Below are 111,058 nucleotides of genomic sequence, written 5' to 3'. Positions count from 1 at the left end.
AGTCGGGAATGGACGGGTCGTAGTACTGGCTCAGGTCCAGGCGCTCCTGGCGCACCGCCACCCGCGTGTTCCAGCTTCGGCCCAGCCTTGCGATCACATCGCGGGACAGCGCCGCGTCATCGTTGACCGTCGTGTACATGTCGGGCTCCTTCCGTATCGTGAGGTAAAGGCACGGGCGTGTCCGCCAAGGGGCTGCCAAGAAAAGCGATTGCCGCCTCGTGCAGCGCGCGCGACTGGAAGACGCCGAAATGCCCCGCATCCGGCAGCGCCAGGAAACTGCCTCGGCCCAGCCCCTCCGCCACGGCGCGCGCGCTTTCCAGATGGATGAGGTCGTCCTGCTCGCCATGCAGCACGCGGGCCGGCACGTCCACCCGCGGCAACAGCGCGTGCCAATCCTCTGCCTGGCAGGCGGCCTGCAGGAGGGCGTAGCGATGCGTGGAGGCATCGCTTGCGAACGGCAAGGCATTGACGGCCAGCAAGGCCCGGCTGGTGGCGTCGGCGCCAGCGGGCGGGTTCTTCTGCAGCAACAGGCGCACCAGCGCCGCGTAGCGCTGGCCTTCCTGCGCCACCTTCACCCACATCGGCAACATCGTGCGTTGATAATCGGTCTGCTGCGCCACGCCGGGCAACACCATGGACGGACTCGCGATCAGCAGCCGGCCGGCACGCAGCAGGCCATGGGCCAAGCCATGGACCGCGGTGTTCGCGCCCGAGCAATAGGCCACCACCGCGTGCGCCCGGCCGCCTGCCGTGTCCAGCACCTGGGCCGCGTCGCGCGCCTGCCGGGCCACGGAGAGATCGCGTGCCGGGTCGCAGGCGTGCAGGTCCGGCAAGCCACGCGACTCCCACAGCAGCACGTGATAGTCGCGCGCCAGCGCTTGCGCCAGCGCCGCCAGCAGCACCACGGACACCCCCAGCGCGTTGACCAGCAGCACGACCGGACGCCCGGGCGTGCCCGCCTCGAACCAGGCCAGCGGCACGCCGTCGTCGGCCAGCAGCGTGCCGGGGCGCAATCCCTCCAGCGCTGCCAGCACGGGCAAGGCCTGGTCCGCCTCGGAAAGATAGGGCAATCGTCGAGCAAGGGCGGACATGGCTAGGTCTCCTCGCTGCCGGGCAGCGCGTGTTCGGCCACGCGCCCCGCCGTCTTGCGGATGACGAGGCAGAGGCAGGCGGTGGGATGGAAGCCCTGGACCAGCACGGCATGCACGCCAGGCGCCGGCGCCGCCAAGACCGTCTCGATCAGGTACAGCGGCGCGCTGGCCGCCAGGTAATCCGGCAAACCTGGCCGGCCTGGGTACAGCGCATGGATCCGCACGCCCGCGCCCTCCTCCCCCGGCACGGCCCGCGCAATCAAGGCGCGCACGTCGGGATCGCTCGCGGTGTCCTGCCCCTGGGCGGACAGGGGGGTCGCCAGGTGGCCGCTGGCCCATCCCATGACCACCGCGCCCGCCGCCTCTTCGGCGGGATCCGCCTCGCGCACCCACAGCAGGCCGACGCCTGGCAGGATCGGCCCGGCATCCGCGTAACGCGGCGTGTCCTTCAGGTGTGCGGCGTAGCGTTCGCTCGGCAAGTCGAAGCCGCCGGCCAGCATCGCACGCGCATTGCCCGCGCGGATCTGCCGGCAGGCCGCGATGATCGCGTCCAGCCCGGACTGGTAGCCCAGCAAGGTCAGGTTGGGCCCTTGCAGGCCATGCACCGACGCCACGATGGCCGCGACCGCATTCGGCAGCCCCGTGGCATACGCCGAGGGCGTCACGCCGCCGAAGCCTTCGCGCGCGACGGTCTCCAGGGCCTGTTCGGCGACATCGATGGCGCCGAACTGCGTGCCCAGGCTCACGCCCACGTCCGCCGGGACCGGCGTGTCCGGCGCCACGCAGCGGGCGCTGGCGTGCAGCACCATGCGTGCGCGCAGCGGCAATGCCCCCACCTTCTTCGACCGCCGCTCGCGGCACAATCTGGCCTCGTCCAGTCCCTCGGCCCCCTGGACGCGGTTGGCCGCCGCATGGGAAATCACCAGCGCGCGCACTGGACGCGCGTCGCGCTGACGCGCCGCGGCGGAAGCGCCTTCGAGTGGCCGGGCGCTCATGCCGCCAGCCTCCCGATATCCGCCGCGTAGGCCGCCGGATGCGCCAGCACCATGACGCAGTTGTTGCCGCCAAACCCGAAGGCATCGACCAGGACATGCCGGGCGGACAAGGCGCGCACGCCGCCGTGCACCACGTCCACGTCCAGGGCGGGGTCGATCTGCTGCAGACCCGCCGTGGGCGGCACGCCGCCCTGCGCCAGGGACAAGGTGGCAGCCAGCAGCGAGAACGCGCCCGCGGCCGCCTGGGAGTGGCCCAGGATCGACTTCACCGAGGTCAGGGGCGGCAAGGCCTGCGTGCCGAAAGCCGCGCGCAAGGCGGCGACCTCGGTGGCGTCGTTCGCCAGCGTGCCCGTGCCATGGGTGAAGACCGCGCCCAGTTGTTCAGGCTTCACGCCGGCCGCGGCAAGCGCCTGGCAGACGGCACGGCGCACGCCATCGAGATCCGGCGCCGTCACGTGCTCGGCATCGCAGCTGATGCCGTATCCGGCGATCACCGCCCGCACCCGTGCGCCCCGCTGCAACGCGGCGTCCAGCGGCTCCAGGCAGAAACAGGCCGCGCCCTCGGACAGCACCACGCCGCGCCGGCCCGCATCGAAGGGCCGGCAAGGTCCGCCCGAGGCCAGCCGCAGGCCGTTGAAGCCGCAGACGGTGTATTCCAGCAGCACGTCCATGCCGCCCGCGACCATCAGGTCGGCCTCGCCCGCGCGCAGCATGTCGATGGCCTGCGCCGGCGCCGCCAAGCCCGAAGAACAGGCCATCGACAGCACCAGGGTCGGCCCGCGCCACGGTGCGCCGCGCGCATGATCGGGCACGATGCTGGACCCATCCATGTCGGCCTCGCTCAAGGCCTCGCAGTGCGCGGACGGCAGGCGCAACTGGTTTTCCGCGATCTCCACGCCCGCGGTGGTCGTGCCCAGCACGCAGCCCGCGCGCTGGCTGAGCGGATCGGCCTGGGCATCCGCCAGCGCGGCGTCCACGGCATAGGCCGCGATGCGCCGCGAGCGGTTGTCGCCGCGCGCCTGCGCGCCCGGCAGGCTGGCCCACAAGTCCTCGGGAATCGACACGACGTTGTCCACCGGATAGGCCGATAGCGCCCGCTTGGCCCAGGGGCCGCGCAGTTCCGCCTGGCCCGCCAGGGCATCCCACATGGCCTGCGGCGTCCCGCCCAGCGGCGAGAACACGCCGATGCCCGTAATCGCGATAGGCATGTCTCTCATGCTGCGTTCCCCTCTCAGGCGCCCACGCCCGCGGCGCGGATGCTGTCGGCGAATCCCCGGCAGCTCAGGTCCCGCAGGGTCTGCGGATCGAACTGGATGCCGAAGCGCGCCTCCAGTTTCACGGCGGCATCGATCATGTCCACCGAATTGATGCCATAGTCCGACAAGGGCTCGGTCTCGTTGATGTGCTCGGGAGGCAGGCCCAGCATCTGTGCGAACAGCGCACGCACTTCCTGCTGGACCTGGCTGGCGGAGAGGTCGGATCGGATCACAGGCGCTTGCACGAAGAGGGTCTCCTTCAAAGGCGGAAATGGATGCCGGACGCGTCGCGGCGCAGGGGCGTGATCAATGGCGCGCCGGGTCCGGGGGGGCTGCGGCCAGCGGCGCACGCGCCAGCCTCACCGCGCACACCGTCGCAAGCCACGCGCCCATCGCAATGGCAAAGGTCACGCCCGCCATCGCCCGTGACGACGTCCCGGCGTCGCCCGCCACGCCCAGCGCCAGGTACAGCGCGCCCAGCAAGGCGATGCCCAGCACGATCGAGAGCTGCACCGCTGTCGTCACCAGGCCGCTGATGGCTGGCGCATGCGCCGGCGCCGTGCGCAGGGTCATCTGGTTCACCGTGGTGCCGAAACCCAGGCCATGGCTGCCGCCAGCCAGGAACAGCAAGGGCACCATGGCCGTCGCGGCCCAGCCCAGGCCCAGCGCCGTCGCGCCGAAAGCCAGGTTGGCCAGGCCCATCGCGCCCAGCGACACGGCGGGGGTCCAGCGCAGCCAGGCCGCGGGCAAGCTGGACCACTTCAGGTTCGAAATGCCGAAGCCCAGCGCATAGGCGGTGAACACCAGCCCGGAAGTCAGCGGCGAAAAGCCCAGGCCCGCCTGCAGATACAGGGCCGCGGCAAAGAGCCAGCCGCCGTAGCCGATGAAACCCGTGGCGATCACGGCGAGGCCGGCACGGATGCCAGGCGTGGCCAGGGCCTGCAGATTGAGCAGCGGTGCGCCGCCTCGGCGCGCCAGCGCGTTCTCGTGGCGCCAGAACCCCCACAGGCCGAGCAGCCCCGCCGCCAGGCTGGCCCATGTCCATGCGGGCCAGTGGAGATCCTGGCCGAAGGTCAGGGGAACCACCACGCCCAGCATCGATAGCGACAGAGCCAGCACACCGACCAGGTCCAGCCGCCTGCGCTCGCCGCGCGTATCAGGAATGACACGACGCGCCAGCCATACCAGCGCGATGCCGATCGGGACGTTGATGAGAAACGCGGGGCGCCAGCTGCTGCCCGCCAGGTCCACGGTGACGATCACCCCGCCCAGCAACTGGCCCGCCGTGGCGCCCAGTCCCAGGATCATCGAGTAATAGCCGATGGCCCGCGCACGCGCGCCCCCGGCGTAGTGATGCTGGATCAGCGACAGCACCTGCGGCACCAGCAGCGCCGCGCCGACGCCCTGCGCCACGCGCCCCGCAACCAGCCACCCGGTGCTGGGCGCCAGGCCACAGGCCAGCGAGGACACGGTGAAGATCGATACGCCCAGCACGAAGACGCGCCGGTAGCCGTGGTCATCGCCCAGCCGCGCGCCGGTGATGAGAAACACCGCATAGGCAAGCACGTAGCCCGCCACCGCAAGCTGCAGCGCCGCGCCGGACAGGCCCAGGTCCGCGCGCATCGCGGGGGCTGCCACGTTGGCGATCGAGGTATCCATGGCGGCCATCGCCTGGCCCGCCAGCAGCAGGGGGAGCAGGTAACGGTGGCGCGCCGCCGGCCCCGCAGCCGCGCTGTCGCGCGGGCCGGGCAAAACCGTCACTGCCGCCGCCGTCCTGACCTCCGAGATACCCATGCCTCGCCCTCTGTCGCGTCCCATGCCGCTACCGGCATTTCACGGGCGCGCGGCGCTTGCGGCAACTACCAAGGTTCGTAGGAGGGCGGCAAGGCCGTGATACAACGACAGGCTGTTTCCAGGAGACCGGAATGATCAGCTACACCATGGTGGGCGTTGCCGACCTCGACCGCGCCGCGGCGTTCTATGAGCCGATTTTCGAAACGATGGGGCTGGCCCAGTGCTGGCGCGATGCGCAGGCAGTGTGCTGGGGCGATCCGGACGACACGTCCTCCCCCCGCTATTTCGCCTGCCTGCCGTTCGACGGCGCGCCCGCCCGGCCCGGCAATGGCGTCATGACGGCGCTGCGCAGCCGCGACGCCGGGGAAGTGGCCGCGCTGCACGCCCTGGCGCTGCAGCACGGCGGCAGCGACGAGGGCGCCCCGGGCTTGCGGGAGCGCTATGGCCCGACGTTCTACGTGGCCTATGTGCGCGACCCGGACGGCAACAAGCTGGCCTTCACCTGCACGCTGGCAGACCCGGGCTCGGCCGAAAACGCCGCGGATCAGCGCGGCTGAATGCCGTCAGGTCAGGCCGCCGACGCGCCCAGCAATCCCCGGGCCACCTGGCCCGCCTGATGGGCTTCGGTCTCGGTGTCATAGCCCTGCTCGGCGCCAAGCAGCTCGCCGGGAGTGCCGTCTTCCTTCAGCCGGTTGATGCGCCACTCCCACTTGCCGGCGTCGCCTTGCCCGACGGTCAATCCAATGCTGCTGTCGATGCGCTTGCTGTCCATGATTCCCTCCGCTGACGCCTGAAGCCCGATTGCCCCTGGGACGAGGCCGTTCCCGCGAGGGCGGCCGCCGGCTGTGCGCGCCAGCTTGCTTGCTGCCATCATGGTACTGCCGCCATGCACCCAAGGCCAACGGGCAAGGCGGCCGTCTCCGGCCACTGACGTTGGCCACTGGCGCCGGCCAGCCACCGCCGGCCCGGACGGCAAAACGGGCTAGACTGGCGGCCTGCGCGCCCTGCGCCTGTCTTCCGGCCGCCCTGGCCCCGATTCCGTGACCGATCCCGTGACCCAAACCGCCTTTTCCGCCCTGCCCCTGAACCCCGCCCTGCTCTCCAACCTCGAGACGCTGGGCTATACCGAGATGACGCCCATCCAGGCAGAAGCCCTGCCCGTCATCCTGAGCGGCCAGGACCTCATCGCGCAGGCCAAGACCGGCAGCGGCAAGACGGCCACCTTCGGGCTGGCACTGCTGCACGCGCTGAACCCCCACCTCTTCGCGGTGCAGGCGCTGGTGCTCTGCCCCACGCGCGAACTGGCCGACCAGGTCGCGCTGGAACTGCGCAAGCTGGCGCGCGCCATTCCGAACATCAAGATCCTGACGCTGTGCGGCGGCACGCCGATCCGCCCCCAGACCGAGTCGCTGGCGCACGGCGCCCACGTCGTGGTGGGCACGCCCGGACGGCTGATGGACCACCTGGCGCGCGGCAACCTGGCGCTGGAACGCCTGCGCACGCTGGTGCTGGACGAGGCGGACCGCATGCTGGACATGGGCTTCTTCGACGACATCGCGCAGATCGTCGCCCAGTGCCCGGCGCGCCGCCAGACGCTGCTGTTCTCGGCCACCTATGCCGCCGACATCCGCCGTGCCAGCGCCCGCTTCCTGAACCGGCCGGCGGAGGTCAAGGTCGAGGCGCTGCACGCGCCCACGCAGATCACCCAGATCTTCTATGAGATCCCGCGCGAGACGCGCGAGGCCGCGGTAGAGACGCTCATCCGCCATTTCCGGCCCGTGTCCACGCTGGCGTTCTGCAACACCCGCGCCCAGTGCGAGAACCAGGCCGCCTTCCTGCGCGAGCGCGGCATCAACGCCCTGGCGCTGCACGGCGACCTGGAACAACGTGACCGCGACGCGGTGCTGCTGCAATTCGCCAACCAGAGCTGCTCGGTGCTGGTGGCCACGGACGTGGCCGCCCGCGGCCTGGACATCAGTTCGCTGGACGCCGTCATCAACGTCGACGTGACGCAGGACACCGAAGTGCACGTGCACCGCGTGGGCCGCACGGGCCGCGCCGGCGAAAAGGGCCTGGCGCTGAACCTGTGCGCCCCGCACGAGATGCGCTGGGCCACCCTGGTGGAAAAATACCTGGGCACGCCGCTGCGCTGGGACGACATCAGGAAGCTGTCGCCTGCCCCCGGCGGCCCGCTGCTGCCGCCCATGGTCACGCTCAGCATCCTGGGCGGCAAGAAGCAGAAGCTGCGTCCCGGCGACCTGATGGGCGCCCTGGCCGGCGAGGCCGGGCTCACCAAGGAACAGGTGGGCAAGATCACCGTGCAGGAGTTCTACAGCTACGTCGCCATCGCCCGCGACGTCGCGCCCCGCGCGTTGGCCGCGCTGACCAACGGCAACATCAAGGGCCGCAATTTCCGCGTCCGCATCATGGACGGCACGACCCGTGACGACGAGGCGCACGCCGCCGCCCCCGCCGAACGCGCGCGGCCAGGCGGCCCCTCCCGTTCCGCCCCGGGCCGGGAGGCCGCCCCGTCCCACCGGGCAGGCGCTGGCAACCGGGCCGCCACATCAGCGCAGCCGCGCCGTGGCGCCGGCGATGGGCGTGCCCCCAGCCGCCCGGGTGCCCCGCGCACGGGCGGACCCGGCCGGCGCTCGCGCTAGACCGCCACCGCCTGTCCGGGAAGCGAACGCCGATCAGCGGGATCAGCCGTCGGCCGCGACTGGCGCCTGCTTCCTCCACTCCCGCGGAGAGTATCCGGACAGCGCCTTGAATGCCCGCGACAAGGCGGCTTCGCTGCCGTAGCCGACCTCATCCGCAATCCGCTTCAAGGGACGCCCCAGCCGCAGCGCCCGCTGCGCCAGTTGCACGCGCCAGCATTGCAGGTACTGCCCCGGCGTGCTGCCCACGGTGTCGCGGAACGTCGTGGCGAACACGCTGCGCGACATGCCCGCGACGCCGGCAAGCGCATCGAGCGTCCACGCCTGCGCGGGCGCCTCATGCATCGCCACCAGCGCATGGCGCAGCCGGGGATGCGACAGGCCCGACAGCATCCCGCCCTTCACCTCGCCGCTTTCCATCAGCTGGCGCAGGACCTGGATCATCACCACCTCGAACAACCGTTCGACCAGCGCCACGCGCCCGCAACGCTGTTCGAAGGCTTCCTCGAACAGCAGCGACAGCACCGCGACAGCCCCCCCGATGCGATCCAGGGGCAGGCATACGACCCCCGGCAATGCCGACGCGACCGGATTGTCGGCGCCGCCCTCGAAACTCAGGTGCGCGCAGACCATGTCGGCGCCGCGCTCGGGGTCGGTGAGGAAACGGTGGCTCAGCGGCCGCGGAAACAGCAGCAGGCTGGGCTGCGCGATAGGCAGGGTCTCCTGGCCGTAACGCACCTGCACCGCGCCGTCACGAATCAGGTGCAACTGCCCTCGCACGCCGTCGCTGTCCACGGCATTCAGGCCGCACAGCGCGCCTGCGTTGAACATCTGCGCCCGCACGGGAAAGTGCGTCATCAAGGCGGCAAGCCGATCCACCATTCCGGACTCCTGATCAATTTTTCAGGACTATATATCACCAAGGGTTCCATCGGCGCGGGCAAACTCTTTCCTACGGCGAACACACACGCCACCCTCGAACCCGAACAGGACACGTCCATCATGAAACTGCTTTCCCAACTCCTCGCCACCCCCCTCCTGGCCATGGCCGTGCAGGCCGGCGCCGCGCATGCGGCACCCGGCGCCCCCGTCATCCGCAATGCAAGCACCCTCACCACGCCCGACGGCGTGGACCTCTACTACAAGGACTGGGGCCCCAGGAACGGTCCGGTGGTGACGTTCAGCCACGGCTGGCCGCTCAACTCGGACAGCTGGGAATCGCAGATGATCTTCCTGGCCTCGCAGGGCTATCGCGTGGTCGCGCATGACCGCCGTGGCCACGGCCGTTCCAGCCAGCCCTGGGAAGGCAACGACATGGACCACTACGCCGACGACCTGGCCGCCGTGATCGATGCGCTCGACCTGAAGGACGTCACCCTGGTCGGCTTCTCCACCGGCGGCGGTGAAGTGGCGCGATACATCGGCCGCCACGGCACCGCGCGCGTGAAGAAGGCTGTGCTGGTCAGCGCCGTGCCTCCCTTGATGCTGAAGACGGCGGACAACCCGGGCGGCCTGCCGATCGAAGTCTTCGACGGCATCCGCAAGGCCTCGCTGGAAAACCGGGCACAGCTCTACCTGGATCTCGCCTCGGGTCCCTTCTATGGCTACAACCGCCCCGGCGCCAAGGCCTCGCAGGGCCTCATCGACAGCTGGCGCGCGCAAGGCCTGCAGGCCGGCCACAAGAACACCTATGACTCCATCGCGGCGTTCTCGGCCACCGATTTCCGCGCGGACCTGAAGAAGTTCAACGTGCCCACCCTGGTCATCCACGGCGACGACGACCAGATCGTGCCGCTCGACAGTTCCGGCAAGGCATCCGCCGCGCTGATCAGGAACGCCCAGCTGATCGTCTATCCGGGCGCCCCGCACGGCCTGACTGACACGCACAAGGCGCGCTTCAACCAGGACCTGCTGGACTTCCTGAAACGCTGAGCAGCCTTGTCCGCATGAAAAAGGCCCGGTACGCCTAGGCGCACCGGGCCTTCCCCATCAAGACTTGAAGACGGCGACGATCAGTTGTAGCGGCCGCCCACGCTGTAGCGGCCGGCGCCCAGCAATGCGATGGACAGCGAGCCGAACAGGAACAGGCCTTGCAGCTCGAGCTGCCAGCCGCCGTTGTTCGTGAAGCCGAACAGCTGCGAGCTGTGCGCCAGGGCGATGGCCACCAGCATGTTGACGGCGGCGATGAGCGCGGCCGGGCGTGTGTACAGGCCGATGATCAGCAGGATCGGGGCGATCAGCTCACCCACGAAGACGCCATAGGCCACGAAGGTCGGCCAGCCGGCGGCGCTCACCATGCCCTGGATGCCGGCGATGCCGTTCGTCAGCTTGAAAAGGCCATGGAACAGCAGAAGGATGCCGATGGTCAGTCGGAGGAGCAGCTTGCCGGCGTCGTCATTGGTGGACATGATTCGCGTCTATCCATTTGAAGTGAAAAGGAAATATTCGTCCGGGCAAAACACCCGGAAACGAACCTGCGCGCAACTTAGCAGCTTGCCGCCCCCCGCGCAACCATCGACAGCGGTCCCGCGACAGCCGCGGTGTCGCGACGCTCACCGTCCCGGCACGGGGTCGCGCGGACGCACGTCCCGGTAATGGTCGCGCGGCGCACGGATGGGCACTACGGGTTCCACCTGGATCTGCACCGGCGTGACCTGCCGTTCGCGGCGGGTCGTGGCGGGTTGCTGGGTGGACAGCGACCGGGTGCCGTAGACCTTGTCGGGAATGTCGGGCTTGGCGCGGGTCTCGCCGGCCGGCCGCGCGGCCTTGGGCGCGGCAGGCTGCGAGGTCGAATACACCTGCCCTGGCGTGGGCCCGCCGGGCGAGCTCACCTGCACCTGGGCGCCGCCGGGCAGCACCCGCGGCATCGGATGATTGACAGCCGCGGGCGCCGCGGGCGTCAGCGGCGTGCCTGGCGCGGGATTCACGTCGATGACGGGCGCCGGCGTCGCGCGCGCCATGTCGGCCGCGGGTGCGTAACGAAAGGCGGGCTGGTTGGCGCCCTGGGCCAGCGCCGGGAGGGCCAGCGCCATCAACGCCGTGCCGGTGGCGGCGGCGCCCAGCACACGGACCAGTGCCGAGCCTGAAAGGGTGCGGGCCATGATGTGAAACTCCCGATGCATCTGAACAGGGCTAGCGTTGCCGATGCCGCCTCGCGCGTCAAGCGGGAAACAGGGCGGAATCCCGTCCTGTTCCCAGCTGAAACATCGGCCCCGCCATCGCTATGGCATGATGGGTTCAACGACCTTCCCCCGTCCTCGTCGACCGCCACGGAGTCCGCGCCATGACCGCCCTGCCCGCCATCGCCTTGCGCCCCACCCGCCGCCTTGTCACCCGCGCGGCGCTGGCAGTGTCCCTGCTGGGTCTTGCCGGCGCCCACGTCCTGCCCGCCGCGCACGCGGCACTGTCCGCGGGCGCACAGGCACCCACGTTCACCGCCGAGGCGGCCCTGGCCGGCAAGCCCTTCACCTTCGACCTGGCGCAAGCCCTGAAAGAAGGTCCCGTCGTGCTGTACTTCTATCCCGCGGCGTTCACGCAAGGCTGCACGATCGAAGCGCATCTCTTCGCCGAAGCCACCGACACCTACAAATCGATGGGCGCCACCGTGATCGGCGTGTCGGGCGACGACCTCGAGACGCTGAAGAAATTCTCCGTCAGCGCCTGCGGCGGCAAGTTCGCCGTGGCGGCCGACAGCGATCACAGCATCATGCAGAACTACGACGTGGCGCACGCCGTGCTGCCCGGCGTGGCCAACCGGGTCTCCTTCGTCATCTCGCCCGAGGGCAAAGTGCTGTACCAATATGCCAGCGGCGACCCGTCCAACCACGTGAAGAACACCATGGAGGCCGTTCGCGCCTGGCACCAGGGCGCCCACGCGCCGCGCAACAACCCGGAAAAGAAATAAGCAATGGCTTCGCTGTACTGGGCACGCACCGACCTGCGCGTGCATGACAACGCGGCGCTGCACGCCGCCGCGCAACAAGGGCCGGTGACGGCCGTCTACCTGGCGGCCCCCGGTCAATGGCGCATCCACGGCGACGCGCCCGCGAAGATCGACTTCTGGCTGCGCAACCTGCGCGCCTTCGCCGACGCGCTGGCCGAGCGCGGCATCGACCTGCACGTGCTGACGATGGACACCTGGGCCGAGGCGCCCGACCTGCTGGCCGACTTCTGCGACGCCCACGGCATCGGCGCCGTCCACTGCAACATCGAATATCCCGTCAACGAGCGGCGCCGCGACGGCCTGGTGGCGCGCCGCCTGCGCGAGCGGGGCGTGGCACTCCTGGGCCACCATGGCGCCGTGCTGCTGGCGCCCGGCACGGTTCGCACCGGCGGCGGCGACTACTACCGCGTCTTCACGCCGTTCTCGAAACGCTGCCGCGACCTGCTGCGCGAAGCGCCGCTGGCCGCCTTGCCGCCCCCTGCCGCGCAGTCGGTCCCGCGACGCGGCGAGGCGCCCGCCCCCACGCCCTTGTCGGCCGACGGTTTCGAGACGCCCCCGGCCGCGCTCGGCGACCAGTGGCCTGCCGGCGAGGACGCCGCCCATGCCGCGCTGGATGCGTTCGTGGACGAGGCCATCACGGCCTACGACACCCGCCGCGACCTGCCCGCCTATCGCGGCACCAGCCGCGTCTCCGCCTACCTGGCCGCCGGCGTGCTGTCGCCCGGCCAGTGCCTGCGCGCGGCGCTCTCGGCCAACCAGGGCGAGCTCGACAGCGGCAGCACGGGCGTGCGCACCTGGATCACCGAGATTCTCTGGCGCGAGTTCTACCAGCATCTGCTGGCGGGTTTTCCCAGCCTGTCCATGCACCAGCCCATGAAGCCCGAGACGGCGGCCGTGCCCTGGCGCGACGCGCCCGACGACCTCCAGGCCTGGCAGCAGGGCCGTACCGGCGTGCCCATCGTGGATGCCGGCATGCGCGAGCTGCTGGCCTGCGGCTGGATGCACAACCGGGTGCGCATGGTCACCGCCATGTTCCTGTCCAAGAACCTGCTCATCGACTGGCGGCTGGGAGAAGCCTGGTTCATGGCCCATCTGGTCGATGGTGACCTGGCGGCCAACAACGGCGGCTGGCAATGGTCGGCCTCCACCGGCGCCGACGCCGCGCCTTATTTCCGCGTCTTCAATCCCGTGTCGCAATCGCAGCGCTTCGATCCGCAAGGGGTCTACCTGCGCCGCTGGCTGCCCGAACTGGCGAACCTGGACAACAAGGCCATCCATGAGCCAAGTGCCGCGCAACGCAAGGCTTGCGGCTACCCGGCGGCCATCGTGGACCTGAAGACCAGCCGACAGCGGGCCATCGATGCCTATGCCGGCTTGAAGTGACGACGCCTGCCGGCGCGTCGGAAGCACCCGGCAAGCCCTCCCATCCCCGCCAAAAATCACAAAGCAGGTAACGAGGAATGTCCAGGACTGGGCTCGGTCCCCGATATTGAGCCAGTTCGATACGTCTGGTGGCTTGTCCCCTCCCGCGGCTTGCTACACTGCGGGCAGGAATGAGGCGCCAGCCATGCCGGGCCCGGCGCCAGACCGCTTTCGCGCAAGCGAGTACAAGTCCTGAACCCGTCTTCTAAGCAGCACCAGGAGCCAGACATGTCCTCCCTGTACGAGTTTTCCGTCACCGATATCGAGGGCGCGCCCCGCGCCCTCGCCGACTTCCAGGGCAAGGTTGTCCTGGTCGTCAACGTCGCGTCGCAATGCGGCTTCACGCCGCAATACGAAGGCCTGGAAGCCCTGCAGCGCGACTACGCCGCGCAAGGCTTCGCCGTGCTGGGCTTTCCCTGTGACCAGTTCGGCCACCAGGAGCCGGGCGACGAAGCCAGCATCAAGTCCTTCTGCGAATTGCGCTACGGCGTGACCTTCCCGATGTTCGCCAAGGTCGAGGTCAACGGCAACAATGCCGCGCCGCTGTATCGCTGGCTCAAGGGCGAGAAGCCCGGCATCCTCGGCACCGAGGCCATCAAGTGGAACTTCACCAAGTTCCTGGTCGGCCGCGATGGCCAGGTCATTCGCCGCTACGCGCCCACCGACACGCCCGCCAGCCTGCGCAAGGACATCGACGCCGCGCTGGCCCAGCCCGCGCCTGCCGCCACCCCCTGACCTCCCGCCCGACAGGACCATCGCCATGATCGACCTGTATTACTGGACCACGCCCAACGGCCACAAGATCACCCTCTTCCTGGAAGAGACCGGACTGCCCTACACCCTGCATCCGATCAATATCGGCAAGGGCGAGCAGTTCGCGCCGGCATTCCTGGCGATCGCACCGAACAACCGCATCCCGGCCATCGTCGATAACGCCCCCGCCGACGGCCAGGCGCCCATCCCGCTGTTCGAGTCCGGCGCCATCCTGCTCTACCTGGCGGAAAAAACGCACCAGTTCATCCCCGCGGATCCGCGCGGACGCGCCGACGTCCTGCAGTGGCTCTTCTGGCAGATGGGCGGCCTGGGCCCCATGGCCGGCCAGAACCACCACTTCTCGCAGTACGCGCCGGAAAAACTTCCCTACGCCATCGACCGCTACGTGCGCGAGACCAACCGCCTGTACGGCGTGCTGGACAAGCGCCTGGCCGACCGTGAATTCATCGCGGGCGACTATTCGATTGCCGACATGGCGTCCTATCCCTGGATCGTGCCGCACCAGAAGCAAGGCCAGGACCTGGACGATTTTCCCCACCTGAAGCGCTGGTTCGAGGCCATCAAGGCGCGGCCGGCCACGGTGCGCGCCTATGCGCGCGCCGAGGCGATCAACCAGCAGCCATCCGTCAGCGACGACGCGTCGCGCCGGATTCTCTTCGGGCAAACCGCGGCCTCGGTCCAACGCTGAGCCGCCCACCACGCAAGGAGCGCAACCATGCATGCAGAGTACAAGGTTCCCGGCGGCAAACTCGTTGTCGCCGATCTCGAGGTCGTGGACGGCCAGATGCGCAATGTGCGCATCAGCGGCGACTTCTTCCTCGAGCCACCCGAAGCGCTGGATGCCATCAATGACGCGCTGGAAGGCATGCCCGTCGAAGCCAGCGAAACCGAGATCGCGCTGGCGGTCCAGCTGGCCCTGCCCGACAAGGCCGAGCTGTTCGGCTTTTCGTCCGAGGCCGTCGCCGTCACGGTCGGCCGGGCGCTGGGCTGATCCCCGCCGCCGCGCGGGCGGCCGCCATTTCCCCCCTGACCGCGACCACGCGCCGGCGCTGCCGGCGTGGCGCTTTTCGAGCATCGACTGAATGAGCACTGCGCAGCAGCCCCCCCGCGCCGATTGGCGGGATTTCGACTGGCAACTGATCCACGAGGGTCCCGAGCAGCCGGCCATGCACATGGCGCTGGATGCCGTGCTGGCCGACGAGGTCGGCGCGGGCCGGCACCCGCCCACGCTGCGCATCTGGGAATGGGCCGCGCCAGCCGTGGTCATCGGCCGCTTCCAGTCGCTGCAGAACGAAGTCGAGCCCACCGGCGCGCAACGCCACGGCATCACCGTCGTGCGGCGCGTGAGCGGCGGCGGCGCCATGTTCGTCGAGCCCGGCAACACCATCACCTATTCCATCTATGCGCCCGATGCGCTGGTGCGCGGCATGTCCTTCCAGGAATCCTACGCCTACCTGGACGACTGGGTGCTGGAAGCGCTGGGCGAACTGGGCATCCGCGCCTGGTACCAGCCGCTGAACGACATCGCCTCGGATGCCGGCAAGATCGGCGGCGCCGCCCAGGCCCGCCGCGGCCGCGCCGTGCTGCATCACGTCACCATGTCCTATGACATCGACGCCGACAAGATGACCGAGGTGCTGCGCATCGGCAAGGAGAAGCTCTCGGACAAGGGCATCGCCAGCGCCAAGAAGCGCGTGGACCCCTTGCGCAGCCAGACCGGCATGCCGCGCGACGAAATCATCGCGCGCATGCTGGACGTTTTCCGCCGCCGCTACGGCCTGACGCCCGGCGCCCTGCGCGACACCGAGCGCGAGCAGGCACGCGAGCAGGCCGACGCCAAGTTTTCCACCCCGGAATGGACCGCGCAGGTGCCCTGACCCCCGCCGCCAGGATATCGACCATGACCTACACGCCCGTCGTTCTCTCTTTTTCCCTGGCCTCGGCGCTGCTGCTGTCGGCCTGCGGCACCTCCACGCCCAGCTCCATCAGCCTGCCCTCTGCCTCGGCACAGGCCGCCGCCGACACCGGCCAGGCCCTGCGCAGCGAACCCGTGCGCTGGAAGCGCGACAAGCCTGGCTGCAAGCGCGAGTGCCCGCGCATCGAAGTCGACTCGCTGGCTTTCCCGCAAGACGAAAAACTCACCGCCCTGGTCGACCATGCGCTGGCGATGATGACGGGACTGGAATCCAACGTCCAGCCCACCTACCTGTCGATCGCCGAGTTCGAGGCGTATTACTGGCGCACCGCCAAACCGCGCTATGCCGTGGTGCTGAAAGCGGAGTTGAAGCACCAGCAGGGCCCGATCACCGTGCTCACGCTGTCCAGCTACCAGTTCACGGGCGGCGCCCATGGCATCCCCGCCACGCAATACCTGAACTGGGACCGCGGCGCGCAACGCGTGCTGGGGCTGGCGGACGTCCTGGAACCCGGCCGCGGCCCGCAGTTCGTGCAGGCGCTGGCGCGCGCCCACAAGCGCTGGCTGGAAGACAACCGCGACTATCAGGACAACCCCACGCGCTACGCGGAGCTCTGGCCTTTCTCGCCCAGCGACAACTACGCGCTGGCCAAGGACGGCATCACGGTCAAGTACGACGCCTACGCCATCGCCCCGTATTCGCATGGCGAACCGGAACTGACCATCCCGTACACCGAGCTGACCGGCATCCTGAAACCGGCCTACCTGCCGGCACGCTGAAGATCAGGCCGCCAGCGGGAACCCGGACGGCGCGCGGACACGCCGCGCGCCCAGTACACTAGCGCGTCGCGCGGCCTGCCGGCCGCCTCGCCTGCTTCGCACCCGCTTTCGTCCCGCCCCGCACATGTCCCACCCCAGCCAGCTGCCCAGCACCGGCAGCTTCGCCAGTATCCCGCTCTCCGGCGACGACAGCCTGTCCTGCCTGCAACTCGGCCAGGGCGAACGCCTCTGCATCCTGATCCACGGTTCGCTCTGCGACGGACGGTATTGGTGGCCGCAGTTCGACGACCTGTCGGCTGGCCGCCGGCTGTGTTCGCCCAGCCTGCGCCATTACTTCCCCGCCGCGCCGGATCCCACGGTGAGGCTGGACTGGCGGCGCGACGTCGGCGATCTGCTTGCCCTGGTCGAGCGCCTGAGCCCGGATGCCCCCGTCGACCTGATCGGCCATTCACGCGGCGGCGCCATTGCCTACCAGTTGGCACGGCAGCGCCCGGACCGCGTGCGCAGGCTGGTGCTGGCCGAGCCCGGCGGCGCCACGCAGGCCGGCACGCCCGCGGATCCGGTGTTGATGCAGGAGTGGAAAGCCGCGCTGTCGGCCAAGCTGGCGCGCGGAGAATACGAATCGGCCGTCGGCCAGTTCATCGATGGCGTCAGCCGCGCCGGCAGCTGGCTGCACAGCCCGCGCGATTTCAAGCGCATGGCGCTGGACAACGCCCACACGCTGGTCTCGCAGATGGACGACCCGCTGCCCGCCTACGCGGAAGCGGACGTCGCCCAATTGGCCCTGCCGGTATTGCTGGTGAAGGGACAACGCAGCCGCGAGCGCTTCGTCGTCACGGTGGACACGCTGGCGCGCTGGTTGCCCGATGCGCGGGTGGTGGAGATTGCCGGGGCCAGCCACGGCATGAACCTGGCCCACCCGCGTGCCTTCAATGCCGCGGTCCTGGACTTCCTGGACGCGGCCTGAGGCGGCCGGGCAGGACGCCGTGCAGCGGGGCGCCAGCAGGACGCCCCGGACCTCGCATCAGGGATACAGGCCGCGCACCTGGCGCGCCTGCAGGATGCGCGTGCACGCCACGATGAAGGCGGCGGTGCGCAGCGTCACCTGGTGCTGCTTGGCCACCTGCGAGATGGACGCATAGGCCTCGCGCATGATGCGCTCCAGGCGCTGGTTGATCTCTTCCTCGCTCCAGAAGAAGCTGGAGAAATCCTGCACCCATTCGAAGTAGCTGACCGTCACGCCGCCGGCGTTGGCCAGCACGTCGGGCACCACCGTGATGCCCTTGTCGGTCAGGATGTCGTCGGCCTCGGGCGTGGTCGGGCCGTTGGCGCCTTCCACCACGAAGCGCGCGCGGATACGGTCGGCGTTCTTCGACGTGATCTGGCCTTCCAGCGCGGCGGGAATCAGGAAGTCCGTTTCCACGCCCCAGAAGTCCTCGGCGGCAATCGCCTCACCGCCTTCGAAGCCCCCGACGCCACCGGCACGCGACACGTGCGCAATCAGGTCGGGCACGTCCAGGCCGTCGGCCTTGAACACCGTGCCGGTGTGATCCTGCGCGGCCACGATCTTGGCGCCCGCGTCATAGAACAGGCGGGCGGCCGTGCCGCCCACGTTGCCGAAACCCTGCACGGCAACGCGCGAACCCGCCACGTCCAGGCCGGCGTCGCGCGCGGCCTCGCAGGCCACCACGAACACGCCGCGGCCCGTGGCTTCGGTGCGCCCCAGGCTGCCGCCCAGCGCCACGGGCTTGCCCGTGACCACGCCGGTGGAGGTCAGGCCTTCGTTCATGGAATACGTGTCCATCATCCAGGACATGATCTGCGCGTTCGTGTTCACGTCCGGCGCGGGGATGTCCTTCGACGGCCCGATGATCACGCCGATCTCGCTGGTGTAGCGGCGCGTCATGCGCTCGAGTTCGGGTTGCGACAGCGTGCGCGGGTCGACGCGGATCCCGCCCTTGGCGCCGCCGAAAGGCACGTTGATGGCGGCGTTCTTCACCGACATCCAGGCCGACAGGGCCATGACCTCGGACAGCGTGACGTCCTGGTGGTAACGCACGCCGCCCTTGCCGGGGCCGCGCGAGGTGTTGTGCTGGACGCGGTAGCCCTCGTAGTGGGCGATGCGGCCGTCATCCAGTTCGATCGGCACGTCGACGATCAGCGCGCGCTTGGGGCGCTTCAGGGTTTCGACCCAGCGTGCCAGCGACCCCAGGTAGGGCGTGACGCGGTCGACCTGTTTCAGGTAAATGCCCCAAGGCCCCAGGTCGTTGGGGTCCAGGTAAGAGGGAAGCGCGTGGTTTTGCTGCTGCGACATGCATGGCTCCGTTGCGGACAATCCCGGCATTGTAGGCAGATGTCCGCGCAAAATTACATATGCGTCCCCATTAATTCATGGAAATATAAAATGGGGACATACTAACGACCCTGCGCCTTGCGACGGTCCTGCGCCAGCTTTTCCATGGCGTCCGCCAGGCGGTCGTTGCCGAACTGCCTCGCCATGTCGATGGCGTCCTGCCCCTGCAGATTGCGTTGCGACGGGTCGGCGCCCGCGTTGATCAGCACCTGCGCCGTGTCCACGCTGTTGGCCCGCATCGCCATCATCAGCGGCGAGGTGCCATCCGGCGACGGCGCGTTCACGATGGCCTTCAGGCCGATCAGCCATTTCGCCACGTCGGCATGCCCCTTGGCGGCGGCATAGTGCAAGGGTGTCCAGCCCAGGCGGTTCACCTCGGCGCCACGCTTGACCAGCGCCTGGCTGCGGGAAAGCTGGCCCGTCAGCGCGGTGTACATCAGCGGCGTCTCCTGGACCCCGTTCATGATGTTCACGTCGGTGCGGCTGTCGGCCAGGATCACATCGAAGACTTCCCAGGCGTCGTCACGCACCGCCTGCATCAGCGCGGGTTCCCCCTTGTCGGTCACTTGATTGGGATCGGCGCCCGCACGCAACTGCTCGGCCACGGCCGACGCGCGGTCATTGCGGATGTCCCGCCACCAGCTGGTGTTCTGGGCCATGGCGCTGACGGACACCGACGCGGCCAGCAGGCCGGGCACGGCGCGGCGCAGCAACCAGCCGCCGACGCGGCCCAGCGGGGAGAAATCTTCAGAATTCACTTTAATCATCAGACTTTAACTTCCCTTTCTATCTTGCTGAAAAGATTATAGAAATTATCCGTTGACGCTTGCGCCACCTCGGCGGCGGAAATGCCCTTCAGGTCGGCGATCTTCTCGGCCACATGCACCACCAGCGACGGATCGTTCAGCTTGCCGCGGAACGGCACCGGCGCCAGATACGGCGAATCCGTCTCGATCAGCAGCCGGTCCAGCGGCATGCGCGTGGCCACCTCGTGGATCACATGGGCGTTCTTGAAGGTCACGATCCCCGACAGCGAAATATGGAAATTCAGGTCCATCGCCGCCTGGGCCACTTCCCAGGACTCGGTGAAACAGTGCATGACGCCGCCCACCTCGTCAGCGCCCTCTTCCTTCAGGATGCGCACCGTGTCCTCGGCGGACGCCCGGGTGTGGATGATCAGCGGCAGGCCCGTCTCGCGCGCGGCGCGGATGTGCACGCGGAAGCGCTCGCGCTGCCACTCGGGCTTGCCCTCCAGGCGGTAGTAATCCAGCCCGGTCTCGCCGATGGCCACCACCTTGGGGTGGCGCGCGCGCTCGACCAGCAGGGCCACGTCCGGCTCGGGCGTGTCTTCATAGTCCGGATGCACGCCCACCGAAGCCCACAGGCGGTCATGCGCCTCCACGATCTCCATCAACCCCGGCCAATCCGGCAGGTTCACGCTGACACAGAGCGCCTGCGAGACCTGGTTGGCGTCCATGCGCGCGAAGATCTCGGGCAGCTGGGCGGCCAGTTCAGGAAAATTCAGATGGCAATGGGAATCGACGTACATGATGGATACGGGTGTAGCGGGAGCAACAAGGATGATTAAAAAGGGACGGGCTTATGGCCTGAAACCACACCAACAAGCCAAACGGGGAAATTAAGGGACGCAACATCGGCCGCATGCCGATCCGTGCAGTCCGACTGCATCAAATAAAGGCAGTTCCCTGCCTTGACGCCGTAAGAAAAAAGCAACGCGAAGCGCAAGGAAAACCGCCTCGCCCTAGCCCTGGCAGGATAGCACCACCCGTTGCAGGCTGGCATGCAGCAGCAACTTCGCGTTCAGGGGGTGGCTGGCCAGGCGTTGCTGCTGGCCCAGCCAGCGGGCGGTCTCGGCCACGTTGCTGCGCGAGGCGCGCGCGGCCAGGGCCTGGGTGGCCTCGGCCAGTTGGGGGAAATAGCGCGGCGGCGCGCCAGCCGCGCCCAGCATCAGGTCGGCGAAGAAACGCTGCAAGGCGTCCAGCCACTGGCCGGTGGGCGTCTTTTCCAGCGCTTCCACCATCTGGCCCAGATCGGGCTGCTGCCCCTTGCCCAAAGTACGTACCAGCGCCTGCAGCCAATCCGGGCAGGCCGACTCCCGCTCATTCGACAGGCGCAACGCCGCCAGCGGCGCGCCACCGGCAGCGGCCAGCCATTCCGCCGGCGCTTTCACGCCCTGCTCGTCCAGCCAGGCCAGCGATTCCGCTTGCCCCGGCGCAGCCAGGGGCAGGCGCCGGCAGCGCGACACCAGGGTCGGCAGCAGACGGTCCGGCGCATCCGCCACCAGCAGGAACACTGTATGCGGAGGCGGCTCTTCCAGCACTTTCAGCAAGGCATTGGACGAGACCACGTTCATGGCGTGAGCCGGATACAGCACCGCCACGCGCCAGCCGCCGCGGTGGGTGGCCGTGTTGAACCACGACTCCAGCCCGCGTATCTGTTCGATGCGGATGTCCTTGGACGGCGCGCGCTTGGCCGCCCCGCCGCCCGTCTCGGCAGCGGGTTCTTCCCCGCCCTCGGCGGCAGTCTCGGCGCCCTCTTCCAGCGCCACGGCCTCGGGCCGGATACGGCGCAGGTCGGGATGGTTGCCCGCGCGCACCCAGCCACAGGCCAGGCACTTTCCGCAGGCCACGCCGTCTTCCGGCGACTCGCACAACAGCGCGGCGGCCGCAGCCAGGGCGAAATCCAGCTTGCCGATACCGGCCAGGCCGTGGATCAGCCAGGCATGCGCGAAGCGCTCGCGCTGGCCCAGCCACTGCCGCGCCAGCGTCTGCTGCCAGGGCAGGAACTGCGCCGTCATGCCACCGCCTGCGTCAGTGCGCGCAATTGCCCGGCCAACACCTCTCGGATGGCCTCGATGCTCTGCGTGGCATCGATGCGGCGAATGCGTCCGGGCGCCTCGTCGGCCCGCGCCAGATACACCGCGCGCGTGCGTTCGAAGAAAGCGTCCTGTTCGCGCTCGAAGCGATCCGGCTCGCGCGCGCCGCTGCGCCGGGCCCGCGCCACTTCCAGCGGCACGTCGAACAGCCACGTCAGGTCGGGCTGCAGATGGGGGTGCACCCACTGCTCCAGCGCGGCGATGCGCGCCTGGCCCAGTTCGCGCCCGCCGCCCTGATAGGCATAGGTGGCGTCGGTGAAACGGTCGCACAGCACCCAGGTGCCGGCCGCCAGCGCGGGCTCGATCACCTGGCGCAGGTGCTCGCTGCGCGCGGCGAACATCAGCAGCGTCTCGGTTTCCAGCGACATGGACTCGGACAGCAGGCAGTCGCGCAGGCGTTCGCCCAGCGGCGTGCCGCCCGGTTCGCGCGTCTCCAGCACCGTCAGCCCCTGGTCGCGCAAGGCCTGCGCAATCCACGAGGCATGCGTGCTCTTGCCCGCGCCATCCACCCCTTCCAGGGTCAGGAAGCGGCCGCGCGCAGGCGCGTTCGTGGCAGGCAAAGTCATGGATTCCGTCCCAGGATGAAACGCGCCACGGCCCGGTTGTGGTCGGCCAGGTTCGCCGAGAACTGGCTCGTGCCATCGCCACGCGACACGAAATAGAAGAACTTGTGCGCCTCGGGCTGCACCGCCGCCAGCAGCGAGGCCCGGCCCGGGCTCGCGATGGGCGTGGGCGGCAGGCCGCTGCGCGTATAGGTATTCCAGGGCGTATCGGTCTGCAGGTCGCGCTTGCGGATGCGCCCCTGATAGGCATCGCCCATGCCATAGATCACCGTCGGGTCCGTCTGCAGCGGCATGCCCACGCGCAGGCGGTTGATGAAGACGCCGCCCACGCGCACGCGCTCGGGCTCGTGACCGGTTTCCTTCTCGATGATGGACGCCAGGATCAGCGCCTCATAGGGCGTGGCCAGCGGCAGGCCTTCCTCGCGCTGCGCCCACACCTGGTCCAGCACCTGCTGCTGCGCCAGGTAGGCGCGGCGCAGGATCTCGTAATCGGAATTGCCCGGGTTGAAGAGATAGGTGTCCGGGAAGAACAGCCCTTCCGGGTTGGGCGCCTGCACGTCCAGCTTTTCCAGCAGTTGCGCGTCGCTCACGCCTTCCAGCGTCTGCTTGATGTCCGGATGCGCGCGCAGCGCCGCGCGGATCTGCCGGTAGGACCAGCCTTCCACGAAGGTCACCTGACGCTGGCTCATCTCGCCACCGGCGATGCGGGCCAGGATCGTGCGCGGCGTATCGCCCTGGCGGACCTCGTAGGCGCCGGCCTTCAGCAGCTTGTCCTGCTCCAGGTAGCGGGCCAGCCAGGCGAAGCCGCGCTGATGCACCGCCACGCCCGCCTTGTTCAGCGTACGCGCGACCGCCTGCGGGCCGCTGCCCGGGTCGACGATGAAGTCGACCTTGTCGGCCTGCATGGTGACGGGCGTGTCTGTCCAGCGCCAGGCCATCCAGCCGGCGACGCCGACGGCCACGAAGGCGGCCAGCACGAAGAAGAGAAGGATTGCGCGCAGACGTTTCATGAGAGGCGAAAGTGTAATGGATCGCGGCGAGGCGGGCAGGCGCTCCCGCCGGACCTGTTTTGGCGTATCGGCGCGGGATACATTTTCCCGCAACCCGTTCGAGGGCTTTACCGGATGGCAGCGCCCCAGGGCGTATCATCGGGCGATACCGTGACAGCGTTACCGCCATCGCCGCGATAGCCCAACGAGAGCTTATCTAGACATGACTTTGAACACCCCGTTCCCCGCTCCCACCGCCGCCCAGCGCGAAGGCGCGCCCAACGTCTATGCCCTGGACAGCGACTACGCCGTCCTGCAGGCCGTCGGCGCCGACGCCCTCACCTTCCTGCAAGGCCAGCTCACCAATGACGTGGCCGGCCTGCCCGCCGACGCCGCGCGCTTTGGCGGCTACTGCACGGCCAAGGGCCGGCTGCTGGCCACCATGGCCTATTGGCGCGCCGACACCGAGGAAGTCCCGGGCGTGCGCCTGCTGGTGCGCCGCGACCTGGCGGAAGCCCTGGTCAAGCGCCTGGGCATGTTCGTGCTGCGCGCCAAGGTGAAGCTCTCGCTGACCGAATTGCGCGTCTTCGGCGTCGAAGCGCCCCAGACCACCGCGCTGACCGAAGTGGCCGAAGCGGCCGGCGCACAGTTGCCGGCCCAGGCCTGGCAACGCGCGGACCTGGACAGCGGCACCTGGATCGCCGCCCCGGCAGCCGCAGGCGCTTCGCCGCGCTGGTGGTGGATTGCCGCCCTGGATCAACTGGCGGGCAACGCCGCCGCGCTGGCGGCCTCGGCAGCCGCCGATGCCCAAGCCTGGAAGGCCGCGGACATCGCCGCGGGCCTGCCCTGGATCCAGGCCAGCACGCAGGACGTGTTCATCCCGCAGACCGTCAATCTGGAATTGGTGGGTGGGGTCAGCTTCACCAAGGGCTGCTACCCGGGGCAGGAAGTGGTCGCGCGCAGCCATTACCGTGGGACGGTGAAGCGGCGGATGGCGTATGGCGTGCTGGCCGAGACGCCGCCCGCGCCGGCTGCGGCGGGGGTGGATGTGTTCGATGGGGAGCGCGAAGACGAACCGTCTGGGCGGATCGTGGATGTGGCGGGGGCTGCGGTGCTGTTCGAAACGCCGCTGGCTGCGCTGGAGACCGGCCATGCGCCGCGCGTGGGTGCGCCGGACGGGCCTGCCATCACCGTGACGGCGCTGCCTTACGCGATCGTGCCGCAGGGCTGAGTCCTGTCGCGGGGAAACATGGCCGGCGCGGTGTGATTCACTGCCCGGCCATTTCCTTTAGCTCTTCAAGACGCTGGATATTCAGCATCATCGGGCAGTAACCGTGCATCGGTGAGCCCACGTAGGTCGTGGCCAGACTGCATTGGCCATTGCGGTAGGCCAGCCAGGCTAGCTGCGTATCTTCGAGCTTGTCCGCATCGCCGGGGGACTGGGCCTTCAGGCGGGCATGCAAGCGGCTATAGGTTGCGTTCATTTCGCGCTTGACCTTCGCATCCACGGAAGACGAACACGCTTCGACCGTGCCGTTGTTGATGCCGCCTGCGTCTGTCAGGCAGTTCTCGTATTGGGTGGCGTAGTCGTCGGCAGGTGTTGCGGCCAGGGCCTGCATCGCTGTCATCGCCAACGCGCCCGCGATCAAACGTCGAATCATTGCTGCGTTCCGTTTTAGGTCAGGGAAGGCGCGGCTTCTTCTTGTTGGCGGCGCGCTCCACCTGCAAGGTCTTCATGTCACCCAGCCGCGCCAGCAGCGCAGTGATCTCGCGCCGATAGAGCGCCGTGAATGAGTCCGCCTCGTCGGGCTCGATGTCGTAGCCGTTGAACACCGCCAGGGTGTGATCAGGCCGATAACCGAAGAAATGCCCATCGCCTTCGACTTTCAGCACCGGCGCGAAATCGTCAGGGGCACCCTCTTCCCGAGCGCGATCCAGCATGCGCTCCAGGTTGAGCCAGTCGGGCACGTCGGGCGCCAGGCCGAACACCATGATGCCGCGCCAGAATGTCCATGCAGGGCCGACGTCGAAGGCCTTGGCCTGTGGCCAGACTTCTTCGCGGGCGGAGACGAGGACACCGCCAAGTTTGGAAAGGGAGAGTTCGCGAAATTCGCCGGGAAGGGTGAAGCCGAGCTTTTGTTCGTAGGCGTCGTAGCGATCAGGATTGGCCGCGCCTGCGACGACCTCGAAGTCTTTGATGTCTACGGGGGCGAGGATGGCCCACATTTCTTCGAGAATTGAGTTGTTCATATTCCTGGCCTGTTCGAAACGCCTAAATATATTTGAAGAAAATTTCGAGAAAAAACTATATCGACAACGAACAACTGGATGGCTCAGTTACCCTAAGAAAACGAGGCACACTGGATGACCGCTTTCGACCCTGAGCAGCCGGTCGCGATAACATCCATTACAGGCTACGTGACGGCTAGGCAACCAAGCGACATGCAGCGACCGACCCAAACGGGGTCTGATAAGGAAAGCGATAATTAAATAGCTGGAGGTGATGGATGACTGGCTTTCTGTCGAAATGGTTCGGAAAAGCAAAGGCGGAAGTTCCCATAGAGTCCTTAGAGTTGACGACTATAGCCTCCGATTCAAAAAAGGCATCCGGCAGGCGGGAGCCGCCGACAGCACTAAATTGGTCTCAAGCTGAGTACATTCCTCTGCCGCCATCACCGCCAACTTGGGAGGTCGACGGTCGTGACGAATTTCATCGTGAGTACAGTGACCCATTGATGGGTCCGATTTTTCAGGCCGGATTCAAGAGCCAAAATACTAAGGTCTTAAAGCTCGCCGTCGGCCTTTCCCCAGCTCAGCGACAAGGCCGCGCTGGAGAGGTCATCGCAAAAGCTTACTCCAAGCTCATTGTCCAGCGAGTGAAGTCTGGGCGGTTAGGATCGGCGGCTAAGCAATGCGTCGAGATGTTTGAGCTGGTTCCCGACCACGTAAAGGACGTCGATCGCCGTCGTTTCAATCGCATCCTTGGGCTGATGGACAAGGCAGGTAAAAAACATGACTACAAGCATGTGGAGGTTTCCGGCCCTTCATCTATACCATTGTTCACCGTGTCGGATGATGTTCCTTGGACACTCGTAGGCGAGCGGAAACTGCAGAGCAATGAGCAACCCGATTCCACTTTCGAGATTGCTGCCATGGATGCGAACGGAATCTGGCTGATTGACCGTGCTGCTTTCAGCGAGGATCGGCCGGGGGCAAAAGCTGTGCTTCGCCGAACTGACCGACACGGCCTCTTCGTTGGCGAGAAGGCTCTGCTACATGATGTCTATCGTACTGGGGCCACTGCCGGCGGTTCCAGCATCGCTATCATGGACTCCAACGGGGTTCTTCACATCTACGATGCAGAGCTGAACATCATCGCCGAGTCCAATCTTCGCGAGGACCCCCGCGTCGTTGATCACTTCCGGACTATCAAAACGAACTACTGGGGGGAGTTTAAATCGCAAGTTCGGGCCGTGGATTCTGCTCCCGGGGGAGACCGGTACATTTTCACGTTAGCCGACGAGGCATGGTGTTGCGCGACAGATGGCGTTGCATTGTGGGGGGTCATGATGCCTCTCAAGGAAGGTTGGAAGCGTGTCCTCGGTCGGAGTGAGCGCTTCGGAGCGGGGCAAGATGTGGAGGCTGCTTTGCGGCTTTTCGGTTTGTCGCTACCGGTCGACCCCGCAGATATCAAACGGAAGTACCGCAAGTTGGCACAGATCCATCATCCTGATCGTAATCCTGACGATCCAACTGCCACTGAGAAGATGAGGTCCCTCAACTGGGCATTCGAGATTCTGACCGGGGTCGATCCGACTACGCTCGGATTCGAGGAATCAGATATTACGTATTTTGCTCGAACGGCTCCCGACCATGTTGTGGAGTTGGATGGGTTTCCATTAGAGATAACGCTAACTGAAGGAACTCCTCAAGATTGGATCTACGCGGCTAGCTTTTCTGCTAACGGTGGAGCCTACCTCGCAACCTATTCGGGCAAGATTATCCTAGTTTCACGGAAGGGGCTTCCTGAGACAGTGTATGACATCGGAACTTGCCCGAGCGAGATCATAGACGTTGGTCAGTACACCTACTTCCTTACCCCCACCCGACTCTACGTCGTCGAAAACAAAACGAAGCTTGTGGCTCTCCTCGACGTCTTCAGGCAGGGTCGGCTGTTTGTTTCGCACGCCGGATTTGGGTTGCTTTCGGGCAAGCGACTTCAGTGGTTCACGAAGACGGGTGTGAAAGTCGGTGAATTGACGGCGCGAGACCCGATCCGTGTGATTCACGCGGCAGAAGGCGGAGCAGTCGTGCAGACTCGACGGCATCAAATTGAAGTACAGGGATTAGTAATATGAAACGCCATCGGTTTTGACTGAGGTGCGATAGGCAGTAACCGACCCGTAACAGTCTTTCGGCAATCTATGGAGCGGGCACGGAGGGCTCGTTCATGCGGGCTACATGCGTGTGCCGTTCCCCGTCTTGCCGGTGAAGTCGTCCCGGTTCCGAATGGCGATGGGCAGAGTTCAGCGCCTGTGGCAAGATGATCCCACCTGCGGCCACTAGCCATTCTACCGAGAACTGGTTAGGTTGGTCCTCACAACACCCCTCATGCCCGCGAAATGAGCCACATCCACGACGACGTACGCGATTTTCACCTCAAATCACACCCAGCCGAAGAAAAGCTGTTGTCTCCGTTCTTGAGCGGATTTGACGTCACCTGGGGCCGCAGGCGTGCAGGTCACAACACAGAACTATCTGTCTTCTTCCTGCGGCCAGAACGCTTCATGTCAGAGATGTTTGGATTCTCGCAGGAACTCATGCTCGTCTATAGCCCGTACCAGCAACTTGAACCCCGAGCGCTCCAGGCGGCCGAGCAATTCTTGGAGGATGATCCGGCTCGAGGAAGAGTTGAAAAACTAACACTAATTCTTGTCTCTGAAGCGTCACATCCCGAGGAGTGGATTCGAAACTACCTCGCATCGAATCACGAGTCTCGTATCATCGTAGCCATTAATGCGGGCGAGTTACGTGCATCAGCCGGAAATGCATGGTACGTTCGTAACAAGATCGCTGAGCAGCTTTTTGCCCGAGATCTATTCGATTTCCGTCTTCCGCTCGAGCACGATACTTACTTCTTCGGTCGCGATGATTTACTTCTCGACTACCGGGACGCTGCACGCAGAGGTGAGAACAGAGGGCTGTTTGGCTTGCGAAAGACCGGCAAGACCTCCTTTCTATTCAAACTATCGCGTTTCCTTTCTGCAGACGGATCAAAATCACTCTACTACGATTGCAAATCGCCGTCAGTCCGCCAGCTTCATTGGCACGAACTTCTGGAAAAGGTGGGCCACGACCTCGGCAAGGCACTCGGGCAACCTTTCAAAACACCAGCCGACCCTAGAAGGTATGCCGAAGTCTTTACCAATCTGCTCGCGACCGCGCGTCCCGACCAACGAACCCTCCTTGTCTTTGACGAGATTGAGTACATCTCACCGTTCGCCACCGAGGACAAGCATTGGCACTCTGAGTACATAAGCTTCTGGCAGACTATTTGGGCAGCACAGAGCGTCCATCGTCGAATTTCTGTATTGCTCGCCGGAGTAAATCCCAGTGTGGTTGAAATTGATCGAATCGGAGATACACAGAATCCGCTCTTCGGCATCGTTCCGTACAACTTCCTAACAGGCCTCTCTGCTGATGAGGTTCGTCGCATGCTCCGTGTATTGGGGAAGCGAATGGGCTTGGTGTTTGACGAGGATGCAGCGCGATACATGTATCTTCGATATGGAGGCCACCCCCTTCTTAGCCGTCTTGCTGCCAGCTATGTTCATCGGCACATGGTTGCCGACAAAATTATCAGGCCATTTAATGTCACTGCGACTAACCTTGCAAGCACCGAAGATCAGCGCGATGGAGACCTGAGCTTCTACTGCCGTCACGTCGTCTCCGAACTTAGGGACTTTTATCCAGACGAGTACACGCTCCTTGAATGGCTTTCTGCTGGCCGCGCTGCTGATTACCTCGAGTTCGCGAGTTACCCCGACTACATACGGCATCTACGTGCCTATGGGCTCGTTGCTGCCGAAACTGGTGAGGCACCGCGTGTGACGCTCTCTGTCGTTGCCCGGTATGTTGCCCTTGAGGAAGCTCGACGTGATGGCCGAAAGACGATCCTTCGCCTTATTCCCTCTAAAGAACGGGGCGATTGGCTTGAACGCCGAAAAGCAGCGATCCTCGAAGATCTTTCTGAGCTTGAGCGAGTTTCCGAGGCGGCTTCTCTGCCGTCGCTGTTCGGACCGAACTCTATACCTGAGAGTCACCGCTTTGCCGCCCTTACTGTCGTAACTAATGAGGCCGATTTTGAGGCATTCATCAACTGTTGCCATCGCTGCTTTGTCGAGTCGGTCGAGGCATTTGGAAAGCATCAACGAAGATCCGATTACTTCTGGTCTGACGTACGAGCCTCGTACCCTTCACTTCATGAAGCTTTTCATCGCGTGCGGGTCTATAGGCACCAACGCATGCACATCAAGCTAAATCCGGGCGTCGAGGAGGCGCTACAGCGCTTCTTAAAGCAAGACCTTGAGGCGCGCGAGCCGGCAGGAGTCGAAGATTTATGGTTCTTGCTGCAGCAAGCAACCCTGGACGCCTTGTTCAACGCTCTGCAGATCGAACTTTCTCGCCTCGGCCGCTGAACAGTGAGGCTTTTTATCCAGCGATGCACTCCCCTGCACAAAAAGCAATCGACGAAAGGTTGTGCTCCAAGAGAGAAACGCGGCGGTGCCGGTGAGCGCCCCCTGCTGGGAACAAAGTCGAAGGACCGCAAGTGGCCGATAACGACCACTCGAAACCCTCCTCGCCCCCTCACCCCCTCCGAACCAACCCCAAAATACTAGAAAAATCCAACCCCCCATTCCCCTGCGCGCTATGCATCGCATACAAATTCCGCGCCAGCTCCCCAAGCGGCGTAGCCGCCCTCACCGCCAACGCAGCCTCTGCAGCCAACCCCAGATCCTTCAACATCAAATCCACCCCAAACCCGCCTTCATACCCCTTCGACGCCGGCACATTCGGCATCACCCCCGGCCAGGGGTTGTAAAGCTCGGTCGCCCAGTTCCGTCCCGAGCTCTTGGAAATGATGTCCGACAGCACCTTCACATCCAGGCCATTCGCGACACCCAAGGCCAAGGCCTCGGCAGTCCCCGCCATCAACACCCCCAACAGCATGTTGTTGCAGATCTTGGCCACCTGCCCTGCCCCCGCATCGCCCGCATGAAAGATGTTCTTGCCCATTTTTTCCAGCAAGGGCCGCGCGCGTTCCAGCGACTCGGCAGCACCACCCACGATGAAGGTCAAGGTCCCGGCCGCCGCGCCGCCCGTGCCGCCTGACACGGGCGCATCGATCATGGCGATGCCGCGCGCCTGCGCCGCCGCGGCCACGCGGCGCGCGGATTCCGGTGCAATGGTGCTGCAATCGATGACCAAAGCATCCGCGCGCACGCCGGCCAGCAGGTCGTCACCCAGGTACAGTTTCTCGACGTGCGCGCTGGCCGGCAGCATGGTGATGACGCAGTCCGTGCCTGTCACCGCATCACGCGCCGACGCCGCAACCGACGCCCCCGCCTCCGCGGCCTGCTTCAAGGCCTTCTCGGAAAGGTCGAACACCTTCAGCGCATGACCCGCCTTGAGCAGGTTCAGCGCCATCGGCGCCCCCATGTTGCCCAGGCCGATAAAAGCGATCTGCTTCATGTTGCATGTCTCCTCGTTTGTTTTTCTGGAAATCATGAAAGCCGGGGCGGGGACCTCGGCGGGACTACGTTTTTTCCACGCCGAAGAAGGGGCTGCCGGATTGCTCCAGGTCGGCCATGGGATGCGCCTCGGGCTCCCAGGGCGGCTGGAAATACGGCTCGACCCAGGCCTCGTCGGCCTCTTCGATGGCGCGCGGATGCCAGCGCGGTTTCTTGTCCTTGTCGATCAGCAGCGCACGCACGCCTTCGGCGAAATCGCCGTCGGCCGCGCAGCGCAGCGCGGCCCAGTATTCGGCACGGAAGGCATCGGCCAGCGACATGAGGCGGGCGCGTTGCTGCAGCGTGAAGGCGATGCGCGCGGAACTGGGCGCGCCAGCGGCAAAGGTGGCGGCGGCCTTGGCCAGCCAGGGGTCTTCGTGGCCGTTCAGGGTGGCGATTTCATCGGCCACGTCTTCCAGGGTCTTGCCGCCGCACAAGGTGTTGATGAGGAACAGGTGCTGGCGCAGCGGCCCGTGCTCGCCGCCCTCTTCCGGCGCGTGGCTGCGCAACGCGCGCTCCAGCAGGCCGTCGTTGACGCCACGGCCGGTGACCGCGGCATCGCCGTCCAGCCCGCCCATGGCCCAGGGCTGGCGCAGCAGGTCGGCCATCACGTCATCCCAGTCTTCCGTGTGGATGCGGTAATCAGCCATGCCGGTGAAGATGGCGTCGCTGGCGTTCAGCGGCGCGCCGGTCAGGGCCAGGAACAGGCCGCTGCGGCCCGTCATGCGGCCCAGCAGCCAGCTGCCGCCCACATCGGGAAAAAGCCCGATGGTGATCTCGGGCATGGCCAGGCGCGAGGTTTCGCTGACCACGCGATGACTGGCGCCGGCCATGAGGCCGATGCCGCCGCCCATGACGATGCCGGTGCCCCAGCACAGCACGGGCTTGGGATAGACGTGGATGGCGTAGTCCAGCCGGTACTCGGTCTCGAAGAAACGGCGCGCGTAGTCGTTGGCCAGCGGATCGCCGCTGGTGTTCTCGCGCATGCTGCGATACAGGCTGTGCAGGTCGCCGCCGGCGCAGAAGGCCTTTTCGCCCGCGCCCTTGAGCACCACCACCGCGATGCCGGGATCCGCGGCCCACACCTGCAGCCGCTCGGCCAGCAGCTCGGCCATTTCCAGCGTCAGGCCATTGAGCGTCTGCGGGGCATTCAGCGTGGCAACGCCGAAGCGCGTGCCGTTCGCGCAATCCAGTTCCTCGAACAATACCGGGGCAGTCATCTCGGGTCCGTTCCTTTCTCGAGCAATTGGCGCGCGATGATCACGCGCATGATCTCATTGGTGCCTTCGAGGATCTGGTGCACGCGCGTGTCGCGCACCAATCTTTCCAGCGGGTAGTCCTTAAGATAACCGTAACCGCCGAAAATTTGCTGTGCATCAAGGCACACTTGGAACCCTAAATCTGTCGCCAGACGTTTCGCCATGGCGCAATAGGTCGATGCGTCGGGCGAGCCGCCATCCAGCTTGCACGCCGCCAGCCGTACCATCTGGCGGGCCGCCACCACGTGCGTGGCCATGTCGGCCAGCTTGAACTGCAAGGCCTGGAAGGTGGCGATCTTGCGGTCGAACTGCTTGCGCTCCAGCATGTAGTCGCGCGCGGCAGTCAATGCGCCCTGCGCCGCGCCCACCGAGCAGGTGCCGATGTTGATGCGCCCGCCGTCCAGCCCCTTCATGGCGATGCGAAAGCCCTCGCCTTCCGCACCCATCAGGTGCTCGGCCGGCACTTTCACGTTCTCGAACATGATGGGCCGCGTGGACTGGCTGTTCCAGCCCATCTTCTCTTCCTTGCGGCCATAGGTGATGCCCGGCAGGTCGGCCGGCACGGCAAACGTGGAAATGCCGCCCGCCCCCGCCCCGCCCGTGCGCGCCATGAGCACCAGCAGGTCGGTGTCGCCGCCACCGGAGATGAAGGCCTTGGCGCCGTTCACGACATAGACGTCGCCCTGCTTTTCCGCGCGCGTGGACAGCGACGCCGCATCCGACCCCGCGGCGGGCTCGGTCAGGCAGTACGAGGCCAGCTTGCGGCCTGCGGCCAGGTCCGGCCCCCACGCCTCGCGCACGGCCGGCGTGGCCCATTTGCCGACCATCCAGGTGGCCATGTTGTGGATGGTGAGGAAGGCGGCCGTGGAAGGATCCACGGCCGCCAATTCCTCGAAGACCAGCGTGGCATCCAGGCGCGGCAGGCCCAGGCCGCCGATCTCCTCGCTGGCGTACAGCGAGCAGAAGCCAAGCTCGCCGGCGCGCGCGAAAGCCTCCTTGGGGAACACGCTGTCGGCGTCCCAGCGCGCCGCATGCGGCGCCAGCTCGCCTTGCGCGAAATCGCGGGCCGCCTGCACGAAAGCCTGTTGCTCGTCGTTGAGTTCCAGATCCACGCTTGTCTCCTTGGATACGAGGCACGGGTGACAGTGCCTGCCGGATGTGTCTCCGGATTGTGTGGGCAGTTTACGTAAACGTAAATCCGCGTAACTCCCAACTTACCCCAAGGCACTCGCCTGCACAGTCCCGTGCGCGACATTTGCTTCGCTTGCCTCACCCAGCCATTGCCCGAGCCCGAACTATTAAGTGATAATCGTTCGCACTGAATTCCCGCCCTGCTTTCCGGATTGCGCCGCGCCTCGCGGCCCGCCAGGTCTTGAACTCCTCCGACTACCTTTCCCCGCCCTCCGTCGAAACGCTTTACGTCGACCACCACCCCTGGCTGCAAGGCTGGCTGCGCCGCCGCCTGGGCAACGCCGCCGACGCGGCCGACCTGGCCCAGGACGCGTTCCTGCGGCTGCTGGCATCGCCTCGGATCTTCGGCAGCCTGCCCGAAGCACGGGTCTATCTGCGCACGATGGCCGGCGGGCTGTGCGTCGACCTGTGGCGGCGGCGCCAGATCGAGCAGGCCTGGCTGGATACCCTGGCCGCGCTGCCGGAAGACCGGGCGCCATCGGCCGAGCATCAGGTGATGGTGCTGCAAACCCTGCAGGAGATGGACACGCTGCTGCGCAGCCTGCCGGCCAAGGCCGCGCAGGCCTTCGTGATGAGCGCCGGTTGCGGCATGTCCACCGTGGAAGTGGCGCAGGAACTGGGCGTATCCGACCGCATGGTGCGCAAGTACATCGCGCAGGCCATGCTGCACTGCCTGAAGACCGCGTGAGCGCCCAACACGACATTCCCGACGCCGTGCTGGCACAGGCCGCGGACTGGTTCGCACGGCTGTGCGCAGGCGACGCCACGGCACGCGAACGCCAGGCATGGCAAGCCTGGCGCGAGGCCTCCGACACGCACCGTCAGGCCTGGGCCCGGGTGGAAGCCATCAGCCAGCGCTTCGCGCCCTTGCAAGCCGTGCCCGACCCCCGCGCTGCCGCCACGGCCTATCGTTCGACGCTGGCTTCCCCCGGCAGGCGGCGTCTGGTGCTGAGCCTGGCCGCCTTGGCAGGCACCGGCCTGGCAGGCTGGATGGCGCGGGACTACGGCGTTTTTCCCACCGTCCTGTCGGCAAGCCTGGCCGATTACCGCACAGCCACGGGAGAGGTGCGCGAACTGCGGTTGCCGGACGGCACGCAGGTCTGGCTGGGCACCGCCAGCGCCTTCGACGCGGATTACACCGCCAGCCTGCGCAGGCTGCGGCAGTGGCGCGGCGAGATGCTGGTGGAGACCGCCGCCGACGCCGGCCGCCCCTTCGTGGTCGACACGCCGCAAGGCCGGCTGCGTGCGCTGGGCACGCGTTTCCTTACCCGGCTGGACGGCGACGACACCCGCATTGCCGTCTACGAAGGCGCGGTCGAGGCCACGGCGGCCAGCGGTCACGCCGTGATCATTCCCGCGGGCATGCAGGCACGCGTGTCCGCGCAGGGCGTGTCGGCGCTGACGCCCGCCGATCTTGCCGATGCCCAGGGGCCGCGCGGCCGCTATGTGGCCAGGAACGTGCCGCTGTCAGAGATGCTGCAAGCGCTGGGCCGCTATCGGCGGGGTTACCTGAGCGTGTCGCCGGAAATCGCTGACTTGCCTGTTTTCGGCAGCTTTCCCATGACGGAGCCCGACCGCGTGCTGGCCATGCTGGAGTCGGTCATGCCGATCCGGGTACAGCGCCCCTTCCCTGGCTGGACGCGCGTCATGCCGCGCTGATCCGCCGGCGAAAATATTCTCCCTGTCATGGTTCCGATTTTCCCGCCTGCTTCGATGAAGAGGTGAAAGGCCGCCACGCCGGCGCGCCCACAGCCCTGTTGCCATCGAGGAAGTGCTTCATGTCCACCCGCCCTGCCCATCCTGCCCGCCAGGCAGCCCAGCGCCGCACGCCACTGTCTGTTGCGCTGGGCAGCGCCGTGCTGGCCAGCCTGACCCTGCTTGCCGTGCCGCAAGGCGCGCAGGCGCAGACGCCGGCCGCCGCCCACGCCGACGGCGCCCGCCGCTATGACATTCCCCCTGGCCCGCTGGAAGACGTGCTGGCACGCTACGCCGCCGAGTCCGGCGTGCTGCTGGTCAGCCCGCCGGGGCTGGTGCAGCACCGCCGCAGCGGCGGCGTCAGCGGCACGTTGAACGATGCCGCGGCGCTGTCCGCCATTCTGGCCGGCACGGACCTGGAGGCGGTGCGCGACACCGGCGGCCAGTTCCGCCTGCGCGCCCGGCCCGCCGGCGCGTCCACGCTGGCTCCGGTCACCGTACTGGGCCGATCGCCCTCCACCACCGAAGGCTCGGGCTCGTACACGTCCAGCGCCGTCACCATCGGCAAGGGCGAACAATCGCTGCGCGAGATCCCGCAGGCCGTCACCGTCATCACCCGTCAGCGCATGGATGACCAGGACATCAGCGATATCCGCGAAGCCATGAACCAGGCGCCGGGCGTGTCCACGGTGTCCAACGAACCCGGCGGCCATTTCTATTCGCGCGGCTTCTTCATTCAAAGCTATCAGTTCGACGGCGTGCCGCTGGAGCGGCAGCTGTATGCACGCGGTTCGGCCTTCAACACCGACACCAGCATCTATGACCGCGTGGAACTGATGCGCGGCCCGCAAGGCCTGTTCGAGGGCGCCGGCGACCCATCGGGGTCGGTCAACCTGGTGCGCAAGCGCCCCACGCAGGAGCGCCAGCTGGTGCTGACCGGCAAGGCCGGTTCGTGGAACCGCGTGGGCGCGCAAGCCGACTACGGCGGCGCGCTGAACGACAGCGGCAGCGTGCGTGGCCGCGTGGTGGCCAACTACGACCGCAGCGATTCCTTCCGTGACTACCTGAACTCGCGCGAACGCACGCTGTACGGCGCCTTGGACATCGACCTTGGGCCCGCCACCACCCTGGGCCTGGGCTACAGCCGCGAGACGCCCTATGGCGGCATCGACTGGTCGGGCCTGCCCAACAACGGCGACGGCAGCATGCCGGTGTATGGCCGCGCCACCAACCTGAGCGCGCCCTGGAACTATGCAAAGAAGTCGCAGGAAAGCTGGTTCCTGGACCTGAGCCATCGCTTCGCCAACGGCTGGCGCTTCAAGACCTCGCTCGTGCGCGTCCATGAAGAGAACGAAATCCTCTATCTGCTGCGCACCGGCCGCCTGGGGCCGCCCAACACCATGCGCGGCGACGCCTATGCCTTCGACATGGTGTCGCGCAACGTGGGCGGCGATGCCTATCTGACCGGCAGCGAACAGCTGTTCGGCCGCAAGCTGGACCTGATCGTCGGAGCCAACTTCTCACGCCAGCGCAGCCATGATCTGTGGGGTTGGCAGCGCAACCTGGAAGCCCTGAACGGCAGCTACGACCAGCCTGTCACCGCAGCGCCCGTCGCGCTGGAAGACGTCATCGCGGCCAACCGCATGAACGACGGCTATCTGTCCGAGAAGAAAGGCATCTATGCCAATGCACGCTATCAGCTGACGGACTCGCTGTCGGCCGTGCTGGGCGGACGCTATTCGTGGTTCGAACAGACCTACTTCTCGGACGGCGTCTGGGGCTACTCGGAATCCACCGCCAAGGAAAATGGCGAATTCACGCCCTTCGCCGGCCTCATCCTGAAGCTGAACGGCCAGTGGTCCGCCTATGCGAACCATGCCGAGATCTTCCGCCCGCAAAGCCAGCGCGACGTCACCGGCCAATTCCTCAGCCCTGTCACGGGCCGCTCCTATGAACTCGGCCTGAAAGGCGAACTCTTCGACGGCCGCGCGGACGCCACCTTCGCCGTTTTCCGCACCGAGCAGAAGAAACTGGCCTTCGAGGAGGGCGGCATCGACCAGGACCTGGCTGACCGCAATTGCGGCGGCACCTGCTACCGTCCCTCGGCCAACGTGCTGAGCCAGGGCATCGAGGCGGAAATCAGCGGCGAGGTGCTGCGCGGCCTGCAGCTGGCGGCGTCCTATACGTATACGAAGACCCGCCACCGCGGCAGCGACGTGCCCTCGGTCGGCTACGACATCTCGTCCAACACCGGCATTCCCCGCCACCTGGCGAAGCTGTGGGCCAACTATGTGCTGCCTGGCGAATGGAATCGCGTCTCGGTCGGCGGCGGCATGACCGTCCAGAGCCGGTCTTCGGGTTTTGCCTATTACGGCCGCGAACAAGGCGGCTACACGGTGTGGGATGCACGCCTGGGCTACAGGCTGACGGACAGGCTGACTGCCGGCCTGAAGGTGGAGAACCTGACCGACAAGCGCTACTTCAGCTCGATCAGCTACGACCGCAATTTCTACGCCGCGCCAAGGAACGTCCTGCTGACGCTGCAGTACCGGATGTAGCAGCCGCCCGCGGCGGGCAGGCTAGTGTGCTGTCCTGCCGCTGCCCGGCGCTTTTTCCTTGTGCGCCGCGCGCCGCCGGCGCGACTCCATCGGGTCGAAATCCAGCGCCCGGTAGATCTCCACGCGATCATGGTCGGACAGCGCGGTGGAGGACTCGCAGCGCTTGCCATAGAGCCCGACACCGACACGCCAGGGATCCTGTCCGGGAAAATCCGCGTGCCAGCCGCTCGCGGCCAAGGCCTGGCCGACCGTGGCGCCCGCGGGCAACACGAGCTCGCGCTGCCACACCCTGTCGGTCAGCGGATCGCCCGGCGCATAGCTGACCGTGACGCGCAGCGTCTCAGCCGCCATAGACGTCTTGCGCGCGCTTGGTGAAGGAGTCGATGAAGCTGCTGGCGATGCGGTTGAACACCGGCCCCACCAGCGCCTCCAGCGTGCGGCTGGAGAAGGCGTATTCCAGCGTGAAGAGCACCTTGCAGGCGTCTTCGGCCAGCGGCTGGAACACCCAATTGCCGGTCAGCGCCGAGAACGGGCCGTCGACCAGGTTCAGGGTGATGCGGTTCGGGTAATCATGCACGTTGCGCGTGGTGAAACGCTGGCGCATGCCCGCGAAGGCGATGGTGATCGAGGCCTGCATGCCGGCGTCATCGCGCGACTGCACCTCGGCGCCGCCGCACCAGGGCATGAATTCAGGATACTTCTCCACGTCGGCCACCAGATCGAACATCTGGGCCGCGCTGTGGGGAACCAGGACGGAGCGCTCTACCTTGTGCATCGAAAATCGCAAATAGCTCTAGAATGAACGATTTTACCGGTACAACGGCGTCGGGCGCAGCGAAGTCCCTGCAGCGGACCTCCAAGGCCCCCCCCAAGGATGCTTTTCGCTCCACTGCCCCAGCCCCAAGAACATACACAATGAGCATCGCTGAAAATCGCAAGGCCTTTCACGACTACTTCGTGGAAGACCGCTTTGAAGCCGGCATCGTGCTGCAGGGCTGGGAGGTCAAGGCCATCCGCGACAAGCGCGTGCAGCTCAAGGAAAGCTACGTCATCGTGCGCGATGGCGAGATCTGGATCATGGGCATGCACGTGAGCCCCCTGCCCACGGCCTCCACGCACATCCATCCGGATGCCATGCGCACGCGCAAGCTGCTGCTGAAGGCCGAGGAAATCTCCAAGCTGATCGGCAAGGTCGAACAGCGCGGCTACACGCTGATCCCCATCAACCTGCACTACAAGAACGGCCGCATCAAGCTGGAGTTCGGCTTGGCGCGCGGCAAGAAGCAGCACGACAAGCGCGACTCCGAGCGCGAGAAGGACTGGCAGCGCGAACACGCGCGCATCATGAAGCACGACACGCGCCGCAAGGACTGAGCTGCGCGCTTAACCTGCGCATGACCTATTCCCTCGCCAGGGCGGATGCTGCCGCTCTCGCCACGGCGTGCGTCTGGAAATAGGCCGTCAGCAACGCCCCCAGCTGCGTCTCCAGCGTGGCCGCCACCTCCGGGGACATCAGCCCTTCCAGCAGAGCCCGCACGGACCCGACCAAGGTATTGAGCGCGACCTCGGCCGTCACTGCCGGATTCGCGACATGCACATCCGCCGCGCTGGCCAGCATCGTCGCAATCGAGACCACCATGCTGGCCTGTGCCTGGGCGATGAGTGCCGCGCCGCCTCGCTGCGCCGCCACCGCATAGAGCGCCTTCGATTCGTCCGGATTGTGCAGCTTGGCTGCCAGGAAGGCGCGCGTCAGCGCCACCGCCATCTGAGCGATCGGCTGGCCCTGCTGCGCGCGGCATGCCAGGTCGACGGCCGCGCTGACGCCGCTCAGCTTGCGTGCCAGGACCGCGGCGAGCAGCGCATCGCGGTTGGGGTAATACTGATACAGGCTGCCCACCGACGCGCCTGCGCGCGCGGCGATGCGCGTGGTCGTGCAGCGGGCCAGTCCTTGCTGGGTCAAAACCTGAATGGTTGCGGCATGCAGCGCCTCCACTGTCGTGGCTGAGCGGGCCTGGACCGGGAGTTTGCGCGGCTTGAGCGCTGGAGGGTCTTTGCGCATGGAATGCGAATTCAAAACGTGAATACTATTTCATATACTGATTCGCGTCGATTCCCTCTCCTGCCACCCGCACAAGGACACGCAATGACGCCATCCAAGCCAGCCGACACCTACCTCCTGGGCCACCGCCATGTCAGGCGCGTGGGCTATGGCGCCATGCAACTCGCCGGCCCGCACGTGTTCGGACCGCCCAAGGATCGCGAGGCGGCATTGGCGGTGCTGCGTGAAGCAGTGGCGCTGGGCGTCGACCATATCGACACCAGCGATTTCTATGGCCCGCACGTCACCAACCAGATCATCCGCGAGGCATTGCACCCCTACCGCGACGATCTCGTCATCGTGACCAAGGTCGGCGCCAAGCGCGGTCAGGATGCGTCATGGCTGCCTGCGTTTTCCGCCCAGGAACTGACGCAGGCGGTGCATGACAACCTGCGCAACCTGGGGCTGGACGTGCTGGAAGTGGTGAATCTGCGGATCATGTTCGACACGGCGGGCCCGGCCGAAGGCTCCATTGAAATGCCGCTGACCGTGCTGGCGGAACTGCAGCGCCAGGGCCTGATCCGCCACATCGGCCTGAGCAACGTCACCGCCACCCAAGTGGCCGAGGCGCGTCGCATCACCGCCATCCGCTGCGTGCAGAATCTCTACAACATCGTGCAACGCGCCGACGATGGGCTGATCGACACGCTGGCGCAGGCAGACATCGCCTATGTGCCGTTCTTCCCGCTGGGCGGTTTCTCGCCCCTGCAGTCCAGCACCTTGTCGGCGGTCGCGGCCCGGCTGTCGGTCTCGCCCAAGCAGGTCGCACTGGCATGGCTGCTGCACCGTTCGCCCAACATCCTGTTGATCCCCGGCACCTCGTCCGTCGCGCATTTGCGCGAAAACCTGTCCGTGGCCACGCTTGTGCTGCCGCCCGACGCGCTGGCGGAACTCGATGCCATGGCATGAACCGCGGCCCGGCCAGCAGGACGCGACCGATAGCAGGAAGGCTGGCCATCACGACAAAGGCGCCCCGGAGTTGCACTGACCCCGGGGCGCCTTTGTTCATGGCACGAGAAGGCGCCCTTGCGGCGCCCCCCCACCCTTACGGCTTGATCTGCGTGCCCTTGACCACGGCCAGCGCGGAGGCCACCAGGCCGCCCACATCGGACAGGTTCGACGGCAGGATGAGCGTGTTGCCTTCCTTGGCCACGTTGGCGAAGGCGTCCACGTATTGCTCGGCCACGCGCAGGTTCACGGCTTCCATGCCGCCGGGGCCGCTGACCGCGGCGCCCACCTGCTTGATGGCGGTGGCGGTGGCTTCGGCGATGGCCAGCACGGCAGCGGCCTCACCCTGGGCCTGGTTGATCTGGGCCTGCTTCTCGCCCTCGGAACGCGCGATGAAGGCTTCACGCTCGCCGGTGGCGATGTTGATCTGCTCCTGGCGGCGGCCTTCCGAGGCGGCGATCAACGCGCGCTTCTCGCGCTCGGCGGTGATCTGGGCCTGCATGGCGCGCAGGATCTCGTTGGGCGGCGTCAGGTCCTTGATTTCATAGCGCAGCACCTTCACGCCCCAGTTCAGCGCGGCTTCGTCCAGCGCCGACACGATGGTGCTGTTGATGAAGTCGCGCTCTTCGAAGGTGCGGTCCAGTTCCATCTTGCCGATGACGGAACGCAGCGTGGTCTGGGCCAGCTGGGTGATGGCGATGATGTAGTTCGACGAGCCGTAGGAGGCGCGCATCGGGTCGGTGACCTGGAAGTACAGCACGCCGTCGACCTGCAGCTGGGTGTTGTCGCGCGTGATGCAGACCTGGCTGGGGACGTCCAGCGGGATTTCCTTCAGCGAGTGCTTGTAGGACACGCGCTCGATGAAGGGAATGACGAAGCCAGCGCCGGGCGACAGCACGCGGTCGAACTTGCCCAGGCGCTCAACCACCCAGGCGTGCTGTTGCGGCACGATCGCGATGGCCTTGATGACCACCAGCAGTGCCAAGACAACCAGCACGATCAGAAAAATGGTGGAAGGGTTCATGCAACCAACTCCTTGAAGCAGAGACGGCCCGCGGCCGCCAGGATGGAAAGAATCGCCGTCACGCGCCCGATCCCGGCGCGGACGACGGCTGAAACATGCGACTCAGGGCGTGCCGGCGGACGCGGGCGTGACCGGCGCCAGCACCAGCCGGGCCCCTTGCAGGGCCACGATGCGGTGCGTGCCCGCTGCGGCGGCGGCACCGCCCTGCAGCGCGGCATCCCAATGGGCGCCGCGATACCAGACACGGGTCGTGCGATCGGCGGACCAGGCGTCCACCTCCACGACCTGGCCCACATCCAGGTTCACGTCGGCGTTGCGGCCCGCATCGACCTCGCGCTTCTTCAGCACGCCGGTGCGGCGCAGCACGAACAGGCCGGACAGCGCCACCAGCGCGCACACCAGCAGTTGCCAGCCGAAAGCCACGTCGGCCCAGGCCGCCAACCCCGCGCCCGCGAAACCCAGCGCCACCAGCAGGAGATAGAACGTGCCGCTGGCCACTTCCCCGATCAAGGCCAGGGCTGCCAGGCCGAACCAATACCACATGGATGCTTCCTTTTTGATTGTTCTGGGTTGGGAGGACTTGCACGCGCGATACGCGCGTAAGGCGCCATTATCGGCAATTTTTTGCCATGGCGCGCATTTTTGGTGCATGTGCGGCGCGTTCGCGCTCCCGCGGCGGCATATGGGTATGGCGCGAATGTCTGGGCGCCAGGCACGCCGCCGCCACATAATACGTACGAACGAACTTATTTATTCCTGCCCATCCAGCCCAAGCCATCACCCTCCCTGCCCCGCCCATGCGCCCACTCAGCCCCATTCCCCGACGCCTCGCCCGTCGCCTGACGCACCTGGCCGGCCTTGCGCTGGCGTCGCTCCTTGCCGCGTCCGCCGCCGCGCAGGCCGCCGCAACCCCCCTGGTGCCCTTGACGGTCGGCCTTTCCGTCAGGCCCAGCGTCGCCGACGGGGGCGTATGGCTGCTCGCGCAGGAACTGGGCCTGTGGACGGCCGCGGGCCTGCAGGTCCGCACGGTGGAATTCGAGGGCGCCGGCCTGCTCGTGCCCCAGGTGGCCGCCGGGAAGATCGACATCGGCCTGCCCAGCCCCGAGACGATCCTGTCGGCCACGGCCGCGGGGCAATCGGGCCTGGGCCTCACGTTCTTCTACAACGCCGTGCCCGCCAACGCGATGGAGTTCGCCGTCCTGGCCGATTCCCCCATCCATCAGGTGTCAGACCTGAAAGGCCGGAAAATCGGCGTGGGTGCGCTGACCTGGGGCAACATCCCCAGCACGCGCGCCATCCTGCGCGACGCCGGCGTGGCCGCCGGCAACTATGCCATCGTGCCGGTAGGCGTGCTGGGCGCGGGCTTCCACGCCCTCACCAGCGGCCGCATCGACGCGCTGAACTACAACGCGGGCTGGCACGACATCCTGGAGCTGTCCGGCACGCCGTTGCGCCGCATCCGCATGCCCGGCGTCTTCGGCGAGATGTCGGTCAATGCCTTCGTCACGCGCAGCGACGCCCTGGCGCGCGACCCGGACCGCTATGCCCGCTTCGGCCAAGCCTACACCCAGGCCTTGCTGGCTTGCCAGGCCGATATCGAACGTTGCGTGACCCTGTATTGGCAAGCCAACCCGCAGGCACGGCCTGCCGCCGGCGCCAACGCGGACAAGGCGCTGGCCGATGCCAAGGAGGTCGTGCGCCGCCGCCTGCAGCGCATCCTACTGCATCCGGACGGCAGCCCGCGCGAGCCCGGGCGCTTCGATGTGGCCGTCATCCGGCAGTATGTCCAGCGCATGGCCGAAGCAGGAGAGTTCGCGTCCGCGGACGTGCCTGTCGAGACGCTGTTCAGCAATGCGCTGGTGCCCGCGTTCTCGCGTCCCCTCGTGCGGCTTCCGGGCCCGAGGGCGCAGGCAAGGCCCTAGCAGCGCTGGAGGGGGGCGGCATGTCAGTGACATGCCACACAAGTGGATTATCATGGTCGGCAGTCTCGCCCTTTTCCGCCCTCACCTGTGTCAGTCCGCCACACGATGCCCGCCTCTTCGTCCTTCCTGCCCGTCCTGATCCTGCACACTGGCGATCCGCACGCCGACATCCTTGCCAGCCTTGGCAGCTACGCGCAGATGCTGCGCCGCGCCGCGGGCCTGGCGCCGACTTCCGTGGAAATCGTGCGCGTGTTCGAGGACGGCGCGCCGCGCGCGCCGCAGGCCTACAGCGCCGTGCTGGTCACCGGCTCGCCCGAGAATGTCACCGACGGCGCCGAATGGGGCGAGCGCACCGCGCAATGGCTGCGCGAAGCCGCCCAGGCCGGCCTGCCCATCTTCGGCATCTGCTATGGCCACCAGTTGCTCGCGCACGCGCTGGGCGGACGGGTGGACTTCAACCCCGCCGGCCGCGAAACCGGCACGCACGACATCGAACTGCTGCCCGCCGGCCTGAATGATCCGCTGCTGGATGGCCTGCCCACCACCTTCCCGGCGCAGATGCAGCACATGCAGACCATCGTCACCCTGCCCCCTGGCGCCGTCTCGCTGGCCCGTTCCGGCAAGGACGACAACCAGCTCGTGCGCATGGGCGATCGCATCCTCTCCTCCCAGTTCCATCCCGAGTTCGAACAGGACGTGCCGCGCGCCGACATCGCCCGCCGCGGCGCGGATTATGCGGGCGAAGGCCTGGACGTGCCCGAGCTGGTCTCGAACATCCGCCCCACCCCCGAAGCCGCCAGCCTGGTGCGCCGTTTCCTGGCGCTTTACGCGCCCCAGGTGCCGCTGATGCCCGATCCCCGCGAGGATCTGCAGCCGCTGGCCGCCTGATGGCCGTGTCGGCCCGGGGCGCGGCATGACAGAATGTCCGTCCCTCCCCACCGGCCGGACACCATGCTGATCCTGCTCGACCAAGACGGCGTGCTCGCCGATTTCGAACACGCCTTTCTCGACGCCTGGCGCGCGCGCCACCCCGACATCGCGCCGGTCGAATACGAAGACCGCAAATCCTTCCACCTCCTGGAAGACTATCCGGAAGCCCTGCGGGCGAAAGCCGAAGCGATCTACACCGCACCCGGCTTCATCCGCACGCTGCCGCCCGTGCCTGGCGCCATCGAGGCCGTGCGCGAATTGCTTGCCCTGGGGCTGGACGTGCGCATCTGCAGTTCGCCGCTGCGCCAGTACGACCATTGCGTGCTGGAAAAATACCAGTGGATCGAGCATCACCTGGGCCGTGACGCCACCGAACGCCTGATCCTGACGCGCGACAAGACACTGGTCCAGGGCGACCTGCTGATCGACGACCGTCCCGGCATCACCGGCGCCGCGCGCCCGCGCTGGCAGCACATCCTCTACGACGCTCCCTACAACCGCCAGGAAACCGGCCGCCAGCGCCTCACCTGGCAGAACTGGCGCAACGTCCTGGCAGGCGCGCTGTACCACTCGGACACCTGACTCCGAACGCAAAAAGGACCGCCGCAGCGGTCCTTTTTCATTGGCGTGGCAAGATCACTGATCCCGGCAGGCCGACTACCTGCTCATCCGGGGCGCCGAGGAGCCGGCTTCGCCGGTCCCCCGGCGCCGCCACCTTGAGGGGGAAGCGCGCAGCGCTTCGGGGAGTGGGTCTACTGGGCCAGTTTCTGCCAGGTGTCGACCACCGTATCCGGGTTCAGCGACATGGACAGGATGCCTTCGTCCTTCAGCCACTGCGCCAGGTCCGGATGGTCGCTGGGGCCCTGGCCGCAGATACCGACGTACTTGTTGGCCTTCAGGCAAGCCTGGATGGCACGGCGCAGCATGAACTGCACGGCACCGTCGCGCTCGTCGAAGTCGGCGGCCAGCAGCTCCATGCCCGAGTCGCGGTCCAGGCCCAGCGTGAGCTGGGTCATGTCGTTCGACCCGATGGAGAAGCCGTCGAAGTGCTCCAGGAACTCATCGGCCAGGATGGCGTTCGAGGGCACTTCGCACATCATGATGACGCGCAGGCCGTTGTCGCCGCGGGCCAGGCCGTTCTTGGCCAGCAGGTCCACCACGCGCTTGGCCTGGTTCACGGTGCGCACGAAGGGCACCATGATCTCGACGTTGGTCAGGCCCATGTCGTTGCGCACGCGCTTGAGCGCCTCGCACTCCATGCGGAAGCACTCTTCGAAATCATCGGCCACGTAGCGCGACGCGCCGCGGAAGCCCAGCATGGGGTTCTCTTCCTCGGGCTCGTAGCGCGAACCGCCGACCAGCTTGCGGTACTCGTTCGACTTGAAGTCGGACAGGCGCACGATGACGGGCTTGGGCCAGAACGCGGCGCCGATGGTGGCGATGCCTTCGGCCAGCTTCTCGACGAAGAAGGCGCGCGGGCTGGCGTAGCCGCGGGCAGCCGATTCCACGGCCTTCTTCAACTCGCCGTCGACGTTCGGATAGTCCAGCACCGCCTTGGGGTGGATGCCAATGTTGTTGTTGATGATGAATTCCAGGCGGGCCAGGCCCACGCCGGCGTTCGGGATCTGCGAGAAATCGAAGGCCAGTTGCGGGTTGCCGACGTTCATCATGATCTTGACTTCGATCGGGGGCATTTCGCCGCGGCGCACTTCCTCGACTTCGGTCTCGATCAGGCCGTCATAGATGCGGCCTTCGTCGCCTTCGGCGCACGACACGGTCACCGGCTGGCCTTCCTTCAGCACGTCGGTGGCGTTGGCGCAGCCCACGACGGCGGGGATGCCGAGTTCACGCGCGATGATGGCCGCGTGGCAGGTGCGGCCGCCACGGTTGGTGACGATGGCCGAGGCGCGCTTCATGACGGGTTCCCAGTTGGGGTCGGTCATGTCGGTGACCAGCACGTCGCCCGGCTGGACCTTGTCCATTTCCGAGATGTCGCCCACGACGCGCACGGGACCCTGGCCGATCTTCTGGCCGATGGCGCGGCCGGTCACCAGGACCTCGCCGGTGGCCTTCAGGCGATAGCGCAGTTGCACGTCGGTGTCCGACTGCTGCGACTTCACCGTTTCAGGACGCGCCTGCAGGATGTACAGCTTGCCATCCACGCCGTCGCGGCCCCACTCGATGTCCATGGGGCGGCCATAGTGCTTCTCGATGGTCACGGCATAGCGCGACAGCTCGATGACCTCTTCGTCGGTCAGCGAGTAGCGGTTGCGCTCGGACACCGGCACGTCGACGGTGCGCACGGCACGGCCTTCGGTGCGCTCGGCATCGAATTCCATCTTGATGAGCTTCGAGCCGATGCGGCGGCTGACGATGGGGTACTGGCCCTGTTCGAGGGTGGGCTTGAAGACGTAGAACTCGTCGGGATTGACGGCGCCCTGCACCACCGTTTCGCCCAGGCCGTAGGACGAGGTGATGAACACGACATCGGAGAAGCCCGACTCGGTGTCCAGCGTGAACATGACGCCGGCGCTGCCCTTGTCCGAGCGCACCATGCGCTGGATGCCGGCCGACAGGGCCACTTCGGCGTGGGCATAGCCCTTGTGCACGCGATACGAGATGGCGCGGTCGTTGTACAGCGACGCGAACACGTGGCGGATCTTGTCCAGCACGTCGTCGATGCCGACCACGTTCAGGAAGGTTTCCTGCTGGCCGGCGAACGAGGCGTCGGGCAGGTCTTCGGCGGTGGCGGACGAGCGCACGGCGAACGAACCCTTGCCGTCGGCGTCGAGCGCGGCGAAGGACTCACGGATCTGCTTTTCGAATTCGGCCGAGAACGGGGCCTCGACCAGCCACTGGCGGATCTCGGCGCCGGCCGTGGCCAGCTCGCGGACGTCTTCGGGGTTCAGGGTCTTCAGACGCTCGGCGATGCGCGCGTCCAGGCCCGAATCCTTCAGGAAGTCACGGAAGGCTTGCGCGGTCGTGGCAAAGCCGCCGGGCACGCGCACATCCGCGCTGGCCAGCTGGCTGATCATTTCACCTAGCGATGCGTTTTTACCTCCTACCGAGTCCACATCCGTCATGCGGAGCTGCTCGAACGGAACGACGTAAGACATGAAGTCACCTTTACAATGAGAGAAAGCGAGTTTGGGCAGCAGGGTTTCGCCTTGCGTGGCAAGGTGTACGATGCTGGCCAAACCGGCCTTGGGACGCCCGTGGGGTGACTTTCGGGGTCAGATTGTACCGCCGCCTCCTCCCCCTTCAAAACTGTTACACATGCCCGCTTCGAACTCGTCCCGCACAGTTTTCATCGTCTCCGATGGTACCGGCATCACGGCCGAGACCTTCAGCAACTCCGTCCTGTCACAGTTCGAGCAGGTGCAGTTCGCGCACGTGCGGCTGCCGTTCATCGATACGCTGGAAAAAGCCGCTCAGGCAGCCGAGCGCATCGACCGCGCCGCCACCGAGCAAGGCCAGCCGCCCATCGTCTTCAGCACGCTGGTGAACCAGGAAATCCTGATGCGCGTGCGCCAGGCCAACTGCACCTTCCTGGACCTGTTCGGCACCTTCGTGGTTCCCCTGGAACAGGCGCTGGGCGTGAAATCCAGCCACTCCATCGGCCGCTCGCACACGGGCGCCACCTCCGAGCAGTACCGCAACCGGATCGAAGCCATCAACTTCAGCCTGTCGCACGACGACGGCCAGTTCATCACCGACCTGGCCCAGGCGGACGTGATCCTGGTCGGCGTGTCCCGTTGCGGCAAGACGCCCACCAGCCTCTACCTGGCCATGCAATACGCCATCAAGGCCGCGAACTTCCCGCTGATTCCCGACGATTTCGAGCGCGGCACGCTGCCCAAGACGGTCATGCCCTACCGCAACAAGCTGTTCGGCCTGTCCATCCTGCCCGAGCGCCTGCACGAAGTGCGCAACGAGCGCCGTCCGGACAGCGTCTACGCCTCGCTGAAGCAATGCCGCTATGAAGTCGCCGAGGCCGAGCGCCTGATGCGCCGCGAGGGCATCTCGTGGCTGTCGACCACGACCAAGTCCATCGAGGAAATTTCCACCACCGTGCTGCAGGAAGTAGGGCTGGAGCGCCGCTCCTACTGAGCAGCGGGGGCCACGGCGGGCGCCGAGCCCTGGCGGTGGCGCCGGCGCTGCTCGAAAAGGCAGATGGCGGCAGCTGCCGCCACGTTCAGGGACTCGACCGCCTGCGCGTCGTGCGCGATGCGGATACGGCGGTCGGCCACGGCTTGCAAGGCAGGCGCCACGCCCTGCCCTTCATGGCCGAACACCCACGCACACGCGGCGGGCAACTCAGCGTCATACAGGTCCTCGGCCGCTTCCAGCGTGCTTACCACCAGCGGCACGTCCAGCTGCGTCCGGGCCGCCAGCAAGTCCACCTGCTCATGGATGGCCAGCGCGACATGCGCGCCCTGGGCGCTGCGCAACACCTTCGGCGACCAGGCAGCCGCGCAACCCGCGGAAAGCAGCACGCGCCGGATGCCGGCGGCGGCTGCCGTGCGCAGCAGCGTACCCACGTTGCCGGGGTCCTGCACCCGATCCAGCCAGAGGCTGGCGTCGGCCAGGCGTGCCGGCAAGGCGGGCGCGGGAGGCTGCACCACGAAAAGCACACCCTGCCCCGTTTCCACGCTTTCCAGGCCCGCCAGGAGACGCGGCGCCAGCGCCACGGCCTGTGCCGCCGGCACCCGGGCCGCCAGGGCGGCCAGCGCCGGTTGCGCCAGCCTGTCGGCGTCGAAGATGGCCTGCACCACCGGCAGCCCGCGATCCAGCCAGGCTTGGCACAGATGCACGCCTTCCAGCAACGTGGCCTCGCCCCGCCGCCCGGCGTGCCCCGCAAGCGCGCGCAGGGTCTTGTAGCGGGGGTTTTCGCGGGAACTGAGGGCCTTCACGCTGTCGCGCCCTGCACCGCGATGGCCTGCGCCAAACCGGGCGGCTGCCAGTCGCGCACCGGCGCGAAGCTCGTGCGATGCTCGGCGCACGGACCGTGCTCGCGCAGGCGAGCCAGGTGCAGCGCCGTGCCGTAGCCCTTGTGCTGGTCGAAGGCGTATTCGGGATACAAGGCGTGCAGGCGCAGCAACTCGGCATCGCGCGCCGTCTTGGCCAGGATGGAGGCCGCCGAAATGCAGGCTTCGGTCGCGTCGCCCTTGACGATGGTGCGCACGGCGCACGCCAGCCTGGGCGCCCGATTGCCGTCCACCAGCGCCAGCTCGGGCGCCGTGGACAGGGCCTGGACGGCCCGCTGCATGGCCAGCATGGTGGCCTGCAGGATGTTCAGGGTGTCGATTTCCTGGACGCTGGCGGTTGCCACGGCCCAGGCCAGCGCCCGCTCCCGGATCAGCGCCGCCAGCGCCTCGCGGCGCGCCATCGTCAGCGTCTTGGAGTCGGCCAGGCCCGCAATGGGACGGGCCGGATCCAGGATGACCGCGCCCGCGTAGACAGCGCCCGCAAGCGGGCCGCGGCCCGCCTCGTCGACGCCCGCAATGATCGAGATGAGCGGAGCCGCGAACAGCTCGGACTGGCCGGCATCGGCCTGGGCCGCCGCGGCCGCCCGCCTGCGCGCCCCGCTCATCGCGCCGCCTCCAGGATGGCCTTGGCGGCCAGGGCCGGCGTGTCGCGCCGCAGGGTGTCGTGCATGTCGGTGAAGCGCTGCTCGACGCGCTGGGCATGGGCGTCGTCGGTCAGCGCCGTCCAGATGGCTTCGGCCAGCTTGTCGGGCGTCGCGTCGTCCTGCAGCAGCTCGGGCACGACGAAGTCGCGCGCCAGCACGTTGGGCAGGCCCACCCAAGGCAGATAAGGCCGCTCCTGTCCGGATTTCCAGGACATGATGCGGCGCATCCAGGGCGACAGGTAGTACGAGATGACCATGGGCCGCTTGAAGAGCGCGGCCTCCAGGGTGGCCGTGCCGCTGGCCACCAGGACCGCGTCGCTGGCCTCCATGACACGCCAGGCCACCGGCATGCTTGAATCGCCCTCCTGCGCGGACACGCAGCGCAGGCCCGGCACCGGATACCGCGCCAGGATGGCCTCGAACTCGGCGCGGCGTTGCGCGTTGACCATCGGCACCACGCACTGCAGGCCCGGGTCTCGCGCCAGCAATTGCTGGGCCGCCTGCAGGAAGCGCGGCGCCAGGATGTCGATCTCGGAGCGGCGGCTGCCCGGCAGGAGGGCCAGCACCCGCGCCGACGCATCCAGCCCCAGGCTGGCGCGCGCCGCCGCACGGTCAGGCTTCATGGGAATCGTATCGGCCAGCGGATGGCCGACATAGGTGACCGGCACGCCTTCCTTGCGGTAGATCTCCTCCTCGAAGGGAAAGAGCACCAGCATGTGCGAGACGGCCTCGCGGATCTTCTTGATGCGCTCGTAGCGCCAGGCCCAGATCGAGGGGCCGACGAAGTGCACCGTGGGGATGCCCGCGGGCCGCAACTGCGCTTCGAGCCTCAGGTTGAAATCAGGGGCGTCGATGCCGACGAAGACCTGCGGCTTTTCGGCCAGCCAGCGGCGCTTGACGTTGCCATAAGTGGACAGCAGGCTAGGCAGCCGCTTCAGGGCGTCGACATAGCCGAACACCGTCAGCGCATGCATGTCATGCCAGGTCTCGAAGCCTTCGCCCTGCATGCGGGGCCCGCCGATGCCCGCGCAGCGCAGGTCGCCGCCGGCGCCTTGGCGCAAACCCGCGATGATGCGCGAGGCCAGCAGGTCGCCCGAAGGTTCGCCTGCGATCATTCCGACATTCAGGGTCACAAGACGCTCACTAAACCGCCGCCGTGACCGGCACGGCGGCATTCGCGTTGAGACGGCCCGGCACGCTTACGCCCGGACGATGCCGCGCGTCGACGAACCGAGGAAATCGATGGTGACGCCGATGGCCGCGCCGATCTGCGGATCGGTGCTGCCCAGCGCCAGCATTTCAGCACGGGCCTCGTCGAGGGACAGGCCGCGGCGGTACAGAATCTTGTACGACTCGCGCAAGGCCGAAATCACCTCGGGGGTGAAACCGCGGCGCTTCAGGCCTTCGGTGTTCACGCCATGCGGCTTGCTGGGGTTGCCCGCGCACAGCACGTAAGGCGGAATGTCCTGCACGATGGAGCTGCTGCCGCCGATCATGCAATGCGCGCCGATCTTGCAGAACTGGTGCACCCCGGTCAGGCCGCCCACGATGGCCCAGTCGTTCACGTGCACATGGCCGCCCAGCTGCACGCCGTTGGCGATGATGGTGCGATCGCCCACATGGCAGTCATGCGCCACGTGCACATAGGCCATGATCCAGTTGTCGCTGCCCACCGTGGTGACGCCGCCATCCTGCACCGTGCCGGTGTTGAACGTGACGTACTCGCGCACCGTGTTTCGATCGCCCACCACCAGCCGCGTCGGCTCGTCCGCGTACTTCTTGTCCTGCGGCATGCCGCCGATGGAGCAATAGCGGTAGAAACGGTTGTCGCGCCCGATCTCGGTGTGGCCGTCGATGGTGCAGTGCGGTCCCAGCTCCGTGCCGGCGCCGATGCGCACATTCGGCCCGACGATGCAGAACGGGCCGATGACGGCCGTGTCGTCGATCTCGGCGCGCGGGTCGACCAGCGCGGTGGGATGGATATTCGGCATCAGGATTCCAGGCTGCGTATCGCACACATGATATCCGCCTCGGCCGCGACCTGTCCGTCCACCAGCGCGCGGCCGGAGTACTTGCAGATCGAACGGCTCAGGCGCAGCGCGGTCACTTCCAGGCGCAGCTGGTCACCCGGCACGACCGGACGACGGAAGCGCGCATTGTCCACGCCAACGAGGTAATAGGCGGTGTCGGTGTGGCCAGCGCCATCGGTCGGGTCGGCGAACGAGAAGAGCGCGGCGGCCTGCGCCAGCGCCTCGATGATCAGCACGCCCGGCATCACCGGGTGATGCGGAAAGTGGCCCGTGAAGAACGGCTCGTTGATCGTGACGTTCTTGATCGCCACGATCGACTTGCCCTGCTCCATCTCGAGCACGCGGTCGATCAGCAGCATCGGGTAGCGGTGCGGCAGACGGTCCAGAATGCCCTTGATATCGAGTTCCATATTGGTTTTATCCTGCTTCGTATGATCGGGCGCGACAGGCAAGGCGCGGCGCCGCCCCAAGGCGGCCCGGCATCGTCGCGAATTACTCTTTTTCCAGCGTCCGGACGCGGCGGCGGATTTGCGCCAATTGCTGCAGGACCGCGGCGTTGCGCTGCCAATCCCCGTGCTCGGCGTAAGGATACACGCCGGTGTAGCGGCCGGGCTTGGAAATGCTGGAAGTGACGGCGGTGCCGCCAGAAATGTGCACGTCATCGCCCAGCGTGATGTGGCCAGACAGCATGGCCGCGCCGCCAATCGTGCAGCGGGCGCCGATGACGGTGGAGCCGGCCACGCCGACGCATGCCGCCATGGCAGTGTGCTCGCCGATACGCACGTTGTGGCCGATCATGATCTGGTTGTCCAGCTTCACGCCGTTGCCGACCAGCGTGTTTTCGAGGGCGCCACGGTCCACCGTCGTGTTGGCGCCGATCTCGACGTCGTCGCCGAGGACCACGCCACCAAACTGCGGGATCTTGCCCCAGGCGCCCTTGCCCAGCGTGGGATCCGGCGCGAAACCGAAACCGTCGGCACCCAGCACGGCGCCGCTGTGCAGGATGGCCCGCGCGCCCACCTGGACATTGGGATACAGCGTGACACGCGCATGGAGCACCGAGTCGGCCCCCAGCACGGAGCCCGCGCCGATGACGCAGCCCGGCCCCAGCGTGCTGCCGCGGCCGACGCGGGCGCCGGCTTCGACGACGCAATGCGGCCCGATGCGCACGTCATCCTCGACGACCGCGCCCGGCTCGATCACCGACAGCGGATGCACCGATGCCGGCATGCGCGGATGGCGGGTGGCGTCGAACCACTGCGCCACGCGGGCATAGAACAGGTAGGGATGCGCGCAGAGGATCCGCGCGAAGGCTGCGGTAGCGGTGTCGCCCTCCAAGGCCTGGGCGGCCTCCGGCGTCAGGATGACGGCGGCCGCGCCCGTCTGGGCCAACTGGCCCACGAAGCGCGGGTTGGAGAGGAAGGACAGTTCTTGTCCACCCGCTGAGGACAGCGTGCCAAGGCCGGCGATGACCGGCATGGCCTGCCCCGCGGGCAGAACCAGGGACCATTCCAGTCCCTGGGTGTTCACAGACTTCAGCAGGTCGTCTAGTGCAGGCGCGTGTCCGGCGTCAAGCAGCAACGGCATGGCTGGATTACTTGCCCAGCGCCTGGATCACCTGGTCGGTGATGTCGATGCGCGGATTGACCGTGATGGCGTCCTGGATGATCAGGTCGAAGTTCTGCTGCTCGGCCAGCGTCTTGATGGCCGCGTTGGCCTTCTCGACGATGCCGGTGAACTCTTCGTTGCGACGACGGTTGAAGTCTTCCTGGAATTCACGGCGCTTGCGTTGCAGCTCGCTGTCCAGGTTGGCCAGGTCGCGTTGACGCTTGATGCGCTCGGACTCGGACAGCACAGGTGCGTCCTTGTCGAACTTCTCGGCTTGCGAACGCAGGCTGGTGGCCATGCGCTGCAGCTCATCGTCGCGCTTCTTGAATTCGGATTCGATCTTGGCTTGCGCGGTACGGGCGGGGCCGGAATCACGCAGGATCCGCTCGGTGTTCACAAAGCCGATCTTCGTGCCTTGCGCTTGCACCGGCGCCGCCGCCAGTGCGCCAGCGGCCAGCGTGACAGCGGCCAGGCCCAGGGCCAGGCCACGCGAGACCCGGGCACCGAAAGCGGGAGACGGATTGAGTGCGGAAACAGACTTCATAAAACTCTCACCTAGCAAAAAGGTCAAGCCCAAAGGCCTATTGTGCCATTAAACGGGGGCTCAAAATCCCGTGCCGATCTGGAACTGGAAGCTTTGCGTGTCGTCGCCCGGCTTGTCATTGAGCGGACGGGCATACGAAATCTGCAGCGGACCGAGCGGCGAGTTCCACGACAGGCCGATACCCGCCGAGTAACGCAGGTCGCCCAACTTGATGTTGTCGTTGCCGCCGTAGACCTGGCCGCCGTCGGCGAAGGCGAACCAGCGCAGCGTGCGGTCCTGCTGCGCGCCGGGGAACGGCAGGTAGAACTGGACGTTGCCGACCACGCGCTTGGAGCCGCCGATGAAGTCGTTCGTGAGCGTGTCGCGCGGACCAAGAGACGAACCCTCGTAGCCGCGCACCGTGCCCATGCCGCCGGCGTAGATGTTCTTGATGACCGGGAAGGCATTGCCGCCATAGGACTTGCCCCAGTCCACCATGCCGTTCAGCGCCAGCGTGTAGCTGCGGCCGAAAGGCACGTAGTACTGCTGCTGGGCGGACAGCATGTAGTACTTCAGGTCCAGGGTGGAGAGATCGCTCTTCAGGCGGGTATACGAACCAGAGGTGGGCGCCAGGGCGCTGTCGCGCGTGTCCTTCGACCAGCCCAGCGAGAAGATGGCGGCATTGGCGCCATCACCGTACTCCCGCTCGAAGTCCTGGTAGGCCTGCGGCGAGTTGGAATAGGTGGTGAGCTTGTTGTTCTCGAGGTTGACGCCCAGGAAGACGCGGTCGAACTCCGAGATGGGCACGCCGAAATTCATGCCCAGGCCCATCGACTTCACGCGGAAATCGCCGTCGTTGTTATAGAACGGCTCCGTCACGCGGTAATAGGCCGACGTCGTGCGGCTGACACCGTCACGGGTCCAGTAGGGATCGGTGTGCGACAGCACGACCGCGCGGTTGGTGCGGCTGGTGTTCAACTGCAGCGTCAGGTTCGTGCCGCTGCCAAAGACGTTGTCCTCGCTGATGCCGGCCGACAGGATGGCCTTGTCGGACGAGCCGTAGCCCACGCCCAGATTGATCATGCCGGTAGGCTTTTCCTTCACGTCGACGTTCAGGTCGACCTGGTCGGGCGAGCCCGGCACCGGATCGGTCTTGACGTTGATGTCGTTGAAGTAGCCCAGGCGGTCGATGCGGTCGCGCGAGATCTTGATGTCGCCGGCGTCGTACCAGGCGGCTTCCTGCTGGCGCATTTCGCGGCGGACGACCTCGTCGCGCGTGCGCGTGTTGCCGCCGACCTGGATGCGGCGCACGTACACGCGACGGCTCGGATCGACGTAGAACGTCAGGTCGGCTTCGTGCGTCTCGCGGTTGAGCACCGGATTGGGGTTCACGTTGGCGAAGGCGTAACCCAGCTCACCCAGGTAGTCGGTGATTGCCTTGGAGGTGGCGTTGGCGCGCTCGGCCGAGAACGTGTCGCCCGCCTTCAATTGCACCAGGCTGTTGATCTCCGCGTCCAGGCCCAGCAGTTCGCCGGCCAGCTTGACGTCGGAAACCTTGTAGGGCTTGCCTTCGTTCACCGTGAAGGTGATGAAGATGTCCTTGCGGTCGGGCGAGATGGTGACCTGCGGGGGCTCGATGGAGAACTCGAGATAGCCGCGATTCAGGTAGTACGAACGCAGCGTCTCGACGTCGCCTTCCAGCTTTTCACGCGAGTACTTGTCGGAATCCGTGTACCAGGTCAGCCAGCCCGGCGTGGTCAGCTGCAGCTCGGACAGCAGGTCGCTTTCCGAGAAGGCCTCGTTGCCCACGATGCGGATCTCGCGGATCTTGGCGACTTCGCCTTCGAAGACCTCGAAGCTCACGCCCACGCGGTTGCGGGGCAGCGGCGTGACGGTGGAGGTGACCTCGACACCGTACTTGCCCTTGTTCAGGTATTGCTGCTTGAGCTCGAATTCGGCCTGCTCGAGCATGGAGCGGTCGAACACCCGGCCTTCGCCGAAGCCCACCTGGCGCAGCGAATCGGTGATGGTCTTGGCGTCGAACTCGCGCATGCCGGTGAAGCTGACCGAGGCAATGGTGGGGCGTTCCTGGACGACCACGACCACGACGTCATTGGCGGTCTCGATGCGCACGTCGCTGAAGAAGCCGGTGGCATACAGGCGGCGCACCGCCTCGCCAGCCTGCTCGTCGGTGAAACGCTCACCCACCTTGACCGGCAGGTAGCCAAAAATGGTGCCAGCGTCGGTGCGCTGCAGGCCGTCGACGCGGATGTCACGCACGACGAAGGGGTCGAAGGCATGCGCGGCAACCGGCATGAGCAACGCGGCGATGAGGCTGGGCAGCAACAAAGGCTTGCCCAATGCGGGGGCTCGGCGCGTGGAAATCCGGCTAAAAAACATCCTTGGCGATCCTTGATCGGTTCTTTTCGGTCAAATGGCGGGGGATTTTAAGGCAGAACGCGGTCAGGTGAAAAGCCGCACGACATCGTTGAAAAGTGCCAGGCTCATGAGGCCGGCCAATATCGCAAAACCCGCGCGCTGGCCAAGCTCGAGCCAGCGGGTCGAGGGGGGACTGCCTTTGATGATCTCGACGAAATAGTACAGCAGGTGGCCGCCGTCCAGCATGGGGATGGGCAGCAGGTTCAGGACCCCCAGGCTCACGCTGACCAGGGCCAGGAACGCAACGTAGGCGCCCAGGCCGATACGCGCCGTCTGGCCGGCATAGTCGGCGATGGTGACCGGACCGCTGACATTGCGCCAGGACACGTCACCGGTCAGCATCCGGCCCATCATCTTCAGGGAGAACCACGCCGTGTCGACCGTGCGCGTGACACCCAGCGCCAGGCTTTCGCCCAGGCCGTAACGCACCTCCACCATGGGAACGTCCGCGCCGAGCTGCACCGCGATCCGGCCGACCCGGCCGCCCTGCCCGTCGTCCTCGAGGGTCGGCGTCACGGGAATGACGAGACGGGCATCGCCGCGCTGCACGTCCAGGCGCAGGGGCTGGCCATCGCTGGCCTGGATGGCGGCGATGAGCGAGCGGGTGGTGGGATCCCGCAGCGCTTCCGCGCCCAGGATGCGGTCGCCCTCCTGCAAGCCCGCGGCCTCGCCGGCGCCGCCGGCAATCACGCCGCGCACGACGGGCGGCCCCGCCTGCAGGCCCAAGCCGGCATCGGCCAGGGGATCAGTGGCCGAGGGATCCATGTTCGATGGCGGCACCACGAACTCGCGGGAAACTTGCGCGCCGTCAACGCCGCGCACTTCCACCAGGGCTCGGCCACCGCCGGACAGCACATCCAGCAGTTTCCAGCGGGCATCGCTCCAGGAGCGCACGTCCTTGCCGTCGATCTTCTCGATGCGCTCGCCCGCCTGGAAGCCGGCGGCCGCGGCCGGCGTACCGGCGGCGGGTGCGGCCACCACGGCCTCCGGTTCCTGGGTGCCCGCCAGGTTCAGCGAGGCGTACAGCAACGCCGCCAGCGCCAAGTTGAAGAACGGCCCCGCCGCGACGATGGCGATACGCTGGCTGACGGGCTTGGCATTGAAGCTGCGCGCCACTTCCTGCGCAGGCGCACCGGGAGGCGGGTCGTCCTGCATCTTGACGTAGCCGCCCAGGGGAATGAGGGACAAGGCCCATTCGGTGCCATTCCTGTCGGTCCGGCGCGCGATGACGCGGCCAAACCCCAGCGAGAAACGCAGGACGCGTACGCCGCAAGCGCGGGCGACCCAATAATGCCCCAGCTCGTGGAAGGTAACCAGGATGCCCAGGGCCAGGGCGAAGGCGATCAGCGTGAAGAGCATGGCGGGGTCAGGAGGGAGCGTGGCCGCGCAGCGGCGCGGAAATCATCAGGGGACGCGGGGCCATCCCATCGAAAGACAGAGCCTGCGGGGGCATGGAAGGTTCCCCGCGCCAGAGGACCGGGGCGCGCCTCAGGAGACCGCCTCGGCGCGGCTCGCCTGCTCCCGGACCGCCTGGTCCAGCGCCAGCACCGACTCAAGGCTGTCGAGCGTAGCAGAAGCCTGCCCCGCCTGCCACGACAGCGCCGACTCGATGCACTCGGCGATGGCGGTGTAACGCAAGCGGCCCGCCAGGAAGGCGGCCACGGCGACCTCGTTGGCGGCGTTGAAGGCGATGCAGGCCCCCTGGCCCGCGCGCAGGGCCTGGAAAGCCAGGTCGAGGCAAGGATAGCGGCCAGGCTCGGCAGCCTCGAAATCCAGCCGGCCACGGCTGGCCAGGTCCAGCGGGCTGACCCCGCTTTCCAGGCGCGCCGGGAAACCCAGCCCGTAGGCAATGGGCGTGCGCATGTCGGGCTGGCCCAGTTGCGCCAGCACCGAGCCATCGGCGTACTCGACCATGGAATGCACGACGCTTTGCGGATGGACCAGCACCTCGATGCGCTCGGGAGGCATGGCGAACAGCCAGTGCGCCTCGATGACCTCCAGCCCCTTGTTGACCATGGTGGCGGAGTCCACCGAGATCTTGCGGCCCATGCTCCAGTTCGGATGCGCGCAGGCCTCGTCCGGCGTGATGTCGGCCAGGTCCTGCCAGCGGCGCAGGCGGAACGGGCCGCCAGACGCCGTGAGGATCAGCCGCCGCACGCCGGGCGCGGGCGCCGACGGCGCGCCGGCCCGCCCGCCGTGAGGCAGGCACTGGAAGATGGCGTTGTGTTCGCTGTCGATCGGCAGGAGTTCGGCGCCGTTCTCGCGCACTGCGCGCATGAAGACGGACCCCGCCGCCACCAACGCTTCCTTGTTGGCCAGCAGGACCCGCTTGCCCGCGCGCGCGGCGGCCAGCGCCGCCGGCAGGCCCGCGGCGCCGACGATGGCCGCCATGACGCTGTCGGTGCCGGACTCGGCGGCGGTATCGGCCAGGGCCTGCACCCCCACGCGGATCTCGGGCGGCGTCACGCCTGACGGCCAGGCCTGCTGGAACGCGGTGCGCGCGGCGGTGTCGGGCACGACCACGACGGCGGCCCGGCTTGCCAGCGCCTGCTCGGCCAGCTTGTCCATGCGGCTGTAGGCCGACAGGCCATGGACGGCATAGCGGTCCGGATGGCGGGCGATCACATCCAGCGTGCTGCAACCGATCGAGCCGGTGCTTCCCAGCACGGTGACACGGCGCATGGCGCTCACGTCACGACTCCGGAAAGCAGCAGCGCCACGGGCGCCACGGGCACCAGGGCGTCGATGCGGTCATAGACGCCGCCATGGCCCGGCAGCAGCGAGCCGGAATCCTTGACGCCGGCCCGGCGCTTCAGGAGGGATTCGAACAGGTCGCCCATGACGGACAACGCGGCCAGCAGCAGGGCGAAGGCCAGCGCGGCGGGCACTCCCCAGCGCTGGGCCAGGTCATGGCCGAAGGTGCCTGGCCACTGCGAGCAGGCGCCAACGTAGACCGCCACCAGCACGGCGCCGGCGATGGCACCTTCCCAGGACTTGCCGGGACTGACGCGCGGCGCCAGCTTGCGACGGCCAAAGGCGCGGCCGGCGAAATAGGCGCCGATGTCGGCCACCCACACCACCGCCATCATGCTGACGAGATACAGAGCGCCATGCGTCATGTAGAACAAGGCCAGCGCGGCCCACGCGCAATACAGCGCGGGGATCGCGAACAGCGACCACAGGATGCTGCGCGGGGCCTGCTCGACCTGTCCGCGCACCACGGCAAGCGTGCCGGCAAACAGCCAGATGCCGGCGACGACGGGCACGAACAGCCGGGTCGTGATGGCATAGACGGTCAGGCGAGCGGAAAGATCGGCGGTGGGAGACTGCCACAGCCAGGCGCAACCCAGCGTGAGCAGGCCCATCGCAATGCCAGCGGCGACCGCGGCGGCGTCACGGCCCGGCGCGGTCAGGCGCAGCCATTCCCACAGCGCGCAGCCGGTAGCGACGGACAAAAGGACAAGCAAAGGCCAGATGCTGCCCGATGCTAGGGCCGCCGCGATCAGCGCGAGCAGGACGACGGCGGTGACGATACGGGTGCGGAGCATGGCGCTTGCCTCCGGTGTCGGGGATCGAGGCTCAGGCGCCGTTTGCCAGCTGGGCGCTGGTGCGCCCGAAGCGGCGCTCGCGCGTCTGATACCACTGGAACGCGGCCGCTATTTCTTCATGGCCGAAATCAGGCCAGTAGCGGTCGGTGAAATAGAGTTCGGTGTAGGCGAGCTGCCAGACCAGGAAATTGGAGATGCGTTGCTCGCCGCCGGTGCGGATGAACAGATCAGGCTCGGGCGCCCAGGCCATGGACAGATACGGCGCCAGCGCCGCCTCGTCGATGCGGGCGGGGTCCGCGGCCAGTTCCGGCCGCGCACGCAGCATTTCGCGCGTTGCCTGCAGGATGTCCCAGCGGCCGCCGTAGTTGGCGGCCACGCTCAGCGTCAGGGCCGTGTTGTGCTCGGTACGGGCCTGCGCCGCCAGGATCAGGTCCTGCAGGCGCGGCTCGAAGGCGCTCAGGTCGCCCACCACGCGCAGGCGCACGCCCTGCTCTTCCAGCTTGTCGACCTCGCGTTCCAGCGCCTGCACGAAGAGCCGCATGAGCAGCGACACTTCGTCGGCGGGACGGCGCCAGTTCTCGGAGCTGAAGGCGAACAGGGTCAGGTACTCGACGCCGTGGCGGCCGCAGGCCTCCACGACGCGGCGCACGGCCTGCACGCCCTTGGCGTGCCCGGCGGTGCGCGGCAACAGGCGTTGCGTGGCCCAGCGACCATTGCCGTCCATGATGATGGCGACGTGGCGCGGGACCGCGCGCGTGTCAGGGACGGCTTGGGTGGAGCTGATGGTCATGGGCGAGCGGGATCACGACGGCCTCAGACCGTCAGGATCTCCCCTTCCTTCGTGACGATGAGCTTGTCGATCTCGGCGATCTGCTTGTCCGTCAGCTTCTGGATGTCGTCCTGGCCGCGGCGCTCGTCGTCCTCGGAGATTTCCTTGTCCTTGACCAGCTTCTTCAGCGACTCATTGGCTTCGCGGCGCAGGTTGCGCACGGCGATCTTGGCATCCTCGCCCTCGCTCTTGACGACCTTGATCAGGTCGCGGCGGCGCTCTTCGGTCAGGGCAGGCATCGGCACGCGCATGCTTTCGCCCATGGCCTGCGGATTCAGGCCCAGGTCCGACTCGCGGATGGCCTTCTCGATCGGCTGCACCATGCTCTTTTCATAAGGCTGCACGTTCAGCGTGCGGGCATCGATCACGGTCACGTTGGCAACCTGGCCGATCGGCACCGGCGAGCCGTAATACTCGACCTGCACGTGATCCAGGATGCCGGCATGGGCACGACCGGTGCGGATCTTGGCCAGCGCGAGCTTGAAGGCGTCGATGGATTTCTCCATGCGGGACTCGGCGGACTTCTTGATGTCGGAAACGCTCATGAATAATTCCTTGCTCAGACGTGCACCAGGGTGCCCTCATCCGCGCCAGACACAACGCGCTTGAGAGCTCCGGGCTTGTTGATCGAAAACACCTTGATGGGCAGTTTCTGGTCGCGGCACAGCGCGAAAGCCGTCGCGTCCATCACCTCGAGGCGACGCACGATGGCTTCATCGAAGCTGATCCGGGCGTAGCGGGTCGCCTCGGGATCCTTGTTGGGGTCGGCGGTATAGATGCCGTCCACCTTGGTCGCCTTCAGCACGATCTCGGCGCCGATTTCCGCGCCACGCAGCGCGGCGGCCGTGTCGGTCGTGAAGAAGGGGTTGCCCGTGCCCGCGGCGAAGATGACGACCTTGCCCTCTTCGAGATAGCGCAGGGCCTTGGGACGGATGTAGGGCTCGACGACCTGGTCGATGTTCAGGGCGGACTGCACGCGGGTGTCGACACCGCGGTGCTTGAGCGCGTCCTGCAGCGCCAGGGCGTTCATGATGGTGGCCATCATGCCCATGTAGTCGGCGGTCGCGCGGTCCATGCCCTGCGCGCCCGGCGCCACGCCGCGGAAGATGTTGCCGCCGCCGATGACGATGGCAAGTTCGACGCCGAGCGTCGCGACTTCAGCCACTTCCTCGGTCATGCGCAGGATGGTGCTGCGATTGATGCCGAAAGCATCCTCGCCCATCAGCGCCTCGCCGGAAAGTTTGAGAAGAACCCGTTTGTACGTTCTGCTGCTCATAGGTGGTATCCCGTAGCGCGTTCCGACGAAAGCCATTCTATGCCAGATGCGTCCGACATCGGACGACCGGCCCAAATGCAAACCGCCGCCGCGCGGCCGGCCCCGAGGACCAGACCGACACGGCGGCGGCGTGACCGATCAGCCCTGGCCGGCCGCGGCAGCGGCGACTTCAGCGGCGAAATCGGTGACCTTCTTCTCGATGCCTTCACCCACCACGTACAGCTTGAACTGGGCGATGCTGGCGCCCTTTTCCTTCAGCAGCTGTTCGACGGTCTGCTTGTCGTTCTTGACGAAGGGCTGCGACAGCAGCGTGACTTCCTTCAGGAACTTCTGCACCGAACCTTCGACCATCTTGGCGACGATGTCGGCGGGCTTGCCCGACTCGGCAGCCTTCTGCTCGGCAACCGAACGCTCGGTGGCGATGTCGGATTCCGGCACGCCGGCGGCATTCAGGGCCTTGGGCTTGGTGGCGGCGATGTGCATCGCCAGGTCCTTGCCCAGTTCGTCGGCGCCCGAGAACTCGACGAGCACGCCGATGCGGCCGCCGTGCACGTAGCTGGCCAGCTTGTTCTGGGTTTCGATGCGCTCGAAGCGGCGGATCGAGATGTTCTCGCCGATCTTGCCGATCAGCGCGGTACGGGTCGAATCGACCGTGCCTTCGCCGAAGGGCGCGGCCGACAGGGCGGCGACGTCAGCGGGATTGTTGGTGGCGACGAACTGGGCCAGATCATTCACGAAGCCGACGAAATCGGGGTTCTTCGCGACGAAGTCGGTTTCGCAGTTGATTTCGATGACGGCGCCTTGCTTGGCGTCGGCCGAGATGAACAGGCCGATCAGGCCTTCGGCCGTGACGCGGGCGGCAGCCTTGCTGGCCTTGTTGCCCAGCTTGACGCGCAGCAGTTCCTCGGCGCGGGCCAGGTCGCCCTCGGCCTCGGTCAGCGCCTTCTTGCATTCCATCATGGGTGCGTCGGTCTTTTCGCGCAGTTCCTTGACCATCGAGGCGGTAATTTCAGCCATGTTCGCTCCAAATGTGTAAAACAGACCCCGGTCAGGCCGGGGCGTGAATATCAGGTGTGACGAGGGCGCACCGCAGGGCCGCGCATCTCGCGCAGCCCTGCGGGCGCCCTCTGTCCGATCAGCCTTGCGCGTCGTCCTGGACTTCGACGAACTCTTCGCTGCCTTCGGCCACTTCCTCGACCAGGCCGTTCAGGCGCTGCTCGCGGCCTTCCAGGACGGCGTCGGCGATGCCCTTGGCGTACAGCGCGATGGCCTTGGCCGAGTCGTCGTTGCCGGGGATGACGTGGTCGATGCCTTCGGGCGAGTGGTTGGTGTCAACCACGGCCACGACGGGCAGGCCCAGCGAACGGGCTTCGGCGACGGCAATCTTGTGGTAGCCGACGTCGATGATGAAGAGCGCGTCGGGCAGGCCGTTCATGTCCTTGATGCCGCCGATCGACTTGTTGAGCTTGTCCAGCTCACGCGAGTACAGCAGGCCTTCCTTCTTGCTCAGGCGCTCCAGGCCGCCGTCGACCGACATGGCTTCCATGTCCTTCAGGCGCTTGATCGAGCTCTTGACCGTCTTGAAGTTGGTCAGCATGCCGCCCAGCCAACGGCTGTCAACGAAAGGCATGCCGGCGCGGGCGGCTTCGGCAGCCACCAGCTCGCGCGCGGCGCGCTTGGTGCCGACGAACAGGACCGTACCGCCCTTGGCGGCGATCTGGCGGGCGAACTTCTGGGCTTCCTGGAACTTGGCGACGGTCTGTTCCAGGTTGATGATGTGGATCTTGTTGCGGTGACCGAAGATGTACGGGGCCATCTTCGGGTTCCAGTAACGGGTCTGGTGGCCGAAGTGGACACCGGCTTCCAGCATTTCGCGCATGCTAACGGACATGAGAATTTCTCCTAGGGTTTGGACTGGTATTGCGCCTGCACCCCCTGCCCTGCTTGATGACTGGACAGGTGGCACCCTGGTGGCGCAACACGCGATTCGGGACGGTCGAAGAGACACGCTAGACTGTGGGTTGGCGTGTGGGTTTGGCGCGCGGCCTGGCGGCCCCGCTCCTGCCATCAGCCCCAAAACGGTCCCAGCGCTTTGAGGCAAGCCTATAATTCTACTATCTTTTCACAGCAGCCCTCAAGTCACACATGAATCTCGTCACCGATCCGGCCGATCTGGCCAACATGCGCGCCGCCTGCCAGGACGCCGCCCGCATCCTGGATTTCCTCGCTCCCCATGTCAAACCTGGCGTCACGACGGGCGAACTGGATCGGTTGTGCCGTGAGTACAGCGCGGAACTGGGCGTGAAATCGGCCACCGTGGGCTATGCCCCGCCCGGCTACCCGCCCTTCACCGGCGCCATCTGCACCTCGGTCAACCATCAGGTCTGTCATGGCGTTCCCGGCGACAAGGTGCTGAAAAACGGGGACATTCTCAATATCGACGTCACCATCATCAAGGACGGCTGGTTCGGCGACACGAGCCGCATGTTCCACATCGGCGAGCCCACCATCCTGGCGCGCCGCCTGGTCGACATCACCTTCGAATGCATGTGGCTGGGCATCGACAAGGTCCGTCCCGGCAACACGCTGGGCGACGTCGGCGCGGCCATCCAGAAATACGCCGAGAAGAACGGCTATTCCGTGGTGCGCGAATTCTGCGGCCACGGCATCGGCCGCCGCTTCCACCAGGATCCGCAGGTGCTCCACTATGGCAAGCCCGGCACCGGCGTGAAGCTCGTGCCCGGCATGATCTTCACGGTCGAGCCCATGATCAACGCCGGCCGCCGGGAAATCCGCCAACTGTCCGACGGCTGGACCGTCGTCACGCGCGACCACAGCCTTTCCGCGCAGTGGGAACACACCGTGCTGGTCACCGACACCGGCTACGAAGTGCTGACCATTTCCGATGGCGTGCAAGCGCCGCCCGCGCTGATCTCCCAAGCCCAGCAACCCTGATCCCGCCCGCCACCGCGAGCCCAGCATGCGCCAGACCGACCTCTCCGACCTGCGTGACCGCTTGCGCAACAGGCGCGCCGCCGCCATTGCGCAGTTTCGCGAGCACCTGCGCCCGGACACCCTGCTCGGCGACCTGCGCCGCGCGACCGACCACGCACTGCGCGAGCTGCTGAAGCTTTGCCCGCTGCCCGCCGGCGCCACGCTGGCCGCGGTCGGCGGCTACGGCCGCGGCGAGCTGTACCCCTATTCGGACGTCGACCTGCTGCTGCTCCTGCCCGACGCCCCCGGCCCGGCGGACGAAAGCGCACTGGAACGCCTGGTGGCGGCGCTGTGGGACATCGGCCTGGAGCCCGGCCACAGCGTGCGCACCATCGCGCAATGCAAGATCGAGGCCGATGCCGACATCACGGTCGAGACCTCGCTGCTGGAGTCGCGCTGGCTGGGCGGCAGCCGCACGCTGATGCGCCAGTTCGAACAGGCCATGCAGGACCGCCTGGACGCTGGCCGCTTCTTCCAGGACAAGCGGGTGGAGATGCAGCAGCGCCACGCGCGCTACAACGACACGCCCTACTCCCTGGAGCCCAACTGCAAGGAATCGCCGGGTGGCCTGCGCGACCTGCAGGTCATCCTGTGGATGTCGCGCGCGGCCGGATTCGGCGACTCCTGGCGCGCCATCGCGCGCAACGGACTGCTGACCGACACCGAGGCCCGCGACCTGCGCCGCGCCGAGCAGGCCTTCAAGCGCCTGCGCATCGAGCTGCACCTGCTGTCCGGACGCCGCGAGGATCGCGTGCTGTTCGACCTGCAGCCCGGCCTGGCCCAGGTCTATGGCATCGAGGCGACCGCCACGCGTCGCGCCAGCGAAGTGCTGATGCAGCGCTATTACTGGGCGGCGCGGCTGGTCACGCAGCTGAATACGATCCTGGTGCAGAACGTCGAGGAGCGGCTGTTTCCGCGCCCCCTGGACGACGCGCACGAGATCGACGAAGACTTCCGCAACCTGCATGGCCGCCTGGACATCCGGCTGGACGACGCGTTCGAACGCAACCCGACCCTGGTGCTGCGCGCGTTCCTGACCATGCAGCAGCACCCCGAGCTGACCAGCATGTCCGCGCGCACGCTGCGCGCGCTGTGGCACGCGCGGGACCGCATCGACGCGCAATTCCGCGACAATCCGGTCAACCGCAAGCTGTTCCTGCAGATCCTGCAGCAGCCGCGCGGCATCGTGCACGAACTGCGCCGCATGACCATGCTGAACATCCTGCCGCGCTACCTGCCGGTGTTCCGGCACATCGTGGGCCAGATGCAGCACGATCTCTTCCACGTCTACACCGTCGACCAGCACACGCTGGCCGTCATCCGCAACCTGCGCCGCTTCACCATGCCCGAGCACGCGCAGGAGTACCCCCTCGCCAGCCAGCTGATCTCCAGCTTCGACCGGCACTGGGTGCTCTACGTGGCAGCGCTGTTCCACGACATCGCCAAGGGCCGGGGCGGCGACCACTCCGAACTGGGCGCCATCGACGTGCGGCAGTTCGCCCAGGACCACGGCATGGACAGCGAGGACGCCGAGCTGGCCGAATTCCTCGTGCGCAAGCACCTGCTCATGTCCACGGTGGCGCAGAAACGCGACCTCTCCGACCCCGAGGTCGTGCGCGGCTTCGCGCAGGCCGTTGGCGACGAACGCCACCTGACCGCCCTGTATCTGCTGACGGTGGCCGACATCCGCGGCACCAGCCCGAAGGTCTGGAACGCGTGGAAAGGCAAGCTGCTGGAAGACCTCTATCGCCTGACGCTGGCCGTGCTGGGCGGCGCCCGGCCGGGCGACGCCAACACCGTGCTGGCGCAACGCCGCGAGGAAGCCGCCCGCCTCACCCGCCTGGCCGGCCTGCGCGACGACGCCCGCGATGCGTTCTGGAACCAGCTGGACGTGGCCTACTTCCTGCGCCACGATGCGGCCGAGATCGCCTGGCACACCCGCCACCTGTATCACCGCGTGAACCCCGGAGAGCCGGTGGTGAAGGTGCGCCCCACCGAGCAGGGCGAAGGCCTGCAGGTCATGGTCTACACGCGCGACACGCCGGAACTCTTCGCCGCGATCTGCGGCTATTTCGGCATGCGCAACATGAGCATCCAGGACGCACGCATCCACACCACCCGCCTGGGCTGGGCACTGGACAGCTTCATCGTGCTGGCGCCCGATCACGTCGGCAACCTGCGCGCCCAGGCCACGCTGGTCGAACACGAACTGGCATCCCGGCTGGCCGACACCGCCAGCGCCGCGCAGGTCGAACAGCAAGGCGCGCGCTACGGCAGCTCGCGGCAATCCCGGCTGTCGCGCATCTTCCCCATCCGCCCCCATGTCGAACTGCAGCCCGATGAGCGCAGCAAGTCCTGGCGCCTGTCGCTGACCGCCACCGACCGCCCCGGCCTCCTGCACGGCCTGGCGCAGGTGTTCAACGAACACGGCATCAACCTGCAGACCGCCAAGGTGATGACGCTGGGCGACCGCGTCGAGGACGTCTTCGTGATCGACGGGTCCGCGCTCGAGCATCCGCGCAGCCAGTTGCGTTTCGAACGCAGCATCATCGAGCTGCTGTCGGATGGGGCGAAACGTGCTGCTTGATCACTACGCCCCGATCTTCCTGAGCAGCCTGCTGTTCGCGCTGGCCACCCTCTTCCCGATCCTGAATCCGCCCGCCGTCGCGCCGATCTTCCTCTCGCTGACGGAAGGCGCGTCGCTGGCCACGCGCGCCGCGCTGGCCAAGCGCATCGCCCTGAACGCGCTGATGATGCTGGTGATCGCCATGACGCTTGGCCATATCGTGCTGGCGTTCTTCGGCATCTCGCTGGCCATCGTGCGCGTGGGCGGCGGCATGCTCGTCATCGCCAGCGCCTGGCGCCTCGTGAACTCGCCCGACGGCGGCACCGGCCACGCCGCGCAGCTGGCCGAGCCCTTCACCAGCGAAATGGCGCGCGCCCGCGCGTTCTACCCCCTGACCTTCCCCATCAGTTGCGGGCCCGGCACCATCGCCGCGGCCATCACCGTGGGCGCCTCGCTGCGCGACGACCAGACGGCCACCAGCATGGTCCGCCTGGCGGGCTCCCTGCCCGCCCTGCTGCTCGTCTCTTTCTCGCTGTTCCTGTGCCTGCGTTTCGCCGCGCGCTTCCTGCATAAGCTGGGCGAAAGCGGCACGGCGGTGTTCATGCGACTGTCCGCATTCATCCTGCTGTGCCTGGGCGTGCAGATCGTCTGGGAAGGGATATCGGAACTGTTGCTGCAATGGCTGGTCCGTGCAGGGGTCGCCCCCGCGGGGGCTCCCTCCCCCCTGTCCTTCCTGCTCGGCAAGGTAATCGCATCATGACTTTCAATTCCCGCTTCCTGCTGGGCCTGGTCGCCACGCTCAGCCTGGGCGCCGTCGGCATCGCGCTGGTGTCGCAATACGCCTTCGACATGCCGCCTTGCGCCTGGTGCGTCATGCAGCGCCTGATCTACCTCGCCATCGGCGGGCTGTGCCTGCTCGGGCTGCTCCTGCCCGCGGGCCTGGCGCGCCGCGCGCTGGCAAGCCTGGGCGTCCTGCTGGCCGCCTCCGGCGTGCTGGCCGCCTGGTACCAGTTCAACGTCGCCGCCAAGCTGTTCTCGTGCGACCAGACTTTCGCCGACCGCTTCATGACCAGCATCGGCCTGGACGCCGCGGTGCCCTGGCTGTTCGGCATCTATGCCAGCTGCATGGACGCCGTCGTGCACGTGCTCGGCATCGAATACGCCATCTGGAGCCTGTCGCTCTTCGTCGTGCTCGGCCTGCTGCTGATCCTGGCAGCCACCCGGCGCGCCTGACCTCACCGCCCGCGCCGTCAAGACCCGGAAAACAGAACGCCCCGTCCATCGGACGGGGCGTTCTGTCATTCAGCACAAGCGCCAGGCGTGCGCGGCCCGCGGTGCTCAGGCTTCGTTCGCGGCATAGCCCATGTTGAACTGCAGGCCGCCGGCCTCATGCTCCGCGGCTTCGCGGCGCTCGCCCAGGCGGGCCAGGTACTCCGGCGTGATGTCGCCGGTGATGTACTCGCCCGTGAAGCACGACGCATCGAAGCGCGTCAACGCAGGATTCAGGTCGGTGACGGCCTGCTGCATGGCCGCGATGTCCTGGTAGATCAGGGCATCGGCGCCGATGATGCGGGCCACTTCCTGTTCGTCCCGGCCATGGGCGATCAGTTCCGTCTGGGTGGGCATGTCGATGCCGTAGACGTTGGGGAAACGCACGGGCGGCGCGGCCGAGGCCATGTAGACCTTGTTCGCGCCAGCGGCGCGCGCCATGTCCACGATTTCGCGGCTGGTGGTGCCACGCACGATGGAATCATCGACCAGCAGCACGTTCTTGCCCTTGAACTCCATGCCGATCGCATTGAGCTTCTGGCGCACGGACTTCTTGCGCACGGCCTGCCCCGGCATGATGAAGGTGCGGCCCACGTAGCGGTTCTTGATCAGGCCTTCGCGGTAGTTCAGGTTGAGCCGGGCAGCGAGCTGCATGGCGGCCGGACGCGAGGAGTCGGGAATCGGCATGACCACGTCGATGTCACCCAGGCGCAGCGTGCGGGCCAGCTTGTCGGCCAGGTACTCACCCATGCGCAGGCGCGAGCCGTAGACCGAGACGCCGTCGATCAGCGAATCGGGGCGGGCGAAATAGACGTATTCGAAGATGCAGGGGTTCAGCGAGGGACTCTCGGCGCACTGGCGCTGCGAGAACCGGCCGTCCTCATCGATGAACACCGCCTCGCCGGGCTGCACGTCGCGCACGAAGGCGAAACCGCTGCCTTCCAGGGCCACCGACTCGGAGGCCACCATCCACTCCACGCCCGCCTCGGTTTCCATGCGGCCCACGCAGAGGGGCCGGATGCCGTTGGGGTCGCGGAATGCCAGCACGCCGTAGCCGGCGATCTGCGCCACGACGGCATAGCCGCCACGCACACGCTTGTGCACCGCTGCCACGGCGCGGAAGATCGCGTCCTCGTCCAGCGACACGCCGTTGGCGGCGCGCTGCATCTCGTGCGCCAGCACGTTCAGCAGCACTTCGGAGTCGGAATTGGTGTTGATGTGGCGGCGGTCGATGCGGAACAGCGACTCGCGCAACTCGCGCCAGTTGGTCAGGTTGCCGTTGTGGGCCAGCGTGATGCCGAAAGGCGCGTTCACGTAGAACGGCTGCGCCTCCTCGGCGCTGCTGCTGGAACCCGCGGTGGGGTAGCGCACGTGGCCGATGCCGCTGGTGCCCGGCAGCGAGCGCATGTTGCGGGTGCGGAACACGTCGCGCACCAGGCCATGCGCCTTGTACATGTTGAAGTTGCTGGCCTGCGACGTGGAGATGCCGGCAGCGTCCTGTCCCCGGTGCTGCAGGAGCAGCAAGCTGTCATAGAGCAGCTGGTTGACCGGTCCGCGCCCGACAACCCCAATGATTCCACACATGGTGATTTCCTGTCTTGGATGACTACTGACTGATTACTGGTTGCGGCTCGGCCTGCTCGCCATAAGGCACCCACGTTGCCAGCGAAGGAGGCAGCCACATCTTGACTTGCCGCACCGCCTTTTCGGCGGTGCCTGAAAACATTGCCTCGCGCCACCAGGTTTCCTGGGGCAGCGGCGTGTACCCGGCCAGCACCATCAATGCCAGCACCATGACCGCCCCGCGCAGCAGGCCGAACAGGCCGCCCAGGCCATGGTCGGCGGGGGTCAGCCCGGTGCTGCGCAGCAGCGCGGCCAAGGTCATGTTGACCAGGCCCACGCCCAGCAGCACGACGATGAACACCGCTGCGTAGGACACGCCCATGCGCAGCAACGAGGTTTCAATATAGGGTTCCAGCCAGACGTACACCGTCGGCCCCCACCAGATCGCGGCGACGAAGGCCAGCGCATAGGCGATGAGCGAGAGCACTTCCTTGAGCAGGCCGCGAACCAGCCCCAGCACCGCCGAAACGGCCAGGATGGCCAGGACGACGAAATCGAATCCGGTCACTGTGCGGCAATGAATCCGTTGTCATAGCCCAGCGTCCGCAAGCGGGCCTGGGCCGCCTGGGCCGCGTCGCGCGACGGGAACGGCCCCACGCGCAGGCGATATTGCTGCTTGCCACCGGCGGACACGGGCTCGACGAAGGCGTTGGTCACGCCCGCGGCATGCAGCTTGTCGCGCCGGCTGTTGGCATCGACCTGCGTGGTGTAGGCGGCGATCTGCAACACGAAGGCGCCCCGCGCGTTGGCGGCGGGCTTGGGCGCAGGCTTGGCTGGCGCCTCGCCGCGGCCCTCGAGCAGCGCCAGCGCGCGCGCGCCATCGTCGCTGCGGGAATCCTGGGGCTTGGGCGCGGGCTTCGCGGGCGTTTCACGCTGCTCGGCAGGGTGCTGCGCGGGCGGACGCTGGGCTTGCTGCTGCGTGGCGGGCGGTTGCGTGGCGGCCACGGGAGGCTGGGCAGGCGCGGGCTGCTGCAGGGCGTCGCCTGCCAGCGCGGGCGGCTGCGGCACGGCCTCGGGCGCTGCCGCGGGTGCGGCGGGCGCAGCCTGCGGTGCGGAAATCTGCGGTTGGTAGGGCGTGTTGCGGTCGGGAATCCGGATGGGGATGTCGTCGGCCACCGGCACTGGCTCGGAGTCGAGCACCATCGGCAGCACGATCACGGCCGCCAGCACCAGGGCGACCGCGCCAGCCAGGCGCCGCCGGGCGCGGGCGCGCAGCTCGGCGGCCTGGGCCTCGCTGGAGACAGAGGGACGAGCCTTGCCCGCCTGCTTCTGGGACGAGGCGGAGTCACTGCGCGAGAACAATCCCATCAAAAACATCCCTTGCTGGCGTGGCGAACGGGTCGGGGTGAACGCATCGGAAACGTATACCGGGCCACGTGCATGTCAGCGGCGCTCAGCGGCCCCGACTCAGTGGCCCCAGACTCAAGCGGAGCGGCCCAGTGCCTGGAGCACGGCCGCCACCGTCAGGAAGGACCCGAACACCACGATTCTATCACCCTCACCTGCCTCGCCCAGCGCCGTTTCAAAGGCTTGCGCCGCGCTGGCGGCGGCCTGCACGCGGGGCTCGTCGGCCTTGTGCGGATCCAGCGCCAGGGTGTCGCGCACCTGCCCGGCCAGCGCCTCGCCGTCGCGCCCCCGGGCGCCGGGCAACGTGGCGCAATGCCAGCGATCGATGCGGCGGCCCAGGGCCTGGATGACGGCGTCGGCGTCCTTGTCGGCCAGCATGCCGAACACCGCGTGCGTATAGGGGAAGAAGCCCATGTTGTCCAGGTTCTGCGCCAGGACGGCCGCGGCATGCGCATTGTGGGCCACGTCGAGGATGATGGCGGGCTTGCCCGGCACGATCTGGAAGCGTCCGGGCAAGGAGGCCTGCGCCAGTCCCAGGCGCACCGCCTGCTGTGGCACGGGCAGGCGCTCGTGCACCGACTCCAGCGCCGCCAGCGCGGCGCAGGCATTCAACAACTGGTTGGCACCACGCAGCGCCGGATAGGCCAGTGCGCGGCGGCGCTGGCTGCGTCCGCCGTAATTCCATTGCTGGCGGTCGCCCGCATAGTTGAAATCGTGGCCAAAGCGCCACAGGTCCGCGCCGATGGCCTGGGCATGCGCCAGCAGGGACTCGGGCGGCACGGGGTCGCTGCAGATGGCCGGGCGGCCCGGCCGGAAGACATGGGCCTTCTCGAAGCCGATGCGTTCGCGCGTGTCGCCCAGCCAGTCGGTATGGTCGATATCGACACTGGTCACGATGGCGCAATCGGCATCGATGATGTTCACCGCGTCCAGGCGCCCGCCCAGGCCCACTTCCAGCACGGCCGCGTCAAGCCCGGCATCGGCGAACAGGCTCAGGATGGCCAGGGTGGTGAACTCGAAATAGGTCAGCGGCACCTCGGCGCGCGCGGCTTCCACCCGCTGGAACTGGGCGATCAGGTCCGCATCGCTGGCGTGCTCGCCATTGACACGCGCCCGTTCGTTGAAGGCCAGCAGGTGCGGCGAGGTGTAGAGGCCGGTCCGGTAGCCGGCAGCCAGCAGCATGGCCTCCAGCATTGCGCAGGTGGAACCCTTGCCGTTGGTCCCGGCCACCACGAACGTGACGCAATCCAGCTTGAGCGCCATGCGTTCGGCCACCTGCCGCACCCGCTCCAACCCCATGTCGATGGGACGGGCGTGGATGGATTCGAGATAGCCCAGCCAATCATCCAGCGTGGCGGCGGCGCCAGGTACGGGTAGCGACATGACAGCAGTGTGAACGGGAAAGGCCGAAGTGTAGCGCAGGCGCCTCGCGTTTCTACGGGACAACCCGCCCCCCCCATTCCCTTGAACAGCACCCTAAAGTTCCCTGGATTACGACCGTAACCAGTCCGAGAAGCGTCGCGGCGTCACCGTGCGCGCATGGTGCGAATAAAACTGCCTTTCGGAGCCCCCATGGCCATCCCTCCCGTCACTCCCGCAGTCGCGTCCGTGCAGGCCGCGCCGATCCTGCCCGATTCCGCGCTCCAACTGCCCAGCACCACCGTGGCGGCGGTCGGCGACGCCCAGAAATCCTCGGCGGGCGACACCGCGACCTCCAATCAGGGACAGAACCCTGCCAATGCGGGCGCCGACAACACGACCCAGACGCTCGAAGGCGCGATCGAAGAACTCAACCGCGGCATGCAGGCTTGGTCGACCCAGTTGCAATTCGAGGTCGACCCCGACATCCAGCGCCTGGTGGTGAGCGTGCTGGACGCCGAAACGGGCGACACCATCCGCACCATCCCCAGCGAAGCCGTGTTGCGCATGGCGAAAATCATCGTCAGCCTGCAAGGCCAGATCGTCAACGCCCAGGCCTGAAACAAGCCGGCGTCACCGGAATTTCAAGAATTGGCAGGTGATGTGCCCTTTTCCCGCCTGATAGATGGGACGGACCCGGGCGCACAATACCTAACTTAGGAGCACTGAAGCATGGCAATCTCCAACATCGGCGTCGGTTCGGGTCTTCCGCTGGATCAACTTCTGGCTGATCTGCGCAAGAACTCGGAAGCCCCGCTCACCGTCATCCAGAACAAGCAGACCGTCGCCAACGCGCGCCTGTCCGCCTACGGCGTGCTGAAAAGCAGCGTCGAAGCCGTGCAGAAGGCCGCCGAGGCCCTGGGCAAGGCGTCCACCTATGGCGCGGTCAAGGTCACCTCGAACAGCACCGACACGCTGACCGTCACGGGGTCGGACAAGGCCATCGCCGGGCAATACAGCGTCGAGATCACGGAACTGGCCAAGGCGCAATCGCTGGTCGGCCTGGGCCGCGAAGATCGCACCAGCAACATCGGCAACGGCGGCGTCATCACCTTCACGCGTGAAGACGGCACGACGGCCAAGCTGGACCTGAGCGGCAAGGACACGTCGCTGGATGCCATCGTGGCAGCCATCAATGCAGACCCCTCGCTGGGCGTGAACGCCACGCTGATCAACGACGGCTCCGACTCGCCCCACCGCCTGATGCTGACCGCCAGCACGACCGGCACCGACGCCGCCATCACCAGCATCTCGGTCGAGGGCAACGCCGACCTGCAGAGCCTGCTGGGCTATGACGCGGCCGATCCCTCCGCCCACACCCTGGAGCAGAAGACCGAGGCCCTGAACGCCAAGCTGACGATCAACGGCATCGAGATCACCAGCCAGACCAACACGGTGACCGACGCCGTCGAAGGCCTGACGCTCACGTTGAACAAGAAGACGAGCACGGACCCCGTGCTCGTCAGCGCGACCCGCGATCCCTCGGTGGCCACCAAGGCCGTCACGGATTTCGTGAACGCCTACAACAACATGAACACCAATATCCGCCAGCTGACCAGCTACAACGCGGATAACGGCCAGGCCAGCGTGCTGACCGGCGACTCGGTGTCGCGCAACATCCAGAGCCAGATGCGCTCGATCCTGGACTTCTCGCTGCCCGGCACCGCCGTCGGGACGCTGGCAGGCCTGGGCATCACCACCAATCCCGCTTCCGGCGCCTTGACGGTGGACAACACCAAGCTCGAAGCCGCACTGAAGGCGAACCCCTCCGAGGTGATCGCCTTCTTCGCTGGCGAAGACGGCCTGTCGGCCCGCCTGCAGAAGACCACCGAGAGCATCCTCAACACCGAGCAGGGCATCATCAGCACCGCCCAGAGCGGCGCCAAGCGTCAGGTGGACGACCTGAAGACGCAACTCGCCTCGGCCGAAGCCCGCATCGATAGCCAGATGGAAGTCTATCGGAAGCAGTTCCTGGCGCTGGACAAGATCGTCACCCAGATGAACGCCACGTCCAGCTATCTCACGCAACAGCTTGAGATGCTGAGCGCCAACGCCACCAAGAAGAATTGATGAGCTACGCCACCCGCCGGTCCCCGGGCGCACGCGGTATCGCCCACACCTATTCCAATATCGGCCTCGAGACCGAGGTGCTCAGCGCCTCGCCCGAGAAGCTGATCACCCTGCTGCTCGATGGCGCGCGCGCCGCCATCGCACGCGCCAAGCTGTACATGGAAGAAGGCAACATCCCGGCGCGTGGCCAGTCCATCTCCAAGGCGCTGGACATCATTGAAAACGGCCTGAAGGCCTGCCTTGACATGGAAAAGGGCGGTGAAATTGCCGTCAATCTCCGCAATGTCTACGAGCTGGCCTCGCATAGTCTACTCCTGGCCAACCTGAATGCCGACATCGAGCGACTGGACGTCGCCGATCGACTGCTCGCCGACATCGCCGATGCCTGGCGCGCCGTTACCGGCAAGGGGAGCTGAACTTCCCACCTTCTCCGTTACGAAGGACTTCCTTGTCTACCCGCGCCTCCTCCCCCCCTTCGCCGCAGCCCCCCATCCTGCGGCAGTATGAAAAGATCGCGGCCATCACGGACGCGATGCTTGCAGCCGCCCGCCAAGGCGACTGGACACTCGTCCTGCAACTCGGCCAGCAGTATTGCGAACTGGCCGAGGAGATCCGCACGCTCGACGACTCCGGTCCCCTGGATGATGCGGGACGCGGACAGAAGCACGACTTCCTCGTGCGCATTCTCGAAAACGATGCGCTGACCCGCGACCTCGCCGTTCCCCAACTTGCCCGGCTGGGTGATCTGCTGGGACGCATGAAGCGCCAGCAATCCCTGATCCACACCTACGGACTCTCGGCGCCTGAGGTATGAGCGTCGGATCGTCAGCGCTGGGCACGCTGCTGGTCCAGCGCCTCGACGCGGTGCTGGGCACCACGCTTGCCCAGCACGCCAACCTGATCAACGGTGCACGCCCTGACGCCCTGGCGCAGGCAGCCGCGGCCGCCAGGCTGCTCGGCCCCGATGTGCCGGGCAGCCGCACGGAAAAGGAAACGCTGGAGCGCACCCGCATCGACGGCACGCGCGGCTCCGGCCGCGGTGCCGGCCAGATCGCCGGCCAGGACGACGACGGCGCCGTGGCCGGCCGCATGCGCCATGCCAGCACCGCCTCGACGCCCTCGGCCCCCACGTCGCTGGGAATGACGGCACGCACCATCCTGGCGCTGCTGTCGCGTTACCCCGACCCCGCCCCGCCCGCCACCGGGAAGGCGCCGCTGTGGTCCACGCCTGCGCAGGCCGGTGGCGCGGCCGCCCCGGCCGCCGCCGCGCCGGGCGCCCAAGGTTCGCCCGCCCCCCGTGCCGAAGGCCAGCCTGCCGCGCCGCAAGGCGGCGCCAGCGCGACGGCCGCCACGCAACAGGCCGCCCCTGCCCTGGCCCAGGCACCCAGCGCTGCCCTCCTCGCCCGCGCGCTGGCACAGGCCCTGGACGGCAGCGGATTGTTCTATGAGTCCCACCTGGCGGCGCTGGCCTTTGGCAAGCGCACGCCCGCGCAACTGCAGGCCGAGCCCCAGGCGCGCCTGCACCAGCAGAATCCCCAGCCTGACGGCCAGCGCGCCGGTGATACCGCCGGCCGCCCTGCCGCCGACACCCCGCAAGCGACCCAGGCCGGCGCCACGCTGACCGCCTCGGGCGTGCACCCCGATTCCGCCATGCTGGTGCGCCAGCAGCTGGAAGTGCTTGCCAACCAGATGGTCAGTTGGCGCGGCGAGGCCTGGCCCGATGCCCCCATGTGGTGGGAAGTGGGCCGCGACGCCGAGCAAGGCGCCAGCCCCGAGCAAGGGCCTGCCTGGTCCAGCCGCCTGGTGCTGGAACTGCCCACGCTCGGGCGCGTCGAGGCGCACCTGCAGCTTGCCGCCGGCAACCAGCTCGTCATGCGCCTGGCCGCGCCCGACAGCGCCAGCCGGCTGCAGGAAGCCTCCGAACTGTTGCGCAACCGCTATGAAGCGGCAGGCTTTGCCCTGACGCATTTCAGCGTGGATGCCAACGCGGCGGACGCCCCGTCACCGGAGCCGTCGCCATGAGCCAAGCCACGCCCGGCAACCGCAAGACCGCCATCGCCTTGCGCTATGACTCGGAACAGGATCGCGCACCTCGCGTCGTGGCCAAGGGCTATGGGATACTGGCGGACGCAATTCTCCGCGCCGCGCACGAAAACGATCTCTACGTCCATGAATCGCCCGAACTCGTGGGCCTGCTGATGCAGGTGGATCTGGACAGTCACGTTCCTCCCCAGATGTATCTCGCCGTCGCAGAACTGATGGCATGGCTCTATCGCCTGGAATCCGCCGATAACGCGCCATCCGCGCGTATCGGAGAGCCGGGTCAGTCGTAACACCAAGAGAATCCAACATGTCCCTGGCCAACACAGAAAACGATCCCGATTACTGGCTTTCCAGCCCGGAAGACATCCGCGCGGCCCTCTTCGAACTGATGCACCCGGACAGCCACATCGTCGTGCGCGATCCGGCCGAGCGCGAGCTCGCCGTGCAACTGCTGGCAATCGACAAGTCCACCCGGTCGTTCTTCTGGCTGCCCCGCGACTACGAAGGCTCGGACTTCGCCGAGAACGACACCCGCGGCCTGATGGCGGGCACGGTGTTCGACGTCATCGGCCACGGCTACAGCGGCGTGCAGATCCGCTTCCGCATCAGCCGCCCCGAAGTCGTGCGCCTGGATGACGGCCGCTCGGCACTGTGGTCCGGCTTCCCGGAAAGGCTTGCCCGCATCCAGCGCCGCCGCTCCTTCCGCGCGCAGGTCCAGGTATCGGGCAGCCAGCCCGGCATCGTGGCGCGCTGGACGCCCGCCGCGCTGGCCGCCGGGACGTACACCTTCAACATCCGTGACATCTCGATCGAAGGCATCGGCATGCGCTGCAACGCGCTGCTGAGCGACCTGCCTGCCCCCGGCGAAACCATGAAGGACGTGACGCTGGATTTCGGCGACGCCGGCACCCTGCGCACCTCGCTGCAGGTCCGCAACGCGTATGCGCTGGGCCGCCAGCCGGGCCAACCCCTGCCCGACGGCTCGACCCCGCATGTCGACCCGGCCCTCGAAGGCGTGAAGCCCCCGGTGGCCAAGGCCCAGACGCACGGCGCACACCCGCCCCTGACGCACCTGGGCGCCCTGTTCATCGATCTGGATGCCCGCCAGGAGACCTGGCTGCAGCAGGTGGTGTGGCGCCTGGAAAAGCAGCGCAACAGCTCACACGATTGACGCGCAGCAACTCGTGCCGCTGGCGGCGCAAGTAACGCAACACCCGATGACCGTCATCGGGTGTTTTGCTTTCTCGTCGCGCGGTACTGCTCAATCCACCCGACTGACTGCGCGATGCCGCCGAATGGGAAGAAGTGCAGACTGACCGTTCCATGCGCTGGCGTCAGGCCGGCAGCCAGGCGATCGACGAAGCGGTCCGGTCCCGCCGTGCCAAGCAGCTTGCCGATGGAAATACCGTACTTGGCCAGCATCGACGCGCACGCACCGACGCCACACATGGCGGCATAGCGTGCAAGCACCGCGACGCCCGCGGGACCCGGCACGCCCACCCGCACGGGGTGCGCGATGCCACGCGCGCGCAATGCCTCCAGCCACGTCAGCACGACGTCGGCATCGAAGACGAACTGCGTGACGATCGAAGGCGCCATGCCACGCCCCTCGATGCCACGGCACTTGCGTTCGAGAACCTCCCAGCGATCGGCCACGCTCATGACAGGATGGCCTTCCGGATGGCCGCCCACGCCGAGGGCCTTGATGCCGGCGCGCTCGAAGACACCGGTGTCGATCAGCGAGAAGCTATCGGGAAACGGCCCCTTGGGCGTGGAAGGGTCTCCCGCGATCACGAAGCAGCGTTCCACGCCTGCCTCGGCGGCCGCGCGCGCGACGAAGGCTTGCAGCTCGGCGAGCGACGCGACGCGGCGCGCGGAAATATGGGGCATGGGCTCGAAGCCCAGTTCGCGCACCGCCCGCGCCGCGGCCAGCCGCGCCGCGTTGCCCTCGCCCGCCAGGTAGGGGATGGAAATGGTCGACGCGGGCGGGAGCCGGGGCGCCACCGCGGTCAACGCCGGGATATCCTTCGCGCTGACTTCCATCGAGTAGCAGTCATGCAGCGGTGGCCTGCGCGCGACAGCAACGTCCATCAGCGGGCATCCCGCGCGGTGTCGGCGGCAGGCGCGATGGCAGGCTGCCGGGCAAGCTCGATGAAGGCGCGCAGATAGTCGGTGGCATCGTCCGCCTCCCGTGCGCCCAGGAAGATCTGCTTGGCGATGCCGCGCGCGCCCAGCCGCACGGGCACCACGTCCATCCTGGCCGCGTACTCCTCGACCAGCCAGCGCGGCAAGGCCGCCACGCCACGGCCGCTGGCCACCATCTGCAGCATGATGTCGGTGGTTTCAATGGCTTTGTGGCGCTTGGGCGCAACACCGGCAGGCAACAGGAACTGGTTGTAGATATCCAGCCGCTCGACGTCGACGGGATAGCTGATGAGCACTTCATGGGTCAGTTGCTGGGGCTTCACGTAGGCCACGGCAGCCAGGTCGTGGCCTTTGGCCACGACCAGCACCTGCTCGTAGTCGAACACGGGCTCGAACGTCAGCCCCGGCTTGAACAAGGGGTCTGGCGTGACCAGAAGATCGATTTCATAGCCGAACAACGCACCGATCCCGCCGAACTGGAACTTCTGTTTGACGTCGACATCCACGTCTGGCCATGCCGCCAGATAGGGCGACACCACCTTGAGCAGCCATTGATAGCAAGGGTGGCACTCCATGCCGATGCGCAGCGCCCCACGCTCGCCCTGCGCAAACTGGCCCAGGCGCTCTTCGGCCAGGTCCAATTGCGGCAGCACCCTGTTCGCCACGGCCAGCAGGTACTGGCCCGCCTGCGTCAGGCGCAGGCTTCGGCCTTCGCGCAGCCAGACATCGGTGCCCAGTTGCTGTTCCAGCTTCTTCATGCTGTGGCTCAAGGCCGATTGGGTCAGGTTCAGCACGCCCGCGGCGGCCGTCAACGACCCCTGCTTCTCGACCTGCTGCACGATGCTGAGGTGAATGCGCTCAAGCATTTGTATGATCCAGATTCATGGATTTGTGAAATAAAACCATTTTACTTCATCACCCCACCTGTCTAGCATCTGCTCCCATATTCGCGTTTTTCAGAGCATGCCTTGACCCTCATCAACCCCCTCACCTTACCGATGCGCCAGAGCAGGTGCCTGCGTTGAACGCTGGCTGCTCACGGTCGCGCCGGGCGCCGCGGACAAGCTGAACGCGCGCTGGCCGCAGGAAGCATCCCCCCGAGGCAAGGTGGCGCACCGCCCGCCAGATCGCCCGGCCCACCCCGCCGACCCAACCGCCGAAGCCATGACCTTGCGTGCGCGAGCGCCTGCACACGCCAGCCACTCCCCAGAGAAGCAACCATGACACGCCCCCTCCGTTTAGTCGCTGTTTCCGGCGGGCTGCAGCGCCCGTCCAAGGCCGCGGCCCTGGCCGCGCACCTGCTGGACCTGATCGGCCGCGAAGCGCCCTGCGAACAACGCCTGATCGAGCTGGGCCAGCTCGCGCTGCAGTTTGCCGGCGCGACCTGGCGCCCGCAGTTGCCCGATGCCGTGGAGCGGGAACTTGCCGCCGTCGAACAGGCTGACGTCCTGGTGGTGACGACGCCGGTATTCCGTGGCACCTACACGGGGCTGTTCAAGCACTTCTTCGACTTCATCCACCAGGATGCCCTGGTCGACAAGCCCGTCCTGCTGGCGGCCACCGGCGGCAGCGAGCGCCACGCCCTGATGATCGATCACCAGCTGCGGCCGCTGTTCAGCTTCTTCCAGGCACGCACCTTGCCGCTGGGCGTGTATGCGACCGACAAGGATTTCACCGACTACCGCCTGCGGGACGAGGCCCTGATCCAGCGCGCCGACCTGGCGGTCCAGCGCGCGCTGCCGGTGATCGACTTGGCACGCCAGACGCTGTCCGCCACGCCCGGGATGGCGGTTGCGGCCTGAAGCAAGCGCCATGCGGCCGCCGCCAGGCAGCCGAATCATTCAAGTTTTCGTAGAAATCAAGACACCCACAATGAGCCAAGACTTCACATTCAGCATCAAGAGCATTGTTTTCGATGAAAACTACCAGCCCTCGGACAGCACGCGCATCACGACCAATTTTGCCAACCTGGCGCGGGGAACCAGCCGCCAGCAGAATCTGCGCAACACCCTGAGGATGATCGACAACCGATTCAACAGCCTGGCGCGCTGGGACAACCCGAAGGCAGACCGCTACACCGTCGAGCTCGACATCATCTCCGTCGAGATGACCCTCGCGGCCGGGGACGGGGGCAATGCCTTTCCCTTGATCGAGATCCTCAAGACCACCATCCTCGACAGGAAGACCGGCGAGCGCATCGATGGCATCGTGGGGAACAATTTCTCTTCCTACGTGCGCGACTACGACTTCAGCGTATTGCTGCCCGAGCACAACAACGACAAGGCCGCGTTCAGCATCCCGGAGGATTTCGGCGATCTGCACGGCAAGCTCTTCCAGCACTTCCTGCGCTCCGACGCCTACAAGGAACACTTCGGCAAGCCTCCCGTCATCTGCATCAGCGCATCCAGCAGCAAGACCTATCTGCGGACGGAAAACCGCCACCCCATCCTGGGCGTCGAGTATCTGCAGAACGAGTTTTCCTCGACCGACCGGTATTTCGAAAAGATGGGCCTGCAGGTCCGCTACTTCATGCCTGAAGGCAGCGTGGCGCCCCTGGCTTTCTATTTCTCGGGCGACCTGCTCGGCGACTACACCAATCTCGAGCTCATCGGCACCATCAGCACGATGGAAACGTTCCAGAAAATCTACCGCCCCGAGATCTACAACGCCAATTCCGCCGCAGGAAATGCCTACCAGCCCAGCCTGAAAAATACGGACTACTCCTTGACGCAAATCGTCTACGACCGGGAGGAACGCAGCCAGCTTGCCGTCAAGCAGGGAAAGTTCACGGAAGAGCATTTCATCAAGCCATATAAAAACCTGCTCGAGCAATGGGCTGCCAACTACACCGTCTGACCCCACCCAATACGCGGAACCATTCATCATGAAAAAGCTTTTGCCCACCTCCACCGCCGGCAGCCTGCCCAAGCCCTCCTGGCTCGCGGAGCCTGAAAAACTCTGGTCGCCCTGGAAACTGCAGGAAGAAGGATTGGTGGAAGGCAAGCAGGATGCCTTGCGCCTGTCGCTGCAGGAGCAGCAACAGGCAGGCATCGATATCGTCAGCGATGGCGAGCAGACTCGCCAGCATTTCGTCACCACGTTCATCGAGCACCTCAGCGGTGTCGATTTCGAGAAGCGGGAAACGGTCAGGATCCGCGATCGCTATGATGCGAGCGTGCCCACCGTCGTCGGCGCCGTGAGCCGCCAGAAACCTGTTTTCGTCGAGGACGCGAAGTTCCTGCGCCAGCAGACCACGCAGCCCATCAAGTGGGCGCTGCCTGGCCCCATGACGATGATCGACACGCTCTACGACAGCCACTACAAGAGCCGCGAAAAACTCGCCTGGGAATTCGCCAAGATCCTCAACCAGGAGGCCAAGGAGCTGGAGGCTGCCGGCGTGAACATCATCCAGTTCGATGAACCTGCCTTCAACGTCTTCTTCGACGAGGTGAACGACTGGGGCGTCCCCACCCTGGAGCGGGCCATCGAGGGGCTCAAATGCGAAACCGCCGTGCACATTTGCTATGGCTACGGCATCAAGGCCAATACCGACTGGAAGAAGACGCTGGGCTCCGAGTGGCGCCAGTATGAAGAGTCCTTCCCCAAGCTACAGCAATCCAGCATCGACATCGTGTCGCTGGAGTGCCACAACTCGCACGTTCCCATCGACCTGATCGAACTCATCCGCGGCAAGAAAGTCATGGTGGGCGCCATCGACGTCGCGACCCACGCCATTGAAACGCCCGAGGAAGTGGCCAACACCCTGCGCAAGGCGCTCAAATTCGTGGATGCCGACAAGCTCTATCCTTGCACCAACTGCGGCATGGCGCCCCTGCCCCGCCACGTGGCAAGAGGCAAGCTGAACGCCCTCAGCGCGGGCGCGGCGATCATCCGCGGGGAACTGCCGGCCTGATGCCCTGCCGGGCGCGGCGGTCGCGCGAGGACTTGCCGCTGAAATGAAAAAACCGCGATGGCCATCGCGGTTTTTTTCATCTGGCAGCGTCATCCGGACACAGCGGCATCAGCTCGACGCAGGCAGTTCCATGCCTTCTTCCCAGTTCGCCGAACGGGCCTCTTCTTCCTTGTGCGTCAGCGGCTCGATGAATGTCGCATGAAGGTCCTCCGCGGACATCGGCTTGCCCAGCAGCCAGCCCTGCACCCGCTGGCATTGCAAGGCCGCCAGGGCGGCATACTGGCCTTCGGTTTCGACACCTTCGGCGACGATCTCGCGTTCCAGGCGGCGGGACAGCTCGACGATGGTGCCCACGATCGCCTGGGCCCCCGGATCGGTTTCCAGGTCACGCACGAAGGACCGGTCGATCTTGATGGTGTCGAAAGGAAGCTGGTGCAGATAGCCCAGGCTGGAATAGCCCGTGCCGAAGTCGTCGATGGCGACCTTCACGCCGGCGCGCCGGAGTTCGGCCAGGCGTGAGATTTCACCGCCCGCGGCGGCCACCAGCACGCCTTCGGTGATTTCCAGCTCGAGGCGCTCGGGCGCGAGCCCGGTACGGTCCAGCACCGTGCGCACATCGCGCACCATCTGCACTTTCTCCAGCTGGATCGGCGACAGGTTGACCGACAGGTACCAGGACTCGGGCCAGCGCGCGGCTTCGGCGCAGGCGTTTTCCAGCACCCACGCGCCCAGCGGCACGATGAGCTCGGTTTGCTCGGCCAGGGGAATGAACTGCATCGGCGGCACCAGGCCGCGTTCGGGGTGGTTCCAGCGCAGCAGCGCCTCGAACCCTGCGAGCTGACGCGAGGCGGAATCAAAAATGGGCTGGTAATGCACAAACAGCTGGTCGGACGACTGCATCGCGGCGCGCAGGTCATCTTCCAGGGATTCCATGTCCATCACCTGCGACAGCGCGTAGACGCTGTGGCCGCTGCGCGTGTTGCGCACGGCGCGCACGATGGACTCGGCGCGCAGGAAGTGAATGGTGAGCAGCAGCAGGACGCCGCAGGGCACGAAAAGCATCGTGCCCAGCAGCGCCATGTTCAGGTATTGCAGGCTGATCTGGTGGACGGACCAGAAATACCAGACGGGCACCAGCCCCAGCGCGATCAACAGGGGGATGCCGCCGCACAGGCCAAGCAGCATGGAGCCGCCCCGGCGGGACACGAACCAGCACAGCAGCAGGACGACACCAAGGCCTTCGAACAGAAGAATCGAGACGACCAGCAGAGTAAAGGTGTCAAGCATCGCGCACCGGCAAGCGCCCTGCCTCGGACCACAGGGAAGTACCGGTCACGCCCGACAAACCGCCTGCGAGCATTCAGACCGCCATATTGGCGATTTCCTGGTACGCCGAGACCAGCTTGTTGCGGACCTGGACCGCGCCCTGAAACGCAAGGCTGGCCTTCTGGATATCGATCATCACGTCATTCAGGGAAACATCCGGCGCGCCCAGCTCGAAGGCCCGGGCCTGGGCCTGCGACGCATTCTGCGCATCGGACACCTTGCGGATGGAACGCTGCAATTCGGCAGCGAAACCACCCTGCACGGCGCTCGGCTCGCGGCTGATCGCCGACAGTTCCCCCGCCTGGGACGCGCGCACGGCGGCCCGCATCTGCTGAAGCATGCTTTCGATGCCAGACAGGTTCTGGATAGCCATCTGAATAAATTCCGTAGAAAACGCCAAGTGCAGCTAGGCTAACCCGTCCCCTGGCATGCCTATCCCTCAAATAACGGGAAAAAACCCGACATTTCGGCGTTTGACCGGGCAGAGGCGCGCAGCATGATGCCACATCCCCAACGCCACCGCTCGCCCGGCCCAGACCCATAGACCTAAATAGCGGGGAAAAAGCGGGCTTTTCGGCGCTTGCCGGCCGCGTCCCCGCGGCCATAATCCACGCTTGTCTGATCAGATTCACGTTGCATGCGATCCCGCCCGCCCGTTCCAATGCGTCCCCTGACTTCCCGAATCCGCCCGGAGGCCCGTCAATGAACGAGCAGGTCGCCACCGCGCCGCCGGCTGCCACGCGCTTCCCGCTGCTGGACAAGCTGCGCGCCCTGCCCCGAACTGTCCAGCTGGGTGGCGCTGCCGCCCTGGTGACGGTCATCGTCGCCGCGCTGCTGTTCACGCGCGGGCCTGACTACAAGGTGCTCTTCTCCAACCTGAGCGAACGCGATGGCGGCGCCATCGTGGCCGCGCTCGGGCAGATGAACGTCCCCTACAAGTTCGCCGACAACGGCGGCGCACTGATGGTGCCGGCCGACAAGGTGCACGAGATGCGCCTGCAGCTTGCCAGCCAGGGCCTGCCGCGCGGCGGCTCCGTCGGCTTCGAGATCCTCGACACCGCCCGTTTCGGCGCCAGCCAGTTCGCCGAACAGATCACCTACCAGCGCGGCCTGGAAGGCGAACTCGCCCGCTCCATCCAGTCCATGCACTCCGTGCAGGGCGCCCGTGTGCACCTGGCCATTCCCCGCCAGTCGCTTTTCGTGCGCGAGCGCCAACCGCCCTCGGCCTCGGTGCTGGTGAACCTCTATCCCGGCCGCAGCCTGAGCGACTCGCAAGTCTCGGCGATTGCCTGGCTGGTCTCGTCCAGCGTGCCCGAACTGGTGGTGGACAACGTCTCCATCGTCGACCAGACGGGCAAGCTGCTGTCCTCGCCCGGCGGCGAAGGCCGCGGCATGGACGCCGACCAGTTGCGCTATGTCCGCGAAATGGAACAGCGCACCATCGAACGCATCCTGAGCCTGCTCAACCCCCTGGTCGGCTATGGCAACGTGCATGCCCAGGCCACCGCCGAAGTCGATTTCGCCCAGCGCGAACAGACCTCCGAGGTCTATCGTCCGAACCAGGAGCCCGGCCAGGCCTCCATCCGCAGCCAGCAGACCAGCGAGTCCAGCCAGCAGGGCGTGAATCCCGCCCAGGGCGTTCCCGGCGCGCTGACCAACCAGCCCCCGCCCAACGCGGTCGCCCCCATCGTCACGCCCCCGCCTCCCGGCCAGCAGGGCCAGCCAGGCCAACAGGGACAGCAGCAGGGTCAACAAGGCCAGCAGAACGGCCAGCAGGCCGGCACCGGCCAGGTGGCGGCCGTCACGACCAACAACCGCCGCGACAACACCACCAACTACGAGCTGGATCGCACGATCAGCCACGTCAAGCAGCCCACCGGCGCGCTCACGCGCATGTCGGTGGCGGTGGTGCTGAACTACCGCGCCGACGAGAACGGCGAGGCCAAGGCCCTGCCCCAGGAAGAGCTGGACAAGCTGACCGCGCTGGTGCGTGAAGCCATGGGCTATTCCGAAGCGCGCGGAGACAGCCTGAACGTGGCCAACAGCCCGTTCACCAACAACGAGCCGGTCGTCGCCGTGTGGCGCGATCCCGAGAACATCGCGCTGGCCAAGCAGCTGCTGTGGTACCTGGTCCTCGGCCTGGCCCTGATCTGGCTGTGGCGCAGCATCGTGCGCCCGCTGGTGCGACGCCACATCGACCCGGTGCTGGAAGAAGCCGCCGAGGAAACCGTCGACCTCGACGCCGACCGCGAGGCCCTCGCCGCGGCCCGGGCTCACCAGCTCAGCCGCTACGAAGAGAACCTGGAGGTGGCCCGCAAGCTGGCCGCCCAGGATCCGCGCGCCGTGGCGCTCGTCATTCGAACCTGGATAGAGAAAGATGGAAGCAAATGACGGCCTGACCCGTAGCGCGATCCTGCTGATGTCGCTCGGCGAGGACGCCGCTGCCGAGGTCTTCAAGTATCTGAACGCCCGCGAAATCCAGCAGATGGGCGCGGCCATGGCCAGCCTGAAGCAGGTCTCGCGCGAAACCGTCAGCGACGTGCTGGAGGACTTCCGCCACGAAGCCGACCAGTTCATCGCGGTCAACCTGGGCTCGGACGACTACATCCGCGCCGTGCTGACCAAGGCGCTGGGCAGCGACCGCGCCGCGGGCCTGCTGGAAGACATCCTGGATCCGGGCGACGGCAGCAGCGGCATCGATTCGCTGAACTGGCTGGACGCCTCGACGGTGGCCGAGCTCATCGGCGACGAGCATCCGCAGATCATCGCGACCATCCTGGTCCACCTGGAGCGCGACCGCGCCGCCGGCGTGCTGGCCCTGCTCTCCGAGCGCCTGCGCAACGACGTCATGCTGCGCATCGCCACCTTCGGCGGCGTGCAGCCTGCCGCGCTGGGCGAACTGACCGAGGTGCTGAACAACATGCTGGCAGGCCAGGGCGCGAAGCGCAGCAAGATGGGTGGCGTGCGCACCGCGGCCGAGATCCTGAACATGATGAACAGCGCCGACGAGGAAGCCGTGGTCAACAGCCTGCGCGAACGCGACGCGGACCTGGCCCAGAAGATCGTCGACGAGATGTTCGTCTTCGACAACCTGATCGACGTCGAGGATCGCGGCATCCAGCTCATCCTGAAGGAAACCGACAACGACACGCTGATGATCGCCCTGAAGGGTGCATCGGAAGACCTGCGCGACAAGTTCCTGCGCAACATGTCCAGCCGCGCCGCCGATACGCTGCGCGAGGACCTGGAAGCCCAGGGCCCCGTGCGCATGTCCAAGGTCGAGGGCGAGCAGAAGAAGATCCTGCAGATCGCCCGCCGCCTGGCCGAGAGCGGCCAGATCGTCCTGGGCAGCCAGGGAGACGACGCGTATGTCTGACGCGCCCTATGCCGGCTTGGGAGTGCGGACGCCTGCGCGTCCGTGGCGCCGCTGGCAGATGGAGGCGTTCGACCAGCCGCAGCAGGCACTTTCGCCCGAGGAGTCGGCTGCCGCAACCGCCAAGCGCGTCGCCGAGCTGAGCGCGCGCCACGAAGCCGCCTGCAAGGCCGGCTACGAGGAAGGCAAGGAAATCGGCCGCAAGGAAGGCCATGCCGAAGGCCTGGAGGCCGGGCGCGCCGAGGGCCAGGCCGCCGGCCAGGCAACGGGCTACGAAGCAGGCCTGGCCGACGGCCGGGCCGCCGCCCAGGCCGAAGCCCAGCGCCTGAACACGCTGGTGCAGGCAACCGCCGACTCGCTGTCGCGCGTCGAGGCGGAAATGGGCCAGGCGCTGCTCACGCTGGCGCTGGACATCGCCCGCCAGGTCGTGCGCACCACCCTGGCCGAACAGCCCGACACGGTGCTTGCCGCCGTCCGCGAAGTGCTGCATGCCGACCACGGCGATGCCGCGCCCCTGCGGCTGTGGGTGCACCCGGCCGACCAGGCGATGATCCGGCAGCACCTGGGCGACGAGCTGGCTGCCGGCAAGTGGTCCCTGTGGACCGACGAAACGCTGACGCCTGGCGGATGCCGGGCCGAGACCGCCTACGGCACCATCGACGCCACGCTGGAAACGCGCTGGCGCCGTGTCGCGGCCTCGCTGGGCAAATCCCAGGAATGGTCCCCCGAACCGTGAGCCGCCCAGAATGAGCACGCACGCCGACCCCTCGCCGCTCGCCCCGCCGGTCCCCGTGATCGACCGCTGGGCGACGCAGTTGCAGATCGGCTCGATCCGTGCGGCCGCCACCGACCCGTGGCACGCCACGGGCCGCATCGTGCGCGCCACCGGACTGGTGCTGCAGGCCACGGGCCTGCGCCTGCCCGTGGGCGCCGCCTGCAAGATCGAAATCGCCCCGGGCCATGACCACTGGGCCGATGCCGAGGTCGTCGGCTTCGACGGCCACATGCTCTACCTGATGCCGCAAGCCGACATCTCCGGCCTGCCGCCCGGCGCACGCGTGATGCCGGGCGAGCCGCCCGTGCAGCGCGCCATTCCCCTGCCCCGCAAGGCCGAGCTGAACGGCAACGCCAAGCCGGCCCGCGGCCGCCACCTTCCGGTGGGACAGGCGCTGCTGGGCCGCGTGGTCGACGGCGCGGGCCGCCCGCTGGACGGCCTGGGCCCGCTGGAAGGCGCAGACCTGGCGCCCCTTACCGCGCCGCCCATCAATCCGCTCACGCGCGCGCCGGTGGACACCGCGCTGGACGTGGGGGTGCGCGCCATCAACGGTCTCCTGACCGTCGGCCGCGGCCAGCGCATGGGCCTGTTCGCCGGTTCAGGCGTGGGCAAGAGCGTGCTGCTGGGCATGATGGCCCGCTACACGAAGGCGGAGGTCATCGTCGTCGGGCTCATCGGCGAACGCGGCCGCGAAGTGAAGGAATTCATCGAGCACAACCTCGGCCCCGAGGGCATGCGCCGCGCGGTCGTGGTTGCCGCGCCCGCCGACGTGTCGCCGCTGCTGCGCCTGCAGGGCGCCGCCTATGCGACGCGCCTGGCCGAGTATTTCCGTGACCTGGGCAAGGACGTCCTGCTCATCATGGACTCGCTCACCCGCTATGCCATGGCCCAGCGCGAAATCGCGCTGGCCATCGGCGAACCGCCCGCCACCAAGGGCTATCCGCCCTCGGTGTTCGCGAAACTGCCCGCGCTGGTCGAGCGCGCCGGCAACGGCGCCCCGGTCAACGGCTACAAGGCAGGATCCATCACCGCCTTCTATACCGTGCTGACCGAAGGCGACGACCAGCAGGACCCCATTGCAGACGCCGCACGGGCCATCCTGGACGGGCACGTCGTGCTGTCGCGCTCGCTGGCCGAGGCCGGCCACTACCCCGCCATCGACATCGAAGCCTCGATTTCGCGGGTGATGACGGCCATCGTGCCCGCGGAGCAGTTCGCCCAGGTGCGGCGTTTCAAGCAGATGCTGTCGCGCTACCAGCGCAACCGTGACCTCATCGCCGTGGGCGCCTACGCGCACGGCAACGATCCGCAGCTGGATGAGGCCATCGAAAAGTACCCCTGGCTGGAAGGCTTCCTCCAGCAGGACATCGGCGTGAGCGTGAATTACGGTCAGGCCGTGGAGCAGCTGCGCAACGTTTTCCAAGGAAACGGCCATGGCTTCTAAGCTCCCCCTCGACACGCTGATCGGCCTTGCCCGCGAGAGCACGGACGACGCCGCCCGCCGCCTGGGCCAATTGCAAGGTGCGCGCCAGCATGCAGCCCAGCAGCTCGGCATGCTGCAGGATTACCGCCAGGATTACCTGGAAAAGCTCCAGCAGGCGATGCAGGGCGGCATGCCCGCAGCCGACTGCTACAACTACCAACGATTCATCGCGACGCTCGACGAGGCGATCCACCAGCAGATGCTGGTCCTGGGCCGCGCCGACGAGCAGCTCGAGGGCGGCAAGGTGAAGTGGCGCGAGGAAAAGCGCCGCCTCAACTCGTTCGACGCCTTGCTGGTTCGCCAGGAACGCGCCGAGGCGATCGTCGAGAACCGCCGGGAACAGCGCGCCAATGACGAGTTCGCTGCTCGCCTGATGCGCCACCCCGCTGGCGTGCACTGAGCCGGCCGCCACACGCATACCCCAAGGAATTTCCATGACCAACATCATGACGACGCTGATTGCCTCTCCCGCCCAGCCGGCTGCCAATGCGGCCAGCACCGGCGCCGCGGACAGCCAATCGGCCGCCGCCAGCCCCTTTTCCCAGGTGCTGGCCGACCAGCGCGGCGCCAGCGATGGCCAGCCGGTGGCTGGCCACGAGCCGGTCAAGGCTGGCGGCAAGCGCCCGGCAGGCCGCCAGGAAGACGCCGACACCGCCGAATCGGCGCAGACGCCCGATGCCGCGCTGATTGCCCAGGCCACGCTGCCCGAGCAGGCGCTGGACATTGCCCTCCAGGTTGCCGCGCAACTGCGTGGCACCGGCCAGCCGGATGCGGGCGCACAGGCCGGCAGCCGCGCCAATGCGCTGACCGGCGAGATCGCCGGCCGTGGCCGCCAGCTCGCCGAACGCGGCCTGCTCGCCGATGCCGCCGCGCGCCTGCCCGCCGGGCAAGCCCAGGCGGACGGCCAAGCCGCGGTCCCGCTGCAAGCCGCGCTGGGATCCCTCGCCCGTCCGCTGACCCAGGCCGACGCCGCCCTGCCGGGCCAGGCGCCTGCCGGCGCCGCCGTGACGTCACGCGGCGCGGGCGCACGCGAGCAAGCCCTCCGTGGCGACGCGCTCAAGGCCTCGGCGTTGTCGCCCAAGGCCAACACCGACGCGGGCACGACCGCGCAACAGGCGCGCGGCGACAATTTGCAGGCTGCGCTCGAGGCATTCGCAGCGCCGCAAACCGCGCAACAACCCGCCCATGCCACGCACCAGGGCGACAAGCCGCCCGTCGACGCCGCCCTGCTCGCTCACGCGGCGCAAGCTCCCACCCATGCCTCGCAGCTGGGCCATGCGCCTGCCGCCGCCCCCGTGCTGCTCGGCCACCTGGCAACCCCCGTGGGCGCACCCGGCTGGGGCACGGAGCTCGGCCGCCAGATGATCGTCATGAGCCAGACGGCCGACAACCTGAAGCAGGTGGCGGAACTGCGCCTGGATCCGCCCGACCTGGGCCCGCTGCGCGTCTCCCTGACCTTGCAGGACGGCGTGGCAAGCGCCGTGTTCGTCTCGGCGCACCCGGCTGTGCGCCAGGCGCTCGAATCGGCGCTGCCCAGCCTGGAACAATCGCTGGCCCAGGCGGGCATCTCGCTTGGACAGGCCAACGTCAGTGACCAGGGCACGGCCAGCCAGCAGGCGCAGCAAGGTCTTCAGGCTGGCACGCAGGGCCGTTCAGGCAAGGGTGAAAGCGGCGACGGCCTGGTGGCGGAAGCCGGCAACGGCGACACCACGCGCCGGATCGACAGCAACGCCCTGGTGGATACCTTCGCCTGAGGGGGTGGGCGCCGACGGGAAACCTTTTCCGCAATAGAACGAGCTACCCGTCTTTAGACCCCTTTTTCCTACCCATATCGCGGGCCGATTTCCTTCAGAATCGGCAGTATTGGCAGATAACCTGTGCTCTTGCGGCACACGCACGTACAGACACCACAGATGGCGACCGTAAAATCCTCCTCCATGCCCACACGAAGCACCCTGCCCGCCAGCGGTGGCAGCAGGTTGCTGCGCCCCTTGCTGGCCGTGGCAGCCCTCGTGCTCGTGGCCGGTGCCAGCGTGGCGACCACCTGGATGATCACGACCCGCATGCACGAGTCGGAAACCCAGGCGCAACAGGCGCAGGCCCAGGGCCCGGATGGCCCGGTGCCCGTCACGTACAAGGCGCCGCCCGCCACGCCGGTGGCCGTGCCCGCGCCCATCTTCTTCGCGCTGGAACCCTTCACCGTCACGGTCTCGGGCCCGGCCGACGACCTGGACCGCATCCTGCACGTCGGCATCACGCTGCGCGTTGCCGACGAGCAGTCGCGCCAGCGCATCGAAAAATACCTTCCTGAAGTGCGCAGCCGCGTGCTGATGGTCCTGTCTGCCCAGCCCGCGCAAACCATCCACACGCAGCAAGGCAAGCAGGATCTGGTCGCCGCCGTCATCCAGGCCGTGTCGCGCCCCTTCTCGCCGCTGCCTGACGGCCAAGCCGTCACCGACGTCCTCTTTACCGCTTTCGTGGTGCAGTAAGCATGGCCTATGAGGCTTTCCTGTCGCAGGACGAGGTCGACGCCCTGTTGGCGGGCGTCACCGGCGAGAACGACAGTCCCGAACAGAAGCCGTCGGAACAGAACGGCGTACGCGCCTACGACCTGAGCTCCCCCGAGAGGGTCGTGCGCCGGCGCATGCAGACGCTGGAGCTGATCAACGAGCGCTTCGCGCGCCAGTTGCGCGCGCTGCTGCTGAACTTCATGCGCCGCAACGCCGACATCACCGTCGGCTCCATCCGCATCCAGAAGTACTCGGACTTCGAGCGCAACCTGCCCGTGCCGAGCAATCTGAACATGGTGCAGATGAAGCCGCTGCGCGGCACGGCGCTCTTCACCTACGACCCGAACCTGGTGTTCCTGGTCATCGACAGCATGTTCGGCGGCGATGGCCGCTACCACACGCGCGTCGAAGGCCGTGATTTCACTACCACCGAACTGCGCATCATCCGCCGTCTGCTGAACCTGACCCTCGAGAGCTACGGCCGCTCGTGGGAGCCGGTCTACCCGGTGGAGTTCGAATACGTGCGTTCGGAAATGCACACGAAATTCGCCAGCATCACGGGCAGCAACGAAGTCGTCGTGGTCACCTCGTTCCACATCGAATTCGGCGCCAGCGGCGGCGAACTGAACATCTGCCTGCCCTACTCGATGATCGAGCCGGTGCGCGATCTGCTGACCCGCCCGCTGCAGGACACGACGCTCGAGGCCGTGGACCAGCGCTGGATGCACCAGCTCAACCGCCAGATCCGCAGTGCCGACGTGGAGCTGATCGCCGAGTTCGGCTGCATTCCCTCGTCCATCCGCCAACTGCTGCGCCTGCAGGTCGGCGACGTGCTGCCCATCGACATTCCCAAGCAGATCGTCGGCTCGATCGACGGCGTGCCTGTCATGGAATGCAGCTACGGCACCCATGACGGCCAATATGCCCTGCGCGTGAATACCCTGCGCACTCAACACCTGGAAGACACCCACAAGGTCACCCCTCATGACTGACGCCAACAAAGAGCCCGATACCGCGCCGGTCTCGAATCCCGATACCGCCAAGTCGGCGAGCGACGACTGGGCCGAAGCCCTGGCCGAGCAGACTGCGAAGTCCACCCCCGCCGCCACGCAGGCCGAAGGCCTGCAGAATTCCGACGACTGGGCTGCCGCGCTGGCCGAGCAAAGCGCCGCCAGCGCGCCGGCCGCGGCACCGGCTGCCGCAGCACCGGCTGCCGCTGCCCCCGCGCCCGCCAAGCCTGCCGCCCAATCGGCCGCCAAGACCGTGTTCCAGCCGCTGTCGGCACAATCCGACGGCGTGGGTGCCGACATCGACCTCATCATGGACGTGCCCGTCCAATTGACGGTCGAGCTGGGCCGCACCCGCCTCACCATCAAGAACCTGCTCCAGCTGGGCCAGGGGTCGGTGGTGGAGCTGGATGGCCTGGCCGGCGAACCCATGGACATCTTCGTCAACGGCTACCTGATCGCCCAGGGCGAAGTCGTCGTGGTCGAAGACCGCTATGGCATCCGCCTGACCGACATCATCACCCCGTCCGAACGCATCAACCGGCTCAACACCCGCCGCTGATCGCAAGCCGCCATGACCGAGACCGCACTCATACGCGTCGTCGTCGGGCTGTTGCTGGTCGTCGCCACGATACTGTCGCTCGCCTGGCTGGCGCGCCGCTCGGGCCTTCTGGCCCGGGGCGCGCCCGGCCTGCTCAAGAACGTCGCCACGCTGACCCTGGGTCCGCGCAATCACGTCACCGTCATCCAGGTCGATGAAACCTGGCTCGTGGTGGGCGTCACCAACACCCAGATGACCCTGCTGCACACGCAGCCCGCACGTCCGCTGGAGTCCGGCGACGCCACCGCCGCCGCCACCACGGCCGCCGCGCCTTTCGCCGAGAAGCTCGCCCGCGCCTTGCAGCGCAAGCCCTGACCCTGTTCATCGGGGCGCACTGCCACTTTCCCGCCTGGACATGACCGCCCTCGCCCGCCGTATGCCTACTCCTCGCCGCGGACTCGCTCCGTTGCTCGCCCTGCTGGCCTTGCTGGCTGCCTTCCTGCTGCCCTGGGCCGCGCAGGCCCAGGCCACGCTGCCAGCCATCACCGCCACGCCGGGTCCTGGCGGCAGTTCGACGTATTCGTTCAGCATGCAGACCCTGCTGCTGCTCACGATGCTGTCCTTCCTGCCGGCCATGCTGCTGATGATGACCGGCTTCACCCGCATCATCATCGTGCTGGGCCTGCTGCGCAACGCCATGGGCACCAACACCACGCCGCCCAATCACGTGCTGATCGGCCTGGCGCTGTTCCTGACCTTCTACACGATGTCGCCGGTCTTCGACCGCATCTACGCCGAGGCCTACCAGCCGCTGTCGGCAGGCACCATTTCCTTCGAGGTCGCCGTCGAACGCGGCGCCGTGCCGCTGCGCGACTTCATGATGAAGCAGACCCGTGAAACCGACCTGGCGCTCTTTGCCGACATGGCGGGCATCCCGGCCATGGAGGGCCCCGAAGCGGTGCCCATGCGCGTCCTGGTGCCGGCCTTCATCACCAGCGAACTGAAGACGGCGTTCCAGATAGGGTTCAGCATCTTCATCCCCTTCCTGATCATCGACCTGGTGGTGGCCAGCGTGATGATGGCGCTGGGCATGATGATGGTGCCGCCCATCACGATCGCCCTGCCCTTCAAGCTGATGCTCTTCGTACTGGCCGACGGCTGGAACCTGCTGCTGGGTTCACTGGCGCGCAGTTTCTACCAATAGCTTCCGCAGGATCGCCCCGCGATGGATTCCCAATTCGTCATGACGCTCGCCTACCAGGCGATGAAGATCACCCTGGCCATGGCCGGCCCCCTGCTGCTGATCACGCTGGCCGTCGGCCTGCTGATCAGCATCTTCCAGGCCGCCACCCAGATCAATGAAATGACGCTGTCTTTCATTCCCAAGCTGCTGGCCATGTGCGCGGCGCTGGTGCTGCTGGGTCCTTGGCTGATCACCATGATGACGGACTACATCCGCCAGGTGCTCCAGCAGATCCCCAGCCTGGTTTCCTGACCGGGCGCGCCACCGGCATCCCATGCTGTCCTTCACGCTCGAACAGCTTTATGGCTGGCTGGGCCAGTTCATGTGGCCTTTCGTGCGCATGCTGGCGCTGATCGGCACCGCGCCGCTGTTCAGCGAATCCACGATTCCCGCCCGCGTCAAAGTCGGCCTGGCCGCCATGCTGGCCATGGCCGTCTCGCCGGCCATAGCCATCCCCGACGTTTCCCCCGGCTCCTATGACGCGGTCTGGCTGATCATCCAGCAGGTGCTCATCGGCATCTCGATGGGCCTGACCATGCGCGTGGTCTTCGCCGCCGTGCAGGCGGCCGGCGAGCTGGTCGGCCTGCAGATGGGCCTGTCCTTCGCCTCGTTCTTCGACCCCTCCATGGGCGCCAACACGGCCGTGCTCTCGCGTCTCTTCAACGTCTTCGCCATGTTGTTGTTCCTGGCGCTGGACGGCCACCTGCTGCTGTTGGCCACGCTCGTGCGCTCCTTCGACACCCTGCCCATCTCGGCGGGCCCGCTGGACGTCAACGGCTGGGGCGTGCTGACGGAATGGGGCTCGCAGATCCTGATGTCCGGCCTGCTGCTGGCGCTGCCCCTCATCACGGTGCTGCTGACCGGCAACCTGGCCATGGGCATCCTGAACCGCACGGTGCCGCAGATGTCGGTGTTCGCGGTGGGCTTCCCCATCAGCCTGACGGTGGGCCTCGTGATCCTGATGGTGGTCCTGCCGCAGACCACGCCCTTCATCGAGCGCATGATCATGAGCGGCTTCGAAACCATGAGCCGCGTCGTGGACGGACTGGCCGGACGCTAGCGGCGCCGCCCAGTCCTTGCCGTCTTTACTGCTGGCGAGACTCGATCCGGAACACCCGGATGGCGTTGCGCAGCTCCTGGGCCTGGCTCGACAGCTCGGTCACCGTGCCGCCCAGTTGCTGGACCAGCGCGGCATTCTGCTGCGTGACGCCGTCCATCTGCGCGACCACGCGGTTGACCTGCTCGATGCCTGTCGATTGCTCGTCGGACGCCGCGGAGATCTCGCTGATGATGTCCGTCACGCGGCGCACCGAATCCACGATTTCCTGCATCGTGTCGCCCGCTTCGGATGCCTGCGTCGAGCCTTCGCCCACGCGCTGGACCGAATCCTCGATGAGACCCTTGATCTCCTTGGCCGCCTGCGCGCTCTTTTGCGCCAGGCTGCGCACCTCGCCCGCGACCACCGCGAAGCCCTTGCCGGACTCGCCCGCGCGCGCCGCCTCGACCGCGGCATTCAACGCCAGGATGTTGGTCTGGAAGGCAATGCCTTCGATGATCGTGACGATCTCGGCAATCTTGTTCGAACTCTGCGAGATGCCCTGCATGGTGTCCACCACGCGCCCCACCGCCTGGCCGCCGCGCCGGGCGACTTCCATGCTGGTGGCGGCCAGCGCGTTGGCCTGGCGTGCGCTGTCTGCGTTCTGGCGCACCGTCGAGGTCAACTCTTCCATGCTGGCGGCAGTCTGCTCCAGCGACGCCGCCTGCTCCTCGGTACGGCGCGACAGATCGGTGTTGCCCTGCAGGATGCCGCCGGCGGCCTGCGTGGTGCCGGCAATGCCGCGATAGACGTCATGCGCGATGCCCAGCAGGCTCTTGCGCATCATGTCCAGGTAGAACTGAAGGCGGGCGACCTCGTCGGTGCCCTCGTGATCGATGCGCATGGCCAGGTTGCCCGCGGCAATCTGGCGCGCCACGCCTGCGGCATCGCGCAGGGGCGCCAGCACCGAACGTCCCAGGCGCAGCGAATGGAGATAGATCACGGCGATACCGGCAACCGTGGCGCCCACCAGCAGGCCTGCCGACGTCGTGCCCAGGCTGTCCCAGGCTTGCGCCAGGCCAGCGGCGCAAGCGCCGGCGAACAAGGCCGACGACAGCGTCGCCTGGCGAAACAGGCGGCTGCGCAGCCCTGACTGGAAGGGAAAGGCCAGCACGCCGCCCAGGCGGCGCAAGCCGGTGGCCTCGACCTTGCCTCGGTGCAGCCGCACGCCGCGCGCCGTGCCGCCATTGATGCGGGCATACAAGGCTTCAGCGGCCTCGACCTGCTCACGGGCGGGTTGCACGCGCACGGAGGTATAGCCCGTGATCTCGCCTTCCTCGATGATCGGGGTGACCGTGGCCAGCACCCAGTAGAAGCTGCCGTCCTTGCAGCGATTCTTGACCACGCCGCCCCACGAGGCGCCAGACGTCAGCGTCTCCCACATGTCGGCATAGGCTGCCGGCGGCATATCGGGATGACGCACGATGTTGTGCGGCGAACCGAGCAATTCGCTCAACGCAAAGCCGCTGATGGCCACGAACGCGGGATTCGCGTAGGTGATGATGCCTTTGGTATCGGTTCGGGAGATCAGGTACTGGTCTTCGCGGACCAGCACTTCATTGTCATAGACAGGCAAATTCTTGCGCACGGGACTCTCTTCCAGGTTGCGGGAGATGTACTGGTGTGGCTAAGTACCTATCGCACGTCCCCTTGCAGGACGCGCATCACCGCTTGCAAAGCCACAACCACAACCGCCCCCCCTTTGAGCGATTGTGGCCTTGCAGAACCTAGAACCCGCTAGGCGCCAGCCAGTGCGGGCATGCCGTCATCGGCACCCGGGCTTGGACGTTGCGCCCCCAGCTGGGCACGCACGTCGATCACTTCACCGCCTTGCAGGCGGAACACGGCCACGGCTTCGGCAAGCTTGACCGCCTGCTCCTGCAGCGAGCCCGCGGCGGCGGCGGCTTCTTCCACCAGCGCGGCGTTCTGTTGCGTCACTTCATCCATCTGCGTGACCGCACGGTTCACCTGCTCGATGCCGGTCGACTGCTCCTGCGAGGCCGCCGAGATCTCGCCCATGATGTCCGTCACGCGCTTGACCGACTGCACGACCTCCTGCATGGTCGCGCCAGCGCGCTCGACCTGCTGCGAGCCCGCGCCCACCTTGCTGACCGAGTCTTCGATCAGGCCCTTGATTTCCTTGGCCGCCTGCGCGCTGCGCTGCGCCAGCGAGCGCACTTCGCCCGCCACCACCGCGAAGCCCTTGCCCTGTTCGCCGGCGCGGGCGGCTTCCACCGCCGCGTTCAGCGCCAGGATGTTGGTCTGGAACGCAATGCCGTCGATGACCGACACGATTTCCGAGATCTTCTTCGAGCTGGCGGAGATGGCCTGCATCGTGCCGACCACTTCCGACACGGCCGCGCCACCGCGATGCGCGACCTCCATGCTGCTGGCAGCCAGCTGGTTGGCCTGGCGGGCGTTGTCGGCGTTCTGGCGCACGGTGCCGGCCAACTCTTCCATGCTGGCGGCAGTTTCTTCCAGCGAGGCGGCCTGCTGCTCGGTGCGGCTGCTCAGGTCGGTGTTGCCGGCCGAGATTTCACGCGCGCCCACGTTGATTTCATCCACGCCATGGCGCACGGCAGCCACGGTGCGGGTCAGGCTTTCCTGCATGCGGCGCAGCGCGGCGAACAGCTGGCCGATTTCGTTGTTGGAGCGATTGTCCACGCGCTGCGTCAGGTCGCCCGCCGCGATGCGGTCGAACAAATGGCCGGCGCGCACCAGCGGCTTGACGATCACGCGGCCGAACACGACGCGCATCAGGATCATCAGCAGGATCGCCAGCACGACCGAGGCGCCCACGGCAGCCAAGCCGATCTGGAAGTTGCGCTGGGCTTGTTCGGCGATCTTGGCCTGCTCGCGGTCGATGTAGTCCGAGAAGGCGCGAATGGCCTCGACGAATGCCGCGCTGCGCGGCGTGCCGTACTGCGTGTTGACCATGTAGAAGGTCGAATAGTCCTGGCTGGCCAGGGCCTCCACCATCGTGTCGACGCCATCGTCCAGGTAAGCGCGGTAGCGGCGCACCAGGTTCATGGACACCTGGCGGCCCGCCTCGTCTTCCAGCATGTTCTTCTGGAAATCGCTAAAGCTTTCGCGCACGGAATCCAGGCGCTTCTTCGCGTCATTGAGCGCGTTCGTGGCGTCTTGCGCGGTGGCCATGCCGGCGCCGGATTCCTGCTGGAAACGTGCCGCGACCATCAGGCCCACGCGGGCCTCAAGCATGTTGCTGTTGATCACCTGCACCTGGTTGTAACGCTGGGTCAGGCTGGCCTGGTAGTTCAGGTCCTTGGCGTTCTGGTCCAGGAAGAAGGCAGCCAATGCGCCCACGCCCGCGATCATCAGCGTGAACAGGCCCAGCACCAACATTATCAGGGAGCCGACACGCACGTCACGCAAACTCCCCCGGCGTGTCTTGGCCGCGACGGGCTTCTTGGCCTTGGCGTTCCGCTTCTCGGGGGCTGGCGTATGTTCTGCGTGCGTTGTCATGATTTTCTCCGCTTGGCCGTTGCCGGAATGGCATGCCCCGCCGCTCGCGCGGCGCGGATCCCCTCCGGCGCAGTGCTGGACTTTAGTTGTAGGCTCCGGTGCCCAGCAGTTTCTGACGCTGCCATGGCTCCAGGAGGATATTGTTGGTATCGACCAGCCTGATGAGTCGACCGTCAGGGCCGAAAAGCAGCATGGCTTCCTTGCGGTGGTACAGACCGTCGGTCACGAAACTGACCTTGAAAGCCCAGCGGGCAAGGCTGGTGCCATCCCCCTGGGAATAGATATCGGCAGGCTGTCCGCCCAGCGCAACCTTGGCGTCGAAGAGCGTGCTCTGCCCCGGTGTCAGCGTGCCCAGCGCCGACTCGTCGAAGTTGTGGCCTGTGGTGGAGCAGGCCGCCAACGTCAGGACGGCCAGGCTGGCAAGGCAACGCGCGAGCGTGGGCAGCAGACGGCGCATGATCAGAACGACTCCCAATCGTCTTCCGCGGGCTGGTGACGGCGCGTGGCTGACGGGCGCAACATCGGTTCGGCGGCGGGCGGCGCCTCACGGCGCGCGGCAGGACGTTCGGTGCTGGCAGCGGGCGTGGCGGCATGGCTGGCGGCGGCACCCGCCGCCGGCTTGCTGCGCCCTGCGCGCGGCGTGAGCGGCTGTGCTGCCGGCTTCGCGCCAGCCGAGGCGGAATGGCCCGTGGTGGCGGGACGCACGGCAGCCGGACGCGCGGCGGCAGGCGCCGCTGTCGCGGACGGCAGCGCGACGGGACGCTTGCGCGGCGGTTGTGCAGGCGGCTGTTCGGGTTCGGCCGGAGCCGGAGCCGGGGCCGCGACGGCGGCGGGCTTGTGCTCCGGCGGGCGTTCGTTGCTGACGCCCACGCGCGGCGCCTGGCGCGACGCACCGATCTGGCGGCTGCGCACGTCGATGACTTCGCCACCGCCCTGCACGCGGAACACGGCCACGGCTTCGGCAAGCTTGACCGCCTGCTCCTGCAGCGAGCCCGCGGCGGCGGCGGCTTCTTCCACCAGCGCGGCGTTCTGTTGCGTCACTTCGTCCATCTGCGTGACCGCACGGTTCACCTGCTCGATGCCGGTCGACTGCTCTTGCGAGGCCGCCGAGATCTCGCCCATGATGTCCGTCACGCGCTTGACCGACTGCACGATCTCCTGCATGGTCGCGCCAGCGCGTTCGACCTGCTGCGAGCCCGCGCCCACCTTGCTGACCGAGTCTTCGATCAGGCCCTTGATTTCCTTGGCCGCCTGCGCGCTGCGCTGCGCCAGCGAGCGCACTTCGCCCGCCACCACCGCGAAGCCCTTGCCCTGCTCGCCCGCACGCGCGGCTTCCACCGCCGCGTTCAGCGCCAGGATGTTGGTCTGGAACGCAATGCCGTCGATGACTGACACGATTTCCGAGATCTTCTTCGAGCTGGCGGAGATTTCCTGCATCGTGCCGACCACTTCCGACACGGCCGAACCGCCGCGCTGGGCGACTTCCATGCTGCTGGCAGCCAGCTGGTTGGCCTGGCGGGCATTGTCGGCGTTCTGGCGCACGGTGCCGGCCAACTGTTCCATGCTGGCGGCGGTTTCTTCCAGCGAGGCGGCCTGCTGCTCGGTGCGGCTGCTCAGGTCGGTGTTGCCGGCCGAGATCTCACGCGCGCCCACGTTGATTTCATCCACGCCCGTGCGCACGGCCGTCACGGTGCGCGTCAGGCTTTCCTGCATGCGGCGCAGCGCGGCGAACAGCTGGCCGATTTCATTGTTGGAACGCGCTTCCACGCGCTGCGTCAGGTCGCCTGCGGCAATGCGATCGAACAGGTTGCCCGCGCGCTGCAGCGGACGAAGCAGCTGGCGGTTCAGGAACATGTACGAGCCCACGATGCTCAGCACGATAAGCACCGCCAGCGCCACCAGCACGATGTCCATCATCCGGGCACGCTGCTCCGACGCGGTGACGAAGCTGTCGCTGCGTCCGTTGGCGTAGGTTTCGAAGGCGTCCAGCGAACGGATCAGCGCGGCGCTGGCCTGCGTGGCGTCCTGCGTCTTGATCTGCAGGTATTTTGCCTGGTCATTGGCCGCCGCGGCCTGGCCCATGTTCTCCACCGACGCGGCATAGGCAGCGAAATCGCGCGCCAGCGCGGTCTCGACCTGCCTGGCGTTTTCCGTCAGCTTGGGCGAGCCTTGATAGCTGGCGAAACTCTTGCGCGCGTCGGCCAGCAGCGTGGTGGCCGCCTGGGCTTCGGTGCGCGCGGTCTGCGCGCTGATGGCGTTGATCGAGGAGTCGATGCGGATCACCGCGCGCAGCACGCCGACATAGGCCTTGCGCACGTCCTGGAGCTGATGCAGCGACACGCGCTCCAGGTTCTTGATGTCCGCACTGCCACCCTTGACGCTGTACCAGCCCAATACCGTGACGCCCAGCGCCAGAATGGACATGAACGACAGAACCAGCAGCAGGCCGGTCCGGACTTTGAGGTTGGAGAACATGGTTGCTTCGACGCGCCTTAGGGAAAGTCCGCCTCTCGAGGGCGGACTGGACTGGATACGGCAGGAATCAGTTCTGGGTGGCGAAAAGGCTGGTGTTCTGGATCTTGCGGAAGGCCAGCGTGGCAGCTTCCAGCGCGGCCTGGCGCAGGGTGAGCTGCGACGACGCGGAGTAGTAATCCACGTTTTCCAGGCTGGACAGCTGTTCCTTGTAGTTCAGGTTGCGCAGGTTGCCATTGGCATCCAGCGAGTCCAGCTCGGCCATGCGCGTGCCGCCCGCGGCGCGCACGGTCAGGATGTTGTCGTAGTTGACGGCCAGGCGCTGCGACACCGACGCCAGCACGTTGTTCAGACGGGCCTGGGCGACGGGGTCACCGTCGGCCGGCGTTTCCAGGGCCTTGATGACATCATCCAGCGACTTGAACAGATCCACGTCGGCGTTCTGGACTTGATCCGCCCGGAAGCTGTCGCCGGCCACCGGCGTGCCGGTCAACTTGATGTTCACACCGCCCAGGTCGAGCGTGCCGCCGCCGGTGTAGGCGACGGGCGCACCCGTCGTCTCGGCATTCGTGGCGGGATCGATCACGGTGACCGTGTATTCCAGGGGATCGCCCGCGAAGTCCACGCGGAAGTTCATGCCGGCGTTGGCATGCGTGGGGTCGGTCACCTGCGGCGTGCTGATCAGGCCCGTGCCGTTGTTGGCGGCGTTGGACGAGGTCAGGTAGATCTGCGATCCCGGCGAGGCACGGTTGAAGATGTCCGAACCGACGTGGGCGCTGTCCATCTGGCGGGTCTGGTCGACCTGGATGAGACGCGAGCCGGTGTCGCCGTGATAGGTCACCACGCCGGTCGCCTCGTCGAGCGAGTACGGCTGGGTGTCGCCACGATGGCCCGAGAACAGGTACTGGCCGTTGCCGTCGGTGGCATTGGCCTGCGACAGCAGGTTCTCGCGGGCAACGCGCAGCACGTTGGCGAGCGAGGCGCGGTCGGTATCGGTATAGATGTTGCCTGCCTGGACGATCGTCGTGCGGACATCCTGCATCGCGCGCGTCACCGAATCCAGCGTGTTTTCCGCCAGCGCCAGATTCTGGTTGGCCACGTTGCGATTGGTCGCGTAACGCAGGTTCATCGACTCGGTCTGAGCGATGTTGATCGTCTGCGACGACGCCAGGGGATCGTCAGCCGGCGACACCAGGCGGCGGCCCGTGCCGATCTGCTGGAACAGATGCATCAGGTCGGACTGCTGGGCATTCATCGTGTCGATGCCGGTACGGAACAATTGAGTCGTGCTGATACGCATGATGGCTGGCCAGTGATCTGAATGACGCGATAAAGGGAGAGACGTGTCGGTCCGGGGGTCGGCTGAGCGGCCGCTTAGCTGCGCAGGCCCAGCAGGGTGTCGAACAACTGGCTGCCCACGTCGATGAGACGGGACGCCGCGCGATACTGCTGCTGGTAGCGATCCAGGTTGACGTACTCTTCGTCCAGGTTGACACCCGAATACGCCTGCTGGGCAGCGTAGTTCTGCGTGATCAGGTTGCTCTGCGCCTTGGCGGCGGTGGCGTTCTGCTGCGTCTGCACACCCACCTTGTTCACGATCTGCGCGAAGGCTTCGTTGATGTTCAACGTGCCGTTGCCCAGAATCTTCTTGGTCTGCAGTTCCGACAGCGCCAGGGCGTTCTTGCCGTTGGCCGAACCGCCCTCGGCATCCGCGGCGGCGATCTTGGCGGGATCCGTAATGGCCAGCCCCAGGTCGGCGGCGGCATTGCGCGTGGGCTGGACCACCCAGCTGTCGCCGGGTTGCGGCACGCCGGCCCCCAGCGTGAACTGCAGGCCGTCAATCAGTTGGGGCGGCGTGGCGCTCAGCGCCGAGCCGTCGCCCGAATACATGGGCGTGTTTTCCGGCAGGCGCGTGATGTGATAGTTCGCGCCATCGTAGCTGACCTTGTAGTCCTTGCCGGTCAGCGCGTTGGCGTCGGCGAAGGCCACCTGCACCTCCTGGCTGCCCGCGTTGTTGGCATTGGTCTTGACGGTGGGGATGCCCAGCGAGAAGAAATCGCCGCCGGCGATACCGTTGGCGTCCAGGCCCTGGCGATGCTGCGCGTTGTAAGCCGACGCCAGGCCCACGGCCATGCGGCCCAGGTCGTTCTGGATGACGTCCAGCGATTCGGCACGGTACTTCAGCAGGCCGCCCAACTGGCCGCCGTCGAGCATGCCATCCTGCAGCTCGACCGTGATCGTCTGGCCCGCGGTGCCAGGCGTGGTGAACGCCACGACGGTGCGCGAGGGGTCGTCGGCCGAGGCGACGGCTTGCAGCGGGTACTGCTTGCCGCCCGACAGCACGGCCTGGCCGTTGCCGATGGTCAGGTTGAAGTTGTCGCCCTGCTCCGACACGTTGACCTTGGCCAGGATGTTCAACTCGGCGACCAGCTGGTCGCGCTGGTCATACAGGTCGTTGGGCGGCTGGCCGTTGGACGACGCCTTGGCCGTGGTGATCTGCTTGTTCAGGTCCTCGATGCGCGCGACATAGCTGTTGATCTGGTCGACGGTCGTGGAAATCTGGGTGTTCAGGCCTTCGCGCTGGTTCTGCAGGAAGCGGTTGGCCTCATTGATCTGGGTGACCAGATTGTTGGCCTGTCCGATCATTTCCTGGCGGGCGGCGGGGTCGGCGGGCGCCGACGCCACGGCTTGCGTGCCTTCGAAGAATTTCTGCAGGGCAGGCGCCACGCCCACGGTACGGTCGGCCAGCAGGTTGTTGACCTGCGCGATCTGGCCACCGAAAGACAGCAGCGCCGACCCGTGCGACTGGGCGGAGGTCAGCTGGCGATACAGGAAACCGTCGTACGAACGCTGGACCGTGTCGACCAGCACGCCGCGGCCAAAGAAGCCGGCGCTGGTGGCGGTGCCGCCAGCAGTCGAGACCATCACGCGCTGGCGGTTGTAGCCCTCGGTGTCGGCATTGGCGATGTTGTGGCCGGTGGTATTCAGGCGAGCCTGCGAGGCGGTCAAGCCGGAAAGTCCGAGGTTGTACAGGTTCATGTTGCGATCGCTCTGTGCAGAATGGGGGGCGTATCCGTGGCGTGCCCGGGAAAAACGGGCCTCAGGCAATTAACGGCAAAGATTCGGACTTATTTAGTCTCCGGCCTTACCAAAAATGACGATTTCCAAAACCGGCACGGTCCTAGACCGAGCCGCCGAACTGCCCCATGACGCCGATCAGCTTGTCCGCGTAGTTGGGGTCGGTGGCATAACCCGCCTGCTGGATGCGCCAGGCTGCCTCGACTTCGTTGCGCGCCTGCGTCACGCGCTCGTAGCGCGGGCTGTTGCCGATGAGGCGGGCATAGTCCGAGAATGCCTCTTCATAGGAGCCATAGGCACGGAAGGCCTGCACCATCTTCTGGGGCTTGCCGTCGACATATTCCGTCGTGACCACTTCGGCCACCTTGCCGGTCCAGCCACCCGTGGCCTTGATACCGAAGACGTTGTAGCTGGGACGTCCATCGCTGTGCAGGATCTCGCGCCTGCCCCAACCCGACTCCAGGGCAGCCTGGCCCAGGATCAGGCGGGCCGGCACGCCCGAGGCGTTGGCGGCGCGGCGCGCCGGCTCCGCCATACGGTTGACGAAATCCACCACATGGGAAGGCGCGCCCGAAGGCGGCTTCACCGGCTCGGCTTCCGCCGGGCGGCCGCCGCGCGACAGGCGATCGATCATCGCGGCGACGTCGCCGCGCACGTTGGGGCCTTGCGAGGTGTCCACGCCCAGCCGGGAAGTCAGGCCAGGCAGGCGGGAATTGTTGACTTCGGGCGCCAGCAACGGCGCAGTGTCCAGGGCGGCGTCAGGCGCCCCACCCTGGTTCGCGCGGATCTGCTGCAGGATGGCCTGGGCCAGGCCGATGCCAGGCGATGCCAGCTCCAGCGCCAGCTGCTCGTCGGCCATGGACTGGGCCAGCCGCGTCTGATCGCTGTCGAACATGCCGTCGCGCGGCGTCGCCTCGCGCATGCGCTTGATCATCATCTGCAGGAAGAGCGCCTCGAACTGGCGGGCGACCTCTTTCTGCTGCTCGCTCTTGGGGCCGCCCTCGCGCGTGACCTGGTGCTTCAGGCTGTCCAGGCTGCGCGAGTCGAAGGCCAGGGGCTGGCCGGCGGTAGGCAGGGCGTTGTATTGCGGCATGGCCATGACGGTGCGATCCCTTAGATGATCTCGAGATCGGCCCGCAGGGCGCCGGCGCTCTTCATGGCCTGAAGGATGGAAAGCAGATCCTGCGGCGTGGCACCCAGTGCATTCAAGGCGCGGACGACGTCAGCCAGGTTCGCGCTGGTCTGCACGCGCTGCAGACCGCCGCCTTCCTGGCGCAGTTCGATCTGGGTGTTCGGCACCACCACGGTCTGGCCGCCGCCAAAGGGCGTATCCGGCTGGCTGACCTGGTTCTCGCGGTTGATGATGACCGACAGGTTGCCGTGGGCAATGGCGGCCTCTTCGATCATGACAGTGCGGTTCATGACCACCGAACCGGTACGGGCGTTGATGATGACCTTGGCGCCGATGGGCGCGCGGGTGACCTGGAGGTTCTCGACGCGGGACAGGAAGGCCGTCTGCTGCGCGGGATCCAGCGGTCCGCGGATGGCGACGACCCGCGCGTCCAGGGCCTGGGCGGTATTCGCGCCGAACTGGCGGTTCAGCGCGTCGACGGCGTTCTGCGTCGTGCCGAAATCGTTGGTGTTCATTTCAAGGTAGATCAGGCCATCGCGCGAGATCGTCGTGGGCACCGAGCGCTCGATGATGGCGCCATTGCTGATGCGCCCGCCGTTCAGCTGGTTGACCTGCACGCTGGAACCGCCGGCCTCGGCGCCCGCGCCGCCCACCAGCAGGTTGCCCTGTGCAATGGCGTAGACCTGGCCATCGGCGCCCTTCAAGGGGGTCATGAGCAGCGTGCCGCCACGCAGGCTCTTGGCGTTACCCATGGACGACACCACCACGTCCACGGTCTGTCCGGGACGCGCAAAGGCAGGCAGCGACGCCGTGACCATGACCGCGGCCACGTTCTTCAGCTGCATGTTGGAGCCTTGCGGCACCGTGATCCCCAGCTGCGACAGCATGTTGGTCAGGCTTTGTTGCGTGAACGGCGTCTGGCGCACCTGGTCGCCGCTGCCGTCCAGCCCCACCACCAGGCCGTAGCCCAGCAGCTGGTTGGCGCGCACGCCCTGGATCGAGGCCAGGTCCTTCAGGCGCTCGGCTTGCGCCAGTCCCGGCAGGACCGCCACGGCAAGCAGGCAAGCCAGCGCAGCCAGCTTGCGAGACAGAGAGAGAGCGGTCGGCATCGGGAAAGTCATGGATCAGAACGGCGAGATATTCAGGAAGAAACGCTGCAGCCAGCCCATGGTCTGGACTTCGTCCATGGTGCCCTTGCTGCGGTATTCGATGCGTGCGTCGGCCACCTGGATGGACGACACGGTGCCGGCGCCCGTGATGGAACGCGGATCGACGACACCCGAGAAGCGCACGTACTCGCTGCCACGGTTGATGGCGATCTGCTTTTCGCCGGCGACCTGCAGGTTGCCGTTGGGCAGCACGCCGATCACCGTGGTGGTGATGGTGCCGGTAAACGTGTTGTTCGCGCTGCTGTTGCCCGTGCCGGCGGCCGTGTTCGCACCCGAGAAATCGGCGTTCTGCTGGGCGCCCAGCCAGCTGGGCGCAATGGCCGGCACCGCGTTCAGGCCCAGCGTGGCGGCGCCCGTACGATTGGTGTTGGTGGCGACGGCCTTGGCGGCGTTCATCCGCTCGTTCAGCACGATGGTCACGACATCGCCCGCGTTGCGAGGACGGCGGTCCTCGAAGAGCGGATAGTTGCCGTAGACGATGGGCTGGTAGATGGAGCCGTTGGGCACCGCGGCCGGCATGACCGGCGGCGGCGGCGGCGCCGTCAAGGGGCCGGTCACGATGGGCTCGGGCGGAATCAGCGCGCAGCCGGCCGCCAGCGACAAGGTCGCCATCGCCACCGCCACGCGCGCGAACGAACGAATGATCATATCTGCGCCAGGCGAGCCAGCATCTGGTCGGAGGTTTGCACGGCCTTGCTGTTCATTTCGTAGGCACGCTGGGTCGTGATCATGTTGACCAGCTCTTCCGCCACGTTGACGTTCGAGGTTTCGACGTATTCGTGCATCAGCAGGCCGGCGCCATCCAGGCCGGGTTGCAGCGCGTTGGCGGGCCCCGAGGAGTCGGTCTCGACGTACAGGTTCTCGCCCATGCTTTGCAGGCCGGTCGGATTGATGAAGGTCGACACCTGCAGCTGGCCGATCTGGACGCTGGTGCCGGCGGCGCCGGGCTGGGTCACGGACACCACGCCGTCGCGGGCGATGGTGACCTTCAGCGCGTTGTCGGGCACGTTGATGGGCGGCTGGATGACATAGCCGCCGGCCGTGGTCAGCTGGCCGTTCTGGTCGACCTGCAGCGCGCCGTCACGCGTGTAGGCCAGCGTGCCGTCGGGCATTTCGACTTCGAAGAAGCCCTTGCCCTGGATCGCCACGTCCAGTTCGCCGCCGGCCTTCAGGTCGCCCTGGGTGTGGATGCGCTGCGTGGCAACCGTGCGCACGCCGGTACCGACCTGCAGGCCCGAAGGCAGCTGGTTGGCGGGACCGACCTGGGCGCCGGGCTGGCGCAGGGTCTGGTACATCAGGTCCTCGAACACGGCGCGCGTGCGCTTGAAGCCGTTCGTGCTGACGTTGGCCAGGTTGTTGGAAATGACGTCCATCTGGGTCTGCTGGGTTTCCAGACCGGTCTTCGAGATCCAGAGCGAACGGATCATGGCGGTGCTCCTGGGCCCGGCGCCTGGGGCGCCCGGCGGTTGAGGTTGTCTTGACGCTTGACTTACTGACTGGCGGAAAGGATGCCGTTCGCGCGCGACGCGTTCTCGCTGGCGCTCGAGATCACCTTCATCTGCATTTCATAGCGGCGGGCGTTGTCGATCATGCCGACCATCGATTCCACCGTGTTCACGTTGCTGCCTTCCAGGCCGCCCGAGATGACCCGAACGAGCGGATCCTGGGGCAGCGGCGGCGCCGGCTGGCCGTTGACCGCGGGGCGGCGGAACAGGCCGTCGTCGCCACGCACCAGCTCGGCCGCGGGCGGGTTGACCAGCTTCAACTGGCCGATCTGCTGGATGTCGGCAGGCGGGTCGCCCGCGCCCAGCGCGGTGATCGTGCCATCGCCCGCGATGGTCAGCTCGGCGCCTTCCGGCACCGCGATGACGGCGTTGTCGGCCGACAGCACCGGCTGGCCGCGCGAGTTCTGCAGCAGGCCGTTGGCGCCGACGACCAGCGCGCCGTTACGGGTATAGGCCTCGCCCTGGGGCGTCTGCACCGCCAGCCAGCCCTCGCCTTCCAGCGCCACGTCCGTCGAGCGGCCGGTCAGATTGACCGAGCCCAGGGTGGCGTTGAAGCCCGGCGTGTTGGCCACGGTGGAAATCCGCGTGCCCAGGCTGCCGTCGCCGACGATGGGAACGGCACGATACATGGCGAACTGCTCGCGGAAGCCCGTGGTATTCGCGTTGGCCATGTTGTTGCTGATCACGGACTGCTGTTCCAGCGTCCTTGCGGCACCATTCATGGCCGTGTAGATGATGCGATCCATGG

At 66.8% G+C, this 111,058-nt stretch carries 111 protein-coding genes and 2 pseudogenes (1 of these 113 only partly in view); 51 read left to right on the top strand and 62 right to left on the bottom strand.

Annotation, left to right across the window (positions count from 1 at the left end; genetic code table 11):
* From ODI_RS11400 to ODI_RS11375, 6 genes are all read right to left on the bottom strand, one after another.
* Positions 1–139, bottom strand: partial view of a diiron oxygenase gene (locus tag ODI_RS11400; protein WP_067749330.1) — the start only. It extends 794 nt beyond the left edge of the window; the window shows 139 of its 933 coding nt (coding positions 1–139); it begins with the start codon at positions 137–139; its stop codon lies off the left edge, out of view.
* On the bottom strand, positions 117–1,091 hold the full coding sequence (locus tag ODI_RS11395) for an alpha/beta fold hydrolase (protein ID WP_157929750.1): 975 nt from the start codon (positions 1,089–1,091) through the stop codon (positions 117–119). Before ODI_RS11395 ends, ODI_RS11400 begins: the two co-directional genes overlap by 23 nt.
* Positions 1,092–1,093: 2 nt before the next feature.
* A complete protein-coding gene (locus ODI_RS11390; protein WP_067749337.1) occupies positions 1,094–2,086 on the bottom strand; it encodes a beta-ketoacyl synthase N-terminal-like domain-containing protein in 993 nt (330 codons plus the stop codon).
* A complete protein-coding gene (locus ODI_RS11385) occupies positions 2,083–3,294 on the bottom strand; it encodes a beta-ketoacyl-[acyl-carrier-protein] synthase family protein (RefSeq protein WP_231968036.1) in 1,212 nt (403 codons plus the stop codon). The genes ODI_RS11390 and ODI_RS11385 overlap by 4 nt, the downstream gene beginning before the upstream one ends.
* A gap of 23 nt (positions 3,295–3,317) precedes the next feature.
* On the bottom strand, positions 3,318–3,587 hold the full coding sequence (locus ODI_RS11380) for an acyl carrier protein (RefSeq protein ID WP_067749342.1): 270 nt from the start codon (positions 3,585–3,587) through the stop codon (positions 3,318–3,320).
* 61 nt (positions 3,588–3,648) lie between these two features.
* A complete protein-coding gene (locus ODI_RS11375) occupies positions 3,649–5,103 on the bottom strand; it encodes an MFS transporter (RefSeq protein WP_231968035.1) in 1,455 nt (484 codons plus the stop codon).
* A 164-nt stretch (positions 5,104–5,267) separates the two neighbouring features.
* Between ODI_RS11375 and ODI_RS11370 the strand changes: the two genes are divergently transcribed.
* Entirely contained in the window at positions 5,268–5,693 is a 426-nt protein-coding gene (locus tag ODI_RS11370) for a VOC family protein (RefSeq protein WP_067749346.1), read from the top strand.
* Positions 5,694–5,704: 11 nt separating this feature from the next.
* Here ODI_RS11370 and ODI_RS11365 read toward each other — a convergent pair whose 3' ends face one another.
* Positions 5,705–5,908 carry a hypothetical protein gene (locus ODI_RS11365; RefSeq protein WP_067749353.1) on the bottom strand — a complete coding sequence of 68 codons (204 nt, stop codon included), beginning with the start codon at positions 5,906–5,908 and terminating at the stop codon, positions 5,705–5,707.
* 280 nt (positions 5,909–6,188) lie between these two features.
* Between ODI_RS11365 and dbpA the strand changes: the two are divergent.
* Positions 6,189–7,568, top strand: a pseudogene (gene dbpA, locus ODI_RS11360) (ATP-dependent RNA helicase DbpA); the annotation flags it as partial.
* Between the two features lie 270 nt (positions 7,569–7,838).
* On the opposite strand, the gene ODI_RS11355 reads toward dbpA, so the two are convergent.
* Positions 7,839–8,675: an AraC family transcriptional regulator gene (locus ODI_RS11355; RefSeq protein WP_067749359.1), complete on the bottom strand. Its 837-nt coding sequence runs from the start codon at positions 8,673–8,675 to the stop codon at positions 7,839–7,841.
* A gap of 120 nt (positions 8,676–8,795) precedes the next feature.
* Here ODI_RS11355 and ODI_RS11350 point away from each other — a divergent pair, with 120 nt between their 5' ends.
* The gene (locus ODI_RS11350; protein WP_067749362.1) at positions 8,796–9,725 is read left to right on the top strand and encodes an alpha/beta fold hydrolase; all 930 of its coding nucleotides are present in this window, start codon (positions 8,796–8,798) and stop codon (positions 9,723–9,725) included.
* An 80-nt stretch (positions 9,726–9,805) separates the two neighbouring features.
* On the opposite strand, the gene ODI_RS11345 is transcribed toward ODI_RS11350, so the two are convergent.
* A complete protein-coding gene (locus ODI_RS11345) occupies positions 9,806–10,201 on the bottom strand; it encodes a DoxX family protein (RefSeq protein WP_067749365.1) in 396 nt (131 codons plus the stop codon).
* Between the two features lie 144 nt (positions 10,202–10,345).
* A complete protein-coding gene (locus ODI_RS11340; RefSeq protein ID WP_067749367.1) occupies positions 10,346–10,894 on the bottom strand; it encodes a hypothetical protein in 549 nt (182 codons plus the stop codon).
* Positions 10,895–11,076: 182 nt separating this feature from the next.
* On the opposite strand from ODI_RS11340, the gene ODI_RS11335 reads away from it, so the two are divergent.
* From ODI_RS11335 to ODI_RS11300, 8 genes are all read left to right on the top strand, one after another.
* Positions 11,077–11,697 (top strand): peroxiredoxin, encoded by a 621-nt coding sequence (locus ODI_RS11335; protein WP_067749369.1) that lies wholly within the window; start codon positions 11,077–11,079, stop codon positions 11,695–11,697.
* A 3-nt stretch (positions 11,698–11,700) separates the two neighbouring features.
* Positions 11,701–13,119 carry a deoxyribodipyrimidine photo-lyase gene (gene phrB, locus ODI_RS11330; RefSeq protein ID WP_067749372.1) on the top strand — a complete coding sequence of 473 codons (1,419 nt, stop codon included), beginning with the start codon at positions 11,701–11,703 and terminating at the stop codon, positions 13,117–13,119.
* Positions 13,120–13,386: 267 nt separating this feature from the next.
* Complete coding sequence (locus tag ODI_RS11325; RefSeq protein WP_067749374.1) at positions 13,387–13,893, top strand: glutathione peroxidase; 507 nt, start codon at positions 13,387–13,389, stop codon at positions 13,891–13,893.
* 25 nt (positions 13,894–13,918) lie between these two features.
* A complete protein-coding gene (locus ODI_RS11320) occupies positions 13,919–14,620 on the top strand; it encodes a glutathione binding-like protein (protein ID WP_067749376.1) in 702 nt (233 codons plus the stop codon).
* 27 nt (positions 14,621–14,647) lie between these two features.
* Positions 14,648–14,923 carry a lipoate protein ligase C-terminal domain-containing protein gene (locus ODI_RS11315; RefSeq protein WP_067749379.1) on the top strand — a complete coding sequence of 92 codons (276 nt, stop codon included), beginning with the start codon at positions 14,648–14,650 and terminating at the stop codon, positions 14,921–14,923.
* Positions 14,924–15,014: 91 nt separating this feature from the next.
* Entirely contained in the window at positions 15,015–15,809 is a 795-nt protein-coding gene (locus ODI_RS11310) for a lipoate--protein ligase family protein (RefSeq protein ID WP_067749381.1), read from the top strand.
* Positions 15,810–15,832: 23 nt separating this feature from the next.
* Positions 15,833–16,627, top strand: a complete 795-nt coding sequence (locus ODI_RS11305) for a DUF3298 and DUF4163 domain-containing protein (protein WP_067749383.1) — start codon at positions 15,833–15,835, stop codon at positions 16,625–16,627.
* A 124-nt stretch (positions 16,628–16,751) separates the two neighbouring features.
* Entirely contained in the window at positions 16,752–17,594 is an 843-nt protein-coding gene (locus ODI_RS11300; RefSeq protein ID WP_067749385.1) for an alpha/beta fold hydrolase, read from the top strand.
* Between the two features lie 57 nt (positions 17,595–17,651).
* Here ODI_RS11300 and ODI_RS11295 read toward each other — a convergent pair whose 3' ends face one another.
* From ODI_RS11295 to ODI_RS11285, 3 genes and pseudogenes are all read right to left on the bottom strand, one after another.
* Positions 17,652–18,941 carry a Glu/Leu/Phe/Val family dehydrogenase gene (locus ODI_RS11295; RefSeq protein ID WP_067749388.1) on the bottom strand — a complete coding sequence of 430 codons (1,290 nt, stop codon included), beginning with the start codon at positions 18,939–18,941 and terminating at the stop codon, positions 17,652–17,654.
* A 101-nt stretch (positions 18,942–19,042) separates the two neighbouring features.
* Positions 19,043–19,738 (bottom strand): ankyrin repeat domain-containing protein, encoded by a 696-nt coding sequence (locus ODI_RS11290; RefSeq protein ID WP_231968231.1) that lies wholly within the window; start codon positions 19,736–19,738, stop codon positions 19,043–19,045.
* An 8-nt stretch (positions 19,739–19,746) separates the two neighbouring features.
* Positions 19,747–20,514: pseudogene (locus ODI_RS11285) on the bottom strand (TatD family hydrolase); the annotation flags it as partial.
* Between ODI_RS11285 and ODI_RS22700 the strand changes: the two are divergent.
* Complete coding sequence (locus tag ODI_RS22700; RefSeq protein WP_408635944.1) at positions 20,420–20,623, top strand: hypothetical protein; 204 nt, start codon at positions 20,420–20,422, stop codon at positions 20,621–20,623. The pseudogene ODI_RS11285 and the gene ODI_RS22700 overlap by 95 nt on opposite strands.
* A gap of 119 nt (positions 20,624–20,742) precedes the next feature.
* Here ODI_RS22700 and holB read toward each other — a convergent pair whose 3' ends face one another.
* From holB to mltG, 3 genes are read right to left on the bottom strand one after another with little or no spacing between them, the layout of a single operon-like run.
* Positions 20,743–21,798: a DNA polymerase III subunit delta' gene (gene holB / locus ODI_RS11280; RefSeq protein ID WP_067749393.1), complete on the bottom strand. Its 1,056-nt coding sequence runs from the start codon at positions 21,796–21,798 to the stop codon at positions 20,743–20,745.
* Entirely contained in the window at positions 21,795–22,442 is a 648-nt protein-coding gene (gene tmk, locus ODI_RS11275) for a dTMP kinase (protein ID WP_067749396.1), read from the bottom strand. The genes holB and tmk overlap by 4 nt, the downstream gene beginning before the upstream one ends.
* Positions 22,439–23,449: an endolytic transglycosylase MltG gene (mltG, locus tag ODI_RS11270; RefSeq protein ID WP_067749398.1), complete on the bottom strand. Its 1,011-nt coding sequence runs from the start codon at positions 23,447–23,449 to the stop codon at positions 22,439–22,441. The genes tmk and mltG overlap by 4 nt, the downstream gene beginning before the upstream one ends.
* A gap of 202 nt (positions 23,450–23,651) precedes the next feature.
* Here mltG and ygfZ point away from each other — a divergent pair, with 202 nt between their 5' ends.
* A complete protein-coding gene (gene ygfZ, locus ODI_RS11265) occupies positions 23,652–24,659 on the top strand; it encodes a CAF17-like 4Fe-4S cluster assembly/insertion protein YgfZ (protein ID WP_067749400.1) in 1,008 nt (335 codons plus the stop codon).
* Positions 24,660–24,696: 37 nt separating this feature from the next.
* Here ygfZ and ODI_RS11260 read toward each other — a convergent pair whose 3' ends face one another.
* On the bottom strand, positions 24,697–25,089 hold the full coding sequence (locus tag ODI_RS11260) for a lysozyme inhibitor LprI family protein (protein WP_067749402.1): 393 nt from the start codon (positions 25,087–25,089) through the stop codon (positions 24,697–24,699).
* A 19-nt stretch (positions 25,090–25,108) separates the two neighbouring features.
* Positions 25,109–25,678, bottom strand: a complete 570-nt coding sequence (locus tag ODI_RS11255) for a hypothetical protein (protein ID WP_067749405.1) — start codon at positions 25,676–25,678, stop codon at positions 25,109–25,111.
* 257 nt (positions 25,679–25,935) lie between these two features.
* On the opposite strand from ODI_RS11255, the gene ODI_RS22460 reads away from it, so the two are divergent.
* Positions 25,936–27,786 (top strand): J domain-containing protein, encoded by a 1,851-nt coding sequence (locus ODI_RS22460; RefSeq protein WP_197707145.1) that lies wholly within the window; start codon positions 25,936–25,938, stop codon positions 27,784–27,786.
* Positions 27,787–28,050: 264 nt separating this feature from the next.
* The gene (locus ODI_RS22280) at positions 28,051–30,126 is read left to right on the top strand and encodes an AAA family ATPase (RefSeq protein ID WP_157929749.1); all 2,076 of its coding nucleotides are present in this window, start codon (positions 28,051–28,053) and stop codon (positions 30,124–30,126) included.
* Between the two features lie 169 nt (positions 30,127–30,295).
* Here the strand turns inward: ODI_RS22280 and mmsB are convergent, their stop codons facing one another.
* From mmsB to ODI_RS11225, 3 genes are all read right to left on the bottom strand, one after another.
* Positions 30,296–31,180 carry a 3-hydroxyisobutyrate dehydrogenase gene (gene mmsB / locus ODI_RS11235; RefSeq protein ID WP_067749416.1) on the bottom strand — a complete coding sequence of 295 codons (885 nt, stop codon included), beginning with the start codon at positions 31,178–31,180 and terminating at the stop codon, positions 30,296–30,298.
* A gap of 64 nt (positions 31,181–31,244) precedes the next feature.
* Positions 31,245–32,438 carry an enoyl-CoA hydratase/isomerase family protein gene (locus ODI_RS11230; protein WP_067749419.1) on the bottom strand — a complete coding sequence of 398 codons (1,194 nt, stop codon included), beginning with the start codon at positions 32,436–32,438 and terminating at the stop codon, positions 31,245–31,247.
* A complete protein-coding gene (locus tag ODI_RS11225) occupies positions 32,435–33,589 on the bottom strand; it encodes an acyl-CoA dehydrogenase family protein (protein WP_067749422.1) in 1,155 nt (384 codons plus the stop codon). Before ODI_RS11225 ends, ODI_RS11230 begins: the two co-directional genes overlap by 4 nt.
* 260 nt (positions 33,590–33,849) lie before the next feature.
* On the opposite strand from ODI_RS11225, the gene ODI_RS11220 reads away from it, so the two are divergent.
* From ODI_RS11220 to ODI_RS11210, 3 genes are all read left to right on the top strand, one after another.
* Positions 33,850–34,356 (top strand): sigma-70 family RNA polymerase sigma factor, encoded by a 507-nt coding sequence (locus ODI_RS11220; protein WP_067749429.1) that lies wholly within the window; start codon positions 33,850–33,852, stop codon positions 34,354–34,356.
* The gene (locus ODI_RS11215; protein ID WP_173719655.1) at positions 34,353–35,327 is read left to right on the top strand and encodes a FecR domain-containing protein; all 975 of its coding nucleotides are present in this window, start codon (positions 34,353–34,355) and stop codon (positions 35,325–35,327) included. The genes ODI_RS11220 and ODI_RS11215 overlap by 4 nt, the downstream gene beginning before the upstream one ends.
* A gap of 119 nt (positions 35,328–35,446) precedes the next feature.
* Complete coding sequence (locus ODI_RS11210; RefSeq protein WP_067749433.1) at positions 35,447–37,921, top strand: TonB-dependent siderophore receptor; 2,475 nt, start codon at positions 35,447–35,449, stop codon at positions 37,919–37,921.
* A gap of 21 nt (positions 37,922–37,942) precedes the next feature.
* On the opposite strand, the gene ODI_RS11205 is transcribed toward ODI_RS11210, so the two are convergent.
* Both ODI_RS11205 and ODI_RS11200 read right to left on the bottom strand, forming a co-directional pair.
* Entirely contained in the window at positions 37,943–38,272 is a 330-nt protein-coding gene (locus tag ODI_RS11205) for an RnfH family protein (RefSeq protein WP_067749435.1), read from the bottom strand.
* A complete protein-coding gene (locus ODI_RS11200) occupies positions 38,262–38,696 on the bottom strand; it encodes a type II toxin-antitoxin system RatA family toxin (RefSeq protein ID WP_067749437.1) in 435 nt (144 codons plus the stop codon). The genes ODI_RS11205 and ODI_RS11200 overlap by 11 nt, the downstream gene beginning before the upstream one ends.
* A 140-nt stretch (positions 38,697–38,836) precedes the next feature.
* Between ODI_RS11200 and smpB the strand changes: the two genes are divergently transcribed.
* Positions 38,837–39,295, top strand: coding sequence for an SsrA-binding protein SmpB (gene smpB, locus ODI_RS11195; protein WP_067749439.1), 459 nt, complete (start codon positions 38,837–38,839; stop codon positions 39,293–39,295).
* A 25-nt stretch (positions 39,296–39,320) separates the two neighbouring features.
* Here the strand turns inward: smpB and ODI_RS11190 are convergent, their stop codons facing one another.
* Complete coding sequence (locus ODI_RS11190; protein ID WP_197707144.1) at positions 39,321–39,881, bottom strand: TetR/AcrR family transcriptional regulator; 561 nt, start codon at positions 39,879–39,881, stop codon at positions 39,321–39,323.
* A gap of 183 nt (positions 39,882–40,064) precedes the next feature.
* Between ODI_RS11190 and ODI_RS11185 the strand changes: the two genes are divergently transcribed.
* A complete protein-coding gene (locus ODI_RS11185) occupies positions 40,065–40,928 on the top strand; it encodes an aldo/keto reductase family oxidoreductase (protein WP_067749444.1) in 864 nt (287 codons plus the stop codon).
* A 136-nt stretch (positions 40,929–41,064) separates the two neighbouring features.
* Here the strand turns inward: ODI_RS11185 and ODI_RS11180 are convergent, their stop codons facing one another.
* Both ODI_RS11180 and ODI_RS11175 read right to left on the bottom strand, forming a co-directional pair.
* The gene (locus ODI_RS11180; protein WP_067749446.1) at positions 41,065–41,991 is read right to left on the bottom strand and encodes an SPFH domain-containing protein; all 927 of its coding nucleotides are present in this window, start codon (positions 41,989–41,991) and stop codon (positions 41,065–41,067) included.
* Positions 41,992–42,093: 102 nt separating this feature from the next.
* Entirely contained in the window at positions 42,094–42,534 is a 441-nt protein-coding gene (locus tag ODI_RS11175; protein ID WP_067749448.1) for an NfeD family protein, read from the bottom strand.
* A gap of 254 nt (positions 42,535–42,788) precedes the next feature.
* Between ODI_RS11175 and ODI_RS11170 the strand changes: the two genes are divergently transcribed.
* From ODI_RS11170 to ODI_RS11160, 3 genes are all read left to right on the top strand, one after another.
* On the top strand, positions 42,789–43,913 hold the full coding sequence (locus ODI_RS11170; protein WP_082985127.1) for an ABC transporter substrate-binding protein: 1,125 nt from the start codon (positions 42,789–42,791) through the stop codon (positions 43,911–43,913).
* 105 nt (positions 43,914–44,018) lie between these two features.
* On the top strand, positions 44,019–44,801 hold the full coding sequence (locus tag ODI_RS11165; RefSeq protein WP_067749450.1) for a glutamine amidotransferase: 783 nt from the start codon (positions 44,019–44,021) through the stop codon (positions 44,799–44,801).
* A gap of 63 nt (positions 44,802–44,864) precedes the next feature.
* Positions 44,865–45,425 (top strand): 5'-3'-deoxyribonucleotidase, encoded by a 561-nt coding sequence (locus ODI_RS11160; RefSeq protein WP_067749451.1) that lies wholly within the window; start codon positions 44,865–44,867, stop codon positions 45,423–45,425.
* Positions 45,426–45,595: 170 nt separating this feature from the next.
* Here ODI_RS11160 and ppsA read toward each other — a convergent pair whose 3' ends face one another.
* Positions 45,596–47,959, bottom strand: coding sequence for a phosphoenolpyruvate synthase (gene ppsA / locus ODI_RS11155; RefSeq protein WP_067749452.1), 2,364 nt, complete (start codon positions 47,957–47,959; stop codon positions 45,596–45,598).
* 160 nt (positions 47,960–48,119) lie between these two features.
* Between ppsA and ppsR the strand changes: the two genes are divergently transcribed.
* Positions 48,120–48,953 carry a posphoenolpyruvate synthetase regulatory kinase/phosphorylase PpsR gene (ppsR, locus tag ODI_RS11150; protein WP_067749455.1) on the top strand — a complete coding sequence of 278 codons (834 nt, stop codon included), beginning with the start codon at positions 48,120–48,122 and terminating at the stop codon, positions 48,951–48,953.
* On the opposite strand, the gene ODI_RS11145 is transcribed toward ppsR, so the two are convergent.
* The 16 genes from ODI_RS11145 to rpsB form a co-directional block, all read right to left on the bottom strand.
* Entirely contained in the window at positions 48,947–49,756 is an 810-nt protein-coding gene (locus tag ODI_RS11145) for a TrmH family RNA methyltransferase (RefSeq protein ID WP_067749457.1), read from the bottom strand. The two genes, ppsR and ODI_RS11145, sit on opposite strands and share 7 nt — an antisense overlap.
* Positions 49,753–50,436: a ribonuclease HII gene (gene rnhB / locus ODI_RS11140; protein ID WP_067749459.1), complete on the bottom strand. Its 684-nt coding sequence runs from the start codon at positions 50,434–50,436 to the stop codon at positions 49,753–49,755. The genes ODI_RS11145 and rnhB overlap by 4 nt, the downstream gene beginning before the upstream one ends.
* Positions 50,433–51,608 carry a lipid-A-disaccharide synthase gene (gene lpxB, locus ODI_RS11135; RefSeq protein ID WP_067749461.1) on the bottom strand — a complete coding sequence of 392 codons (1,176 nt, stop codon included), beginning with the start codon at positions 51,606–51,608 and terminating at the stop codon, positions 50,433–50,435. Before lpxB ends, rnhB begins: the two co-directional genes overlap by 4 nt.
* 66 nt (positions 51,609–51,674) lie before the next feature.
* Positions 51,675–52,469 carry an acyl-ACP--UDP-N-acetylglucosamine O-acyltransferase gene (gene lpxA / locus ODI_RS11130; RefSeq protein WP_098021004.1) on the bottom strand — a complete coding sequence of 265 codons (795 nt, stop codon included), beginning with the start codon at positions 52,467–52,469 and terminating at the stop codon, positions 51,675–51,677.
* Positions 52,466–52,915 (bottom strand): 3-hydroxyacyl-ACP dehydratase FabZ, encoded by a 450-nt coding sequence (fabZ, locus tag ODI_RS11125; protein WP_067749466.1) that lies wholly within the window; start codon positions 52,913–52,915, stop codon positions 52,466–52,468. The genes lpxA and fabZ overlap by 4 nt, the downstream gene beginning before the upstream one ends.
* Positions 52,916–52,997: 82 nt before the next feature.
* Positions 52,998–54,092: a UDP-3-O-(3-hydroxymyristoyl)glucosamine N-acyltransferase gene (lpxD, locus tag ODI_RS11120; protein WP_067749467.1), complete on the bottom strand. Its 1,095-nt coding sequence runs from the start codon at positions 54,090–54,092 to the stop codon at positions 52,998–53,000.
* Between the two features lie 7 nt (positions 54,093–54,099).
* Positions 54,100–54,657: an OmpH family outer membrane protein gene (locus tag ODI_RS11115; protein WP_067749469.1), complete on the bottom strand. Its 558-nt coding sequence runs from the start codon at positions 54,655–54,657 to the stop codon at positions 54,100–54,102.
* 60 nt (positions 54,658–54,717) lie between these two features.
* Positions 54,718–57,036: an outer membrane protein assembly factor BamA gene (gene bamA / locus ODI_RS11110; protein WP_067749471.1), complete on the bottom strand. Its 2,319-nt coding sequence runs from the start codon at positions 57,034–57,036 to the stop codon at positions 54,718–54,720.
* A gap of 63 nt (positions 57,037–57,099) precedes the next feature.
* Complete coding sequence (gene rseP / locus ODI_RS11105) at positions 57,100–58,434, bottom strand: RIP metalloprotease RseP (RefSeq protein WP_067749473.1); 1,335 nt, start codon at positions 58,432–58,434, stop codon at positions 57,100–57,102.
* Positions 58,435–58,563: 129 nt separating this feature from the next.
* Complete coding sequence (gene dxr, locus ODI_RS11100; RefSeq protein WP_067749474.1) at positions 58,564–59,766, bottom strand: 1-deoxy-D-xylulose-5-phosphate reductoisomerase; 1,203 nt, start codon at positions 59,764–59,766, stop codon at positions 58,564–58,566.
* Positions 59,763–60,623: a phosphatidate cytidylyltransferase gene (locus ODI_RS11095; RefSeq protein WP_067749476.1), complete on the bottom strand. Its 861-nt coding sequence runs from the start codon at positions 60,621–60,623 to the stop codon at positions 59,763–59,765. The genes dxr and ODI_RS11095 overlap by 4 nt, the downstream gene beginning before the upstream one ends.
* Positions 60,624–60,654: 31 nt before the next feature.
* Positions 60,655–61,413 (bottom strand): polyprenyl diphosphate synthase, encoded by a 759-nt coding sequence (gene uppS / locus ODI_RS11090; RefSeq protein ID WP_067749479.1) that lies wholly within the window; start codon positions 61,411–61,413, stop codon positions 60,655–60,657.
* 23 nt (positions 61,414–61,436) lie between these two features.
* Entirely contained in the window at positions 61,437–61,997 is a 561-nt protein-coding gene (gene frr / locus ODI_RS11085; protein ID WP_067749481.1) for a ribosome recycling factor, read from the bottom strand.
* A 14-nt stretch (positions 61,998–62,011) separates the two neighbouring features.
* Positions 62,012–62,728 carry a UMP kinase gene (gene pyrH / locus ODI_RS11080; protein ID WP_067749483.1) on the bottom strand — a complete coding sequence of 239 codons (717 nt, stop codon included), beginning with the start codon at positions 62,726–62,728 and terminating at the stop codon, positions 62,012–62,014.
* A 138-nt stretch (positions 62,729–62,866) separates the two neighbouring features.
* Entirely contained in the window at positions 62,867–63,745 is an 879-nt protein-coding gene (tsf, locus tag ODI_RS11075) for a translation elongation factor Ts (protein WP_067749485.1), read from the bottom strand.
* A 118-nt stretch (positions 63,746–63,863) separates the two neighbouring features.
* Positions 63,864–64,619 (bottom strand): 30S ribosomal protein S2, encoded by a 756-nt coding sequence (rpsB, locus tag ODI_RS11070; RefSeq protein ID WP_067749487.1) that lies wholly within the window; start codon positions 64,617–64,619, stop codon positions 63,864–63,866.
* A gap of 254 nt (positions 64,620–64,873) precedes the next feature.
* Here rpsB and map point away from each other — a divergent pair, with 254 nt between their 5' ends.
* From map to ODI_RS11050, 4 genes are read left to right on the top strand one after another with little or no spacing between them, the layout of a single operon-like run.
* Complete coding sequence (map, locus tag ODI_RS11065) at positions 64,874–65,683, top strand: type I methionyl aminopeptidase (protein WP_067749489.1); 810 nt, start codon at positions 64,874–64,876, stop codon at positions 65,681–65,683.
* 25 nt (positions 65,684–65,708) lie between these two features.
* The gene (locus tag ODI_RS11060) at positions 65,709–68,309 is read left to right on the top strand and encodes a [protein-PII] uridylyltransferase (RefSeq protein ID WP_067749491.1); all 2,601 of its coding nucleotides are present in this window, start codon (positions 65,709–65,711) and stop codon (positions 68,307–68,309) included.
* Complete coding sequence (locus ODI_RS11055) at positions 68,299–69,048, top strand: MarC family protein (protein WP_408635927.1); 750 nt, start codon at positions 68,299–68,301, stop codon at positions 69,046–69,048. Before ODI_RS11060 ends, ODI_RS11055 begins: the two co-directional genes overlap by 11 nt.
* Positions 69,045–69,521 carry a disulfide bond formation protein B gene (locus ODI_RS11050; RefSeq protein WP_067749495.1) on the top strand — a complete coding sequence of 159 codons (477 nt, stop codon included), beginning with the start codon at positions 69,045–69,047 and terminating at the stop codon, positions 69,519–69,521. The genes ODI_RS11055 and ODI_RS11050 overlap by 4 nt, the downstream gene beginning before the upstream one ends.
* Positions 69,522–69,626: 105 nt before the next feature.
* Here ODI_RS11050 and purF read toward each other — a convergent pair whose 3' ends face one another.
* From purF to folC, 4 genes are all read right to left on the bottom strand, one after another.
* Positions 69,627–71,141 (bottom strand): amidophosphoribosyltransferase, encoded by a 1,515-nt coding sequence (purF, locus tag ODI_RS11045; RefSeq protein ID WP_067749496.1) that lies wholly within the window; start codon positions 71,139–71,141, stop codon positions 69,627–69,629.
* Between the two features lie 22 nt (positions 71,142–71,163).
* Complete coding sequence (locus ODI_RS11040; RefSeq protein ID WP_067749497.1) at positions 71,164–71,688, bottom strand: CvpA family protein; 525 nt, start codon at positions 71,686–71,688, stop codon at positions 71,164–71,166.
* A complete protein-coding gene (locus ODI_RS11035; RefSeq protein ID WP_067749534.1) occupies positions 71,685–72,488 on the bottom strand; it encodes an SPOR domain-containing protein in 804 nt (267 codons plus the stop codon). Before ODI_RS11035 ends, ODI_RS11040 begins: the two co-directional genes overlap by 4 nt.
* Positions 72,489–72,602: 114 nt before the next feature.
* Entirely contained in the window at positions 72,603–73,910 is a 1,308-nt protein-coding gene (gene folC / locus ODI_RS11030; RefSeq protein ID WP_067749498.1) for a bifunctional tetrahydrofolate synthase/dihydrofolate synthase, read from the bottom strand.
* 189 nt (positions 73,911–74,099) lie between these two features.
* Between folC and ODI_RS11025 the strand changes: the two genes are divergently transcribed.
* The 7 genes from ODI_RS11025 to ODI_RS10995 all read left to right on the top strand — a co-directional run bounded on the left by ODI_RS11025 (position 74,100) and on the right by ODI_RS10995 (position 79,230).
* Entirely contained in the window at positions 74,100–74,507 is a 408-nt protein-coding gene (locus ODI_RS11025) for a flagellar protein FlaG (protein WP_067749499.1), read from the top strand.
* 111 nt (positions 74,508–74,618) lie between these two features.
* The gene (fliD, locus tag ODI_RS11020) at positions 74,619–76,016 is read left to right on the top strand and encodes a flagellar filament capping protein FliD (protein ID WP_067749501.1); all 1,398 of its coding nucleotides are present in this window, start codon (positions 74,619–74,621) and stop codon (positions 76,014–76,016) included.
* Entirely contained in the window at positions 76,016–76,432 is a 417-nt protein-coding gene (gene fliS, locus ODI_RS11015; RefSeq protein ID WP_067749504.1) for a flagellar export chaperone FliS, read from the top strand. Before fliD ends, fliS begins: the two co-directional genes overlap by 1 nt.
* A 116-nt stretch (positions 76,433–76,548) precedes the next feature.
* Positions 76,549–76,830 carry a flagellar protein FliT gene (locus ODI_RS11010; protein ID WP_067749506.1) on the top strand — a complete coding sequence of 94 codons (282 nt, stop codon included), beginning with the start codon at positions 76,549–76,551 and terminating at the stop codon, positions 76,828–76,830.
* Positions 76,827–78,038 carry a flagellar hook-length control protein FliK gene (gene fliK, locus ODI_RS11005; RefSeq protein ID WP_098020896.1) on the top strand — a complete coding sequence of 404 codons (1,212 nt, stop codon included), beginning with the start codon at positions 76,827–76,829 and terminating at the stop codon, positions 78,036–78,038. Before ODI_RS11010 ends, fliK begins: the two co-directional genes overlap by 4 nt.
* Positions 78,035–78,349: an EscU/YscU/HrcU family type III secretion system export apparatus switch protein gene (locus tag ODI_RS11000; RefSeq protein ID WP_067750820.1), complete on the top strand. Its 315-nt coding sequence runs from the start codon at positions 78,035–78,037 to the stop codon at positions 78,347–78,349. Before fliK ends, ODI_RS11000 begins: the two co-directional genes overlap by 4 nt.
* Before the next feature lie 17 nt (positions 78,350–78,366).
* Positions 78,367–79,230 carry a flagellar brake protein gene (locus ODI_RS10995; RefSeq protein WP_067750822.1) on the top strand — a complete coding sequence of 288 codons (864 nt, stop codon included), beginning with the start codon at positions 78,367–78,369 and terminating at the stop codon, positions 79,228–79,230.
* A gap of 53 nt (positions 79,231–79,283) precedes the next feature.
* Here the strand turns inward: ODI_RS10995 and ODI_RS10990 are convergent, their stop codons facing one another.
* Positions 79,284–80,150, bottom strand: coding sequence for a methylenetetrahydrofolate reductase (locus ODI_RS10990; protein ID WP_067750825.1), 867 nt, complete (start codon positions 80,148–80,150; stop codon positions 79,284–79,286).
* Entirely contained in the window at positions 80,150–81,070 is a 921-nt protein-coding gene (locus ODI_RS10985; protein WP_067750827.1) for a LysR family transcriptional regulator, read from the bottom strand. The genes ODI_RS10990 and ODI_RS10985 overlap by 1 nt, the downstream gene beginning before the upstream one ends.
* 354 nt (positions 81,071–81,424) lie before the next feature.
* Here ODI_RS10985 and msuE point away from each other — a divergent pair, with 354 nt between their 5' ends.
* The 3 genes from msuE to ODI_RS10970 all read left to right on the top strand — a co-directional run bounded on the left by msuE (position 81,425) and on the right by ODI_RS10970 (position 84,117).
* A complete protein-coding gene (gene msuE, locus ODI_RS10980; RefSeq protein ID WP_067750830.1) occupies positions 81,425–82,006 on the top strand; it encodes an FMN reductase in 582 nt (193 codons plus the stop codon).
* Positions 82,007–82,076: 70 nt separating this feature from the next.
* Positions 82,077–83,060, top strand: a complete 984-nt coding sequence (locus tag ODI_RS10975; protein WP_067750832.1) for a DUF1852 domain-containing protein — start codon at positions 82,077–82,079, stop codon at positions 83,058–83,060.
* Between the two features lie 28 nt (positions 83,061–83,088).
* Entirely contained in the window at positions 83,089–84,117 is a 1,029-nt protein-coding gene (locus ODI_RS10970) for a methionine synthase (protein WP_067750835.1), read from the top strand.
* Between the two features lie 108 nt (positions 84,118–84,225).
* On the opposite strand, the gene ODI_RS10965 is transcribed toward ODI_RS10970, so the two are convergent.
* Both ODI_RS10965 and fliE read right to left on the bottom strand, forming a co-directional pair.
* On the bottom strand, positions 84,226–85,404 hold the full coding sequence (locus ODI_RS10965) for a putative bifunctional diguanylate cyclase/phosphodiesterase (RefSeq protein ID WP_067750837.1): 1,179 nt from the start codon (positions 85,402–85,404) through the stop codon (positions 84,226–84,228).
* A gap of 73 nt (positions 85,405–85,477) precedes the next feature.
* Positions 85,478–85,816 (bottom strand): flagellar hook-basal body complex protein FliE, encoded by a 339-nt coding sequence (gene fliE, locus ODI_RS10960; RefSeq protein WP_067750841.1) that lies wholly within the window; start codon positions 85,814–85,816, stop codon positions 85,478–85,480.
* Positions 85,817–86,145: 329 nt separating this feature from the next.
* On the opposite strand from fliE, the gene fliF reads away from it, so the two are divergent.
* The 13 genes from fliF (at position 86,146) to fliR (ending at position 97,435) form a co-directional block, all read left to right on the top strand.
* Complete coding sequence (gene fliF, locus ODI_RS10955; protein WP_067750844.1) at positions 86,146–87,834, top strand: flagellar basal-body MS-ring/collar protein FliF; 1,689 nt, start codon at positions 86,146–86,148, stop codon at positions 87,832–87,834.
* On the top strand, positions 87,821–88,819 hold the full coding sequence (fliG, locus tag ODI_RS10950; RefSeq protein WP_067750846.1) for a flagellar motor switch protein FliG: 999 nt from the start codon (positions 87,821–87,823) through the stop codon (positions 88,817–88,819). The genes fliF and fliG overlap by 14 nt, the downstream gene beginning before the upstream one ends.
* Complete coding sequence (fliH, locus tag ODI_RS10945) at positions 88,812–89,552, top strand: flagellar assembly protein FliH (protein ID WP_067750849.1); 741 nt, start codon at positions 88,812–88,814, stop codon at positions 89,550–89,552. The genes fliG and fliH overlap by 8 nt, the downstream gene beginning before the upstream one ends.
* 10 nt (positions 89,553–89,562) lie before the next feature.
* Entirely contained in the window at positions 89,563–91,035 is a 1,473-nt protein-coding gene (fliI, locus tag ODI_RS10940; protein ID WP_067750851.1) for a flagellar protein export ATPase FliI, read from the top strand.
* Positions 91,025–91,474, top strand: coding sequence for a flagellar export protein FliJ (gene fliJ / locus ODI_RS10935; protein ID WP_067750854.1), 450 nt, complete (start codon positions 91,025–91,027; stop codon positions 91,472–91,474). The genes fliI and fliJ overlap by 11 nt, the downstream gene beginning before the upstream one ends.
* Positions 91,475–91,508: 34 nt before the next feature.
* A complete protein-coding gene (locus ODI_RS22520; protein ID WP_067750855.1) occupies positions 91,509–92,828 on the top strand; it encodes a flagellar hook-length control protein FliK in 1,320 nt (439 codons plus the stop codon).
* Between the two features lie 159 nt (positions 92,829–92,987).
* Positions 92,988–93,563, top strand: a complete 576-nt coding sequence (gene fliL, locus ODI_RS10925) for a flagellar basal body-associated protein FliL (protein ID WP_067750857.1) — start codon at positions 92,988–92,990, stop codon at positions 93,561–93,563.
* A gap of 2 nt (positions 93,564–93,565) precedes the next feature.
* Positions 93,566–94,576, top strand: coding sequence for a flagellar motor switch protein FliM (gene fliM / locus ODI_RS10920; protein ID WP_067750860.1), 1,011 nt, complete (start codon positions 93,566–93,568; stop codon positions 94,574–94,576).
* Positions 94,569–95,153: a flagellar motor switch protein FliN gene (fliN, locus tag ODI_RS10915; protein WP_067750862.1), complete on the top strand. Its 585-nt coding sequence runs from the start codon at positions 94,569–94,571 to the stop codon at positions 95,151–95,153. Before fliM ends, fliN begins: the two co-directional genes overlap by 8 nt.
* Before the next feature lie 12 nt (positions 95,154–95,165).
* Positions 95,166–95,507 (top strand): flagellar biosynthetic protein FliO, encoded by a 342-nt coding sequence (gene fliO / locus ODI_RS10910; RefSeq protein WP_067750865.1) that lies wholly within the window; start codon positions 95,166–95,168, stop codon positions 95,505–95,507.
* A 61-nt stretch (positions 95,508–95,568) separates the two neighbouring features.
* Positions 95,569–96,336, top strand: coding sequence for a flagellar type III secretion system pore protein FliP (gene fliP, locus ODI_RS10905; RefSeq protein ID WP_162292299.1), 768 nt, complete (start codon positions 95,569–95,571; stop codon positions 96,334–96,336).
* A 21-nt stretch (positions 96,337–96,357) separates the two neighbouring features.
* Positions 96,358–96,627, top strand: coding sequence for a flagellar biosynthesis protein FliQ (fliQ, locus tag ODI_RS10900; RefSeq protein WP_067750871.1), 270 nt, complete (start codon positions 96,358–96,360; stop codon positions 96,625–96,627).
* Positions 96,628–96,649: 22 nt separating this feature from the next.
* Positions 96,650–97,435 carry a flagellar biosynthetic protein FliR gene (fliR, locus tag ODI_RS10895; RefSeq protein WP_067750874.1) on the top strand — a complete coding sequence of 262 codons (786 nt, stop codon included), beginning with the start codon at positions 96,650–96,652 and terminating at the stop codon, positions 97,433–97,435.
* 25 nt (positions 97,436–97,460) lie between these two features.
* Here fliR and ODI_RS10890 read toward each other — a convergent pair whose 3' ends face one another.
* The 11 genes from ODI_RS10890 to ODI_RS10840 form a co-directional block, all read right to left on the bottom strand.
* A complete protein-coding gene (locus ODI_RS10890) occupies positions 97,461–99,059 on the bottom strand; it encodes a methyl-accepting chemotaxis protein (protein ID WP_067750876.1) in 1,599 nt (532 codons plus the stop codon).
* A gap of 149 nt (positions 99,060–99,208) precedes the next feature.
* The gene (locus tag ODI_RS10885; protein ID WP_067750879.1) at positions 99,209–100,954 is read right to left on the bottom strand and encodes a methyl-accepting chemotaxis protein; all 1,746 of its coding nucleotides are present in this window, start codon (positions 100,952–100,954) and stop codon (positions 99,209–99,211) included.
* 82 nt (positions 100,955–101,036) lie between these two features.
* Positions 101,037–101,411 (bottom strand): hypothetical protein, encoded by a 375-nt coding sequence (locus tag ODI_RS10880; protein WP_067750882.1) that lies wholly within the window; start codon positions 101,409–101,411, stop codon positions 101,037–101,039.
* Between the two features lie 2 nt (positions 101,412–101,413).
* Positions 101,414–103,429 (bottom strand): methyl-accepting chemotaxis protein, encoded by a 2,016-nt coding sequence (locus ODI_RS10875; RefSeq protein ID WP_067750886.1) that lies wholly within the window; start codon positions 103,427–103,429, stop codon positions 101,414–101,416.
* A gap of 67 nt (positions 103,430–103,496) precedes the next feature.
* Complete coding sequence (flgL, locus tag ODI_RS10870; protein WP_067750888.1) at positions 103,497–104,726, bottom strand: flagellar hook-associated protein FlgL; 1,230 nt, start codon at positions 104,724–104,726, stop codon at positions 103,497–103,499.
* A gap of 74 nt (positions 104,727–104,800) precedes the next feature.
* Positions 104,801–106,465 carry a flagellar hook-associated protein FlgK gene (flgK, locus tag ODI_RS10865; protein WP_067750890.1) on the bottom strand — a complete coding sequence of 555 codons (1,665 nt, stop codon included), beginning with the start codon at positions 106,463–106,465 and terminating at the stop codon, positions 104,801–104,803.
* A 142-nt stretch (positions 106,466–106,607) separates the two neighbouring features.
* The gene (gene flgJ, locus ODI_RS10860; protein ID WP_067750893.1) at positions 106,608–107,603 is read right to left on the bottom strand and encodes a flagellar assembly peptidoglycan hydrolase FlgJ; all 996 of its coding nucleotides are present in this window, start codon (positions 107,601–107,603) and stop codon (positions 106,608–106,610) included.
* 14 nt (positions 107,604–107,617) lie between these two features.
* Positions 107,618–108,757 (bottom strand): flagellar basal body P-ring protein FlgI, encoded by a 1,140-nt coding sequence (locus ODI_RS10855; RefSeq protein ID WP_067750896.1) that lies wholly within the window; start codon positions 108,755–108,757, stop codon positions 107,618–107,620.
* Positions 108,758–108,760: 3 nt separating this feature from the next.
* Positions 108,761–109,453, bottom strand: a complete 693-nt coding sequence (locus ODI_RS10850; RefSeq protein WP_067750899.1) for a flagellar basal body L-ring protein FlgH — start codon at positions 109,451–109,453, stop codon at positions 108,761–108,763.
* Positions 109,450–110,232 (bottom strand): flagellar basal-body rod protein FlgG, encoded by a 783-nt coding sequence (gene flgG, locus ODI_RS10845; protein ID WP_067750902.1) that lies wholly within the window; start codon positions 110,230–110,232, stop codon positions 109,450–109,452. The genes ODI_RS10850 and flgG overlap by 4 nt, the downstream gene beginning before the upstream one ends.
* Before the next feature lie 62 nt (positions 110,233–110,294).
* Complete coding sequence (locus ODI_RS10840; RefSeq protein ID WP_067750905.1) at positions 110,295–111,056, bottom strand: flagellar basal body rod protein FlgF; 762 nt, start codon at positions 111,054–111,056, stop codon at positions 110,295–110,297.
* Positions 111,057–111,058: the final 2 nt, after the last annotated feature.

Source organism: Orrella dioscoreae (assembly GCF_900089455.2).
Classification (GTDB): domain Bacteria; phylum Pseudomonadota; class Gammaproteobacteria; order Burkholderiales; family Burkholderiaceae_B; genus Orrella; species Orrella dioscoreae.
Note: the sequence above shows the minus strand (reverse complement) of the source record. Positions and strands in the feature narration are given on the sequence as shown.

What these genes read in the sequence shown, in the direction of transcription:
- fliL (WP_067750857.1), top strand. Translation starts at nt 92,988, where the DNA reads ATGGCGACCGTAAAATCCTCCTCCATGCCCACACGAAGCACCCTGCCC.
- ODI_RS11175 (WP_067749448.1), bottom strand. Translation starts at nt 42,534, where the DNA reads ATGTGGTATTGGTTCGGCCTGGCAGCCCTGGCCTTGATCGGGGAAGTG.
- ODI_RS10985 (WP_067750827.1), bottom strand. Translation starts at nt 81,070, where the DNA reads ATGCTTGAGCGCATTCACCTCAGCATCGTGCAGCAGGTCGAGAAGCAG.
- flgG (WP_067750902.1), bottom strand. Translation starts at nt 110,232, where the DNA reads ATGATCCGTTCGCTCTGGATCTCGAAGACCGGTCTGGAAACCCAGCAG.
- fliI (WP_067750851.1), top strand. Translation starts at nt 89,563, where the DNA reads ATGAGCACGCACGCCGACCCCTCGCCGCTCGCCCCGCCGGTCCCCGTG.
- ODI_RS10995 (WP_067750822.1), top strand. Translation starts at nt 78,367, where the DNA reads ATGTCCCTGGCCAACACAGAAAACGATCCCGATTACTGGCTTTCCAGC.
- ODI_RS10970 (WP_067750835.1), top strand. Translation starts at nt 83,089, where the DNA reads ATGAAAAAGCTTTTGCCCACCTCCACCGCCGGCAGCCTGCCCAAGCCC.
- ODI_RS11260 (WP_067749402.1), bottom strand. Translation starts at nt 25,089, where the DNA reads ATGATTCGACGTTTGATCGCGGGCGCGTTGGCGATGACAGCGATGCAG.
- ODI_RS10850 (WP_067750899.1), bottom strand. Translation starts at nt 109,453, where the DNA reads ATGATCATTCGTTCGTTCGCGCGCGTGGCGGTGGCGATGGCGACCTTG.
- fliN (WP_067750862.1), top strand. Translation starts at nt 94,569, where the DNA reads ATGACTGACGCCAACAAAGAGCCCGATACCGCGCCGGTCTCGAATCCC.
- ODI_RS11365 (WP_067749353.1), bottom strand. Translation starts at nt 5,908, where the DNA reads ATGGACAGCAAGCGCATCGACAGCAGCATTGGATTGACCGTCGGGCAA.
- ppsR (WP_067749455.1), top strand. Translation starts at nt 48,120, where the DNA reads ATGCCCGCTTCGAACTCGTCCCGCACAGTTTTCATCGTCTCCGATGGT.
- ODI_RS22460 (WP_197707145.1), top strand. Translation starts at nt 25,936, where the DNA reads ATGACTGGCTTTCTGTCGAAATGGTTCGGAAAAGCAAAGGCGGAAGTT.
- ODI_RS22520 (WP_067750855.1), top strand. Translation starts at nt 91,509, where the DNA reads ATGACCAACATCATGACGACGCTGATTGCCTCTCCCGCCCAGCCGGCT.
- ODI_RS11300 (WP_067749385.1), top strand. Translation starts at nt 16,752, where the DNA reads ATGTCCCACCCCAGCCAGCTGCCCAGCACCGGCAGCTTCGCCAGTATC.
- pyrH (WP_067749483.1), bottom strand. Translation starts at nt 62,728, where the DNA reads ATGAGCAGCAGAACGTACAAACGGGTTCTTCTCAAACTTTCCGGCGAG.
- ODI_RS11170 (WP_082985127.1), top strand. Translation starts at nt 42,789, where the DNA reads ATGCGCCCACTCAGCCCCATTCCCCGACGCCTCGCCCGTCGCCTGACG.
- ygfZ (WP_067749400.1), top strand. Translation starts at nt 23,652, where the DNA reads ATGACTTTGAACACCCCGTTCCCCGCTCCCACCGCCGCCCAGCGCGAA.
- fliR (WP_067750874.1), top strand. Translation starts at nt 96,650, where the DNA reads ATGCTGTCCTTCACGCTCGAACAGCTTTATGGCTGGCTGGGCCAGTTC.
- lpxD (WP_067749467.1), bottom strand. Translation starts at nt 54,092, where the DNA reads ATGCCGTTGCTGCTTGACGCCGGACACGCGCCTGCACTAGACGACCTG.
- fliQ (WP_067750871.1), top strand. Translation starts at nt 96,358, where the DNA reads ATGGATTCCCAATTCGTCATGACGCTCGCCTACCAGGCGATGAAGATC.
- fliG (WP_067750846.1), top strand. Translation starts at nt 87,821, where the DNA reads ATGGAAGCAAATGACGGCCTGACCCGTAGCGCGATCCTGCTGATGTCG.
- mltG (WP_067749398.1), bottom strand. Translation starts at nt 23,449, where the DNA reads ATGAAACGTCTGCGCGCAATCCTTCTCTTCTTCGTGCTGGCCGCCTTC.
- fliE (WP_067750841.1), bottom strand. Translation starts at nt 85,816, where the DNA reads ATGGCTATCCAGAACCTGTCTGGCATCGAAAGCATGCTTCAGCAGATG.
- ODI_RS11345 (WP_067749365.1), bottom strand. Translation starts at nt 10,201, where the DNA reads ATGTCCACCAATGACGACGCCGGCAAGCTGCTCCTCCGACTGACCATC.
- fabZ (WP_067749466.1), bottom strand. Translation starts at nt 52,915, where the DNA reads ATGGAACTCGATATCAAGGGCATTCTGGACCGTCTGCCGCACCGCTAC.
- msuE (WP_067750830.1), top strand. Translation starts at nt 81,425, where the DNA reads ATGACACGCCCCCTCCGTTTAGTCGCTGTTTCCGGCGGGCTGCAGCGC.
- flgJ (WP_067750893.1), bottom strand. Translation starts at nt 107,603, where the DNA reads ATGGCCATGCCGCAATACAACGCCCTGCCTACCGCCGGCCAGCCCCTG.
- ODI_RS11200 (WP_067749437.1), bottom strand. Translation starts at nt 38,696, where the DNA reads ATGCACAAGGTAGAGCGCTCCGTCCTGGTTCCCCACAGCGCGGCCCAG.
- map (WP_067749489.1), top strand. Translation starts at nt 64,874, where the DNA reads ATGAATCTCGTCACCGATCCGGCCGATCTGGCCAACATGCGCGCCGCC.
- ODI_RS11335 (WP_067749369.1), top strand. Translation starts at nt 11,077, where the DNA reads ATGACCGCCCTGCCCGCCATCGCCTTGCGCCCCACCCGCCGCCTTGTC.
- fliK (WP_098020896.1), top strand. Translation starts at nt 76,827, where the DNA reads ATGAGCGTCGGATCGTCAGCGCTGGGCACGCTGCTGGTCCAGCGCCTC.
- ODI_RS10840 (WP_067750905.1), bottom strand. Translation starts at nt 111,056, where the DNA reads ATGGATCGCATCATCTACACGGCCATGAATGGTGCCGCAAGGACGCTG.
- ODI_RS11000 (WP_067750820.1), top strand. Translation starts at nt 78,035, where the DNA reads ATGAGCCAAGCCACGCCCGGCAACCGCAAGACCGCCATCGCCTTGCGC.
- fliH (WP_067750849.1), top strand. Translation starts at nt 88,812, where the DNA reads ATGTCTGACGCGCCCTATGCCGGCTTGGGAGTGCGGACGCCTGCGCGT.
- ODI_RS11325 (WP_067749374.1), top strand. Translation starts at nt 13,387, where the DNA reads ATGTCCTCCCTGTACGAGTTTTCCGTCACCGATATCGAGGGCGCGCCC.
- ODI_RS11355 (WP_067749359.1), bottom strand. Translation starts at nt 8,675, where the DNA reads ATGGTGGATCGGCTTGCCGCCTTGATGACGCACTTTCCCGTGCGGGCG.
- ODI_RS11310 (WP_067749381.1), top strand. Translation starts at nt 15,015, where the DNA reads ATGAGCACTGCGCAGCAGCCCCCCCGCGCCGATTGGCGGGATTTCGAC.
- ODI_RS11010 (WP_067749506.1), top strand. Translation starts at nt 76,549, where the DNA reads ATGCTTGCAGCCGCCCGCCAAGGCGACTGGACACTCGTCCTGCAACTC.
- ODI_RS11160 (WP_067749451.1), top strand. Translation starts at nt 44,865, where the DNA reads ATGCTGATCCTGCTCGACCAAGACGGCGTGCTCGCCGATTTCGAACAC.
- ODI_RS11035 (WP_067749534.1), bottom strand. Translation starts at nt 72,488, where the DNA reads ATGGGATTGTTCTCGCGCAGTGACTCCGCCTCGTCCCAGAAGCAGGCG.
- fliO (WP_067750865.1), top strand. Translation starts at nt 95,166, where the DNA reads ATGACCGAGACCGCACTCATACGCGTCGTCGTCGGGCTGTTGCTGGTC.
- tmk (WP_067749396.1), bottom strand. Translation starts at nt 22,442, where the DNA reads ATGACTTTGCCTGCCACGAACGCGCCTGCGCGCGGCCGCTTCCTGACC.
- ODI_RS11210 (WP_067749433.1), top strand. Translation starts at nt 35,447, where the DNA reads ATGTCCACCCGCCCTGCCCATCCTGCCCGCCAGGCAGCCCAGCGCCGC.
- ODI_RS11115 (WP_067749469.1), bottom strand. Translation starts at nt 54,657, where the DNA reads ATGAAGTCTGTTTCCGCACTCAATCCGTCTCCCGCTTTCGGTGCCCGG.
- fliP (WP_162292299.1), top strand. Translation starts at nt 95,569, where the DNA reads ATGCCTACTCCTCGCCGCGGACTCGCTCCGTTGCTCGCCCTGCTGGCC.
- ODI_RS11050 (WP_067749495.1), top strand. Translation starts at nt 69,045, where the DNA reads ATGACTTTCAATTCCCGCTTCCTGCTGGGCCTGGTCGCCACGCTCAGC.
- ODI_RS11095 (WP_067749476.1), bottom strand. Translation starts at nt 60,623, where the DNA reads ATGCTCCGCACCCGTATCGTCACCGCCGTCGTCCTGCTCGCGCTGATC.
- ODI_RS11255 (WP_067749405.1), bottom strand. Translation starts at nt 25,678, where the DNA reads ATGAACAACTCAATTCTCGAAGAAATGTGGGCCATCCTCGCCCCCGTA.
- ODI_RS11185 (WP_067749444.1), top strand. Translation starts at nt 40,065, where the DNA reads ATGACGCCATCCAAGCCAGCCGACACCTACCTCCTGGGCCACCGCCAT.
- tsf (WP_067749485.1), bottom strand. Translation starts at nt 63,745, where the DNA reads ATGGCTGAAATTACCGCCTCGATGGTCAAGGAACTGCGCGAAAAGACC.
- ODI_RS10855 (WP_067750896.1), bottom strand. Translation starts at nt 108,757, where the DNA reads ATGACTTTCCCGATGCCGACCGCTCTCTCTCTGTCTCGCAAGCTGGCT.
- ODI_RS11305 (WP_067749383.1), top strand. Translation starts at nt 15,833, where the DNA reads ATGACCTACACGCCCGTCGTTCTCTCTTTTTCCCTGGCCTCGGCGCTG.
- ODI_RS10875 (WP_067750886.1), bottom strand. Translation starts at nt 103,429, where the DNA reads ATGTTCTCCAACCTCAAAGTCCGGACCGGCCTGCTGCTGGTTCTGTCG.
- ODI_RS11390 (WP_067749337.1), bottom strand. Translation starts at nt 2,086, where the DNA reads ATGAGCGCCCGGCCACTCGAAGGCGCTTCCGCCGCGGCGCGTCAGCGC.
- rnhB (WP_067749459.1), bottom strand. Translation starts at nt 50,436, where the DNA reads ATGAGCGGGGCGCGCAGGCGGGCGGCCGCGGCGGCCCAGGCCGATGCC.
- ODI_RS11350 (WP_067749362.1), top strand. Translation starts at nt 8,796, where the DNA reads ATGAAACTGCTTTCCCAACTCCTCGCCACCCCCCTCCTGGCCATGGCC.
- ODI_RS11320 (WP_067749376.1), top strand. Translation starts at nt 13,919, where the DNA reads ATGATCGACCTGTATTACTGGACCACGCCCAACGGCCACAAGATCACC.
- fliJ (WP_067750854.1), top strand. Translation starts at nt 91,025, where the DNA reads ATGGCTTCTAAGCTCCCCCTCGACACGCTGATCGGCCTTGCCCGCGAG.
- ODI_RS11295 (WP_067749388.1), bottom strand. Translation starts at nt 18,941, where the DNA reads ATGTCGCAGCAGCAAAACCACGCGCTTCCCTCTTACCTGGACCCCAAC.
- ODI_RS11370 (WP_067749346.1), top strand. Translation starts at nt 5,268, where the DNA reads ATGATCAGCTACACCATGGTGGGCGTTGCCGACCTCGACCGCGCCGCG.
- ODI_RS11315 (WP_067749379.1), top strand. Translation starts at nt 14,648, where the DNA reads ATGCATGCAGAGTACAAGGTTCCCGGCGGCAAACTCGTTGTCGCCGAT.
- ODI_RS11165 (WP_067749450.1), top strand. Translation starts at nt 44,019, where the DNA reads ATGCCCGCCTCTTCGTCCTTCCTGCCCGTCCTGATCCTGCACACTGGC.
- ODI_RS11395 (WP_157929750.1), bottom strand. Translation starts at nt 1,091, where the DNA reads ATGTCCGCCCTTGCTCGACGATTGCCCTATCTTTCCGAGGCGGACCAG.
- rseP (WP_067749473.1), bottom strand. Translation starts at nt 58,434, where the DNA reads ATGCTCTTCACGCTGATCGCCTTCGCCCTGGCCCTGGGCATCCTGGTT.
- ODI_RS11025 (WP_067749499.1), top strand. Translation starts at nt 74,100, where the DNA reads ATGGCCATCCCTCCCGTCACTCCCGCAGTCGCGTCCGTGCAGGCCGCG.
- flgK (WP_067750890.1), bottom strand. Translation starts at nt 106,465, where the DNA reads ATGAACCTGTACAACCTCGGACTTTCCGGCTTGACCGCCTCGCAGGCT.
- fliM (WP_067750860.1), top strand. Translation starts at nt 93,566, where the DNA reads ATGGCCTATGAGGCTTTCCTGTCGCAGGACGAGGTCGACGCCCTGTTG.
- ODI_RS11205 (WP_067749435.1), bottom strand. Translation starts at nt 38,272, where the DNA reads ATGGCGGCTGAGACGCTGCGCGTCACGGTCAGCTATGCGCCGGGCGAT.
- purF (WP_067749496.1), bottom strand. Translation starts at nt 71,141, where the DNA reads ATGTGTGGAATCATTGGGGTTGTCGGGCGCGGACCGGTCAACCAGCTG.
- uppS (WP_067749479.1), bottom strand. Translation starts at nt 61,413, where the DNA reads ATGACCATCAGCTCCACCCAAGCCGTCCCTGACACGCGCGCGGTCCCG.
- fliS (WP_067749504.1), top strand. Translation starts at nt 76,016, where the DNA reads ATGAGCTACGCCACCCGCCGGTCCCCGGGCGCACGCGGTATCGCCCAC.
- phrB (WP_067749372.1), top strand. Translation starts at nt 11,701, where the DNA reads ATGGCTTCGCTGTACTGGGCACGCACCGACCTGCGCGTGCATGACAAC.
- smpB (WP_067749439.1), top strand. Translation starts at nt 38,837, where the DNA reads ATGAGCATCGCTGAAAATCGCAAGGCCTTTCACGACTACTTCGTGGAA.
- folC (WP_067749498.1), bottom strand. Translation starts at nt 73,910, where the DNA reads ATGTCGCTACCCGTACCTGGCGCCGCCGCCACGCTGGATGATTGGCTG.
- ODI_RS11385 (WP_231968036.1), bottom strand. Translation starts at nt 3,294, where the DNA reads ATGCCTATCGCGATTACGGGCATCGGCGTGTTCTCGCCGCTGGGCGGG.
- ppsA (WP_067749452.1), bottom strand. Translation starts at nt 47,959, where the DNA reads ATGTCTTACGTCGTTCCGTTCGAGCAGCTCCGCATGACGGATGTGGAC.
- holB (WP_067749393.1), bottom strand. Translation starts at nt 21,798, where the DNA reads ATGACGGCGCAGTTCCTGCCCTGGCAGCAGACGCTGGCGCGGCAGTGG.
- ODI_RS11340 (WP_067749367.1), bottom strand. Translation starts at nt 10,894, where the DNA reads ATGGCCCGCACCCTTTCAGGCTCGGCACTGGTCCGTGTGCTGGGCGCC.
- rpsB (WP_067749487.1), bottom strand. Translation starts at nt 64,619, where the DNA reads ATGTCCGTTAGCATGCGCGAAATGCTGGAAGCCGGTGTCCACTTCGGC.
- ODI_RS11060 (WP_067749491.1), top strand. Translation starts at nt 65,709, where the DNA reads ATGCGCCAGACCGACCTCTCCGACCTGCGTGACCGCTTGCGCAACAGG.
- mmsB (WP_067749416.1), bottom strand. Translation starts at nt 31,180, where the DNA reads ATGAAGCAGATCGCTTTTATCGGCCTGGGCAACATGGGGGCGCCGATG.
- ODI_RS11180 (WP_067749446.1), bottom strand. Translation starts at nt 41,991, where the DNA reads ATGAACCCTTCCACCATTTTTCTGATCGTGCTGGTTGTCTTGGCACTG.
- ODI_RS10885 (WP_067750879.1), bottom strand. Translation starts at nt 100,954, where the DNA reads ATGACAACGCACGCAGAACATACGCCAGCCCCCGAGAAGCGGAACGCC.
- ODI_RS10990 (WP_067750825.1), bottom strand. Translation starts at nt 80,150, where the DNA reads ATGGACGTTGCTGTCGCGCGCAGGCCACCGCTGCATGACTGCTACTCG.
- bamA (WP_067749471.1), bottom strand. Translation starts at nt 57,036, where the DNA reads ATGTTTTTTAGCCGGATTTCCACGCGCCGAGCCCCCGCATTGGGCAAG.
- ODI_RS22280 (WP_157929749.1), top strand. Translation starts at nt 28,051, where the DNA reads ATGAGCCACATCCACGACGACGTACGCGATTTTCACCTCAAATCACAC.
- ODI_RS10965 (WP_067750837.1), bottom strand. Translation starts at nt 85,404, where the DNA reads ATGCTTGACACCTTTACTCTGCTGGTCGTCTCGATTCTTCTGTTCGAA.
- ODI_RS10880 (WP_067750882.1), bottom strand. Translation starts at nt 101,411, where the DNA reads ATGCGCCGTCTGCTGCCCACGCTCGCGCGTTGCCTTGCCAGCCTGGCC.
- ODI_RS11230 (WP_067749419.1), bottom strand. Translation starts at nt 32,438, where the DNA reads ATGACTGCCCCGGTATTGTTCGAGGAACTGGATTGCGCGAACGGCACG.
- fliD (WP_067749501.1), top strand. Translation starts at nt 74,619, where the DNA reads ATGGCAATCTCCAACATCGGCGTCGGTTCGGGTCTTCCGCTGGATCAA.
- flgL (WP_067750888.1), bottom strand. Translation starts at nt 104,726, where the DNA reads ATGCGTATCAGCACGACTCAATTGTTCCGTACCGGCATCGACACGATG.
- frr (WP_067749481.1), bottom strand. Translation starts at nt 61,997, where the DNA reads ATGAGCGTTTCCGACATCAAGAAGTCCGCCGAGTCCCGCATGGAGAAA.
- ODI_RS10975 (WP_067750832.1), top strand. Translation starts at nt 82,077, where the DNA reads ATGAGCCAAGACTTCACATTCAGCATCAAGAGCATTGTTTTCGATGAA.
- fliF (WP_067750844.1), top strand. Translation starts at nt 86,146, where the DNA reads ATGAACGAGCAGGTCGCCACCGCGCCGCCGGCTGCCACGCGCTTCCCG.